This is a genomic window from Streptococcus mitis (assembly GCF_000722765.2).
GTDB lineage: Bacteria > Bacillota > Bacilli > Lactobacillales > Streptococcaceae > Streptococcus > Streptococcus mitis_AQ.
The window spans coordinates 1-115,343 of record NZ_CP028415.1; the positions used below are offsets into that span (position 1 = coordinate 1).

The window sequence follows — 115,343 nt, forward strand, 5'->3', positions numbered from 1 at the left end:
TGTGGATAAAACTTGGTAACATTGTGGATTATTTTTCACAGCTTGTGGAAAATTCTTGCTATCTATGGTAAAATAAATCTAGCATTAAACTTTTAAATAGTAAAGGAGGAGAAAGGATTGAAAGAAAAACAATTTTGGAATCGTATATTAGAATTTGCACAAGAAAGACTAACTCGATCCATGTATGATTTCTATGCTATTCAAGCTGAACTCATTAAGGTAGAGGAAAATGTTGCCACTATATTTTTACCACGATCTGAAATGGAAATGGTCTGGGAAAAACAACTAAAAGATATCATTGTAGTAGCTGGTTTTGAAATTTATGATGCTGAAATAACTCCCCACTATATTTTCACCAAGCCTCAAGATACGATTATCCCACAAGTTGAAGAAGCTCCAAATTCAACTCTCTATGACTATAGTCCAAAGTTAGCATCTATTCCTTATTCGGATACTGGATTAAAAGAAAAGTATACCTTTGATAATTTTATCCAAGGGGATGGAAATGTTTGGGCAGTATCAGCAGCCTTGGCTGTCTCTGAAGATTTGGCCTTGACCTATAATCCTCTTTTTATCTATGGAGGACCTGGGCTTGGTAAGACTCACTTACTCAATGCCATTGGGAATGAGATTTTGAAAAATATTCCTGATGCGCGTGTAAAGTACATCCCTGCTGAAAGCTTTATCAACGACTTTCTTGAACACCTGAGACTGGGTGAAATGGATAAGTTCAAAAAGACCTATCGTAGTCTCGATCTCTTGTTAATTGATGATATTCAATCGCTGAGTGGAAAAAAAGTTGCAACTCAGGAAGAATTTTTCAATACTTTCAATGTTCTCCATAACAATCAAAAACAAATTGTTCTGACTAGTGATCGTAGTCCTAAACACTTAGAGGGCCTTGAAGAAAGGCTTGTCACGCGCTTTAGCTGGGGCTTGACGCAAAACATCACACCACCTGACTTTGAAACACGTATCGCCATTTTACAAAGTAAAACAGAGCATTTAGACTACCATTTCCAAAGTGATACCCTAGAATACCTAGCTGGTCAATTTGATTCAAACGTCCGAGAACTTGAAGGAGCAATCAACGACATCACTTTAATTGCCCGAGTGAAGAAGATTAAGGATATCACTATCGATATCGCTGCAGAGGCTATTCGAGCACGTAAACAAGATATTAGCCAAATGCTCGTCATCCCAATTGATAAAATCCAAAATGAAGTTGGTAACTTTTATGGTGTCAGTGTCAAAGAAATGAAGGGAAGTAGACGTCTTCAAAATATTGTGTTAGCCCGTCAAGTGGCTATGTATTTATCTAGAGAACTAACAGATAATAGTCTTCCAAAAATTGGGAAGGAATTTGGGGGAAAAGATCATACAACAGTCATTCATGCCCATGCCAAAATTAAATCTTTGATTGATGAAGACGATAATTTACGTTTAGAAATTGAATCAATCAAAAAGAAAATTAAATAACTTGTGGATAACTTTTACTTTATTATCTTTTTTATCCACATTTTTTAAACAAACCAAAAAACTTGATATTACTTGTTTAAAGTCTGTTTTCCACAGATTTCACAGACTCTATTATTACTATTATCCTTCTAATACTAAAAATAAATAAAGGAGAATCCATGATTCATTTTTCAATTAATAAAAATTTATTTCTACAAGCCTTAAATACTACTAAGAGAGCTATTAGCTCTAAAAATGCCATTCCTATTTTATCAACCGTCAAAATTGACGTAACCAATGAAGGTGTTACTTTAATTGGTTCAAATGGTCAAATTTCAATTGAAAATTTTATTTCTCAAAAAAATGAAGATGCTGGTTTGTTAATTACTTCTTTAGGTTCGATTCTTCTTGAAGCTTCTTTCTTTATCAATGTAGTATCTAGTCTACCTGATGTGACTCTTGATTTTAAAGAAATTGAACAAAATCAAATTGTTTTAACCAGTGGCAAATCAGAAATTACCTTAAAAGGAAAAGATAGCGAACAATATCCACGAATTCAAGAGATTTCAGCAAGCACTCCTTTAATTCTTGAAACAAAATTACTAAAGAAAATTATCAATGAAACAGCCTTTGCTGCAAGCACACAAGAAAGTCGTCCGATTTTAACAGGTGTTCATTTTGTATTGAGTCAACACAAGGAGCTAAAAACAGTGGCAACAGACTCTCATCGTCTAAGCCAGAAAAAATTAACTCTTGAGAAAAATAGTGATGATTTTGATGTTGTCATTCCTAGCCGTTCTCTACGCGAATTTTCAGCAGTATTTACAGATGATATCGAAACTGTAGAGATTTTCTTTGCTAATAACCAAATCCTCTTTAGAAGCGAAAATATTAGCTTCTACACTCGTCTCCTAGAAGGAAACTACCCTGATACAGATCGTTTGATTCCAACAGACTTTAATACTACTATTACTTTTGATGTTGTAAACTTACGCCAGTCAATGGAACGTGCTCGTCTTTTATCAAGTGCTACTCAAAATGGTACTGTGAAACTTGAAATTAAAGATGGGGTTGTTAGCGCCCATGTTCACTCTCCAGAAGTTGGTAAAGTAAACGAAGAAATCGATACTGATCAGGTTACTGGTGAAGATTTGACTATTAGTTTCAACCCAACTTACTTGATTGATTCACTCAAGGCTTTAAATAGCGAAAAGGTGACCATTAGCTTTATCTCAGCTGTTCGTCCATTTACTCTTGTGCCAGCAGATAATGAAGAGGACTTCATGCAACTTATCACCCCAGTTCGTACAAATTAAGTGAAAGAGGTTGAGCCTAGCTCGCCTCTTTTATGATATAATCGAAAAAGAAAAGGAGAGTAATATGTATCAAGTTGGAAATTTTGTTGAAATGAAAAAACCACATGCTTGCACAATCAAGTCAACAGGAAAAAAAGCTAATCGTTGGGAAATTACACGTGTAGGAGCAGATATCAAAATCAAATGTAGCAATTGTGACCATGTTGTCATGATGGGGCGCTATGATTTTGATCGAAAAATGAATAAAATTATTGACTGAGAACCCTTAGTTAGAGTGTTAGCAAGTTTTCCCTTTTTGTGTTATAATATTAGGGATTGAAATGAAAAGGGAGAATGAGAAAATATGGCTTTAACAGCAGGTATCGTTGGTTTGCCAAACGTTGGTAAATCAACACTATTTAATGCAATTACAAAAGCAGGAGCAGAGGCAGCAAACTACCCATTTGCGACGATTGATCCAAACGTTGGAATGGTAGAAGTTCCAGATGAACGCCTACAAAAACTAACTGAAATGATTACTCCTAAAAAGACAGTTCCAACAACATTTGAATTTACAGATATCGCAGGAATTGTAAAAGGAGCTTCAAAAGGAGAAGGGTTAGGTAATAAATTCTTGGCCAATATCCGTGAAGTAGATGCGATTGTTCACGTAGTTCGTGCTTTTGATGATGAAAATGTCATGCGCGAGCAAGGACGTGAAGATGCCTTTGTGGATCCACTTGCAGATATTGACACCATTAACCTGGAATTGATTCTTGCTGACTTAGAATCGGTTAATAAACGTTATGCGCGTGTAGAAAAGATGGCACGTACGCAAAAAGATAAAGAATCAGTAGCCGAGTTTAATGTTCTTCAAAAGATTAAACCAGTCCTTGAAGATGGGAAATCAGCTCGTACAATCGAGTTTACAGATGAAGAACAAAAAGTTGTCAAAGGTCTCTTCCTTTTGACGACTAAACCAGTGCTCTATGTTGCTAATGTGGACGAGGATGTGGTTTCAGAACCTGACTCTATCGACTATGTTAAACAAATTCGTGAATTTGCAGCGACAGAAAATGCTGAAGTAGTTGTTATTTCTGCGCGTGCTGAGGAAGAAATTTCTGAGTTAGACGATGAAGACAAGCAAGAGTTTCTTGAAGCACTTGGTTTGACAGAATCAGGCGTTGATAAGTTGACTCGTGCAGCTTACCATTTGCTTGGACTGGGAACTTACTTCACAGCTGGTGAAAAAGAGGTTCGCGCTTGGACCTTCAAACGTGGTATGAAGGCTCCTCAAGCAGCTGGTATTATCCACTCAGACTTTGAAAAAGGATTTATTCGTGCAGTAACCATGTCATATGAGGATCTAGTGAAATACGGATCTGAAAAGGCTGTAAAAGAAGCTGGACGCTTGCGTGAAGAAGGAAAAGAATATATCGTTCAAGATGGCGATATTATGGAATTCCGCTTTAATGTCTAAAAAAATTAATGAATAGTGTCAATTAGGTTGGAAAAAAATTCCAACCCTTTTGGCTTTTGAAAGGAAAAATAAATGACCAAATTACTTGTAGGATTAGGAAATCCAGGAGATAAATATTTTGAAACAAAACATAATGTTGGTTTTATGTTGATTGATCAACTAGCGAAGAAGCAGAATGTCACTTTTACACACGATAAGATATTTCAAGCTGATCTAGCATCTTTTTTCTTCAATGGAGAAAAAATTTATCTTGTCAAACCAACGACCTTTATGAATGAAAGTGGAAAAGCAGTTCATGCTTTATTGACTTACTATGGTTTGGATATTGAAGATTTACTCGTCATTTACGACGATCTTGACATGGAAGTTGGAAAGATTCGTTTAAGAGTAAAAGGATCAGCAGGTGGTCATAATGGTATCAAGTCTATTATTCAACATATAGGGACTCAGACCTTTAATCGTGTTAAGATTGGAATCGGAAGACCTAAAAATGGCATGTCGGTTGTTCATCATGTTTTGAGTACATTTGACAAGGATGATTATATCGGTATTTTACAGTCTATTGACAAAGTTGACGATTCTGTAAACTACTATTTACAAGAGAAAAACTTTGAAAAAACGATGCAGAGGTATAACGGATAAATGGTGACCTTATTAGATTTATTCTCAGAAAATGATCAGATAAAAAAATGGAATCAAAGTTTAACAGATAAGAAAAGACAACTAATACTTGGTTTATCAACGTCTACTAAAGCTCTTGCAATTGCAAGTAGTCTAGAAAAAGAAGATAAGATTGTGTTATTGACGTCCACTTATGGAGAAGCAGAAGGACTTGTTAGTGATCTTATCTCTATCTTGGGTGAGGAACTTGTTTATCCATTTTTGGTAGATGATTCCCCTATGGTCGAGTTTTTGATGTCTTCACAAGAAAAAATCATCTCACGGGTTGAAGCCTTACGTTTTTTGACTGATTCATCTAAGAGAGGGATTTTAGTTTGTAATATCGCAGCAAGTCGATTGTTTTTACCTTCTCCGACTGGATTTAAAGAAAGCATTATAAAAATTGTAGTTGGTGAAGAATATGACCAAAACGCACTTATGCATCAGTTAAAGGAAATTGGCTATCGAAAAGTTACGCAAGTACAAACTCAAGGCGAATTTAGTCTGCGAGGAGATATTTTAGATATTTTTGAAATATCCCAGTTAGAACCTTACCGAATTGAGTTTTTTGGTGATGAAGTCGATGGTATTAGATCATTTGAAGTCGAAACACAATTATCGAAAGAAAATAAGACAGAACTCACAATCTTTCCAGCTAGCGACATACTTTTGAGAGAAAAGGATTATCAACGAGGACAGTCAGCTTTAGAAAAACAAATTTCAAAAACGTTATCACCGATTTTGAAATCCTATCTAGAAGAAATTCTTTCAAGTTTTCACCAAAAACAAATACATTCAGATTCACGGAAGTTTTTATCTTTGTGCTATGAAAAGACATGGACTGTCTTTGATTATATTGAAAAAGACATACCAATATTCTTTGATGATTATCAAAAATTAATGAATCAGTATGAAGTATTTGAAAGAGAATTAGCACAATACTTTACAGAAGAATTACAGAACAGTAAAGCATTTTCTGAGATGCAGTATTTTGCTGATACAGAGCAAATCTATAAAAAACAGAGTCTGGTTACCTTTTTCTCTAATCTGCAAAAGGGGTTAGGAAATCTCAAGTTTGACCAAATTTATCAATTTAATCAATATCCTATGCAGGAGTTTTTCAATCAATTTTCTTTTCTAAAAGGAGAAATTGAGCGATACAAAAAAATGGATTATACTATTATCCTGCAGTCTAGCAATTCAATGGGAAGTAAAACATTGGAGGATGTTTTAGAGGAATACCAGATTAAATTGGATTCTAGAGATAAGTCAAGTGTTTGTAAAGAATCTGTAAATTTAATCGAGGGTAATCTCAGACATGGTTTTCATTTTGTAGATGAAAAGGTTTTATTGATAACTGAACATGAGATTTTTCAAAAGAAATTGAAACGTCGTTTTCGAAGACAACATGTTTCAAACGCAGAGAGATTAAAAGATTACAATGAACTTGAAAAAGGAGATTACGTTGTTCACCATATCCATGGAATTGGTCAATATCTAGGGATTGAAACAATTGAAATCAAAGGGATTCACCGTGATTATGTTAGTGTTCAATACCAAAACGGGGATCAAATCTCTATCCCAGTGGAACAGATTCATCTACTTTCCAAATACGTTTCAAGTGACGGTAAAGCACCTAAACTCAATAAATTAAATGATGGTCATTTCAAAAAAGCCAAGCAAAAAGTTAAGAACCAGGTAGAGGATATAGCTGACGATTTAATTAAACTTTATTCTGAACGCAGCCAGTTGAAGGGTTTTGCTTTCTCAGCTGATGATGAGGATCAACATGCTTTTGATGATGCCTTCCCTTATGTTGAAACGGATGATCAACTTCGTAGTGTTGAGGAAATCAAGAGAGATATGCAGGCTTCTCAGCCAATGGATCGACTTTTAGTTGGGGATGTTGGTTTTGGAAAGACTGAAGTTGCTATGCGTGCAGCCTTTAAGGCAGTCAATGATCACAAACAGGTTGTCGTTCTAGTTCCGACGACGGTTTTAGCGCAACAGCACTATACGAATTTTAAGGAACGATTCCAAAATTTTGCAGTTAATATTGATGTGTTGAGTCGCTTTAGAAGTAAAAAAGAGCAGACTGAAACACTTGAAAAATTGAAAAAGGGTCAAGTTGATATTTTGATTGGAACCCATCGTGTTTTGTCAAAAGATGTTGTGTTTGCTGATTTGGGCTTGATGATTATTGATGAGGAACAGCGATTTGGTGTCAAGCATAAGGAAACCTTGAAAAAACTGAAAAAACAAGTAGATGTCCTGACCTTGACAGCAACGCCAATTCCTCGTACCCTTCATATGTCTATGCTGGGAATCAGAGATTTGTCTGTTATTGAAACTCCGCCGACTAATCGTTATCCAGTGCAAACCTATGTCTTAGAAAAGAATGATAGTGTGATTCGTGATGCTGTCTTGCGTGAAATGGAGCGTGGAGGTCAAGTTTACTATCTTTACAATAAGGTTGACACGATTGATCAGAAGGTTTCCAAATTACAGGAGTTGATTCCAGAGGCTTCGATTGGGTATGTTCATGGGCAAATGAGTGAAATTCAGTTAGAAAATACTCTACTGGATTTCATTGAAGGTCAGTATGATATTTTGGTGACAACTACCATTATTGAGACAGGGGTGGACATTCCAAATGCCAATACTTTATTTATTGAAAATGCGGACCATATGGGCTTGTCAACCTTGTATCAGTTAAGAGGAAGAGTCGGTCGTAGTAATCGTATTGCTTATGCCTATCTCATGTATCGTCCAGAAAAATCAATCAGTGAAGTCTCCGAGAAGAGATTAGAAGCGATTAAAGGATTTACAGAATTGGGCTCTGGATTTAAGATTGCAATGCGAGATCTTTCGATTCGCGGAGCAGGAAATCTTTTAGGAAAATCCCAGTCTGGTTTCATTGATTCTGTTGGTTTTGAATTGTATTCGCAGTTATTAGAGGAAGCTATTGCTAAACGACATGGTAATGGGAAAACAAGAACCAAAGGTAATACCGAATTGATTTTACAAATTGATGCTTATCTTCCTGATACTTATATTTCAGACCAACGACATAAGATTGAAATTTATAAAAAAATTCGTCAAATTGACAATCGTGTCAATTATGAGGAGTTACAAGAAGAGCTGATGGACCGTTTTGGAGAATATCCAGATGTGGTTGCTTATCTTTTAGAGATTGGTTTAGTCAAGTCATATTTGGACAAGGTCTTTGTTCAACGTGTGGAAAGAAAAGAAAATAAGATTACAGTTCAATTTGAAAAAATTACTCAGCGATTGTTCTTGGCTCAAGATTATTTTAAAGCTTTATCCGCAACGAACTTAAAAGCAGGCATCGCTGAGAATAAGGGATTAATGGAAGTTGTATTTGATGTTCGAAACAAGAAGGACTATGAAATTTTAGAAGGTCTGCTCATTTTTGGAGAAAGTTTATTAGAGATAAAAGTGTTGAAAGAAGGCAATTCCTTTTAACATTTTTCTTCTATAAAGGGGATAAAAATGGTACAATAATAATTTGAGGTAATAAAAATGAGATTAGACAAATATTTAAAAGTATCAAGAATTATCAAGCGTCGTACAGTCGCAAAAGAAGTAGCAGATAAAGGCAGAATTAAGGTAAATGGAATTTTGGCTAAAAGTTCAACGGACTTGAAAGTTAATGACCAAGTTGAAATTCGCTTTGGCAATAAGTTGCTACTTGTAAAAGTACTGGAGATGAAAGATAGTACAAAAAAAGAAGATGCAGCAGGAATGTATGAAATTATCAGTGAAACACGGGTAGAAGAAAATGTCTAAAAATATCGTACAATTGAATAATTCTTTTATTCAAAATGAACACCAACGTCGTCGCTATCTGATGAAGGAACGACAAAAACGTAATCGTTTCATGGGTTGGGTTCTTATTTTGATGATTTTATTGTTCATTTTACCAACTTATAATCTTGCTCAAAGTTATCACCAATTACTCCAAAGACGTCAACAGTTATCAGACTTGCAAACTCAGTATCAAACCTTGAGTGAGGAAAAGGAGAAAGAGACAGCTTTTGCCACAAAGTTGAAAGATGAAGATTACGCTGCTAAATACATGCGTGCAAAATATTATTATTCTAAGAATCGGGAAGCTGTTTATACGATTCCTGACTTGCTCCCAAGGTGATGAAATGGAAAATTTATTAGACGTAATTGAGCAATTTTTGAGTCTATCGGATGAAAAACTAGAAGAGTTGTCTGATAAAAATCAATTATTGCGTTTACAAGAAGAAAAGGAAAGGAAGAATGCGTAAGTTCTTAATTATTTTGTTGCTACCAAGTTTTTTGACCATTTCAAAAGTTGTTAGCACAGAAAAAGAAGTTGTCTATACTTCGAAAGAAATTTATTACCTTTCACAATCTGACTTTGGTATTTATTTTAGAGAAAAATTAAGTTCTCCAATGGTTTATGGAGAGGTTCCTGTTTATGCAAATGAAGATTTAGTGGTAGAAACTGGAAAATTGACTCCCCAAACAAGTTTTCAAATAACCGAGTGGCGCTTAAATAAACAAGGAATTCCAGTGTTTAAGCTATCAAATCATCAATTTATAGCTGCGGACAAACGATTTTTATATGATCAATCAGAGGTAACTCCAACAATAAAAAAAGTATGGTTAGAATCTGATTTTAAACTGTACAATAGTCCTTATGACTTAAAAGAAGTGAAATCATCCTTATCAGCTTATTCGCAAGTATCAATTGATAAGACCATGTTTGTAGAAGGAAGAGAATTTCTACATATTGATCAGGCTGGATGGGTAGCTAAAGAATCAACTTCTGAAGAAGATAATCGGATGAGTAAAGTCCAAGAAATGTTATCGGAAAAATATCAGAAGGATTCATTTTCTATTTATGTTAAGCAACTGACTACTGGAAAAGAAGCTGGTATCAATCAAGATGAAAAGATGTATGCGGCTAGTGTTTTGAAACTCCCTTATCTTTATTATACGCAAGAAAAAATAAATGAAGGTCTTTATCAGCTAGATACGACTATAAAATACATATCTGCAGTCAATGATTTTCCAGGTTCCTATAAACCAGAAGGAAGTGGTAGTCTTCCTAAAAAAGAGGATAATAAAGAGTATTCTCTAAAGGATTTAATTACGAAAGTATCAAAAGAATCTGATAATGTAGCTCATAATTTATTGGGATATTACATTTCAAACCAATCTGATGCCACATTTAAATCCAAGATGTCTGCTATTATGGGAGATGATTGGGATCCAAAAGAAAAATTGATTTCTTCTAAAATGGCTGGGAAGGTCATGGAAGCTATTTATAATCAAAATGGATTTGTGCTAGAGTCTTTGACTAAAACAGATTTTGATAATGAGAGAATTGCCAAAGATGTTTCTGTTAAAGTAGCTCATAAAATTGGAGATGCGGATGAATTTAAGCATGATACAGGTGTTGTCTATGCAGATTCTCCATTTATTCTTTCTATTTTCACTAAAAATTCTGATTATAATACGATTTCTAAGATAGCCAAGGATGTTTATGAGGTTCTAAAATGAGGGAACAAGATTTTTTAAATCATTTTCTCAAGAAGGAATATTTCAAAAATCATGCTAAGGTGGTGCTAGCTCTTTCTGGTGGATTAGATTCTATGTTTCTATTTAAGGTATTATCTACTTATCAAAAAGAGTTAGAAATTGAATTGATTCTAGCTCATGTGAATCATAAGCAGAGAGTAGAATCAGATTGGGAAGAAAAGGAATTAAGGAAGTTGGCTGCTGAAGCAGAGCTTCCTATTTATATCAGCAATTTTTTAGGTGAATTTTCAGAAGCGCGTGCTCGAGATTTTCGTTATGATTTTTTTCAAGAGGTCATGAAAAAGACAGGTGCGACAGCCTTAGTCACTGCCCACCATGCGGATGATCAAGTGGAAACTATTTTAATGCGTTTGATTCGAGGTACTCGTTTGTGCTATCTATCAGGAATTAAGGAGAAGCAAATAGTCGGAGAGATAGAACTTATTCGTCCCTTCTTGCAATTTCAGAAAAAAGACTTTCCTCCAATTTTTCACTTTGAAGATACATCAAATAAGGACAATCATTATTTTCGCAATCGTATTCGAAATTCTTATTTACCAGAATTAGAAAAAGAAAATCCTCGATTTAGAGATGCAATCTTAAGCCTCGGCAATGAAATTTTAGATTATGATTTGGCAATAGCTGAATTATCAAAGAATATTGATGTAGAAAATTTAGAGCAGCTATTGTCTTACTCTGAGTCTACACAAAGAGTTTTACTTCAAACTTATCTGAATCGTTTTCCAGATTTGAATCTTACAAAAGCTCAGTTTGAAGAAGTTAGACAAATTTTAAAAACTAAAAGCCAGTATCGTCATCCGCTTAAAAATGGCTATGAATTGATAAAAGAATATCAACAGTTTCGGATTTGTAAAATCAGTCCTCAGTCTGATGAAAAGGAAGATGAACTTGTGTTACACTATCAAAATCAGGTATCTTACCAAGGTTATTTATTTTCCTTTGGACTTCCTTTAGAAGGTGAATTAATTCAGCAAGTACCTGTTTCACGCGAAACATCAATACACATTCGTCATCGAAAAACAGGAGATTTTTTGATTCAAAATGGGCATAGAAAAAAACTCAGACGTCTATTTATTGATTTGAAAATCCCTATGGAAAAGCGAAAATCATCTCTGATTATTGAGCAATTTGGTGAAATTGTCTCAATTTTGGGAATTGCGACCAGTAATTTGAGTAAAAACACGAAAAATGATATAATGAACACTGTACTTTATATAGAAAAAATAGATAGGTAAAAAAATGTTAGAAAACGATATTAAAAAAATCCTCGTTTCACACGATGAAATTACAGAAGCTGCTAAAAAATTAGGTGCTCAACTCACTAAAGACTATGCAGGAAAAAATCCAATCTTAGTCGGGATTTTAAAAGGATCTATTCCTTTTATGGCTGAATTGGTCAAAAATATTGATACACATATTGAAATGGACTTTATGATGGTTTCTAGCTATCATGGTGGAACAGCAAGTAGTGGTGTCATCAATATCAAGCAAGATGTGACTCAAGATATTAAAGGAAGACATGTTCTATTTGTAGAAGATATTATCGATACAGGTCAAACTTTGAAGAATTTGCGAGATATGTTTATTGCAAGAGATGCAGCTTCTGTTAAGATTGCAACCTTATTGGATAAACCAGAGGGACGTGTTGTAGAAATTGAGGCTGACTATACTTGCTTTACTATCCCAAATGAGTTTGTAGTAGGTTATGGGTTAGACTACAAAGAAAATTATCGTAACCTTCCTTATGTTGGAGTATTGAAAGAAGAAGTGTATTCAAATTAGAAAGAACAATTTTTAATGAAAAAACAAAATAATGGTTTAATTAAAAATCCTTTTCTATGGTTATTACTTATTTTTTTCCTAGTTACAGCTTACCAGTATTTTAGTACAGGTAGTGTTGCAGGGAAAAGTGAGCAAATTAATTATACAGAATTGGTAAAAGAAATTGCCGATGACAATGTAAAAGAATTGACTTACCAACCAAATGGCAGTGTTATCGAAGTTTCAGGTGTCTATAAAAATCCTAAAACAAGTAAAGAAGAAACAGGTATCCAGTTCTTTTCTCCTTCTGCTACAACAGTAGAGAAATTTTCAAGCATCATTCTTCCTTCAGATACGACAGTATCTGAATTGCAAAAACTTGCTTCTGACCATAAAGCGGAAGTAACTGTTAAGCATGAAAGTTCAAGTGGTATGTGGATTAATATTCTTGTATCCATTGTGCCATTCGGTATTCTTTTCTTCTTCCTCTTCTCGATGATGGGAAATATGGGAGGAAATAATAGCCGTAACCCGATGAGTTTTGGACGTAGTAAGGCTAAAGCTGCAAATAAAGAAGATATTAAAGTAAGATTTTCAGATGTTGCTGGAGCTGAGGAAGAAAAACAAGAACTAGTTGAAGTTGTTGAATTTTTAAAAGATCCAAAACGATTTACAAAACTTGGAGCCCGTATTCCAGCAGGTGTTCTGTTGGAGGGACCTCCGGGAACAGGTAAAACTTTGCTTGCTAAAGCAGTCGCCGGAGAAGCAGGTGTTCCATTCTTTAGTATTTCAGGTTCTGACTTTGTAGAAATGTTTGTCGGAGTTGGAGCTAGTCGTGTTCGTTCTCTTTTTGAAGATGCCAAAAAAGCAGCACCAGCTATTATCTTTATCGATGAAATTGATGCTGTTGGACGTCAACGTGGAGTTGGTCTTGGCGGAGGAAATGACGAACGTGAACAAACCTTGAACCAACTTTTGATTGAGATGGATGGTTTTGAAGGAAATGAAGGGATTATCGTCATTGCTGCGACAAACCGTTCAGATGTACTTGACCCTGCCCTTCTACGTCCAGGACGTTTTGATAGAAAAGTCTTGGTTGGTCGCCCTGATGTTAAAGGTCGTGAAGCAATCTTGAAAGTTCATGCTAAGAACAAGCCTTTAGCAGAAGATGTTGATTTGAAATTAGTTGCTCAACAAACTCCAGGTTTTGTTGGTGCTGATTTAGAGAATGTATTGAATGAAGCTGCTTTAGTCGCTGCTCGTCGCAATAAATCGATAATTGATGCCTCAGATATTGATGAAGCAGAAGATAGAGTTATTGCTGGTCCTTCTAAGAAAGATAAGACAGTTTCACAAAAAGAACGTGAATTGGTTGCCTACCATGAGGCTGGACATACCATTGTTGGTTTAGTCTTATCGAATGCTCGTGTTGTTCATAAAGTTACCATCGTACCACGTGGACGTGCCGGCGGATATATGATTGCACTTCCTAAGGAAGACCAAATGCTTCTTTCTAAGGAAGATATGAAAGAGCAATTGGCTGGCTTAATGGGTGGACGTGTAGCTGAAGAAATTATCTTTAATGTCCAAACTACAGGAGCTTCAAACGACTTTGAACAAGCGACACAAATGGCGCGTGCAATGGTTACAGAGTACGGTATGAGTGAAAAACTTGGCCCAGTACAATATGAAGGAAACCATGCTATGTTTGGTGCACAGAGTCCTCAAAAATCAATTTCAGAACAAACAGCTTATGAAATTGACGAAGAGGTTCGTTCATTATTAAATGAAGCACGAAATAAAGCTGCTGAAATTATTCAGTCAAACCGTGAAACTCACAAGTTGATTGCAGAAGCATTATTGAAATACGAAACATTGGATAGTACGCAAATTAAATCTCTTTACGAAACAGGAAAGATGCCTGAAACCGTAGAAGAGGAATCACATGCATTATCTTATGATGAAGTGAAGTCAAAAATGAATGACGAAAAATAACCCTGAGAGAGGCATGTCCTCTCTTTTTTGTGCAGTTTAGACGGTGTAGGGAACAGAATGGGGGAAATGGGACAAAAGTGTTTCTGAATCTGTTAAACTGTATCTAGAAAGGGGAACATAATGTTTAAAGAATTGTATAAAGAAGTCCAGGGAATTGTATATAAGAGTAGAAAGGAATATTACTTGCATTTATGGGAGCTATCGGATTGGGACCAAGAGGGGATGATTTGCTTGCATGAATTGATTAGTAGAGAAGAAGAGCTAGTAGAAGATCTTCCACGCTTACGTAAATATTTCAAAACTAAATTCCGTAATCGCATTTTAGACCATATCCGTAAACAAGAAAGCCAGAAGCGTAGATATGATAAAGAACCTTATGAAGAAGTAGGTGAGATCAGTCATCGTATCAGTGAGGGAGGTCTCTGGATAGATGATTATTATCTCTTTCATGAGACACTAAGAGATTATAGAAACAAACAAAGTAAAGAGAAACAAGAAGAGTTAGAACGCGTCTTAAGACATGAACGCTTCCGAGGGCGTCAAAGAGTATTAAGAGACTTACGTATTGTGTTTAAGGAGTTTGATATCCGTACTCGGTAAGAAGCTATGCAAAAAAAATGAAAAAAGATAAAAAAAGGTGTTGACAAAGTATGAAAAGTCGGTATAATAGTAAGAGTTGAAAATAACAGCTCCGGTCCGTTGGTCAAGGGGTTAAGACACCGCCTTTTCACGGCGGTAACACGGGTTCGAATCCCGTACGGACTATGGTATGTTGCGGATGGAACACTTGATGAAAAAAGTTCAAAAAAGTTTCAAAAAAGTGTTGACAAGAAAAAGCAGCTGTGATATACTAATATAGTTGTCACTTGAGAGAAGCAAGTGACAAAGACCTTTGAAAACTGAACAAGACGAACCAATGTGCAGGGCGCTATAACTAAGGTTATAGTACTGAACAATGAAAAAACAATAAATCTGTCAGTGACAGAAATGAGTGAGAACTCAAACTTTTAATGAGAGTTTGATCCTGGCTCAGGACGAACGCTGGCGGCGTGCCTAATACATGCAAGTAGAACGCTGAAGGAGGAGCTTGCTTCTCTGGATGAGTTGCGAACGGGTGAGTAACGCGTAGGTAACCTGCCTGGTAGCGGGGGATAACTATTGGAAACGATAGCTAATACCGCATAAGAGTAGATGTTGCATGACATTTACTTAAAAGGTGCAATTGCATCACTACCAGATGGACCTGCGTTGTATTAGCTAGTTGGTGGGGTAACGGCTCACCAAGGCAACGATACATAGCCGACCTGAGAGGGTGATCGGCCACACTGGGACTGAGACACGGCCCAGACTCCTACGGGAGGCAGCAGTAGGGAATCTTCGGCAATGGACGGAAGTCTGACCGAGCAACGCCGCGTGAGTGAAGAAGGTTTTCGGATCGTAAAGCTCTGTTGTAAGAGAAGAACGAGTGTGAGAGTGGAAAGTTCACACTGTGACGGTATCTTACCAGAAACTACGTGCCAGCAGCCGCGGTAATACGTAGGTCCCGAGCGTTGTCCGGATTTATTGGGCGTAAAGCGAGCGCAGGCGGTTAGATAAGTCTGAAGTTAAAGGCTGTGGCTTAACCATAGTACGCTTTGGAAACTGTTTAACTTGAGTGCAAGAGGGGAGAGTGGAATTCCATGTGTAGCGGTGAAATGCGTAGATATATGGAGGAACACCGGTGGCGAAAGCGGCTCTCTGGCTTGTAACTGACGCTGAGGCTCGAAAGCGTGGGGAGCAAACAGGATTAGATACCCTGGTAGTCCACGCCGTAAACGATGAGTGCTAGGTGTTAGACCCTTTCCGGGGTTTAGTGCCGTAGCTAACGCATTAAGCACTCCGCCTGGGGAGTACGACCGCAAGGTTGAAACTCAAAGGAATTGACGGGGGCCCGCACAAGCGGTGGAGCATGTGGTTTAATTCGAAGCAACGCGAAGAACCTTACCAGGTCTTGACATCCCTCTGACCGCTCTAGAGATAGAGCTTTCCTTCGGGACAGAGGTGACAGGTGGTGCATGGTTGTCGTCAGCTCGTGTCGTGAGATGTTGGGTTAAGTCCCGCAACGAGCGCAACCCCTATTGTTAGTTGCCATCATTCAGTTGGGCACTCTAGCGAGACTGCCGGTAATAAACCGGAGGAAGGTGGGGATGACGTCAAATCATCATGCCCCTTATGACCTGGGCTACACACGTGCTACAATGGCTGGTACAACGAGTCGCAAGCCGGTGACGGCAAGCTAATCTCTTAAAGCCAGTCTCAGTTCGGATTGTAGGCTGCAACTCGCCTACATGAAGTCGGAATCGCTAGTAATCGCGGATCAGCACGCCGCGGTGAATACGTTCCCGGTACACAGGTCACACCACGAGAGTTTGTAACACCCGAAGTCGGTGAGGTAACCGTAAGGAGTTGGTCTTGTTTAGTCTTGAGAGGTCTTGTGGGGCCTTAGCTCAGCTGGAAATTGAATATCTATATCAAATAGTAACAAGAAAATAAACCGAAAACGCTGTAGTATTAATAAGAGTTTATGACTGAAAGGTCAGAAAAATAAGGTTAAGTTAATAAGGGCGCACGGTGGATGCCTTGGCACTAGGAGCCGAAGAAGGACGTGACAAACGACGATATGCCTTGGGTAGCTGTAAGTAAGCGATGATCCAGGGATTTCCGAATGGGGGAACCCAACAGGTACTACCTGTTACCCGCATCTGTTAAGGATGTGAGGAGGAAGACGCAGTGAACTGAAACATCTAAGTAGCTGCAGGAAGAGAAAGCAAAAGCGATTGCCTTAGTAGCGGCGAGCGAAACGGCAGGAGGGCAAACCGAAGAGTTTACTCTTCGGGGTTGTAGGACTGCAATGTGGACTCAAAGATTATAGAAGAATGATTTGGGAAGATCAGCCAAAGAGAGTAATAGCCTCGTATTTAAAATAGTCTTTGTACCTAGCAGTATCCTGAGTACGGCGGGACACGTGAAATCCCGTCGGAATCTGGGAGGACCATCTCCCAACCCTAAATACTCCCTAGTGACCGATAGTGAACCAGTACCGTGAGGGAAAGGTGAAAAGCACCCCGGGAGGGGAGTGAAATAGAACCTGAAACCGTGTGCCTACAACAAGTTCGAGCCCGTTAATGGGTGAGAGCGTGCCTTTTGTAGAATGAACCGGCGAGTTACGTTATGATGCGAGGTTAAGTTGAAGAGACGGAGCCGTAGGGAAACCGAGTCTGAATAGGGCGCCTTAGTATCATGACGTAGACCCGAAACCATGTGACCTACCCATGAGCAGGTTGAAGGTGCGGTAAGACGCACTGGAGGACCGAACCAGGGCACGTTGAAAAGTGCTTGGATGACTTGTGGGTAGCGGAGAAATTCCAAACGAACTTGGAGATAGCTGGTTCTCTCCGAAATAGCTTTAGGGCTAGCGTCGACATTAGAGATTCTTGGAGGTAGAGCACTGTTTGGGTGAGGGGTCCATCCCGGATTACCAATCTCAGATAAACTCCGAATGCCAATGAATTATGGTCGGCAGTCAGACTGCGAGTGCTAAGATCCGTAGTCGAAAGGGAAACAGCCCAGACCACCAGCTAAGGTCCCAAAATAATTGTTAAGTGGAAAAGGATGTGGGGTTGCACAGACAACTAGGATGTTAGCTTAGAAGCAGCTATTCATTCAAAGAGTGCGTAATAGCTCACTAGTCGAGTGACCCTGCGCCGAAAATGTACCGGGGCTAAAACAATTTACCTAAGCTGTGGATACCTTTATAGGTATGGTAGGAGAGCGTTCTATGTGTGATGAAGGTATACCGTGAGGAGTGCTGGAACGCATAGAAGTGAGAATGCCGGTATGAGTAGCGAAAGACAGGTGAGAATCCTGTCCACCGTAAGACTAAGGTTTCCAGGGGAAGGCTCGTCCGCCCTGGGTTAGTCGGGACCTAAGGAGAGACCGAAAGGTGTATCCGATGGACAACAGGTTGATATTCCTGTACTAGAGTATGTAGTGATGGAGGGACGCAGTAGGCTAACTAAAGCAGACGATTGGAAGTGTCTGTCTAAGCAGTGAGGTGTGAACTGAGTCAAATGCTTAGTTCTATAACATTGAGCTGTGATGGGGAGCGAAGTTTAGTAGCGAAGTTAGTGATGTCACACTGCCAAGAAAAGCTTCTAGCGTTTAAACATACTCTACCCGTACCGCAAACCGACACAGGTAGTCGAGGCGAGTAGCCTCAGGTGAGCGAGAGAACTCTCGTTAAGGAACTCGGCAAAATGACCCCGTAACTTCGGGAGAAGGGGTGCTGACTTTAAGTCAGCCGCAGTGAATAGGCCCAAGCAACTGTTTATCAAAAACACAGCTCTCTGCTAAATCGTAAGATGATGTATAGGGGGTGACGCCTGCCCGGTGCTGGAAGGTTAAGAGGAGTGCTTAGCGTAAGCGAAGGTATGAATTGAAGCCCCAGTAAACGGCGGCCGTAACTATAACGGTCCTAAGGTAGCGAAATTCCTTGTCGGGTAAGTTCCGACCCGCACGAAAGGCGTAATGATTTGGGCACTGTCTCAACGAGAGACTCGGTGAAATTTTAGTACCTGTGAAGATGCAGGTTACCCGCGACAGGACGGAAAGACCCCATGGAGCTTTACTGCAGTTTGATATTGAGTGTCTGTACCACATGTACAGGATAGGTAGGAGTCTAAGAGATCGGGACGCCAGTTTCGAAGGAGACGTTGTTGGGATACTACCCTTGTGTTATGGCCACTCTAACCCGGATAGGTGATCCCTATCGGAGACAGTGTCTGACGGGCAGTTTGACTGGGGCGGTCGCCTCCTAAAAGGTAACGGAGGCGCCCAAAGGTTCCCTCAGAATGGTTGGAAATCATTCGCAGAGTGTAAAGGTATAAGGGAGCTTGACTGCGAGAGCTACAACTCGAGCAGGGACGAAAGTCGGGCTTAGTGATCCGGTGGTTCCGTATGGAAGGGCCATCGCTCAACGGATAAAAGCTACCCTGGGGATAACAGGCTTATCTCCCCCAAGAGTTCACATCGACGGGGAGGTTTGGCACCTCGATGTCGGCTCGTCGCATCCTGGGGCTGTAGTCGGTCCCATGGGTTGGGCTGTTCGCCCATTAAAGCGGCACGCGAGCTGGGTTCAGAACGTCGTGAGACAGTTCGGTCCCTATCCGTCGCGGGCGTAGGAAATTTGAGAGGATCTGCTCCTAGTACGAGAGGACCAGAGTGGACTTACCGCTGGTGTACCAGTTGTCTTGCCAAAGGCATCGCTGGGTAGCTATGTAGGGAAGGGATAAACGCTGAAAGCATCTAAGTGTGAAACCCACCTCAAGATGAGATTTCCCATGATTTTATATCAGTAAGAGCCCTGAGAGATGATCAGGTAGATAGGTTAGAAGTGGAAGTGTGGCGACACATGTAGCGGACTAATACTAATAGCTCGAGGACTTATCCAAAGTAACTGAGAATATGAAAGCGAACGGTTTTTCTTGGTTTGAATAGATATTCAATTTTGAGTAGGTATTACTCAGAGTTAAGTGACGATAGCCTAGGAGATACACCTGTACCCATGCCGAACACAGAAGTTAAGCCCTAGAACGCCGGAAGTAGTTGGGGGTTGCCCCCTGTGAGATATGGAAGTCGCTTAGCTTTATTCCGCCATAGCTCAGTTGGTAGTAGCGCATGACTGTTAATCATGATGTCGTAGGTTCGAGTCCTACTGGCGGAGTAGTTAATTAAAAGAGGTTAAGACCTCTTTTTTGTTATGTAATTTATAATCTATTTTGTGTTATTTGGTGAGATACATTTTTCTTGGAGAGATAGGTAAACCATTTGTTTCAAGGTGAGGAATATTAGACGGTTTTTGAAGGTTAGATTTCTGCGTCAGACTTATACAATCAGAACAAGATGTAACTTTATAATACAGCTTAGTGATGGTTTTCTTGAGTGTATCCCTATTAACAATATCCATAATTTGGAGAATAGAGCCCATTTTTCTTGTAGAGATTAGACTAACTTCCACTTTGGCCAGTAAAGTGGAAGTTACCGAAATTTTTTATACTATAAAATCAGATCCATAATATCTATATAAAAATATTATAGTTCTAAGAGTATTTAATCAAAAGTTTTAAGTCGGTCTTTTTAGGTCTTTAATCGTTTGACATTTAGGTAGTAAATTTGTTCCTATTCTGTCAACTTTTCCTTTTTGTTATTTTGTTGAGGTTGGTATTTTAACAATTCAGGATTTGATAATAACTGTTTATAATTTTTTGTTAGAATAAGGTCATAAAAAGAAAAGGAGTATATATTTATGCTACAAAGTATTTATAATCAGATGACAGATTTCTATAACAGTATCGAAGAAGAGTATGCTACTTTCTTTGGTGATAGTTGGGACTGGGAACATTTTCATTTTAAATTTTTGATTTATTATCTTTTCCGATATAGCATTGGGAGCCATCGGGATTTTATTGTTTACCATTATCGTGTTGCTTATCGTTTGTATCTTGAAAAATTGATAATGAATCGGGGATTTATTTCGTGTTGAGATGTTTTGAGTAAATTTCCGAACAAATTTACTTTTTTATGGAAAGATAATAATAAATAGCTGGTAATTTTTCTAAATCATTTTTTAATAGTTGGAAATAGCAAATCTTTCTATTGTTTCTTCTTGATAAAAAGGCGATTTTTTCTTATAATAAATTGTAGGATATAATTGCAGGTGAGAGTCCTGCCATGTATGTGAGAAAGGAAGAGCTTGAGGGCTCAGACAAGATTATGACTTCAGTTGTTGTTGTAGGTACCCAATGGGGTGATGAAGGTAAAGGAAAGATTACAGACTTCCTTTCAGCGAATGCAGAAGTGATTGCACGTTACCAAGGTGGTGATAATGCAGGTCACACGATTGTGATTGATGGTAAGAAATTTAAGTTGCACTTGATTCCATCTGGAATTTTCTTCCCTGAAAAAATATCTGTCATTGGGAATGGTATGGTTGTAAATCCTAAATCTCTTGTAAAAGAGTTAAGCTATCTTCATGAGGAAGGTGTGACAACTGATAACTTACGTATTTCTGATCGCGCGCATGTTATTTTACCTTATCATATCGAGTTAGACCGTTTGCAAGAAGAAGCTAAGGGCGACAATAAGATTGGGACTACAATCAAGGGAATTGGTCCAGCTTATATGGACAAGGCTGCTCGTGTTGGGATTCGTATCGCCGATCTTTTGGATAAAGATATTTTCCGTGAGCGTTTAGAACGTAACCTTGCTGAAAAGAATCGTCTATTTGAAAAATTGTATGACAGTAAAGCGATTGCCTTCGATGATATTTTTGAAGAATATTACGAATATGGTCAACAAATCAAGAAATATGTAACCGATACATCTGTCATTTTGAATGATGCGCTTGATAATGGTAAACGTGTGCTTTTTGAAGGTGCACAAGGTGTCATGCTCGATATTGACCAAGGGACCTATCCATTTGTTACGTCGTCAAACCCTGTAGCTGGTGGTGTGACAATTGGTTCAGGTGTTGGTCCAAGCAAGATTGACAAGGTTGTAGGTGTATGTAAAGCTTATACGAGTCGTGTAGGAGATGGTCCTTTCCCAACTGAATTGTTTGATGAAGTGGGAGAACGTATCCGTGAAGTCGGTCATGAATATGGTACAACAACTGGTCGTCCACGTCGAGTGGGTTGGTTTGACTCAGTTGTGATGCGTCATAGCCGTCGTGTTTCTGGTATCACTAACCTTTCATTGAACTCTATCGATGTTTTGAGTGGTTTAGATACAGTGAAGATCTGTGTGGCCTATGATCTTGATGGTCAACGTATTGACTACTATCCAGCTAGTCTTGAGCAATTGAAACGTTGCAAGCCTATCTATGAAGAGTTGCCAGGTTGGTCAGAAGATATTACCGGAGTTCGTAATTTGGAAGATCTTCCTGAGAATGCGCGTAACTATGTTCGTCGTGTGAGTGAATTGGTTGGCGTTCGTATTTCTACTTTCTCAGTGGGTCCTGGTCGTGAACAAACAAATATTTTAGAAAGTGTTTGGTCCTAAGAGATTTTTAAGATTTGTTTAAGATAGGTCGGGTATACTATAGACAGTTACAAGAAGACCTCCTAACTTGTTGTAACAAATATCCTAAACTTTTCTTTTTCATAATAATCTCCCTATAAAGTCACCGCATTCGGTGGCTTTTTTTGTCTTGGGATTCATGATATAATAATAAAATCGATAAGTAGGAAAAGAGAAACGGATGAATTATACAGTTGAAGAAAAAGAAGTCTTCATGAGAGAGGCCTTGAGAGAGGCTGAGATTGCTCTTGAACATGATGAAATTCCAATTGGTTGTGTGATTGTCAAGGACGGAGAAATCATTGGTCGTGGGCATAATGCACGTGAGGGATTGCAACGAGCGGTTATGCATGCGGAGATTATGGCCATAGAGAATGCGAATCTGAGTGAGGAGAGCTGGCGCTTGCTTGATTGCACGCTTTTTGTGACCATTGAGCCTTGTGTCATGTGTAGTGGGGCGATTGGACTTGCCCGTATTCCAAATGTGGTCTACGGGGCTAAAAATCAGAAATTTGGCGCTGCTGGGAGTTTGTACGATATCTTGACAGATGAGCGTCTCAACCATCGTGTGGATGTTGAAACGGGAATTTTGGAAGATGAATGCGCAGCTATTATGCAGGACTTTTTTAGAAATAGACGGAAAAAATAATTTTGCTTTTAAAATGAATAGGAATGTGATATAATAAATAGTGGAGCAACAGTTCTGCGTGAAGCGGGTCAGGGGAGGAATCCAGCAGCCCTAAGCGATTTGAATTGTGTGCTCTTTTTTTCGTGCTTTTTCCGAATAAATAAGATAGAATAATCTAGAATAAATGATAATAGAAAAGAGAAGATGATGAAAATTCGTGGTTTTGAATTGGTTTCGAGTTTTACAGATGAAAATTTATTGCCCAAGCGCGAGACAGCGCATGCGGCTGGTTACGACTTAAAGGTTGCTGTGCGTACAGTTATCGCTCCAGGAGAGATTGTATTAGTTCCGACAGGGGTTAAGGCTTATATGCAACCGACTGAGGTTCTATACCTCTATGATCGCTCTTCAAATCCTCGTAAGAAGGGCTTGGTCTTGATTAACTCGGTTGGTGTCATTGATGGGGATTATTATGGAAATCCTGGAAATGAAGGGCATATTTTTGCGCAGATGAAGAATATCACTGACCAAGAAGTGATTCTCGAAGTTGGGGAACGTGTGGTCCAGGCTGTCTTTGCTCCTTTCTTAATTGCAGATGGAGATGCGGCAGACGGTGTGCGGACTGGTGGATTTGGTTCGACAGGGCACTAGAATGAAGATTATCTTTGTACGTCACGGGGAGCCAGATTATAGTATGCTTGATAAACTTGAAAATCCGCGACTCTATAGTGGTTTTGGTCGTGATTTAGCACCATTGACAGGAAAAGGTCGCAGTCTGGCAAAAGAAGTTGCTAAAACTGCATGTTTTGGAAAGGCAGAGATTATTATTTCATCGTCTGTGACGAGGGCTTTAGAAACAGCCCATTATATAGCGGTTGAAACAGGATTGGACTTATTTGTGGAGCCGTTTTTTCATGAGTGGCGTCCAGACTTAGATGGTACTAACTCTGATTTAACTAGTGTATTGGTAGCTCATGAATATTATCTAAAACATCAAGGAGGTTTACCTGAAGATTCTCCTTATCGCTATGAAACTGCTCTGGAGATGCGTCATCGTTTTTTAAGAACTTTGGAAAAATATAAAAATTATAAAACTATTATCATTGTAACTCACGGAATGCTCATGCGTCAGTTTGTGCCAAATGAGAAGATTGATTTTTGCCAAGTGATTGAGTGTGAGTTAGAGATATAGAAAGAGGTTTATCATAGCAAAGAAAAAAGCGACATTTGTATGTCAAAATTGTGGGTATAATTCCCCTAAATATCTGGGGCGTTGCCCCAACTGTGGATCTTGGTCTTCTTTTGTAGAAGAGGTTGAGGTTGCCGAGGTCAAGAATGCGCGTGTGTCCTTGACAGGTGAGAAAAGACAGAAAGAAGAAATTTGCGACCGGCTTGCTGCTTGTCTCTTCTCGTATCTTTGAGAAGCGTCGGGCTTCTTGCTTTACTAATCCAGATTTAAAAGATTTTTTAGAGGAAAACGGTGCTAAAAGCATAGAGTTTATAGGGATAGATGGCAATGGCTGTGTTAAGGCTTCCGTTTTGGCAGCTACCAAGGAGAATTATCAGGTTTCTGTCGATTTGTCTGCTGTCGGAGTTGCCAACCAGAAGAAATTCTCTAAAACACTGAAGCAGTGGCAAGATTACGGAATCAAGATTGGATAGTTTTATGGGGATCTTAATATGAAAATTATTTTTATCCGTCACGGGGAGCCAAATTACCGTGAGTTAGAGGAGCGTTCCTATACTGGATTCGGGATAGATTTGGCACCCTTATCTGAGAAAGGAAGACAACAAGCTCAGGAACTTTGCAAAAATCCTTTGTTTGGCTCAGCTGATATCCTGGTGTCTTCTGCAGTGACGCGAGCTTTAGAAACGGCTTTTTATGTATCCTGTGCTACGGGACTTCCTTTGAGAGTGGAGCCTTTATTACATGAATGGCAGGTCTATGAAACTGGAATAGAAAATTTTGAAACGGCTAGAAGACTATTTCTAGAAAATCATGGGGAGTTACTTCCTAATAGTCCTATTCAATATGAGACAGCTACGGAGATGAAGTCTCGTTTTCTAGAATGCATGGCTAAGTATCGAGATTACCAGACCGTGATAGTGGTAACTCACGGAATGCTCATGCGTCAGTTTGTGCCAAATGAGAAGATTGATTTTTGCCAAGTGATTGAGTGTGAGTTAGAGATATAGAAAGAGGTTTATCATAGCAAAGAAAAAAGCGACATTTGTATGTCAAAATTGTGGGTATAATTCCCCTAAATATCTGGGACGTTGTCCCAACTGTGGGTCTTGGTCTTCTTTTGTGGAAGAAGTTGAGGTTGCCGAGGTCAAGAATGCGCGTGTGTCCTTGACAGGTGAGAAAACCAAGCCCATGAAACTGGCTGAGGTGACTTCAATCAACGTCAATCGAACCAAGACGGAGATGGAGGAATTCAACCGTGTACTCGGTGGGGGTGTGGTACCAGGGAGTCTCGTCCTTATCGGTGGGGATCCTGGAATCGGGAAATCAACCCTTCTCCTACAAGTATCAACCCAGTTGTCTCAAGTGGGGACTGTTCTCTACGTCAGTGGGGAGGAGTCTGCCCAGCAGATTAAGCTACGAGCAGAGCGCTTGGGAGATATTGATAGCGAGTTTTATCTCTATGCCGAGACCAATATGCAGAGTGTTCGAGCAGAGGTGGAGCGCATCCAACCAGACTTCCTCATTATTGACTCTATCCAGACCATTATGTCTCCTGAGATTTCAGGGGTGCAGGGGTCTGTTTCTCAAGTGCGTGAGGTGACGGCTGAGCTCATGCAACTGGCCAAGACTAATAACATCGCCATCTTTATCGTAGGTCATGTGACCAAGGAAGGAACCTTGGCTGGTCCTCGTATGCTAGAGCATATGGTGGATACGGTGCTTTACTTTGAAGGGGAGCGCCACCATACCTTCCGTATTTTAAGAGCGGTCAAAAACCGTTTTGGTTCTACCAATGAGATTGGGATTTTTGAGATGCAGTCGGGCGGATTGGTTGAGGTGCTCAATCCGAGTCAAGTTTTCCTAGAAGAGCGTTTGGACGGGGCAACTGGTTCGTCAATCGTTGTGACCATGGAAGGGACGCGTCCGATTTTGGCGGAGGTTCAGGCTTTGGTGACACCTACCATGTTTGGAAATGCCAAGCGTACGACGACGGGACTTGATTTTAACCGTGCTAGCTTGATTATGGCTGTTTTGGAAAAACGGGCAGGTCTTCTCTTGCAAAATCAGGATGCTTATCTTAAATCTGCTGGCGGTGTCAAATTGGATGAACCTGCAATAGACTTGGCCGTTGCGGTTGCTATTGCTTCGAGCTATAAAGACAAGCCAACTAATCCTCAGGAATGTTTTGTGGGAGAACTGGGCTTGACAGGAGAGATTCGGCGTGTGAATCGTATCGAACAACGCATCAATGAAGCTGCTAAACTGGGATTTACTAAGATTTATGTACCTAAAAATTCCTTGACAGGAATTACTCCACCCAAGGAAATTCAGGTCATTGGAGTAACAACGATTCAGGAAGTTTTGAAAAAGGTCTTTGCATAATCCGTGACAAATTCTCTTAAAAATGATAAGATAGGAGAAATATTTGACTATCAAATTTTCGAGGAGGGAATCGTGTCGTATTTTGAACAATTTATGCAAGCCAATCAGGCTTATGTTGCCCTACATGGGCAGTTAAATCTACCACTTAAACCCAAAACCAGAGTAGCCATTGTGACCTGTATGGACTCACGTCTGCACGTTGCACAAGCTTTGGGTTTGGCACTTGGGGATGCTCATATCTTGCGGAATGCAGGCGGTCGAGTGACTGAGGACATGATTCGTTCGCTAGTTATTTCCCAGCAACAAATGGGGACAAGAGAGATTGTGGTATTGCACCATACAGACTGTGGTGCTCAGACCTTTGAAAATGGTCCTTTTCAGGAGTATTTGAAAGAGGAACTGGGTGTCGATGTGTCAGACCAGGACTTCTTGCCCTTCCAAGATATAGAGGAGAGTGTACGTGAGGATATGCAAGCCCTTATCGATTCGCCCCTAATACCAGACGATGTCATTATCTCTGGTGCTATTTACGATGTGGATACAGGAAGTATGACAGTCGTAGAATTGTAAAAAATTCATTTAGAAAGAAAGTGTATGAAGAAAAACAGTATTTTATTTATTTTTATTTTATTGCTATGTATTGGTTTACAGTATGAAACCATCTATTATACGGATGGTTCGATGTCAGGTGCGGAATATGAACTAATGGGAGTTTCTATCTTTCTAGCTCTCTTTTACATGATTCCGGCTCTTTATTTCCTCTTCCGTATTGGGAAAAAATGGGAATTGCCAAAGAATGCCTTGATTTTGTCTTTATTGGGTGGGATGTTCCTTTCGGGTTGGCTGTCTAGCTTTGCGAATACCTATATCCATGATTTGCTTGGCGTTCTTTTCCCAGATAGTGCATTTTTAAATGCCTTTGAAAGTGCTATTGTGGCTCCTTTGGTAGAAGAACCGCTGAAATTATTGCCACTTGTTTTTGTTTTAGCTTTGATTCCTATGCGAAAATTAAAATCATTGTTTTTACTAGGCATTGCTTCTGGTTTGGGATTCCAAATAATTGAGGATATTGGCTACATTCGTACGGATTTGCCAGAGGGATTTGACTTTACTATTTCGAGAATTTTAGAGCGTATCGTCTCAGGAATTGCCTCTCACTGGACTTTTTCAGGTCTGGCTGTAGTAGGTGTTTGCTTGCTTTACAGAGCATATAAAGGGCAGAAGGTTGGCAAGAAACAAGGGTTTATTTTCCTAGGTTTAGCCTTGGGGACTCACTTCCTGTTTAACTCTCCTTTTGTTGAATTGGAGACAGAGTTGCCACTAGCGATCCCAGTGGTTACGGCTATTACTCTCTATGGTTTTTATCAGGCTTATCGTTTTGTTGAGAAGCACAATGAGTTGATGAACTAGAATATTTTTCAAAAGAATGATGCAAGGGTACAAATATGGTGCCCTTCTTTTATTTTTGATTGAAAAATGGTGCAAAAAGCGCTACAATGGTAGATGGAAAAATCTTGTGAAAAGCACAAGCGATACATATATACCGGAGGAAATCATGTCTTTTTCTGATTTAAAGCTGTTTGCCCTTTCTTCTAATCAAGAATTGGCAAAACGTGTGGCGCAGGAGATTGGGATAGAGTTGGGGAAATCAAGTGTTCGCCAATTTTCAGATGGAGAGATTCAGGTCAACATTGAAGAATCAATCCGTGGGAAACACGTCTTTATCCTACAATCAACTAGCTCGCCTGTAAATGACAATCTGCTTGAAATTTTGATTATGGTGGATGCTTTGAAGCGTGCGAGTGCAGAATCTGTCAATGTTGTCATGCCTTACTATGGGTATGCACGTCAGGATAGAAAGGCGAGAGCGCGTGAGCCAATCACTTCAAAACTTGTTGCAAATATGCTTGAAGTAGCTGGGGTAGATCGTTTATTGACAATCGACTTGCATGCTGCGCAGATTCAAGGATTCTTTGATATTCCTGTGGATCACTTGATGGGAGCTCCTCTGATTGCGGATTATTTTGAGCGTCGTGGTATGGTTGGTTCTGACTATGTGGTTGTCAGTCCAGACCATGGAGGGGTGACTCGTGCCCGTAAGTTGGCAGAATTTTTGAAAACATCTATTGCTATCATTGACAAACGTCGTAGCGTTGATAAGATGAATACTAGTGAAGTCATGAACATCATCGGTAAGGTCGAAGGTAAGACTTGTATCTTGATTGATGATATGATTGATACAGCTGGAACGATTTGTCATGCAGCAGATGCTCTTGCAGAAGCTGGTGCTGTTGAAGTCTATGCAAGCTGTACGCACCCAGTTCTTTCTGGCCCTGCTATGGACAATATCCAAAAATCAGCTATCAAGAAATTGGTTGTTTTGGATACCATCTATCTGCCAGAAGAGCGTTTGATTGATAAGATTGAGCAAATTTCAATCGCTCATCTCCTAGGTGATGCTATCGTGCGTATTCATGAAAAACGCCCACTTTCTCCACTTTTCAGTATTGAGAAAAAGATTTAATGCCCAAGCCTGAGATGATTCTCAGGTTTTTTTCATCTCTTTTCCGAATAAATAGATAGAGCCAGAGAATCTAGTAAACCTAGATTTAAAACTGTGATATAATAAAAGGAGGAAGAGGATGATTCTCAGACATCCGGGCATTAGCCCGACCAATGATTTGGTTGCTAAGAAAATCTTTAGCAATCCAGAAATCACTTGTCAATTTATTCGCGATATGCTGGACTTACCAGCCAAAAATGTGACCATTTTGGAGGGAAGCAATATTCATGTCTTACCTTCCATGCCGTACTCGGCGCAGGATTTCTATACAAGTATAGATGTCTTAGCGGAGTTGGACAATGGCACTCAAGTAATCATTGAGATTCAGGTGCATCATCAGAATTTTTTCATTAATCGTTTGTGGGCTTACTTATGCAGTCAGGTCAATCAAAATCTCGAAAAAATTCGTCAGCAAGAAGGAAATACTCACCAGAGTTACAAACACATCGCCCCCGTTTATGCCATTGCAATCGTGGATAGCAATTATTTCTCAGATGACTTGGCTTTCCATAGCTTTAGTATGCGCGAGGACACGACAGGTGAGGTCTTAACCATCACCAATAACGGTCAAGAAAACCATCTGGTCAAGATGGCATTCTTGGAACTTAAAAAATACAGAGAAACCAGCAAAGACAAGGTTCGCAAGCCCTGGTTGGAGTTTTTCGGCAACAAACCCTTTACCCAAAAACCCGAGCGAGCCATTAGCCAAGCAGACCAACTGCTGGACTACAAGAGCTGGTCCGAGGAGGACAGGAAGATGTTTAGTGAACAACGCAGACGCGAAGAACAAGCCTTGTTAGCACAGGACTATGCCTTGGAAACTGCTAGGGCAGAGGGGATGGAACAAGGTATTGAACGTGGTAGAGCTGAGGGAATTGAAAAGGGGCGAGAAGAAGGCATCGAACAGGGACTGGAGCGTGGGAAAGTTGAAGGAAGGGAAGAAGGGAAACTTTTTGCCTTCTTAGATATGGTTCGCCAAGGTCTCCTGACTTCCGAGGTTGCCAGCCAGCAGTTGGGCATGACCGTTGCTGAGTTTGAGGCACTCTTATAAGATAACCACAAGTAATGGCGTTCTTGGAACTTAAAAAAATACAGAGAAACCAGCAAAGACAAGGTTCGCAAGCCCTGGTTGGAGTTTTTCGGCAACAAACCCTTTACCCAACAACCTGAGCGAGCTATCAGACAAGCAGACCAACTGCTGGACTACAAGAGCTGGTCCGAGGAGGACAGGAAAATGTTTAGTCAACTACGTATGCGTGAAGAACAAGCGTTATTGGCTCAGGATTATGCCTTGGAAACTGCGAGGGCAGAGGGGCTGGAACAAGGTATTGAACAAGGTTTAGAGCGTGGACTTGAACGTGGTCGTGCAGAGGGGATTGAAAAAGGGAGAGAAGAAGGTCTTGAACAGGGACTGGAGCGTGGGAAAGCTGAAGGTAGTTTTGCCATGTTAGCAAATCTTGTTTGCCAAGGTCTTCTGACTTCGGAAGTTGCAAGTGAACAATTAGGAATGACAGTCGCTGAATTTGAGGCACTCTTATAAGATTATCACAAGTAATGGTATTCTTGGAACTTAAAAAATACAGAGAAACCAGCAAAGACAAAGTTCGTAAACCATGGTTGGAGTTTTTTGGGAATAAGCCCTTTACCCAACAACCCGAGCTAGCCATCAGCCAAGCAGACCAACTGCTAGACTACAAGAGCTGGTCCGAGGAGGACAGGAAAATGTTTAGTCAACTACGTATGCGAGAAGAACAAGCCTTGTTAGCACAGGACTATGCCTTGGAGCAAGCTGAAGAAAAAGGAAAAGTTGAAGGAAGTTTGTCTATGCTACTCAATCTCGTTCGCCAACATCTTTTAACAGCTGAGGTTGCGAGTGAACAGTTGGGCATGACGGTCGCAGAGATTTGAGGCCTTGCTATAAGGTCACATTTTAAATAGTAGAAAGTTGATGAAATGGCAAGTTCTTATCAAAAAACTTGCCATTTTTACTTGACATTTAGAAGTGTTTATAAGATAATACCATAGACGTGAGTTCTGTCCAACTGTCTATGTAGATTAGATATGAATGATTTTACTCAAGGATGATAAGTTTGTGAGATTTTCACTTGAAAAATGCAGTATTTGACGGGTATTTTTTCTCACAAAAATGTTTTTTTCACCTTTTTTTCTAAAAATGGGTAAAAACTTTAAAAACTAGAAGAAAACCCTTGACAAATCCTGCAAATATTTATATACTGTATGGTAGTAAGATAGTCTTACGAAAAAATATATAATGAAAAACAAAGGAGATAAAACGATGAAAAAAGTTTTATTGACAAGCGCAGTCGCTCTTGCAGCATTTGGTGCTGTACAAGCTGTTTCAGCTGATACTAACAACGGTTACACTGAAAGTGGACGAGTAAACCCAGAAACAGGTAGACTTGATGTTCAACAATACCAAGGTAACAAAGTTGTTTCACAACATACTGGTGTAGTTGATCCAGCTAACCAATACAAACCAGCAACTCCAGCTTACAACCCTTACCATGGTAAACCAGTTGTGTTTGGTAACGGTTCACATGTACGTTTCGCAGTTAAAGATATCCAAGGTAGCCCAGTTGCAGGTGTAAAAGTTGATGTCATGGTTTATAAAGATGCTGACGCTTTCAAAAAGAATATCGGTACAGCAAACACTGTTGAATCTAATGCTGCTGGAGATGTTGAGTTGGCGATTCCACAAGGAGGAGTCGTTGCATACCGTGTCGCTTATGTACCAAAAGGTTATGTTGTAAGACAAATGTCACCTCAAGGTGCATACACACTAACTGGATACAGAGGTGAATACGAAAATCTAGCAAATGGTGAAAGTCATGAAAATGCAGGAACTCATACAGAAGGTACTGTTGTAATCTCTGGTTCAGCTGATTTAGATCATGACGGAAAAGCTGATATGTTCACAAACGCTGACATTGATTTGGTTCTTGAAAAAACTGACTCATACAACGTTATGAAAGACCAATGGGTTCAAGAAGAAGATGGTTGGAAATACTACGCTTCTAACAAAGCTGTTTCAGGTTGGAAACAAGTTGACGGTAAATGGTACTTCTTTAACGCTGAAGGCGTAATGCAAAAATGGTGGGTTAAAGATGGAAACACTTGGTACTACCTAAACGGAAACGGTGAAATGCAAACTGGTTGGTTGCAAGACGGTGGTAAATGGTATTACCTTGAAGCATCAGGTGCTATGAAAGCTAGCCAATGGTTCACTGTTGGTGGTAAATGGTACTACGTTGATGGTTCAGGTGCCCTTGCAGTTAACACTACTGTAGGTGGATACACTGTTAACGGAAACGGTGAATGGGTTAACTAATCTAATTCAAAAATAAAAAGCAGGAGAATTCTTCTGCTTTTTTATTTTTTCCATAAAAATCCAGTTTTTCTTAGAAATTTTTGTAAAAATAAGATACAATAAAGAAAAGCGTAATAGCTAAATTTAAGAATGGAGAATGTTCACATGAAAAATAAAAAAGCTTTAGCTCTAGCTCTTGCTAGTGTCACAATGGCGGGTGCTACCGTAACTGCTTACTCAGCTATCACAGCCCCATCTGTACATGCAGACGAGTTTGTTCGTAAAACAGAATGGGTAACGATTGCAAATGACCGTTCACAGACTCGTACAACAGTCTACTTTGAATCAGGTGATCAAAAAATTGATCTACATAAATATATTGATCAATTTGAATACCAAAATACATATGTAGAGGGTGGAGTTCGTTATTACTTATTCGTAGAAAAGGGTACAAAACTTGCTGAGTTGGAAAATGACCCAAATACAGCGTCTGCGGATTTGAATAAACAAGGTTATAAATCAACTGATAAAAATAACAGCTGGCGTGAGTCATCAGGTAACCGTTACTTCTATTCACACGGAAACCCAGTTAAAGGTTGGGTTATGATTGATAACAAGACTTACTACTTCAACAGTGAAGGTGTTATGGCTCGTGGTATCATCGAGAACAACTCTGAACGCTACTACCTAGACAATCAAGGTGTTAAGAAAACTGGTTTCCTTAAAGTGGGCGAAAAGACTTACTACTTTGATGCAAATGGTGTCCGTAGAACAGAAGTTGTTACAGATAACGGTGAAACGCACTTTGTAAAAGACGGTGTTGTGGCAAACGGAGCTCATAAAGTTGGTACGAAATGGTACTTCTTTGATGAACAAGGTAAAGCTCAATCAGGTATTGTAAAAGATAGCGCTGGTAAATGGTATTACATCACTGCAGAAGGTGAACGTAAGACTGGCCTTATCAAAGGTGCTGGCGACAAGTATTACTATGTCACTGAAGAAGGTGAACGTAAGTTTGGTGAAATCACTGTTGACGGTAAAACTTACTTCTTGACAGATGATTCTGATACTAAAGCTGGCTGGAACAAAGTTGACAATCATTGGATTTATGTGAATAATGAAGGTAAACGTCAAACTGGTTGGCTTAAAGACGGTGGTAAATGGTACTACTTTAATGCTGAAGGCGTGATGCAAAAATGGTGGATTAAAGATGGTAACACATGGTACTATCTAAATGGTTCAGGTGAAATGCAAACTGGCTGGTTGCAAGATGGTGGTACTTGGTACTACCTAAACAGCTCAGGTGCTATGGAAACTGGCTGGGCTAAAGTTGGTGGTACTTGGTACTACCTTAAAGGTTCAGGTGCTATGGTAACTGGTTGGTTCCAAGTGGGTGGTAAATGGTACTATGCTTATAGTTCAGGTGCCCTTGCAGTAAGCACTACAGTTGATGGTTATTACGTAAATGCCAACGGTGAGTGGGTATAATAACACTAAGAGAGTGGTTTTTCAACTGCTCTCTTTTTATATTTAAATATTTTTACACTTTTTATGTTTTTTATTGCATTTATTATAGAAAAAGTATATAATCTAGATAAATTTATTATCTTAATACAGGAGGATTTTCCTATGAGAAAAACAGTAACAGGTATTTTGCTAGCAACTTCTGTACTAGCTATGGCGACAGTTCAACAAGTACAAGCGGCCGACACAGGAGCGGCAAGTGTGTCGACAACTTCTACGGTTAAAGAAGTACACTATGTGGCATTTCAAAATGGTAGACTTGTTGATATCAAAGCTGCATTGACAGGATCTGCTGTAACAGATGCATCTATTAAGGAACAGCCTAAAATTGAGAACTATAAGTATACTACTAGTGAAGAAATGGATGGTATACTATATCATACATATGCTCCAGATGCTACAACTGCTGCAACAGGTAATAGTAATAATTCTTCTGCTCAGACTAATCCTTACCATGGTGGAGATACAGCTGCTGCAACGAGTACAAATACGAACAACAATCAAACTGGTGCAACAACTAGTGGGAATTCAGCAATCAAAGAAGTTCGTTTTGTAGTTTATAAAGAGGGTAGTAGCGATCCAGTAAATATTAAGGATCCGCGTAAAGGTTCTGAAGCTTCAGATACAAGCCATCCAACGATTGCTAACTATGACTACGTTACAGGTGAGTTAAAAGACGGTGTTCTTTATCATGTCTATCGTTCAAACACAGCCACTAACGCTAACCAAAATAATGCTGGAAACAGCAACCAAAATCAGTCTGCAGCGGCAGGTCAGTTCAAAACAGAGAACGGAAAAGTCTACTACATTAAGGACGGTAAAAAGGTTAGCGGTTGGCAAAAAATCGATGATAAGACTTACTACTTTGAAGCTGATGGCGCTATGAAGAAAGGTCTATTGACAGCAGGTGATAAGCAATACTATCTAGATGAAAAAGATGGTGTTAAAAAGCTAGGCTTTGTAAAAGTTGCTGACAAGACTTATTATTTTGTAGAAGATGGTGAGAAGAAAACTGATTTTGTTAAAATCGATGATAAAACTTACTATGTTAAAGAAGGTGTCCGTTTAACGGGTGATATTACTGTTGATGGGAAACATTATTTCTTGGATGAGGAAGGTGTCCTTAAACAAGGGATTGTTGTGATTGATGGTAAAAAATTCTTCATTGACAGCGAAGGAAATCGTCAGGCTGGATGGAAGAAGGTTGAGGGTGACTGGTATTATTTCTCTAAAGAAGATGGAATGAAGACTGGTTGGCTGAAAGATGGTGGTAAATGGTATCACTTTAATGCTACAGGCGTGATGCAAAAATGGTGGTTTAAAGAAGGTGACACTTGGTACTACTTAAATGGTTCAGGCGAAATGCAAACTGGTTGGTTGCAAGATGGTGGCACATGGTACTATTTAAATGGTTCAGGTGCAATGGCAACAGGCTGGGCTCAAGTTGGTGGTACTTGGTACTATTTGAACGGTTCAGGTGCTATGAAAACTGGTTGGTTGAAACAAGGTGGTAGTTGGTATTATCTTGATGGTTCAGGCGCTATGAAGACTGGCTGGTTCCAAGTAGATGGTAAATGGTACTATGCTTATAGTTCAGGTGCCCTTGCTGTCAGCACTACAATCAATGGTTACACAGTAAATGCCAACGGTGAGTGGGTTTAAAAGTGGAAAATTTACCATAGAGAATGTAAGTAATGAAAATAAAAAGAGAGCTTATACAATTGTACTGACCCCAAAAAGTTAGACAATTAATTTAAGCAAAGGATTTAGTTCTGTATTGTACAGGGCTAAGTCCTTTTAGTTTTACCTTAATTCGTTTATTGTTGTAGTAATCAATATAGTCTACAATAGCTTGTTCCAAGTGTTCAAGTGACTGAAACGTATTCTCATAACCATAAAATATTTCAGACTTAAGAATGCCAAAGAAAGATTCCATCATACCGTTATCTGGGCTATTTCCCTTACGTGACATAGATGGTTGGATTCCCTTATTCTTTAAAAAATGATGATAGAAATCGTGTTGATATTGCCATCCTTGGTCACTATGGAGAATTGTATTTTCGTAATGATTCTCTGTAAAGGCTTGTTCTAGCATAGCTTTTATTTGTACTAAGTTCGGCGAAGTAGAAAGATTGTAGGAGATAATTTCGCTGTTAAAGCCATCTAAAACTGGTGATAAATAAAGCTTTTGGCTACTTGCTGGAATGGCAAATTCTGTCACATCTGTGTAGCACTTTTGCATTGGTTTGGTTGCTTCAAATTGACGTTGAATAAGATTATCTGCTTTCTTGCCAACCTCTCCTTGGTAGGAAGAATACTTCCGTTTACGGCGAATTCGAGCCGTTAAACCAATTACTTTCATCAGACGCTGCACCTTCTTATGGTTCACTACGAAGCCACGATTTCGTAATTCTAGAGTCATGCGACGATAGCCGTAATTTCCTTTATGCTCAGTATAAATTGACTGAATTTCAGCTTTAATATCATAATCTTTATCGCTTTGATCCAGCTGTTTTAAGTGGTAATAATAGGTTGAACGGGCAAGCTTAATAATCTTTAGAAGGATATCTAAAGAAAACTCTGTTACCAGTCCTTGAACAATTTCCGTTTTTCTTCTTGCTCCTTTTCGTCCCTCAATCGGAGTTCTCTCAACTTTTTTAGAATGGCATTCTCCGCTCTCAAGTACTCATTTTCTGCTTGAAGACGTTCTAATTCTGTCATATCTTCAAATCTCTTCTTTGGCTTACGTCCCATTTTAGGTGGTCTCCCTCTTGTTTTCTCAACAATAGTATACCCGTTTTTCTTATATTGTGCCAGCCAATTCGAAAGTAATCCACTACTTGGAAGAGCATAATCCAGAGACGCCCTAATTTGTGAATGCCCCTCAAGAAGAACTTTATCAATGATCTCTTGTTTTAGTTCAGGAGAATAGTAACAATTCTTTCCTTTTTTGACGATTTCTATTCCATAACGATCAATCAATTTAATCATGTACTGAAGATTAGAAATGTTTATCCCAAATTGATTTGAAAGTTGTCTAAAGCTCTCTCCTTTCTTTCTTAATTCATATATTTGAACTTTATCTTCATAAGTTAATTTCATAATAAAAACACCCTAAAAGTTAGATTTTTATGTCTAACTTTTGGGGTGCAGTTCAAATAGGCTTTCTTTTTTGGAGTTTTTCATATTTTTGAAAACTAACATATTAATAATAAATTATATATAATATAACGTATTTCTTGATTATTCTCTAAAAAACGTTTATAATGTACATAAATATGATTCTTAAAAAGAGGTACACAAGATGAACAAAAAGAAACTGATTTTAACTAGCTTGGCTAGTGTGGCTGTTTTGGGAGCGGCATTTGCGGCATCTCAACCGTCAGTTGTAAAAGCTGCAGAGGATAATACAACTACAACTCAACCAGCGGAAACTGGAGCTACTGACACTTCTAAATCAGAAGTTACAAGTCCAGAAATTAAACAAGCTGAAGCTGACGCTAAACAAGCTGAAGGAAAAGTTACTGAAGCTCAAGCTAAAGTAGATACAACGACTGCAGCAGCTAAAGAAGCTGATACAAAACTTGAAGCAGAGAAAAAAGAAGCTGTTGAAGCTGAAGCTGCAAAAACTGAAGCTGAAAAAGCTAAAACTGCAGCTGACGAAGAATTAGCTGCAGCAAAAACAAAAGCAGCAGAAGCAGATGCTAAAGCAAAAGAAGAGGCGAAGAAAGAAGAAGACGCTAAAAAAGAAGAAGCTGATTCTAAAGAAGCATTAACCGAGGCTTTAAAACAATTACCTGATGATAACGAATTACTCGACAAAAAAGCAAAAGAGGAATTGTTGAAGGCTGTAGAATCTGGTGATTTAAAAGCTGGGGATATTCTTAAAGAATTAGAAAACGACAACAATACTGCAAGTAACACTGCTAAAACTCCAGCTGAATCTAAATCAAAAGATCAATTACCAGCAGACATTAAGGCTGGAATTGACAAAGCTGAAAAAGCAGATGCTGCTCGTCCACAATCAGAAAAACTTCAAGATAAAGCTGATGATTTAGGTGAAAATGTTGATGCGCTTAAAGAAGATGCTGAAGCATTGAAAGCTGAAGAAGATAAAAAAGCGGAAGCTCTTAAAAAACAAGAAGATACATTAAAAGAAGCTAACGAAGCATTACAATCAGCTAAAAATAATGGTTCATCTGATGATATCGTTGCTTCATTAGATAAAGCTGTTAAAGCTATCGAAAAAGCTAACGAAGCTGCTCAAGATGCATTCGATAAAGCTACTGCTGATACTCAAGCTGTTGCTGATGAATTAAACAAACTTACTGATGAGTACAACAAAACTCTTGACGAAGTGAAGGCTGCTAAAGAAAAAGAAGCTAACGAGCCAGCTAAACCGGTAGAAGAAGAACCAGCTAAACCAGCAGAAAAAACAGAAGCTGAAAAAGCTGCTGCAGCCAAAGCAGAAGCGGATGCTAAGGTTGCTGAATTGCAGAAAAAAGCAGATGAAGCTAAAACAAAAGCAGATGAAGCTACAGCTAAAGCTAAAAAAGAAGCTGATGATGTAACAGCTGCTGAGACTGCAAAAACAGAATCAGATAAAGCTAAAGCAGACGCAGAGGCTGAATTAGCTAAAGCTAAAGAAGATGTGGCAAAAGCAAAAGCAAAAGTTGAAGAACTTAAAAAAGAAGAAAAAGATAACTTAGAAGCACTTAAAGCAGCTTTAGAGCAACTGGAAAAAGAAGCAGAAGCTGAAATTAACAAAAATTCTAAAATCCCTGACAAAGCTAAAGCTATAGAAGAAGCTAAAGTTGCAATCGGTAAAGCTGATTTACTAAAAACTATCGAAGATGGTGTTATCACCGCTTCACAAGCTGCTAAAGAATTAGAAGATCAAAATGCGACTGCTGAAGCTAACAAAAATCAAGATTCAAAAGCAGACGAAATCGGAGCTACAAAACAAGACGGAAAACGTCTTGCTGAACTTTCTGCTGCTGATAAAGAAAAATTAGATGCAGCGTACAATAAAGAAGCTTCTAAACCAATCGTTAAAAAACTTACAGATATTGCTGACGATTTAGCTGAAAAAATTGAAAAATTAACTAAAGAAGCTGACAAAGATAAAGCAGATGCTGCTGAAAAAGCTAAAGTAGTTGAAGAAAAAAATAAAGCATTAGAACAACAAAAAGAAACTTTAGAAAAAGCTACAACTGCACTTGCAACAGCTAAGAAAAACAATGCTGAACAAGATGTTAAGGATAAATTACAAGATGCTGTTACTAAGCTAGAAGCTGCTGTTGCTTCTGCTAAGACTGCAACTGATGAAGCTCAAGCTAAATTCGACGAGTTAACGAATCATTAAAAGCACGTAAAGATGCAATCGATACACTAACTGATGATTACAACGCAACTTTAGGTTATATCGAAAACTTAAAAGAAGTTCCTAAAGGTGAAGAACCAAAAGACTTCGCAGGTGGAGTAAATGATGATGAAACTCCATCTTCTACTCCTAATACTAATGAATTTACTGGTGGTGTTAATGATGATGCACCAACAGCTACAGAAAAACCAGAGTTCAACGGTGGAGTAAATGATCCTGACGCTCCCGTAGCTGAAGAAAATCCAGCAGGTAAAGCACCAGCTGAACAACCTAAAACAGAAGTTCCAGATATTAGGTCTGAAATCAAACGTCTTGAAAAAGAAGTTGAAAAACTCGAATCTGACGTGAAAGATGCGGAAAATGGTGCTGAAGACTATTTTGTAGAAGGTTTGAAAGGTGAATTAGATAAAGCTAAAGCAGAATTAGAAGAACTTAAAGCTGCTTGGTTAAATCTTGTGAATGACAAACCTGAGTTTGATTTATCAAAATTAAATGAAGGTAAATTGCCTAAATCGAATAAAGACAATACAGTGCCATCAAGACCTGAAAAACCAGCTCCTGATTTCCCAATCCCAGCTAAAGTTGGAACACCTGGAAATCCACCGCGTGAAAATCCTGATACTACAGCTGTGAATGAACCTGCACTTGTACCGACAACACCAGCTGCTCCTGGAACAGATGCTTCAGCTACACCAACAACTCCTAGAACGGATGCTCCAGCTATGCCAACAGCAACTCCTGCGGTTGCACCAACTGTAGCAGGTACTAATAAAGATAATACATATCAAGCTCCAGCTGCGAAAGCAGAAGATAAGAAAGAACTTCCTAACACTGGTGGTAAAGATAATGTTGCAATTGCATCATTAGGATTCCTTGGTTTGCTCCTTGGTGCCCTTCCATTTGTGAAACGCAAAAACTAATTAGTTGAAGATATAAAAGAGAAGGATTATGACCTTCTCTTTTTGTGATATGGACTATAGTGAGAGTTCTATTGAAAAGAAGAAAAAAGTGAACAAAACGATGTTTCAGTTTTGTTCACTTTTATGTTATTCTATAAACTTACAATAGTGACTCAAACTCAGCGACGGTCATGCCCAACTGCTGGCTGGCAATCTCAGGTGTCAGAAGACCTTGGCGAACTAGATTTGCTAACATAGCGAAACTACCTTCAGCTTTCCCACGCTCCAGTCCCTGTTCAAGACCACGCTCTAAACCTTGTTCAATACCTTCGGCCCTAGCTGTTTCCAAGGCATAATCCTGAGCCAATAACGCTTGTTCTTCACGCATACGTAGTTGACTAAACATTTTCCTGTCCTCCTCGGACCAGCTTTTATAGTCTAGCAGTTGGTCTGCCTGGCTGATGGCTCGCTCAGGTTGTTGGGTAAAGGGTTTGTTCCCGAAAAACTCCAACCATGGCTTACGAACCTTGTCTTTGCTGGTTTCTCTGTATTTTTTTAATTCCAAGAATGCCATCTTGACTAGATGGTTTTCTTGTCCATTGTTTGTAATTGTTAAAGCCTCACCTGTCGTGTCCTCGCGCATACTGAAACTGTGGAAAGCTAAATCATCTGAGAAGTAATTACTATCTACGATAGCGATAGCATATACTGGTACAATATGTTTATAACTCTGGTGAGTATTACTCTCTTGCTGACGTATTTTTTCGAGGTTTTGATTGACCTGACTGCACAGATAAGCCCATAAACGATTAATGAAAAAATTCTGATGATGCACCTGAATTTCAATGATTACTTGAGTGCCATTGTCCAACTCTGCCAAGACGTCTATACTGATATAGAAATCCTGCGCCGAGTACGGCAGGGAAGGCAAGACATGAATATTGCTTCCCTCCAAAATAGTCACATTTTTTGCTGGTAAGTCCAGCATATCGCGAATAAATTGACAAGTGATTTCTGGATTACTAAAGATTTTCTTAGCAATCAAATCGTTGGTCGGGCTAATGCCCGGATGTCTGAGAATCATATTTCCTCTCCTTTCATTATAGCACATTTTCAAATCTAGGTTTACTAGATTATATGGCTCTATCTATTTATTCGGAAAAAGTATGAAAAATACTTGGTCTGGCTCTTCCCAATGGTATTTTTTGGTGCTTTCCTTTATAATGGGTGTATGGATAAGAAAAAATTATTATTGATTGATGGGTCTTCTGTTGCTTTTCGGGCATTTTTTGCGCTCTATCAGCAATTGGACCGTTTTAAGAATGCGGCTGGCTTGCATACCAATGCGATTTATGGCTTTCAGTTGATGTTGAGCCATTTGTTGGAGCGGGTTGAACCGAGTCATATTTTGGTGGCTTTTGATGCGGGAAAGACGACCTTCCGTACCGAGATGTATGCGGACTATAAGGGTGGTCGGGCTAAGACTCCTGATGAGTTTCGTGAGCAATTTCCTTTCATTCGTGAGTTGCTGGATCATATGGGGATTCGTCACTATGAGTTAGCTCAGTATGAGGCGGATGACATCATTGGGACACTGGATAAGCTAGCAGAGCAGGATAGTTTTGATATTACCATTGTCAGTGGGGACAAGGACTTGATTCAGCTGACGGATGAGCATACGGTGGTTGAAATTTCTAAGAAAGGTGTGGCTGAGTTTGAGGCCTTTACGCCAGAATATCTTATGGAAAAGATGGGCATTACACCGGCTCAGTTTATCGATCTCAAGGCGCTCATGGGTGATAAGTCGGATAATATCCCTGGGGTGACTAAAATCGGTGAAAAGACGGGTATCAAGCTCTTGCTGGAGCATGGTTCGCTTGAGGGGATTTATGAGAATATCGATGGGATGAAGGCTTCTAAGATGAAGGAAAATCTCATCCATGATAAGGAACAGGCCTTTTTGTCTAAAACACTAGCGACCATTGATACCAAGGCACCGATTGAGATTGGTTTGGAGGATTTGGTCTATAGTGGTCCAGATGTGGAAAATCTTGGGAAATTCTACGATGAGATGGGCTTCAAACAGCTCAAGCAGGCTTTAAATGTGTCGTCAGCTGATGTGGCTGAGAGTTTGGACTTTACTATTGTTGACCAAGTCAGTCAAAATATGCTGAGTGAAGAGTCCATCTTCCATTTTGAGCTTTTTGGAGAGAATTACCATACGGACGATTCGGTTGGATTTGCCTGGTCTTGTGGGGAAAAGCTCTATGCTACAGATAAACTTGAGCTTTTGCAAGAACCGATTTTAAAGGATTTCTTAGAAAAAACACCTTTGAGAGTTTATGACTTTAAGAAGGCTAAAGTTCTCTTGTATCGTTTGGGTGTGGATTTACAGGCGCCTGCTTTTGACAGCCGTTTGGCTAAATACCTCCTTTCGACTGTGGAGGACAATGAAATTGCGACTATCGCTAGTCTTTATGGTCAGACTTATTTGGTTGATGATGAGACCTTCTACGGTAAAGGTGTTAAAAAGGCCCTTCCTGAACGTGAGAAATTCTTGGAACACTTGGCTCGTAAGATTGCAGTTTTGATCGAAACAGAGCCTATTTTACTTGAAAAACTCAGCGAAAATGGGCAATTAGAGCTTCTTTATGATATGGAGCAACCTCTAGCTTTTGTCCTTGCTAAGATGGAAATTGCTGGGATTACGGTCAAGAAAGAGACCTTGCTTGAGATGCAGGCTGAAAATGAGTTTGTCATTGAAAAACTGACTCAGGAGATTTACGAACTGGCTGGTGAGGAGTTTAATATTAACTCGCCTAAGCAGTTGGGGGTACTTCTCTTTGAAAAATTGGGGTTACCTCTAGAATACACTAAGAAAACCAAGACTGGATACTCGACAGCGGTGGATGTCTTGGAGCGCCTGGCTCCTATTGCTCCGATTGTTAAGAAAATCCTAGACTATCGTCAGATTGCCAAGATTCAATCCACTTATGTAATTGGCTTGCAGGACTGGATTTTGGCTGATGGCAAGATTCATACTCGCTATGTGCAGGATTTGACCCAGACTGGGCGTCTGTCTAGTGTGGATCCAAACTTGCAAAACATTCCTGTGCGTTTGGAGCAGGGCCGTCTCATTCGGAAGGCTTTTGTGCCAGAGTGGGAGGATAGTGTTCTTCTCAGCTCGGACTATTCACAGATTGAATTGCGCGTTTTGGCGCATATCTCGAAGGATGAGCACTTGATTAAGGCCTTCCAAGAGGGGGCAGATATCCATACTTCGACAGCCATGCGGGTCTTTGGCATTGAGCGTCCTGAGGATGTGACTGCAAACGACCGTCGCAATGCCAAGGCTGTCAACTTTGGAGTGGTTTACGGGATTTCAGACTTTGGTTTGTCTAATAATCTGGGCATTAGCCGTAAGGAAGCCAAAGCCTATATTGATACCTACTTTGAACGCTTCCCAGGTATTAAAAACTACATGGATGAGGTGGTGCGTGAGGCGCGTGATAAGGGCTATGTAGAGACCCTTTTCAAGCGTCGTCGTGAGTTGCCAGATATCAATTCGCGCAACTTCAACATTCGTGGTTTTGCAGAGCGAACGGCCATCAACTCACCTATCCAGGGTTCGGCAGCAGATATTCTTAAGATTGCCATGATTCAGCTGGATAAAGCCTTGGTTGCAGGTGGTTATCAGACTAAGATGCTTCTGCAAGTGCACGATGAAATCGTCCTTGAAGTTCCTAAATCTGAATTGGCAAAGATGAAAAAATTGGTCAAACAAACCATGGAAGAAGCCATTCAACTCAGTGTTCCCCTTATCGCAGATGAAAATGAAGGGGCAACCTGGTATGAGGCTAAATAAAAAGGGGGCTAGTCCTCCTTTTTTGTAGTAGAATTATGCAAGCCTTTTCAAATTGTGCTATACTGATGAAAAAGGAGGATTTCTATGAGTCAAGAATTTATCAATCCAAGTGATGGCGTGATTCGTCAGTATCTAGCAACGAGTAAAACCCTTGCTGTGGTGGGGTTGTCAGACCGTGAGGAAACAACTAGCAATCGAGTGACTAAGGAAATGCAGGCTCGGGGTTATAAAATTATCCCAGTCAATCCCAAGGCAGCAGGTGGCGAAATCTTGGGTGAAAAGGCTTATGCCAGCCTAGCTGAGATTCCTTTTCCTGTAGATATTGTCAATGTTTACCGTCGCAGTGAGTTTTTGCCAGATGTGGCGCGTGATTTTCTCAAGGTTGATGCCAAGATTTTTTGGGCACAGCTAGGACTTGAAAGTCTGGAAGCGGAAGAGATCTTGCGTGCTGGTGGATGTGATGATATCGTGATGAATCGTTGCATCAAGAGAGAACATACACGCTTGATTGAGGAAGCATAAGAAAAAGGTAGCTGGTGGGCTACCTTTTGTGTTATACTCAATGAAAATCAAAGAGCAAACTAGCCGCAGGTTGCTCAAAACACTGTTTTGAGGTTGCAGATAGAACTGACGAAGTCAGCTCAAAACACTGTTTTGAGGTTGTAGATAAGACTGACGAAGTCAGTCACATACCTACGGCAAGGCGACGTTGACGTGGTTTGAAGAGATTTTCGAAGAGGATTAGAAAATGCCGATAAGGGTCTGCATACCAAGACTGGTGAGGATGATGGCAATCCAGCAGATGGCCCCGAGAACAATGGATTTTCCACTGGATTTGATCATAGCTAGCAGATTGGTTTTGAGTCCTATAGCACTCATGGCCATGATAATGAGAAATTTGGAGAGTTGTTTGAGAGGGGTAAAGAAACTACTGGACACACCTAGAGAGGTGAGTAGTGTAGTGAGGAGAGAGGCAAGGATAAAGTAAAGGATAAAAAGTGGGAAGACTTTTTTCAGTTGTAAGCCTTGCTTATTTTTTTGCTCGCGACTTTGCCAGTAGGAGAGAAAGAGAGTGATGGGGATGATAGCCAGAGTCCGCGTAAGTTTGACAATGGTTGCGGATTCGAGGGTATTAGTCTGGTAGAGACTGTCCCAAGCGCTGGCTGTGGCGGTTACAGAGGAAGTGTCATTGACCGCAGTTCCTGCAAATAGGGCGAAGCCTTCATTGGATAGATGAAGCCAGGTACCTAGCGTTGGAAAGATGAGCGCAGCCAAGACATTGAAGAAAAAGATAACGGAGATGGCTTGGGCTACTTCCTTTTCCTTGGCATGGATAACGGGCGCTGTTGCTGCAATAGCAGAGCCCCCACAGATTGAAGAACCTACTCCAACCAAGGTAGCCAGTTTTGTATCCAGTGCAAAGAAGCGCTGGAAGAAATAGGCAATAATCAGAGCTATTGAGATGGTGGATAGGATGACAGGGAGTGAAGATTGTCCGACTGCGAAGACTTGCGAGATATTGAGACCAAAACCAAGCAAGACAACGGCATATTGGAGCAATTTTTTAGAACTAAAGGTCAATCCAGCATCCAGTTGTTTATAAGACGAGAGAAAGGGATGTAGGAGCATGCCTATGAAAATCGCAAATACAGGCGCGCCAATCACAAGGAAGAATCCTCCTAAGTACCAAGATACGATAGAAATGAGAAGGCAGGCAAAGATGCCTGCTCCATTTTTTGATAGAAATGACATAAAAACCTCCAAATAGAATCTGTTACTATTATAGACCTATAAACAGGAAAAGTAAAATAGAAAGTGGAGCTAACAATTATTTGACAAGTAGCGCTAATCATGTGATAATAATCTTACAAGAACTGTAACGAAGTCTTGGCAAAAACAAAAATACCAGAGCTCCACCTCTGGTATTTCTTTTTGTCCAGTTACATTAAAACTAAACTCAGGTTATATTTTTGTCGCGCTTATCTAACCACTTTCTGACTATTCACTCAGAAATGACATTACCGGTAATAGTAATCAGTAACGGTGCTAGAATAGTTGTAACGAAGATTATCAAAACCTCAATACTCGTTGAAAATCTCATGATACGTTGTCATCTTCGGCTTACCTAACTTTAGTTATGCTTTCACCTCGATTCCTAGTCTCATGAGATTTTCATTGAGTATTCTAAGAACATAGTGTTGTAATGAATTTAAATTAACATACTTCAATTTGTTATGCTAGCGCTATTCTATCATGTATTTTTGCGGTCGAGGGGCTTTTGTAGTATAATAGAGATACGTTTTGAAAGTAGGAGGTATCTATGGACTTAACTAAGCGCTTTAATAAACAGTTAGATAAGATTCAAGTTTCGTTGATTCGTCAGTTTGACCAGGCTATTTCGGAGATTCCTGGGGTCTTGCGTTTGACCTTGGGGGAACCTGATTTTACAACGCCAAATCATGTCAAGGAGGCGGCCAAGCGAGCGATTGATCAGAATCAATCCTACTATACAGGGATGAGTGGCCTGCTGACTCTACGTCAGGCAGCCAGTGACTTTGTTAAGGAAAAGTACCAACTGGACTATGCTCCTGAAAATGAAATCTTGGTTACAATTGGGGCGACAGAGGCTTTATCTGCTACTTTGACGGCTATTTTGGAAGAGGGAGACAAGGTGCTCTTGCCAGCTCCTGCCTATCCAGGTTATGAACCAATTGTCAATCTAGTTGGGGCAGAGGTTGTCGAGATTGATACAACTGAAAATGGGTTTGTCTTGACTCCTGAAATGTTGGAGAAGGCCATTTTGGAGCAGGGGGACAAGCTTAAGGCGGTTATTCTCAACTATCCAGCTAATCCGACAGGAATTACCTACAGTCGGGAGCAGTTGGAGGCCTTGGCAGCTGTTTTACGCAAGTACGAAATTTTTGTTGTCTGTGATGAGGTTTACTCAGAATTGACCTACACAGGCGAAGCCCATGTGTCTCTGGGAACTATGTTGAGAGACCAGGCTATTATTATCAATGGTCTATCTAAATCACATGCCATGACCGGTTGGCGTTTGGGTCTGATTTTCGCTCCTGCAGTCTTCATAGCCCAGTTGATTAAGAGTCATCAGTACTTGGTGACTGCCGCAAATACCATGGCTCAACATGCTGCGGTGGAAGCCTTGACGGCTGGTAAAAATGATGCGGAGCCTATGAAGAAGGAATACATCCAGCGTCGGGATTATATCATCGAAAAAATGACTGCTCTTGGTTTTGAGATTATCAAACCAGACGGTGCCTTCTATATCTTTGCTAAGATTCCAGATAGCTACAATCAAGATTCCTTTGCTTTTCTGAAGGATTTTGCTCAGAAGAAGGCTGTTGCCTTTATCCCTGGTGCTGCCTTTGGGCGTTATGGAGAAGGTTATGTTCGACTGTCTTATGCAGCGAGCATGGAGATTATCAAAGAAGCCATGAAACGTCTTGAGGAGTACATGAGAGAAGCATGATTCAGTCTATCACGAGTCAAGGTTTGGTGCTCTACAATCGCAACTTTCGTGAGGATGACAAGCTAGTTAAGATTTTTACAGAGCAGGCTGGTAAGCGGATGTTTTTCGTCAAACATGCTGGTCAGTCTAAGCTGGGCCCTGTTATTCAGCCCTTGGTGCTGGCACGATTTCTCTTGCGAATCAATGATGACGGACTTAGCTACATTGAGGACTATCACGAGGTGATGACCTTTCCAAAGATTAATAGCGACCTCTTTGTCATGGCCTATGCGACCTATGTGGCGGCTCTTGCCGATGCTAGTTTGCAGGACAATCAGCAGGATGCTCCCTTGTTTGCTTTTTTACAAAAGACTTTGGAGTTGATGGAAGCTGGCTTGGATTATCAGGTTTTGACCAACATTTTTGAAATTCAAATCTTGACCCGATTTGGGATCAGCCTCAATTTTAATGAGTGTGTCTTTTGTCATCGGGTTGGTCAGGCTTTTGACTTTTCTTTCAAATATGGCGCCTGCCTCTGTCCAGAGCATTATCATGAGGATGAGAGACGTTGCCATCTCAATCCCAATATCCCTTATCTGCTCAATCAATTTCAAGCCATTGATTTTGAGACTTTGGAGACCATTTCGCTCAAGCCTGAAATCAAGCAAGAGTTACGCCAATTTATGGATCAACTCTACGAAGAATACGTTGGGATTCACCTAAAATCAAAGAAATTTATTGATTCCCTAGCAGACTGGGGACAATTACTAAAAGAGGAAAAGAAATGAAAAAAATCGCAGTAGATGCCATGGGGGGCGATTACGCACCTCAGGCCATCGTTGAGGGTGTCAATCAAGCCCTAGCTGACTTTTCAGATATCGAGGTTCAACTCTACGGAGATGAAGCTAAAATCAAGCAATATCTGACAGCGACAGAGCGCGTTAGCATTATCCATACGGATGAGAAGATTGATTCAGACGATGAACCTACGAGAGCTATTCGGAAGAAGAAAAATGCCAGTATGGTATTGGCGGCCAAGGCTGTCAAAGAGGGAGAAGCAGACGCTGTTCTCTCAGCTGGGAATACAGGTGCTTTACTAGCAGCAGGATTTTTCATCGTGGGTCGTATCAAGAACATCGATCGTCCTGGGCTTATGTCAACTTTGCCGACTGTAGATGGGAAGGGGTTTGACATGCTGGACCTCGGTGCTAATGCAGAAAATACAGCCCAGCACCTCCATCAATATGCGGTTCTAGGTTCCTTCTATGCTAAAAATGTCCGTGGAATTGCGCAACCACGTGTTGGCTTGCTCAATAACGGAACAGAGAGTAGTAAGGGCGACCCGCTTCGTAAGGAAACCTATGAATTACTAGTGGCTGATGAAAGTTTGAACTTTATCGGAAACGTGGAAGCACGTGATTTGATGAATGGCGTTGCAGATGTTGTTGTTGCAGATGGTTTCACGGGAAACGCTGTGCTCAAATCCATCGAAGGGACAGCTATAGGAATCATGGGCTTGCTCAAGACCGCTATTACAGGTGGTAGTCTTCGAGCGAAACTAGGTGCCCTCCTTCTCAAGGACAGCCTCAGAGGTTTGAAAAAACAGCTCAACTACTCAGATGTTGGTGGAGCAGTCTTGTTTGGTGTCAAGGCACCTGTTGTCAAGACTCATGGCTCAAGCGATGCCAAGGCTGTTTATAGTACAATCCGCCAGATTCGTACCATGCTAGAGACAGACGTAGTTGCCCAGACTGCGCGTGAATTTTCAGGAGAATAAAAGAGATGACAGAAAAAGAAATTTTTGACCGTATTGTGACCATTATTCAAGAGCGACAGGGAGAGGATTTTGTCGTGACAGAATCCTTGAGTCTGAAAGACGATTTGGATGCTGACTCAGTTGATTTGATGGAGTTTATCTTGACGCTGGAAGATGAATTTAATATCGAAATCAGCGATGAGGAAATTGACCAACTGCAAAGTGTAGGAGATGTGGTTAAAATCATTCAAGCAAAATAAAGATAAGAAGTTCCAAGGCATTTGCTTTGGAATTTTTCTTTGGTTCAAGTGACCGTTTAGGAACAGATTTAGTCTTTCTAGGGACAGGAGAGATATGAAAACAAATAAAGGATATAATGGAGTCAGAAAAATCAATCTCCAAAAAGGAGATAAGAAATGAAGATCAAATGAAAAAATAAATGGATTTCTGTTAGAACAAAAATGTTAATATAATCACAATTTTAATTGACTTTCCTTTTTTACAGGACTATAATGTAGATATAAAAAAGGATTTATTTTATAGTTGGGGGAAAGTGATGGCTATGTACTTTTGATAAACTAGTCTCTATCTTATATTCTTGGAAATGTTAGGAGGTCTTATGGTTCAGGTTCATGAACCTGACATCTATTTTGACTTCGTTTATATTTGATTTTCTTACTTTGGATTTATCTATTTTAGGAGGAAATGGCTATGAAAAAATCTAAACTACTTACACTTGGTTTGCTTGCAGGTGCTGGCCTACTATTGTCTATCAATCAAGTACAGGCTGCAGATATTTGGGTTAAAAATGGTGCTGACTGGAATCTTTCTCAAGATGGTAGTCTTGCTAAAAATAAATGGGTGCAAAATGCTGGCTCTTGGTATCACTTCGACGGTTCTGGTAAAATGCAGACAGGCTGGCTCAAAGACGGCAATACATGGTATTCGCTCGCAGATAGTGGGGCTATGCGTACTGGCTGGTACAAGGAAGGTAACACATGGTACTCCCTAGCAGATAGTGGCGCCATGCGTACAGGTTGGTACAAAGAAGGGTTTACTTGGTACTACCTCAAAGACAGTGGCGCTATGGCAACAGGATGGACTACTGCAAATGGTCAATGGTCTTACTTTGAAAACTCAGGTGCTATGGTTGCAGACAGAGCTGTTCCAGCCAGCGATGGAGAAAGTTATGTCATTGGTAAGGATGGATATCTGTTAACCAAACTCCCAAGTCAGGTTGGACAATCTCAAGCGGATGATACAATTATCACAAATATTGTTACTTTGTCTGATGGGTATGATTATCATCTTATTCATAGAAAAGATGGAGTCATTGTTGAAAAAAATGCTTGGTACATAAAACCTGAATTTAAGAAGTTTTCTGATAAATATGGAGATAAAGTTTCCAATACGATGTTGGCTTTAACAGATAATAAAGATCAAGGACAGGAAATTGATCCTAAAGCTGTTATAAAGAATTTCCAAAACTTACCAAACAGGTATTACTTTGGGGCAGATGGTCGTCGCGTAACAAATTTACCAGAAATGACTACCTATTCAGAGATTAAAAAAATTGGAAATGATGTCTATCTAGAAAATCCAGGTGCACGACTTTTTCTTGGAGCTACCAGCTTCACAATCAATAATAATAAACTATATTACTTAGATGGTGCTAATGACAAACTCAAAACAGGTTATTTTGCATTGATTGATGATAGACCAAACTATCATCACTATCATATTCTTGTTTATGCAGACCAATCTGGTGAAATTCTTAAAATGAAACGATTGCCAACAGGAATTTCAGATTATCTTAATAAAGAAATTGACGGTTTCTACGGTCAAACTGTTAAAATCGATAGTAAGACAGGAAATGTTTCTGTTGTGAAATAAACTATTTCACATAGTAAAACGAAAAAGCGAACAGCTTTGTATACTAGGAAGTCATGTTCATTTCGCTATAGAATAGGAGGAAATGACTATGAAAAAATCTAAACTACTCACTCTTGGTCTGCTTGCAGGTGCTGGTCTTCTTTTGTCAATTAATCAAGCACAGGCTGCAGATACTTGGGTTAAAAATGGCGCTGACTGGAATCTTTCTCAAGATGGAAGCTTAGCTAAAAGTAAATGGGTGCAAAATGCTGGCTCTTGGTATCACTTCGATAGCGCTGGTAAAATGCAGACAGGCTGGCTTAAAGACGGCAATACCTGGTATTCCCTAGCAGATAGTGGTGCTATGCGCACTGGCTGGTACAAGGAAGGTAACACCTGGTACTCACTCGCAGATAGTGGCGCCATGCGTACAGGTTGGTACAAAGAAGGGTCTACTTGGTACTACCTAAAAGGCAGTGGCTCTATGGCAACAGGATGGGCAACTGCCAATGGTCAATGGTCTTACTTTGAAAAATCAGGTGCTATGGTCGCAGACAGAGCTGTTCCAGCCAGCGATGGAGAAAGTTATATCATTGGTAAGGATGGCTATATGTTGACTTTAAAAAATAGCCCTTATAAAGATGATGATATTGTCCGTTTAGGTGATGGATATGAGTATCTGATTACATCAAAATTTGACGGACATAACTATACTGATGTTATCGTGGCTAAAAATACTTGGTATATCAAACCTGAGTTCAAGAAGTTTTCCGACAAATATGGGGATGAGGTTGCAAATACTACCTTAGCTTTAGTGGATAATAAAGAAGAAGGACAAGAAATTGATCCTAAAGCTGTTATTCGTAATTTCCAAAATCTACCAGGTCGATATTACTTTGGAGCAGATGGTCGTAGAGTATTACCACTTCCAGAGATGACAACTAGATCAGAAATCAAAAAAGTTGGCAATGATCTTTATCTAGAAGACCCAGGTGTACGACTTCGATTGGATAACTTCACAATCAATAACAATAAACTATACTATTTAGATAATGGACAAGGTAAGCTCAAAACAGGTTACTTTGTACTGATTGATGATGGTATGGCTACAACCCACCATCACTTACTTGTATATGCAGACCAATCTGGTGAGGTTCTTAAGATGAAACGCTTGCCATCAAGATTTTCAGATTATTTTGACAAAGAAATCGATGGTTTCTATGGTCAAAAAATTAAGATTACACAGCCAAATAAGTATGAATATTACAAGGTTCTTGTGGTAAAATAAATAGATAAGCAATCTTCACAACGAATATAAAATTAAAACGTGCAAATCATTTTCAAGAGGCTTTAGATTTCTTGTATTTTAAAAGAAACTAAAGCCTTTTGTAGATGTATCGTTTTTCAGAAAGTATGAAAAACTAGAGAGTTGTATCGGGGAGATAAATATTATTTCGCTTAAATAAATTAGGAGTCGTTTTATTCTATGATTATTTTAGAATTCTTAGTTTCTGTGCTATATATTCTGTTGGTAGTCGTTTCAACCATGGTGCCTACTATTTATTTGGGTGCTCAAATTTCCCCAGAATTTTATAAAAAACGTTATTGGATACTTATATTTTTAATTAGTTTATTTGCTCGTCAAACATTTGGAGAATTATTTCATATAGGAGTTCTTCTCTTCTTTTACTGTATTTTTTTATTAGTATTGCACAAGGGAAAAGGGGAATCTCTTTTTCTTTCTCTGTATCTTTTTCTCTTCTTTCAAAGTATTCGTTATTTATTTTTGACAATTTGGATTCGTGTATTATCTGGTGAGCATTGTTGTTTCGTAGATTCGTTTTCTACTTTATATATATCTATATTTGATTTATTATCAATCTTTCTATGTTGTAAAATTATGAAGCGTTGGTCTTTGGATTTGGATTTATTCTTTTCAGATACTTTTAAAACCCACTATCGTAAGAGTTTTTTCATTATCCTACCTCTGACTGGATTTAGGATATTCTCTTCGTTCATGACCAATAGAAATAGTTCTTTTTACGTTCGCTTTGACACGACCATTTCTCTCCTGATTTTCATTCTCTTTTTCTCCTGGCTCTTTTATATCAGACACTTAGAGCAGGTTTATCGTGATGAGCAGACCATTCAGAGACAGGAAGATGAGAATCGTTCCTTGCAAGGGATGGTGGACAAGCTGGGTCATCTCTATGATGAGGTTCGAGGTTTCCGTCATGATTTTGCGGGGATTGTCGCCAGCATGGAGCCTGCTATAGCGAATCAAGACATGACTGAAGTTTCTACCATCTATCGAGATGTCTTTCTAAAGACCAATGAAAAGCTGAGGAAGGCGGATTACACGGCCTTTAATCTTCATAATATCCATGATATAGCCATTCGTAATACCTTGGCAAAAGCCATGATTGTGGCAGATAATCAGGGAATTCATTTTAGTTTGGAGACGGTGGGGGTCGTCGAAGAGCTGGCTTTGCCTATGTTAGAGGCTATCCGTATTCTCTCTATCCTCACGACAAATGCCTTAGAGGCAGCCAGTGAGGCTGAAAATCCGCAGATTCGGGTTGCTTTGTTGGCAGGTGATAGGAGCGTCCGTTTTATCATTGAAAACACTCGTAAGAAAGAAGAACTGAATCCCAGCATTCTCAGTCAAAAGGGTTACTCTACCAAGGGCAACCACAGTGGACTGGGCTTAGCAACCTTGGAGGATATGGTTTTTCATTATGATTTAAACTTAGATACCCAGCTAGGAGAGACGACTTTTAGACAAGATTTAGAATTGCCATTTAAGGATGAGAAACGAGGGGGAGAGGAATGAGAATTTTAGTTTTGGAAGACGATAGGGTCCAGCAAGGACGGATAGAGCAGACTTTGCTAGATATCGGTCGCTCTCGCAATTTAAGATTGGAAATTGATATTGCCAAAAACTATGGGGACGTTGAAAAGTATTCACAGTATTTTGACCATTATCAGCTCTACTTATTGGATTTAGAGATTGATGGAGAGCGTGAACGGGGCTTTCAGGTTGCTCAACAGGTTCGGGAGCGAGATCCCTTTACAAGTATTGTCTTTGTGTCCACACACTCGGAGGCCTTGCCTCTAGCTTTTCGCTATCACTTGTCTGCCTTGGATTTTATTTCCAAGGATCAGCCAGAGGAAGATTACCGTCATCAGTTGGAGCGCTGTCTAGACTATGTACTGGCAGTGGATAAGAGGGAAAATATGCGTCTCTTTACCTATAGTTTTGAGGGAAGACGGGGCTTTACTCTGCCCTACCATGAGATTTTAGCCTTTGAAACCTCAGTGGAATCCCATCGTATCAAGGTTTATTATGCCAATCATTCTATCAAGACCATTTACGGCAGTCTCAAGGATATCGCTGCCAAGGCTGAAAAAGATTACTTTGTCTATGCCAATCGCAATACTTTAGTCAGTTTACAGGCGATTGAAGAGATGACTGCCACAGAAGTGACCTTGTTAGAAGGCTTACACTTCCCTGTATCACGAACAGCCAGAAGAACCCTTAAAAAACATCTCAATGTCTAATATCTGTTAGACTTGGATGAGTTTATCAATAAGAATATCGGAAAATTTTCTGATATTCTTATTTTTTTGACTTTTTTTCGAATAGATAAGTAAGAGGAGAAAGAAAGGAGCCTAGTTCATGTTTATATCAATGTTCTACCCATGGTTCACTGAGTTATTTTTTAAATAAATTTAATTTAGTTGTGTATTTTCGGATTATTTTTCGAATAAATAGGTAAGAGGAAAAAGGAAGGAGCCTAGTTCATGTATCTACCAATTTTTTATCCGTGGTTCATTAAGTTGTTTTTTAAATAAATTTAATTTAGTTGTGTATTTTCGGATTATTTTTCGAATAAATAAGTAAGAGGAAAAAAGAAAGGAGCCTGGTTTATGTATCTACCAATCTTGTATCCGTGGTTCATTAAATTATTTTTTAAATAAAATTTAATTTAGTTGTACATTTTCGAATAAATAAGTGAGAGGAAAAAGAAAGGAATAAAATAATGAAAGAACATCAATATGAATTTGTTGAGTTAACTTCGGAAGAATTGACCGATATTCAAGGTGGAGAAAATTGGACGAAGACCCTTGCAGATTGGTACATTGGATTTCGTAGAGGTTTAGGTTTTTAGGAGGATAAGCAATGAATGAAATGAATGACAAGTATACTATTGAGGTATTAAAGGAAAGCGACTTAGCCTTGATGGTTGGTGGTAGTAAGGAAAGTTATCAAGGGGGTCTAATTTCAGGTCTATTGTTACGCGGTGTATTTATTGGAACCCCATTTTTTAGAAGATAAGATTTAGAAAAAATAGAACAAGAGGAGAAAAAAGATGACAAATTTTGACAAAATGGAACAGAACTTTGTAGCTCTTACAGAAGAAGAGTTGATGGATGTGGATGGGGGAGCATTGCCTCTTGTAGTCGCTGGAGTCTCTATTTGGAAGATAGGTGCAGCAGTAGCAGGTGGAGCAGCACTTTTTGCTGGAGGAGCAGCTTTGGGGTATTATGCGAATAGACCATAATCTGATTGTAGTCAGAGAGGCATTTCTATGTTTTTAAAAAAAGAAGTGATATTACTAGGGGTATTGTTATCGATACGTATTATTTTTACTATCGTTCAAATTTTAATTGACTATAAAATATTATCTGGACAGTATAGTGTAAATTTTATGGATATTTCAGAAGTATTTACCTATCCAATACTCATTTTAATCATTTACATAGCAATAAAATATAATATAAAGGAGTAATGACGAACATGAACTTAGAACAATTTTATCAATTATCTGACGATGAATTAGTGGGAACAAAAGGTGGTTTTGGTCTTGCGGAAGCAGTTGGGATTGCAGGAGTACTGAATGCTGCTGTACAAATTTTTAATGCTGGTTACAAATTTGGTTCAGATTTTGCTCGCCGTGGGCGTTAGATAATGAACAGTCGCAACCTTAATCTTAATACATTGTTACCTAAACTAGCCACGATATGTCCTTTGTTGGGAATAACTCTTAATGTCGCGCTTCATGTGATTCGTACAGGTTCGTTAGTATCCTTTAATTGGCAATGGACTTTAGTTGGTTTGCTTTTCGCAGGATATTTTGGTATTTTTCGCAAAGATTTGTCAAAAAATAATCAAAACTATAAATGAAGAACATGAATCAAAAGGATTTTGTGTATATGAATGGTAGCGTTTTCCGCCATTCTTGTCAGGTAATTAGGAGTTTCTTATGAAAACATTTTTATTAGGCTTTGCTGAGAGTTATTTTATCGTATCGCTCATTATCTACATCGCAACGCATGTGATTTTGAAAAGTCCAATCAATATCCTATTTTATCCAGAAATTTACCCTGTTTTATTTGGGCTCTTTTATCTAGGATATAAGGCCAATAAAAAGCGAGTAGAGTAAACAGTTAAGAATGACTTGTTAGTCTGCGCTGAAAATAGCTAGGCTAGAATCTAAGAATGCATCACATTGGAGTTTAATATGAAATTTGTTAAATCAATACTGAAAGTTTTGCCTGAAATTATGGTATTACTTAGTTCGATGTCCTATATAATCATCAGATTAGTAGCTGATATGAATAAAGTATCTTTACCTACTTGGTTTAATAGTTTCAATATACCCACGATTGCATTATTTATGATGGTCTTCATTCTTTTATACAGAAGTAAAGAAAAAAGAATAGATAAATTTTAAGTAGTAGACATTCTATGGGTAAATAGGAGTCTTGTAGAAACGAATCAAAAAAGGAGTAACTATGAATCGTAATTTAGAACGGTGTTATCTATTCTGAACATGAATAGATTATACCAGAGGTGGCTTAGAAATAGCAGGGACATTAGAAATTGAAGTAACTTTAAATAGGATGTCGTAAATGTTACTATCAATGATTTGTTTGTTCCAAGCTTGCCTAGGGTGTCAGTAAAACATCAATTTCCTTTCATACCGTATTTTTAGTAGGTAGGACGCTTGTTCTGCCTATTTTCTTTATCCTAAAAGTGCATTTGGGAGGGAGATAGGCGCATTTGGGGAGGAAGTCCAGTTTTTGTTTGGAAATTGAGGTAAGATAGTTTTATCAGATGAGTTTAGGAAAAAGGAGATGAATATGAAATTTGGGAAACGTCACTATCGTCCGCAGGTGGATCAGATGGACTGTGGTGTAGCTTCATTAGCTATGGTTTTTGGCTACTATGGTAGTTACTATTCTTTGGCTCACTTGCGAGAATTGGCTAAGACGACCATGGATGGGACGACTGCTTTGGGCTTGGTCAAGGTGGCAGAGGAGATTGGCTTTGAGACGCGAGCGATCAAGGCGGATATGTCGCTCTTTGACTTGCCAGATTTGACTTTTCCTTTTGTTGCCCATGTGCTTAAGGAAGGAAAATTGCTCCACTACTATGTGGTGACTGGGCAGGATAAGGATAGCATTCATATTGCCGATCCAGATCCTGGGGTGAAATTGACCAAACTGCCACGTGAGCGTTTTACGGAAGAATGGACAGGAGTGACTCTTTTTATGGCACCTAGTCCAGACTACAAGCCTCATAAGGATCAAAAGAATGGTCTGCTCTCTTTTATCCCTATATTAGTGAAGCAGCGTGGCTTGATTGCCAATATCGTTTTGGCAACACTCTTGGTAACCTTGATTAATATTGTGGGTTCTTATTATCTGCAGTCTATCATTGATACCTATGTGCCAGATCAGATGCGTTCGACGCTGGGGATTATTTCTATTGGGCTGGTCATCGTCTATATTCTTCAGCAGATTTTGTCTTACGTTCAGGAGTATCTCTTACTTGTTTTGGGGCAACGCCTGTCGATTGACGTGATTTTGTCCTATATCAAGCATGTTTTTCACCTGCCTATGTCCTTCTTTGCGACACGCAGGACAGGGGAGATCGTGTCTCGTTTCACGGATGCTAACAGTATCATTGATGCGCTGGCTTCGACCATCCTTTCGATTTTCCTAGATGTGTCAACGGTTGTCATTATTTCCCTTGTTTTATTTTCACAAAATAGCAATCTCTTTTTCATGACTTTATTGGCACTTCCTATCTATACAGTGATTATCTTTGCCTTTATGAAGCCGTTTGAAAAGATGAATCGGGATACCATGGAAGCCAATGCGGTTCTGTCTTCTTCTATCATTGAGGACATCAACGGTATTGAGACTATCAAGTCTTTGACCAGTGAAAGTCAGCGTTACCAAAAAATTGACAAGGAATTTGTGGATTATCTGAAAAAATCTTTTACCTATAGTCGGGCAGAGAGTCAGCAAAAGGCTCTGAAAAAAGTTGCCCATCTCTTGCTCAATGTCGGCATTCTCTGGATGGGGGCTGTTCTGGTCATGGATGGCAAGATGAGTTTGGGGCAGTTGATTACCTATAATACCTTGCTTGTTTACTTTACCAATCCTTTGGAAAATATCATCAATCTGCAAACCAAGCTTCAGACAGCGCAGGTTGCCAATAACCGTCTGAATGAGGTTTATCTGGTAGCTTCTGAGTTTGAGGAGAAGAAAACAGTTGAGGATCTGAGCTTGATGAAGGGAGATATGACCTTCAAGCAGGTTTCCTACAAGTATGGCTATGGTCGAGATGTCTTGTCAGATATCAATTTGACTATTCCCCAAGGCTATAAGGTGGCTTTTGTGGGAATTTCAGGGTCAGGTAAGACGACCTTGGCTAAGATGATGGTTAATTTTTATGATCCAAGTCAGGGAGAGATTAGTCTGGGTGGTGTCAATCTCAATCAGATTGATAAAAAGGCCTTGCGCCAGTACATCAACTATCTGCCTCAACAGCCCTATGTCTTTAACGGAACGATTTTGGAGAATCTTCTCCTTGGAGCCAAGGAAGGGACGACTCAAGAGGATATCTTACGGGCGGTCGAATTGGCAGAGATTCGGGAGGATATTGAGCGCATGCCATTGAATTATCAGACAGAGTTGACTTCGGATGGGGCAGGAATTTCAGGTGGTCAACGTCAGAGAATCGCTCTGGCGCGTGCTCTCTTGACAGATGCGCCGGTCTTGATTTTGGATGAGGCGACCAGCAGTTTGGATATTCTGACAGAGAAGCGAATTGTCGATAATCTCATGGCTTTAGACAAGACCTTGATTTTCATCGCCCACCGCTTGACCATTGCTGAGCGGACAGAGAAAGTTGTTGTCTTGGATCAGGGCAAGATTGTCGAAGAAGGAAAGCATGCTGATTTGCTTGAACAGGGTGGCTTTTACGCCCATTTGGTCAATAGCTAGAAAGAGGAGAGGATGAAACCAGAATTTTTAGAAAGTGCGGAGTTTTATAATCGTCGTTACCATAATTTTTCCAGTCGAGTGATTGTACCCATGTCCCTTCTACTTGTCTGTTTACTTGGCTTTGCAACTGTTGCAGAGAAGGAGATGAGTTTGTCTACTAGAGCTACTGTCGAGCCTAGTCGTATCCTTGCAAATATCCAGTCAACTAGCAACAATCGTATTCTTGTCAATCATTTGGAAGAAAATAAGCTGGTTAAAAAGGGGGAGCTTCTGGTTCAATACCAGGAAGGGGCAGAGGGTGTCCAAGCGGAGGCCTATGCTAGTCAGTTGGACATGCTTAAGGATCAAAAAAAGCAATTGGAGTATTTGCAAAAAAGTCTGCAAGAAGGGGAGAATCACTTTCCAGAGGAGGATAAGTTTGGCTACCAAGCCACCTTTCGCGACTACATCAGTCAAGCAGGCAGTCTTAGGGCTAGTACATCGCAACAAAATGAGACCATCGCGTCCCAGAATGCAGCAGCTAGTCAAACCCAAGCCGAAATCGGCAACCTCATCAGCCAAACAGAGGCTAAAATTCGCGATTACCAGACAGCTAAGTCAGCTATTGAAACAGGCGCTTCCTTGGCCAGTCAGAATCTAGCCTATTCTCTCTACCAGTCCTACAAGTCTCAGGGTGAGGAAAATCCGCAAGCTAAAGCTCAGGCAGTTGCGCAGGTTGAAGCACAGCTTTCTCAGTTAGAATCCAGTCTCGCTACTTACCGTGTCCAGTATGCGGGTTCAGGTACCCAGCAAGCCTATGCGTCAGGCTTAAGCAGTCAATTGGAGTCTCTCAAATCCCAATACTTGGCAAAGGTTGGTCAAGAATTGACCCTTCTAGACCAGAAAATCTTGGAGGCAGAGTCAGGCAAGAAGGTTCAGGGAAGTCTTCTAGACAAGGGGAAAATTACGGCTAGTGAGGATGGGGTGCTTCACCTTAATCCTGAGACTAGTGATTCTACCATGGTAGCAGAAGGTACCCTACTAGCCCAACTCTATCCATCCTTGGAAAAAGAAGGGAAAGCCAAACTTACAGCTTATCTAAGTTCAAAAGATGTATCAAGAGTCAAGGTCGGTGATTCTGTTCGCTATACGACGACTCATGATGCTAAGAATCAAATTGTCTTAGATTCCACTATTACAAGTATTGATGCGACAGCTACCAAGACTGAAAAAGGTAATTTCTTTAAAATTGAGGCGGAGACTAATCTAACTTCGGAGCAGGCTGAAAAACTTCGGTACGGGGTGGAAGGTCGCCTGCAGATGATTACGGGAAAGAAAAGTTATCTACATTATTATTTGGATCAATTTTTGAACAAAGAGTAATGTTCGTGTTTTTAGAGTTAAATGATTTTTAAACTGTGAGAAAGATTCTTCTTGCAGTTTTTTTCTTTATGATTTTTGAAACACATCCACTATTTATTCGTTTAAATTCTTGTAATTTTAGGTTTTTTATGGTAGAATGTGCTCAAGTAATACGAAAGGCGAACTTTAAAATGTCAAAACAATTAATCTATTCGGGAAAAGCTAAAGATATCTATACAACTGAGGATGAAAATCTTATTATTTCAACTTACAAGGACCAGGCGACTGCTTTCAATGGTGTCAAGAAGGAGCAAATTGCAGGTAAGGGAGTGTTGAATAATCAGATTTCATCTTTTATTTTTGAGAAATTAAATGCGGCTGGTGTGGCGACTCACTTTGTGGAGAAACTTTCAGACACGGAACAACTTAATAAAAAGGTTGAGATTATTCCTTTGGAAGTCGTGCTTCGCAACTATACTGCTGGTTCCTTTTCAAAACGTTTTGGTGTGGATGAGGGAATCACCTTGGAGACTCCGATTGTTGAATTTTACTATAAAAATGATGATTTGGATGACCCGTTTATCAATGACGAGCATGTGAAATTCCTACAGATTGCGGATGACCAGCAAATTGCCTACTTGAAGGAAGAAACTCGTCGAATCAATGAACTCTTGAAAGCCTGGTTTGCTGAGATTGGACTTAAGTTGATTGACTTTAAGCTAGAGTTCGGTTTTGACAAGGATGGCAAGATTATCTTGGCAGACGAATTTTCACCAGATAACTGCCGCTTGTGGGATGCGGATGGCAACCACATGGATAAGGATGTTTTCCGTAGAGGATTGGGAGAACTAACCGACGTTTACGAGATTGTCTGGGAGAAATTGCAGGGATTGAAATAATCTGTTAGCAACGGAAAACCTTCGTCTCTCAACTAAAAGGACTCAGGCTGAAAAGGTCCCCCAGACCTTTTCACTCCGTAGAGGATTAGGAGAACTAACAGACGTTTACGAGATTGTTTGGGAAAAGTTGCAGGAATTGAAATAACAGCCTCAAGGCTGTTTAGGAATATTGCAAGAGCTGAAATAAAGGAATAAGAATTGATGGATAAACGTATTTTTGTTGAAAAAAAGGCTGATTTTCAGGTCAAGTCAGAGAGTTTGGTTAGAGAACTCCAGCATAACTTGGGACTTTCAAGCTTGAAAAGTATTCGCATCGTGCAAGTGTATGATGTCTTTAACTTAGCTGAGGACTTGTTTGCGCCTGCAGAGAAACACATCTTCTCTGAGCAGGTGACAGACCATGTTTTGGACGAAGCGGTTGTGCAGGCGGATCTTGCTAACTATGCTTTCTTTGCCATTGAAAGCCTGCCTGGCCAATTTGACCAGCGTGCAGCTTCTTCACAAGAAGCCTTGCTTTTGCTGGGAAGTTCTAGTGACGTGACAGTCAATACAGCACAATTGTACTTGGTCAATAAGGACATTGATGCGACTGAGTTAGAGGCGGTCAAGAACTACTTGCTCAATCCAGTTGATTCTCGTTTCAAGGATATCACGACAGGGATTGCCAAGCAGGAATTTTCAGAGTCAGACAAGACCATTCCTAAATTGACTTTCTTTGAAAGCTATACAGCAGAAGACTTTGCTCGCTACAAGGCTGAGCAAGGGATGGCTATGGAAGTGGATGATTTGCTCTTTATTCAAGACTACTTCAAGTCAATCGGGCGCGTGCCAACTGAGACGGAACTCAAGGTTTTGGATACTTACTGGTCTGACCACTGCCGTCACACAACTTTCGAGACAGAGTTGAAACACATTGATTTCTCCGCATCGAAATTCCAAAAACAATTGCAGTCAACCTATGATAAATATATCGCTATGCGCGATGAGTTGGGGCGTTCTGAAAAACCTCAAACCTTGATGGATATGGCGACTGTTTTCGGTCGTTATGAGCGTGTCAATGGACGTTTGGATGACATGGAAGTGTCTGACGAAATCAATGCATGCTCAGTCGAAATTGAAGTGGATGTTGATGGTGTGAAAGAGCCATGGCTCCTAATGTTCAAGAACGAAACCCACAATCACCCGACAGAAATTGAGCCATTTGGTGGGGCGGCTACTTGTATCGGTGGAGCCATTCGTGACCCATTGTCAGGTCGCTCATATGTTTACCAAGCTATGCGGATCTCAGGTGCTGGTGATATTACAGCACCGATTTCAGAAACTCGCGCTGGGAAATTGCCACAACAAGTCATTTCTAAAACAGCGGCTCATGGTTATTCTTCATACGGTAACCAGATTGGACTTGCAACAACCTACGTTCGTGAATACTTCCACCCAGGTTTTGTAGCTAAACGTATGGAGTTAGGTGCAGTAGTCGGTGCGGCTCCTAAGGGCAATGTTGTCCGTGAAAAACCGGAAGCGGGAGATGTGATTATTCTCCTTGGAGGTAAGACTGGACGTGATGGTGTCGGTGGTGCGACAGGTTCTTCTAAGGTTCAAACAGTTGAGTCCGTGGAAACTGCTGGTGCTGAGGTTCAAAAAGGGAATGCCATCGAAGAACGCAAGATTCAGCGCCTTTTCCGTAATGGCGATGTCACTCGTCTTATCAAGAAGTCCAATGACTTTGGAGCAGGTGGTGTCTGTGTAGCCATCGGTGAATTGGCAGACGGTCTTGAAATTGACCTCAACAAGGTGCCTCTTAAATACCAGGGCTTGAATGGTACCGAAATTGCCATCTCTGAATCTCAAGAACGGATGGCAGTCGTGGTTCGTCCTGAGGATGTAGATGCCTTCGTTGCTGAATGTAACAAAGAGAATATTGATGCTGTTGTGGTTGCGACAGTAACTGAAAAACCAAATCTAGTCATGCACTGGAATGGTGAAACCATTGTCGACTTGGAACGTCGTTTCCTTGACACCAATGGTGTGCGTGTGGTCGTCGATGCTAAGGTTGTGGACAAGGATGTCACACTCCCAGAAGAACGTCAAACATCTGCTGACACACTTGAAGCAGATACCCTTACGGTTCTATCTGACCTCAATCATGCGAGTCAAAAAGGATTACAGACTATCTTTGATTGCTCTGTTGGACGCTCAACGGTCAATCATCCACTTGGCGGTCGCTACCAACTCACACCAACTGAGGCATCTGTACAGAAATTGCCAGTTCAACACGGTGAGACTTATACTGCGTCAGTCATTGCTCAAGGTTTCAACCCATATGTAGCTGAATGGTCTCCATACCACGGTGCTGCCTATGCGGTGATCGAAGCAACTGCTCGTTTGGTTGCTGCTGGTGCCAACTGGTCTAAGGCTCGCTTCTCTTATCAAGAGTACTTCGAGCGCATGGACAAACAAGCTGAGCGTTTTGGTCAGCCAGTGGCAGCTCTCCTAGGCTCAATCGAAGCACAAATTCAGCTTGGTTTGCCATCTATCGGTGGTAAGGACTCCATGTCTGGTACTTTTGAAGAATTGACAGTACCGCCAACCTTGGTCGCTTTTGGGGTGACGACAGCGGATAGCCGTAATGTGCTCTCTCCAGAATTTAAAGCTGTTGGGGAAAATATCTACTACATTCCAGGCCAAGCACTCTCAGCAGAGATTGATTTTGACTTGATTAAGAAAAATTTTGCTCAATTTGAAGCTATCCAAGCTGGCCACGAAGTGACATCTGCATCAGCTGTCAAATATGGTGGTGTGGTTGAAAGTTTGGCTCTTGCTACTTTTGGAAATCATATTGGTGCAGAGGTGACCTTGCCTGAACTTAAAACAGCTTTGACAGCTCAATTGGGCGGATTTGTCTTTACATCTCCTGAAGAAATTGCTGGAGTAGAGAAAATCGGTCAAACAAGTGCAGCCTTTACACTGACTGTCAACGGTGTGAATCTAGATGGACACAAGCTTGACAGTGCCTTCCAAGGTAAATTGGAAGAAGTTTACCCAACAGAGTTTGTCCAAGCCAAAGAACTGGCTGAAGTACCAGCGGTGGTATCAGATGTTGTGATTAAAGCCAAAGAAAAGGTTGAAAAACCTGTGGTTTACATCCCAGTCTTCCCAGGCACCAACTCAGAGTATGACTCAGCTAAGGCCTTTGAAAAAGAAGGTGCAGAGGTCAACTTGGTGCCATTCGTGACCTTGAATGAAGAGGCTATTGTCAAGTCAGTCGAAACCATGGTTGACAACATCGGCAAGGCTAACATTCTCTTCTTTGCAGGTGGATTCTCAGCTGCGGACGAACCAGATGGTTCAGCTAAGTTTATTGTCAATATCCTGCTCAATGAAAAAGTGCGTGTAGCTATTGATAGCTTTATCGCTCGTGGTGGCTTGATTATCGGTATCTGTAATGGATTTCAGGCTTTGGTCAAATCAGGTCTTCTTCCATACGGGAACTTTGAAGAAGCCACTAGTACTAGTCCAACCCTCTTCTACAATGATGCCAACCAACACGTGGCCAAGATGGTGGAAACCCGTATTGCCAATACCAACTCACCATGGTTAGCTGGTGTGCAAGTAGGCGATATCCACGCTATTCCTGTTTCGCACGGTGAAGGGAAGTTTGTCGTGACGGCTGAGGAATTCGCTGAGCTCCGTGACAATGGACAAATTTTCAGCCAATATGTTGACTTTGATGGAAAACCAAGTATGGACTCTAAGTACAATCCGAATGGTTCTGTCCATGCCATCGAAGGAATTACTAGCAAGAATGGCCAAATCATCGGTAAGATGGGCCATTCAGAACGTTATGAGGACGGTCTTTTCCAAAACATCCCAGGAAATAAAGACCAGCACCTGTTTACGTCGGCGGTTAAATACTTTACTGGAAAATAAGACTTGCAGATTTTCTAATAGATAGTATCAGTAATGTAAAAGTCATGTAGATTTAGCTCTTGGTGCTACACAAATAAAAATTAGGTATATAAAATGACATACGAAGTAAAATCTCTTAATGAAGAATGTGGTGTTTTCGGTATCTGGGGACATCCAGACGCTGCTAAATTGACCTATTTTGGTCTCCATAGTCTTCAGCACCGTGGTCAGGAGGGGGCAGGAATCCTCTCCAATGATCAGGGACAATTGAAGCGCCATCGTGACATGGGACTTTTATCAGAAGTCTTCAGAAATCCTGCTAATTTGGATAAATTGACGGGAACTGGTGCGATTGGGCATGTGCGTTACGCGACTGCTGGCGAAGCTTCTGTAGATAATATCCAGCCCTTCCTCTTCCGTTTTCACGATATGCAGTTTGGTTTGGCTCATAATGGAAATCTGACCAATGCAGCCTCTCTCAAGAAAGAACTGGAACAAAGAGGAGCGATTTTCAGCGCGACTTCGGACTCGGAAATCTTGGCCCACCTCATTCGTCGGAGTCACAATCCGAACTTGATGGGCAAAATCAAGGAAGCGCTCAGCCTTGTCAAAGGTGGATTTGCCTATATCTTGCTGTTTGAGGATAAGTTGATTGCGGCTCTTGACCCCAATGGTTTCCGTCCCCTTTCTATCGGGAAAATGGCCAACGGAGCGGTGGTTGTTTCCTCTGAAACCTGTGCTTTTGAGGTTATTGGTGCTGAATGGATTCGTGATTTGAAGCCAGGTGAGATTGTGATCATTGATGACAAGGGCATCCAGTATGACAGCTATACAGATGATACCCAGTTAGCAATCTGTTCTATGGAGTATATCTATTTTGCCCGCCCTGATTCTAATATCCACGGTGTCAATGTTCATACGGCACGTAAACGTATGGGTGCCCAATTGGCGCGTGAATTCAAGCATGAGGCGGATATTGTAGTTGGTGTACCCAATTCTTCCCTCAGCGCAGCCATGGGATTTGCGGAAGAATCTGGTTTGCCAAACGAAATGGGTCTTATTAAGAATCAATATACGCAACGCACCTTTATCCAACCGACTCAAGAATTGCGGGAGCAAGGGGTGCGGATGAAACTATCTGCTGTTTCAGGCGTTGTAAGAGGAAAGCGTGTGGTTATGATTGATGACTCTATTGTACGTGGGACGACCTCTCGTCGTATCGTTCAGCTTTTGAAAGAAGCGGGTGCAACTGAGGTTCACGTTGCTATTGGCAGTCCAGCGCTAGCTTATCCATGCTTCTACGGGATTGATATCCAGACCCGTCAGGAGCTGATTGCAGCTAATCATACGGTTGAAGAAACTCGCCAAATCATTGGTGCGGACAGTCTGACTTATCTTTCTGTTGAGGGGTTGATTGAGTCAATTGGGATTGAAACAGATGCGCCAAATGGTGGTCTCTGTGTCGCTTACTTTGACGGTGACTACCCAACACCTCTCTACGACTACGAAGAAGACTATCGTAGAAGTTTGGAAGAAAAGACCAGTTTTTACAAATAGACAATAGATCCTCCATTAAAGAAAAGGAATATAAAAATGGCAAATAAAAATGCATATGCTTCACGTCTCACTACTGACTAAAAGCTAAAGCATTTGTCAGTAGACGCTTTGTCCTATAGGATCAAAGCTAGAGCCCTGACTAGTATTTTTATACTCTTCGAAAATCAAATTCAAACCACGTCAGCTTCACCTTGCCGTACCCAAGTACAGCCTGCGGCTAGCTTCCTAGTTTGCTCTTTGATTTTCATTGAGTATTAGATAAAATAATTGTTTATCTAAAAATACGTCCCAGTCTTTCCCCAAAAAAGAAAAGGAAAAATAAAATGGCAAATAAAAATGCGTACGCTCAATCTGGTGTGGATGTTGAAGCGGGTTATGAAGTTGTTGAACGGATTAAAAAGCACGTGGCTCGTACGGAGCGTGCAGGTGTCTTGGGAGTTCTTGGTGGCTTTGGTGGTATGTTTGACCTTTCAAAGACTGGGGTTAAAGAACCCGTCTTGATTTCAGGGACTGACGGTGTCGGAACTAAGCTCATGCTGGCTATCAAGTACGACAAGCACGATACCATCGGTCAGGACTGTGTGGCCATGTGTGTCAATGATATCATCGCTGCAGGTGCGGAGCCCCTCTATTTCCTTGACTACGTAGCGACAGGGAAGAATGAACCAGCTAAGCTAGAACAAGTTGTCGCTGGTGTGGCAGAAGGTTGTGTGCAGGCAGGTGCTGCCCTCATTGGTGGGGAAACGGCTGAAATGCCTGGCATGTACGGCGAAGATGACTATGACTTGGCTGGTTTTGCGGTCGGTGTGGCTGAAAAATCTCAAATCATTGACGGTTCAAAGGTGGCAGAAGGAGATATTCTTCTCGGACTTGCTTCAAGTGGGATTCATTCCAATGGTTACTCTCTCGTCCGTCGTGTCTTTGCGGATTACACAGGTGAGGAAGTCCTTCCAGAATTGGAAGGCAAGCAACTCAAGGAAGTTCTCCTTGAGCCGACTCGTATCTATGTCAAGGCTGTTTTGCCACTCATCAAGGAAGAGTTGGTCAACGGCATTGCCCACATCACTGGTGGTGGCTTTATCGAAAATGTCCCTCGCATGTTTGCAGCTGACTTGGCTGCTGAGATTGAGGAAAGCAAAGTTCCAGTCTTGCCAATCTTCAAAGCCCTTGAAAAATACGGTCAGATCAAACACGAAGAAATGTTTGAAATCTTCAATATGGGTGTGGGACTTATGCTAGCAGTTAGCCCTGAAAATGTAATTCGTGTCAAGGAATTGTTGGATGAACCAGTCTATGAAATTGGTCGTATCGTCAAGAAAGAAAACGAAAGTGTCATCATCAAATGAAAAAAATAGCGGTTTTTGCCTCTGGTAATGGCTCAAATTTTCAGGTGATAGCGGAACAATTTCCAGTAGAGTTTGTCTTTTCAGACCATCGTGACGCCTATGTGCTCGAACGTGCAGACAAGCTCGGCGTTCTGTCCTATGCTTTTGAACTCAAGGAGTTTGAGAGCAAGGCAGACTACGAAGCGGCCCTTGTCGAACTCTTGGAAGAACACCAGATTGACTTGGTTTGTCTAGCAGGCTACATGAAAATTGTTGGGCCTACTTTACTGGCAGCTTATGAAGGCAGGATTATCAACATTCATCCAGCCTACTTGCCAGAATTTCCAGGAGCTCATGGGATTGAGGATGCTTGGAATGCTGACGTGGATCAGTCTGGTGTGACCATTCACTGGGTAGATTCTGGTGTGGACACTGGTAAGATCATCAACCAAGTACGTGTGCCACGGTTAGCTGATGATACCATCGAAAGCTTTGAAACTCGCATTCATGAGGCAGAGTACAAGTTGTATCCAGAGGTGCTGGATAGCTTGGGAGTGGAGAGGAGGTATGAATTATAAATAAAATTAAATCGTCCCCTTTTTTAAAAACAATTGTATTTTTTTCGACATTTTCAATCTTGTTGTTTGTTGTTGATTCTTTTGACTTGATAACAAAAATATTTGGATTACTTGGTATGAAACCGAATCATATGAATAGTTGGTTAGCATACATAGGCTCTATATCAGGATTGTTGATGACTTCTTATATTTATACCGCCTCTCTCAAGAAGGATAGCGATATTAGAGAGATAGAACAACGTTATAATAATTTACCAATATTAATAATGGGAGTAGAGTTAATAGATAATAAACTTCAGATATCAGCAAAGAATATTGGATTAAATCATGCAATTCTAAAGTATTGGAAATTGAATGAATTTGAAGATCAGAGTGAAAATACTCAACAATTACATGGAACAAAAGGTGACATTAATCAATTTCCAATTGTTGAAAAAGACAATGAATATTCTGAAGGTATACCTCTTGATGAAGGTATAGAAATTTCAAATATTAAAGAAATAATAATTATATATACTGACATTTTTGGAAAAAATTACTATTATAATAAATTCAAAAACGAAAATGGTAAGTTTGAACAATCTCAATATGCGATATTTGATCAAAATAGAACTGAAAAAAATAAAGTAAAAATAAGTAAATGAAAGGAAAAAAGATGACTAAACGCGCTTTAATCAGCGTCTCAGACAAAGCGGGCATTGTTGAATTTGCCAAAGAACTCAAAAAACTCGGTTGGGACATCATCTCAACTGGTGGTACTAAAGTTGCCCTTGATAATGCTGGTGTTGATACCATTGCTATAGATGATGTGACTGGTTTTCCAGAAATGATGGACGGTCGTGTCAAGACCCTTCATCCAAATATCCACGGTGGGCTCCTCGCTCGTCGTGATTTGGATAGTCACCTGGAAGCGGCCAAAGACAATCAAATCGAGCTTATCGACCTTGTAGTGGTCAACCTTTATCCTTTCAAGGAAACGATTCTCAAACCAGATGTGACTTATGCGGAAGCCGTTGAAAACATCGATATCGGTGGTCCCTCTATGCTTCGTTCAGCAGCGAAGAACCACGCTAGCGTAACAGTTGTGGTAGACCCTGCTGACTATACAGTGGTTTTGGACGAGTTGTCAGCCAATGGTGAAACGACTTACGAAACGCGTCAACGTTTGGCAGCCAAGGTTTTCCGTCACACAGCGGCTTATGATGCCTTGATTGCAGAGTATTTCACAGCTCAAGTCGGAGAAAGCAAACCTGAAAAGCTCACTTTGACCTATGACCTCAAACAAGCTATGCGTTACGGTGAGAACCCTCAACAAGACGCGGATTTCTACCAAAAAGCCTTGCCGACAGATTACTCCATTGCTTCAGCTAAACAGCTCAACGGAAAAGAATTATCATTCAATAACATCCGTGATGCTGACGCTGCCATTCGTATCATCCGTGACTTCAAAGACCGTCCAACCGTTGTGGCTCTCAAACACATGAACCCATGTGGAATTGGTCAGGCTGATGACATCGAGACTGCTTGGGACTACGCTTATGAGTCTGACCCAGTGTCTATCTTTGGTGGTATCGTTGTTCTTAACCGTGAGGTGGATGCTGCGACAGCTGAGAAGATGCATGGTGTTTTCCTTGAAATCATCATCGCGCCAAGCTATACGGATGAAGCGCTAGCTATTTTGACTAATAAAAAGAAAACTTGCGTATCCTTGCCTTGCCATTTGACGTACAAGATGCCAGTGAAGCAGAAGCAGAATACACAGGTGTTGTTGGTGGACTTCTGGTGCAAAATCAAGACGTGGTGAAAGAAAGCCCAACTGACTGGCAAGTGGTGACCAAACGCCAGCCAACTGAGACAGAGGCTACTGCTCTTGAGTTCGCTTGGAAGGCTATTAAGTATGTCAAATCAAACGGTATCATCATCACCAATGACCACATGACACTTGGTGTTGGTCCAGGTCAAACCAACCGTGTGGCTTCGGTCCGTATCGCCATTGACCAAGCCAAAGACCGTCTTGACGGCGCTGTGCTTGCTTCCGATGCCTTCTTCCCATTTGCGGATAACGTGGAAGAAATCGCCAAAGCAGGTATCAAGGCTATCATCCAGCCGGGTGGGTCTGTGCGTGACCAAGAATCTATCGAAGCTGCGGATAAATATGGCTTGACTATGGTCTTCACAGGCGTGAGACATTTTAGACATTAAGAACGTTAAAGGGAAGAAAACAGTTTCTTTCCTTTTTTGCGTAAAAATGCGGAGTGAAACAAGATTAAAACGAACGTTTGTGATATAATGTTAGTAAATAATTCGCAAAAGAGGTTGAGGAATGAAGCTGTTAGTTGTCGGTTCGGGTGGTCGTGAACATGCGATTGCTAAGAAGTTGCTTGAGTCAAAAGAGGTAGAAAAGGTTTTTGTTGCCCCTGGGAATGACGGGATGATTCTGGATGGTTTGGAATTGGTAAATATCTCTATTTCCGAACATTTTGAATTGATTGAGTTTGTAAAAGCCAACGATATTGCTTGGTCCTTTATTGGGCCAGATGACGCCCTTGCGGCTGGTATCGTCGATGATTTCCATGTAGCTGGTCTCAAAGCCTTTGGTCCGACAAGATTGGCAGCTGAGCTGGAGTGGTCCAAGGATTTTGCCAAGGAAATCATGGTCAAATACGGCGTTCCGACAGCAGCCTATGGCACATTCTCAAATTTCGAGGAAGCCAAGGCCTACATAGAAGAAAAAGGCGCTCCAATCGTGGTCAAGGCGGATGGCTTGGCGCTTGGGAAGGGTGTCGTTGTTGCGGAGACGGTTGAGCAAGCAGTCGAAGCCGCGCACGAGATGCTTTTGGACAATAAATTTGGCGATAGCGGTGCGCGTGTGGTTATTGAGGAATTCCTTGAAGGAGAGGAATTTTCACTCTTTGCCTTTGTCAATGGCGACAAGTTCTACATCATGCCAACGGCTCAGGACCACAAACGTGCTTATAATGGCGATAAGGGGCCTAACACGGGGGGTATGGGTGCCTATGCGCCAGTTCCTCACTTGCCAGAGAGCGTGGTTGCTACAGCGGTTGACACCATTGTCAAGCCAGTCCTTGAGGGCATGATTAAAGAAGGGCGCCCTTATCTTGGTATCCTTTACGCTGGTCTTATCTTGACAGCGGACGGCCCTAAGGTTATCGAGTTCAACGCTCGCTTCGGAGATCCAGAAACTCAGATTATCTTGCCTCGTCTGACATCTGACTTTGCACAAAATATTACGGATATTCTGGATAGCAAGGAGCCAAATATCACTTGGACAGATAAGGGTGTGACTCTGGGTGTGGTTGTCGCATCCAAGGGCTACCCCCTAGACTATGAAAAAGGTGTCAAGTTGCCAGCCAAGACAGAAGGCGACATTATCACCTATTATGCAGGGGCTAAGTTTGCGGAAAATAGCAGAGCACTGCTGTCAAATGGCGGACGTGTTTATATGCTCGTCACTACTGCAGATACCGTCGAAGACGGACAAAACATTATTTACAGTGAACTCGCCCAACAAAACACAGAAGGGCTCTTCTACCGAACAGATATCGGAAGCAAGGCCATAAAAGATTAACAGATATTATAGTTGTCATGGCGAGCGAAAGCGAATCGAAGTAAGATAATAATCACCGTGGTGAAAAGACCAGAACAGTATCTGTTCTGATCTAGGGAAAATTTGAGACCTTAGATTCAAATTTTAGGAATGAAACCGAATGTTTGCTTCCGTCCCCCCCAAGACCATTATCAAAAAAGAATTAGCAAAAATTCACAAAACACGATAATGGTCGCATAACTTACGAGCGTTAGCGAGTTAATATAGAACAATCACCGCCGTTGTGAAAGAACGATTGAATGACAATCCAATCGTTCAGGGAAATTGGAAGACCTTGGGCTTCCGATTTAGGCATGAGACACCTTTGGTGGCTGCTGCCGTCCCTCACAACCTAAAGTGATTGAAAAAAGAAGGAAAGAGAAGGAAAATTATGACCAAACCAATTATTTCCATCATCATGGGCTCAAAATCCGACTGGGCAACCATGCAAAAAACAGCAGAAGTCCTTGACCGCTTCGGTGTAGCCTATGAAAAGAAAGTTGTCTCCGCCCACCGTACACCAGACCTTATGTTCAAATATGCCGAAGAAGCACGTAGCCGTGGCATCAAGGTTATCATTGCAGGTGCTGGTGGCGCAGCTCATTTGCCAGGCATGGTTGCTGCTAAAACAACCCTTCCAGTCATTGGTGTGCCCGTCAAATCTCGTGCCCTAAGTGGAGTGGACTCGCTCTACTCTATCGTACAGATGCCGGGAGGTGTGCCTGTTGCGACAATGGCTATCGGTGAAGCAGGTGCTACAAATGCGGCCCTCTTTGCCCTCCGTCTCCTCTCAGTAGAGGATCAGGCTATCGCGACAGCTTTGGCTGATTTCGCAGAGGAGCAAAGAAAAATCGCAGAGGAGTCTACAAATGAGCTCATCTAAAACAATTGGAATTATCGGTGGTGGGCAACTTGGTCAAATGATGGCTATTTCTGCTATCTATATGGGGCACAAGGTTATCGCGCTGGATCCTGCGGCGGATTGTCCAGCCTCTCGCGTGGCGGAAATCATTGTGGCGCCTTATAATGACGTGGATGCTCTGCGTCAGTTGGCTGAGCGTTGCGATGTCCTGACTTATGAATTTGAGAATGTAGATGCTGACGGTTTGGATGCTGTCATCAAGGATGGACAACTCCCTCAAGGGACAGACCTGCTCCGCATTTCTCAAAATCGGATTTTTGAAAAGGACTTTCTCTCAAACAAGGCACAAGTCACTGTGGCACCTTACAAGGTTGTGACCTCAAGCCAAGATTTGGCAGACATCGACTTGTCGAAAAACTATGTCCTCAAGACGGCAACTGGTGGCTATGATGGGCATGGACAAAAGGTTATTCGCTCAGAAGCAGACTTGGTAGAAGCCTATGCGCTAGCTGACTCAGCAGACTGCGTTTTGGAAGAATTTGTCAACTTTGATCTTGAAATTTCTGTTATCGTTTCTGGGAATGGCAAGGATGTGACGGTTTTTCCAGTTCAGGAAAATATCCACCGTAACAACATTCTTTCGAAAACCATTGTTCCAGCTCGCATTTCAGAAAGTCTAGCAGCCAAAGCCAAAGCTATGGCAGTGCAAATCGCTGAGCAACTCAACTTGTCTGGAACGCTATGTGTGGAAATGTTTGCGACAGCTAATGATATTACCGTCAATGAGATTGCCCCACGCCCACATAACTCAGGACACTACTCAATCGAAGCCTGCGATTTCTCTCAGTTTGATACCCATATTTTAGGAGTTCTGGGAGCACCATTGCCAGCTATCCACCTGCATGCACCAGCCGTTATGCTCAATGTCCTCGGCCAGCATGTTGAGGCTGCTGAGCAATATGTGACAGAAAATCCAAGCGCCCACCTCCACATGTATGGTAAAATAGAAGCGAAGCACAACCGCAAGATGGGACATGTGACTTTGTTTAGTGATGAACCAGACAATGTGGTTGAGTTTGGGAAAGGGATAGATTTTTAGGACAAGTCTATGATACAAATTATCGTTAATGCTTTTGTTGAAAAGGATAAGACTGGAGCAGTCGTTGAAGTCTTGTATGCTAGTAGTGACCACGAAAAGGTAAAAGCTAAATATGAAGAGCTAGGTGCTCAATACCCTGAAAACTACTTAGCTATCTATGCTTTACCGCTGGATACGGATTTGAATACACTAGATCATTATCCGTCTGTGTTTATTGGGAAAGAGGAGTTTGAGTAGAAATCTTGCTTTACCTAGATAGCTTATTCCCAACAGCTTAAGAAGAAAGGAAAAATGAACAACATGATCGACCGTTACTCTCGCCCTGAAATGGCGAACATTTGGAGTGAAGAAAATAAATACCGTGCTTGGCTTGAGGTGGAAATCTTGGCTGACGAGGCATGGGCTGAGTTGGGGGAAATCCCTAAGGAAGATGTGGCTTTGATTCGCGAGAAGGCGGACTTTGACATCGACCGTATCTTGGAGATTGAGCAGGAGACTCGCCATGACGTAGTTGCCTTTACGCGTGCGGTTTCTGAGACTCTTGGTGAAGAGCGCAAGTGGGTTCATTACGGCTTGACATCAACTGACGTGGTGGATACGGCCTACGGTTACCTCTACAAGCAGGCCAACGACATTATCCGTCGTGACCTTGAAAACTTCACCAACATCATCGCTGACAAGGCTAAGGAGCACAAGTTTACCATCATGATGGGTCGTACCCACGGTGTGCACGCTGAACCGACAACTTTTGGTCTTAAATTGGCCACTTGGTACAGCGAAATGAAGCGTAATATCGAGCGTTTCGAGCATGCGGCTGCTGGTGTGGAAGCTGGTAAGATTTCTGGTGCAGTTGGAAACTTTGCCAACATCCCACCATTCGTAGAGCAATATGTCTGCGACAAATTGGGTATCCGTGCCCAAGAAATCTCAACACAGGTCCTTCCTCGTGACCTTCACGCTGAGTACTTTGCGGTTCTTGCCAGCATTGCGACTTCAATCGAACGTATGGCAACGGAGATCCGTGGTTTGCAAAAATCTGAACAACGTGAAGTAGAAGAGTTCTTTGCTAAGGGGCAAAAAGGGTCTTCAGCAATGCCTCACAAACGCAACCCAATCGGTTCTGAGAACATGACAGGTCTTGCGCGCGTTATCCGTGGTCACATGATAACAGCCTATGAGAACGTGGCTCTCTGGCACGAACGTGACATTTCACACTCATCAGCTGAGCGTATTATCACACCAGATACAACCATTTTGATTGATTACATGCTCAACCGTTTCGGAAACATTGTTAAGAACTTGACAGTCTTCCCAGAAAACATGATCCGCAACATGAACTCAACTTTCGGTTTGATTTTCAGCCAACGTGCTATGTTGACCTTGATTGAAAAAGGAATGACCCGTGAACAAGCTTATGATTTGGTGCAACCAAAAACGGCTTACTCTTGGGACAACCAAGTAGACTTTAAACCGCTTCTGGAAGCAGATCCAGAGGTGACATCACGCCTCACACAAGAAGAAATCGATGAAATCTTCAACCCTCTTTATTACACTAAACGAGTGGATGATATCTTTGAACGTCTTGGTTTAGGATAATTAGAATAAAAATCGAAGTTCTATTACTCTATTTACTGGAATAGAAGAAATTCGATTTTTATTGTTTATTAAAGCTTTTTGATAAAAAGATTACCAATATTTTATACTCAATGAAAATCAAAGAGCAAACTAGGAAGCAAGTCGCAGGCTGCTCAAAACACTGTTTTGAGGTTGTAGATGAAACTGACGAAGTCAGTAACCATATATACGGCAAGGCGACGCTGACGTGGTTTGAAGAGATTTTAGAAGAGTATTAGTAAAATTTCAACTAATTTAATCGATCTTCATTGACATATAGAAAATATATTTTTAATGTCATATAATAAGCATAGAAAAAGCCCAAGCAAGGCTTAGGCTTTCTTCTTAGTGATCACGGTCACATGAAATGAATTTGATTTTGTAGTAATCTGCGCGTTTATATGTTTCGCTGTATGCGAGAACTTGACCAGTAGACTCTAGTTTAGTCGTCTTGGTTTGTAAAACGGTTGGGAATTGTTCATCGACTCCGAGGACCGAAGCCGCATGTTCTGGAGTTGGAAATGCTATTTCATTGATTTCTTCAAAATGTTCATCATTCATGTGAATGTGGTAATCCAATTTGAAACGGTTATAGATAGAGCTATAATATTCAAGATTTGGATAATTTGCGTTGATGTATTGTTCTGGAATGTAAGATGTATGGTAGATGTAGACAACACCACCTGTTTCGCGTACACGTTCAATCTTGTAGTAGAACTGATCTCCGCGTAGTCCGAGTTTTTCTAAGTAGCTTAGTTTGTTTCCACGCTCGATAGAAAGGACGGTAACTTTATCATCTTTAGTTTCAAAAACTTCTACATCTGAAAACTCTACGAGTTTGTGTTTGCGTGCGCGTGAAACGAATGTCCCCTTTCCTTGTTGACGGACAATATAGCCATCCTTGGCAAGGTCGTTTAAGGCGCGGACAACTGTGATAGAACTTACATCATACATTGCAATCAATTCAGCTTCAGTGTAGAATTTATCTCCACTGGCAAATTGACCAGAAATGATTTTGTTCTTTAACTCATCTTTAATATATTGATACTTTGGAATTGCCATATTTTCACCTCGATTTTCCTTCTCCACTAAAAATTTTACCATAAAACTGGAAAGAATAGTAGCCTTTTGAATAAAAAAATTAGAATAATAGGCTATAAGGTTAATTTACATAGGAATAAATAGAAAAACATACATTTTTATACATGGTACTAAAATGTTGTCATGACTATAGATTACAAGATTTTTATAAGTTTTTTGTGTAAAATTTAGTGAAAAATGAAAAAAATTGTGAAAGCCTATTGACAAATGCAAGATATTGAGATATATTTACTATATCAACAAATGAAAGCGCAAACTTTAATTGTCAGAAGGTAAGAATATGACACGATTTGAGATACGGGATGATTTTTATCTCGATGGAAAATCATTTAAGATTTTATCTGGCGCCATTCATTATTTTAGAGTTCCTCCAGAAGATTGGTATCATTCGCTCTATAATTTGAAGGCTCTTGGTTTTAATACAGTAGAGACTTATGTGGCCTGGAATTTACATGAGCCTCGTGAGGGTGAGTTTCACTTTGAAGGGGCTCTGGATTTGGAGCGGTTTCTCCAGACAGCGCAGGATTTGGGTCTCTACGCTATCGTTCGTCCCTCTCCCTTCATTTGTGCGGAGTGGGAATTCGGTGGCTTACCAGCTTGGCTTTTAACCAAAGACATGAGGCTTCGTTCATCAGACCCTGCATATATTGAGGCTGTTGGTCGCTACTATGACCAGCTCTTGTCACGATTGGTTCCACATTTGTTGGACAATGGTGGCAATATCCTTATGATGCAGGTTGAAAATGAGTATGGTTCTTATGGAGAAGATAAGGCTTACCTAAGAGCAATTCGACAGTTGATGGAAGATCGTGGCGTAACCTGTCCACTCTTTACATCAGATGGCCCATGGCGAGCTACTCTGAAAGCTGGAACCTTAATCGAAGATGATCTATTTGTAACAGGAAACTTTGGTTCTAAGGCACCTTACAACTTTTCACAGATGCAGGAATTCTTTGATGAGCATGGTAAGAAATGGCCGCTCATGTGTATGGAGTTCTGGGATGGCTGGTTCAATCGCTGGAAAGAACCGATTATCACACGGGATCCAAAAGAGTTGGCAGATGCAGTTCGAGAGGTTTTGGAACAAGGCTCTATCAATCTCTACATGTTCCACGGTGGTACAAACTTTGGCTTCATGAATGGTTGTTCAGCTCGAGGGACCCTGGACTTGCCACAAGTTACGTCTTATGATTATGATGCCCTTCTGGATGAAGAAGGAAATCCAACTGCCAAATATCTAGCAGTCAAGAAGATGATGGCGACACATTTTCCAGAGTATCCGCAGTTGGAACCGCTCTATAAGGAAAGTATGAAAGTAAATGCTATTCCACTAGCTGAAAAAGTTTCCTTGTTTGAAACCTTGGATAGCTTATCTAGTCCTGTAGAAAGTCTCTATCCTAAAAAGATGGAGGAGTTGGGACAAAGTTATGGCTACCTACTTTATCGAACAGAAATAAACTGGGATGCAGAAGAAGAAAGACTTCGTATCATTGATGGTCGAGATAGGGCCCAGCTTTATGTCGATGGTCAGTGGGTTGAAACCCAATATCAGACAGAGATTGGGGAAGATATTTTTTATCAAGGTGAAAAGAAAGCGCTGTCTAGATTGGATATCTTGGTAGAAAATATGGGGCGTGTCAACTATGGACATAAGTTCTTAGCAGATACGCAACGTAAAGGAATCCGAACAGGTGTCTGCAAGGATTTACACTTCTTACTTAATTGGAAACAATATCCACTACCACTGGATAATCCTGAGAAAATTGATTTTTCAAAAGGATGGACAGAAGGACAGCCAGCCTTTTACGCTTATGACTTTACAGTCGAGGAGCCGAAAGATACTTACCTAGACTTATCTGAGTTTGGTAAGGGAGTTGCTTTTGTCAATGGGCAGAATCTAGGACGTTTTTGGAACGTCGGCCCAACCCTCTCGCTTTATATTCCTCATAGCTATCTCAAGGAAGGTGCTAATCGCATCATTATCTTTGAAACAGAAGGTGAATATAAAGAAGAGATTCATTTAACTCGTAAACCTACACTAAAACACATAAAGGGGGAAAACTTATGACAATTGTAGGATGCCGTATCGATGGACGTTTGATCCACGGACAAGTAGCCAATCTATGGGCTGGAAAACTAAATGTTTCACGTATTATGGTTGTAGATGACGAAGTTGTCAACAATGACGTTGAAAAGAGTGGTTTGAAACTTGCGACACCACCAGGTGTGAAATTGAGTATTTTGCCAATTGAAAAAGCGGCAGCCAATATTCTTGCTGGTAAATACGATAGCCAACGTCTCTTTATCGTGGCTCGTAAGCCAGACCGCTTCCTTGGTTTGGTAGAAGCAGGTGTACCACTTGAAACCCTTAATGTTGGGAATATGTCTCAAACACCAGAAACTCGCGCTATTACACGTTCTATCAACGTAGTGGACAAGGATGTGGAAGACTTCCACAAATTGGCAGAAAAAGGTGTTAAACTTACTGCTCAAATGGTTCCAAATGATCCAGTTTCAGACTTTTTGAGCTTATTAAAATAGGAAAAATTTTTTAGGAGGTCATTGTTATGATACAATGGTGGCAAATTTTACTTCTCACTTTGTACTCAGCTTATCAAATCTGTGATGAGTTGACAATCGTTTCATCTGCAGGTTCCCCTGTATTTGCTGGTTTCATTACTGGTTTAATCATGGGAGATGTGACTACTGGTCTGCTTATCGGTGGTAACTTGCAACTGTTCGTTCTTGGGGTTGGTACCTTCGGTGGTGCTTCTCGTATCGACGCAACTTCTGGTGCGGTTCTTGCGACAGCCTTCTCTGTTTCACAAGGAATTGATACAGCACTTGCGATTACAACAATCGCTGTGCCAGTAGCGGCTCTCTTGACATACTTCGACGTTCTTGGACGTATGACAACTACTTTCTTTGCTCACCGTGTGGATGCTGCAATCGAACGCTTTGACTATAAAGGTATTGAACGCAACTACTTGCTTGGTGCGATTCCTTGGGCTTTATCTCGTGCCCTTCCAGTCTTCTTTGCCCTTGCTTTTGGTGGTGAATTTGTACAACACGTAGTAGACTTCGTTACAAAATACCAATGGGTTGCAGATGGTTTGACACTCGCAGGACGTATGCTTCCAGGTCTTGGATTTGCAATCTTGCTTCGTTACCTTCCAGTTAAACGTAACCTTCACTACCTTGCAATGGGATTTGGTTTGACAGCTATGTTGACTGTTCTTTACTCATACGTAACAGGTCTTGGTGGCGCTGTTGCTGGTATCGTAGGTACTCTACCGAAAGATGTTGCTGAAAAAATTGGTTTCGTGAACAACTTCAAAGGTTTGTCTATGATTGGTATCTCTATCGTAGGTATCTTCCTTGCAGTGCTTCACTTCAAAAATAGCCAAAAAGTAGCTGTAGCAGCACCTTCTACACCATCAGAAAGTGGGGAAATCGAAGATGACGAATTCTAATTACAAACTTACAAAAGAAGATTTTAATCAAATCAACAAACGTAGCTTGTTTACTTTTCAATTAGGTTGGAACTACGAACGTATGCAAGCTTCTGGTTACCTTTACATGATCCTGCCACAATTGCGTAAAATGTATGGTGATGGAACTCCTGAATTGAAAGAAATGATGAAAGTTCATACTCAATTCTTCAATACTTCACCATTCTTCCATACCATTATCGCTGGTTTTGACCTTGCCATGGAAGAAAAAGATGGTGTAGGTTCAAAAGATGCCGTTAACGGTATCAAGACAGGTTTGATGGGACCATTTGCTCCTCTTGGAGATACAATCTTTGGTTCGCTTGTACCTGCTATCATGGGATCTATCGCAGCAACTATGGCTATCGCTGGCCAACCTTGGGGTATCTTCCTTTGGATTGCAGTTGCAGTAGTGTATGACATCTTCCGTTGGAAACAGTTAGAATTTGCCTACAAAGAAGGGGTTAACCTTATCAACAACATGCAAAGTACATTGACAGCTTTGATTGACGCTGCATCTGTACTTGGTGTCTTCATGATGGGTGCTCTTGTAGCCACAATGATCAACTTTGAAATTTCTTATAAATTGCCAATCGGTGAAAAGATGATTGATTTCCAAGACATCTTGAACCAAATCTTCCCACGTTTGCTTCCAGCAATCTTTACTGCCTTTATCTTCTGGTTGCTTGGTAAGAAAGGTATGACCTCTACTAAAGCTATCGGTATCATTATCGTTCTTGCAGTAGGTCTTTCTGCCCTTGGTCACTTTGCATTTGGAATGGGACCTAAATAAGTTTTATGGTAAAATCATTAATTTTGGTCAGCCATGGTCGCTTCTGTGAGGAGCTTAAAGGCAGCACAGAAATGATTATGGGTCCACAAGACAATATTCATGCAGTGGCTCTTCTTCCAGAAGACGGTCCAGAAGAATTTACTGCAAAATTTGAAGCTGCTATTGAAGGATTGGATGATTTCTTAGTCTTTGCGGATCTTCTCGGTGGAACACCATGTAACGTGGTAAGCCGTTTGATTATGGAAGGTCGTGATATTGACCTTTACGCAGGGATGAATCTTCCAATGGTGATTGAATTTATCAATGCGAGCCTTACAGGTGCAGATGCGGACTATAAGAACCGTGCTGCAGAAAGCATTGTGAAAGTTAATGACCTGTTAGCTGGCTTCGATGATGACGAAGATGAATAAGATGTGACAACGTGAAAATCACAGGGAAAATAGGCGATAGGAGGATGGAGCGTTGCTCCGACGATAATCGGTCTTTTTCCCAAAGATTTTAGTTGGAACTCAATTCAATTCATGTGACAACGTGAAAATCGTTAGAGCATTTTATATAGAATATACATGGGAATGGGGCTTACTCCCATTCCCATATTTAATAGAAAAAGAGGAATTCAATGTTACATTATACAAAAGAAGATTTGATTGAATTGGGTGCAGAAATCACTACACGTGAAATCTACCAACAACCAGATGTATGGAAAGAAGCTTTTGAATCTTATCAAGAAAAGCGTGAAGAAATTGCAGCCTTTCTGCAAGGGATTGCTGATAAACATGACTATATTAAGGTTATCTTGACAGGTGCTGGGACTTCTGCTTATGTGGGAGATACCTTGGTACCTTACTTTAAGGAAGTCTATGACGAACGCAAATGGAATTTCAATGCTATTGCGACAACTGATATTGTTGCCAATCCAGAAACTTATTTGAAAAAAGATGTGGCAACTGTCCTTGTGTCTTTTGCTCGTAGTGGGAACTCGCCTGAAAGTGTGGCGACTGTTGATTTGGCCAAAGCCTTGGTGGATGAGCTTTACCAAGTGACCATTACTTGTGCTGCAGATGGGAAATTGGCTCTTCAAGCTCATGGAGATGACCACAATCTCTTGCTCTTGCAACCAGATGCTTCTAATGATGCTGGCTTTGCTATGACTTCTAGCTTTACGTCTATGATGTTGACAGCTCTCTTGGTCTTTGATCCTACAGAATTTGCTGTTAAAGCTGAACGTTTTGAAGTTGTATCTAGTCTTGCCCATAAAATTCTAGACAATGCAGAAGATGTCAAAGAACTTGTTGATCTAGACTTTAACCGTGTCATCTATCTAGGCGCTGGTCCTTTCTTTGGACTTGCTCATGAAGCTCAGCTCAAGATTTTGGAATTAACAGCTGGTCAAGTGGCGACCATGTATGAAAGCCCAGTCGGCTTCCGTCACGGTCCAAAATCTCTTATTAACGAAGATACAGTTGTTTTGGTCTTTGGTACAACGACAGACTACACTCGTAAGTACGACTTGGACTTGGTTCGTGAAGTTGCTGGTGATCAGATTGCTCGTCGTGTTGTGCTTTTGAGTGATCAAGCCTTTGGTCTTGAAAATGTCAAAGAAGTGGCCCTTGGCTGTGGCGGTGTCTTGAATGATATTTACCGTGTCTTCCCTTACATCGTTTATGCCCAACTCTTTGCCCTATTGACTTCACTTAAAGTAGAAAATAAACCTGATACACCGTCTCCTACAGGTACGGTAAACCGTGTGGTACAAGGTGTGATCATCCACGAATATCAAAAGTAAGGCAGTGTTTATGAATTCTTGACAAGAGGATTTGTATATCATCAGACAAACCATAGATTGTCAATTCGCTTTCTATGGTTTGTTTGCTTAAGAGAAATAGTAAAAGGAGAACAGAATGAAAGCATACACAGAGCGTGTATTTGGAAATGTAGCGGGCAAGAATGTCTTAGCCTATCGTTTCGAGACAGACGGTGGCTACCAACTTGAGGTTATGACTTATGGTGCGACCATCTTGCGCTATGTCACACCTGACAAGGCTGGAAATTTTGCCAATGTTATTTTGGGATTTGATGACTTTGATAGCTATGTAGGCAATAGTCCCAAGCATGGAGCGAGCGTAGGTCCTGTGGCAGGCCGTATTGCAGGTGCGACCTTTGAGCTCAATGGCAAGACCTATGACCTTGAAGTTAATAATGCTAGCAACTGTAACCACAGTGGTTCAACTGGCTGGGATTCTAGCTTGTTTGAACTAGTTGAAGTGAGCGACCATGGCTTGACCCTCTACACAGAGCGTACAGATGGGACAGGAGGATTTCCTGGAAATCTCAAGATTTGGATCAGTTACCACTTAGAAGAAACTGGTGCCTATGAAATCAGCTACAAGGTGACGACCGATCAAGATACGCTGGTCAATCCAACCAACCACAGCTATTTCAACTTGTCTGGTGATTTTACGCAGACGATTGACCGCCATGTCTTCCAACTAAATACAGAGGGCATTTACCCAATCGCTCCCGACGGTGTTCCTGCAAAAACTCCAGATGCCAATCGTGATGTGGTCAAACATATCTATAATGGTGCCTTGTTGAAGGATATCTTTGCAGAAGAAGATGAGCAAATCCAACTGGTATCTGGTTTGGATCATCCATTTGCCCTTCCTGCAGGTCATGACAATGCTGGGTTCCTTTATGATCAAAACTCAGGTCGCTTCCTGCTTTTCAAGACAGAGGCTCCTTGCTTTGTGGTCTACACAGCAAACTTTGTGGATGAGAGTGTCATCATAGGAGGTCAGCCAATGGTACAGCACAATGGGATTGCCCTTGAAGCGCAAGCTTTACCAGATGCCATTCACAGTGACCTCAAAGATCAAGTCATTCTCAAAGCCGGTCAAACCTTCACCAGTAAGACACGTTATGAGCTTGTTGTGAAATAAAAGGATAGGAATTTCTACTTTTGGGATGAATAGTATTTACCTTATAACATTAGTAGAAATGGGCAAAGAATAGGAAAATATGTTATAATTTAATATTGAAAATACCTGTCCTATCTAAAGGATAAAAGGAGAAAAAATGAAGAAAATTGTATTTGCTAGCGCCTTGGCTTTGACTTTAGCTGGAGCAGTTTTGACAAATGATGTTCTAGCTAATGACAGATTGGTGGCAACACAATCTGCTGATGGTAGAAATGAAAATGTCTTGAGTTCAGAAGTGCTTAACCCTGCTAGTGGCAATGTTTTGGTTGGATTAAAGGGAGAATTTTTGACTCCAGACCAACAAGCTATCTTAGATGCCATCAATGCTATCCGTAAAGAAGCAGCTGATGAAGGTTTGGTAGATAAGTATGTCCCTATCAAATGGTCTACTGACCTAGAAAAGGCAGCTTTTACCAGAGCTGCAGAAGCATCTGTAACTATGGACCATACTCGTCTTTCTGATAAAGAAATCTGGAGCGCCTTCCCATCAGGAAACAGTGTACTAGGAGAAAACTTGGGTTGGAACCATGATGGTTTCTTAAAAGCTCTTGAACAATGGCGTGCTGAAAAAGCAGATTACTTGAAGAAAAAATCAGGTGGTTCAGCAAAAGGTGGCTCTGGTCATTATGAAACTTTGATTAGCCCTAAATTTACACACATGGGGATTGCTGCCTTTAAGAACCCAAACAACCCATATAATGCCGTAACGATTGCTCAGGCTTTTGGTGATGCTGCTACTTCAGAAGAATTGGTAGGCAGTTACGGTCCTGCTATTCAGTATGCAGAAGTGACTTCATCTAATTTGTCAACAGTTAAAAATAAAGCAGTTGTTGTTGAAAAATCGCTGAAAGAATTTAGAACTTCTAGCTCAGACCAATCTGGTTGGGTGAAAACAGATGGAAAATGGTATTTCTATGAATCAGGTGATTTGAAGACAGGCTGGGTGAAAACAGGTGGTAAATGGTACTACTTAGATGACCTAGGTGTTATGCAGACTGGATTTGTAAAAGTAGATGGTAGCTGGTATTACTTGAGTAGCTCAGGTGCTATGTTTACAGGCTGGGGTACAGACGGAAATAGATGGTTCTACTTTGATGGCTCAGGAGCTATGAGGACAGGCTGGCTCAAAGAAAATGGAGTTTGGTACTACCTTGATGCGTCTGGTATCATGAAGACAGGTTGGTTTAAAGTTGGCCAATACTGGTACTATGCATATGGCTCAGGAGCTTTGGCAGTCAGCACAACAACACCAGACGGTTATAAAGTAAATGGCAACGGTGAATGGGTAAACTAGAAACTAAAGGAGTTGCTTTAACAACTGTAGATAACCTATATTTGTTACTATAATTTTAAAGATGGAGAGAAGAGATTGCTTCCTCCATTTTTTATTTTTCGTTGACAGCTTTTTTACTGCTAAACAGTTAATTACTTAGTTACTTGATTTTTCCTATCCGTTCAATTGCATATCTATCCCTAGAATCTTTTAAAAAGTTGATGTATAATGGAAAGAGTTGTATATTTTACTATGAATTAATATGCTAATTTAAAAATGTAAAAAGAGGGGAATATGAATTTCAAAACTAGTGGAGAAGAAAGACAGAATTTCTCATTAAGAAAATTGGCAGTTGGCCTTGTATCTGTGGCAGTTGCGTGTTTCTTTTTGATGGGGACTGGCCTACAGACTGTATCTGCCCAAGAATCTCATACCGTTAATTATACTTATGTTTTAGAGTCGGACTTGACTGATGGAGAGAAGGCTCTCTTGGTTACATCCCTACCACAAGTAGCGGAAGAAACAGACGCTACCTACTATCTGGTTTATCGAGCAAATCAAGTATTGCCCAATACGGGTACTAGCTCTCCATTAGGGACTCTTGCCTTGGTAGCTGGCCTTAGTTTATTGGTTGTAGTAGTTTTTAAGGGATCTGATGGTAAGAACAAGATTAGTCGATTCTTGTTAGTAACCAGTCTAGGCAGTCAGTTGCTGTCTCCAACTGTCCTTGCTTTGACTAGCGAGACACTAGCTGCTTATAACACCCAATTATCGGTCCAGGCAGGAGATGCCTTACCAGTTCCGGTTGATATTCCTGGTTATACTTATCTAGGATATGTGGAAAATAAGCCAGCTCTTTCTGTACCGACAACTAGCAAACCAGCAGAATCTACTGGAAATCAAGAGATTAAATTAGAAAACAGTCAATCTAAGGAAATGGTTACTACTCATTCAGCAGATTCGACTATGGGAACTGAATTTGTCAAGCAGTCAAATGACAGCAAGGCTAACTTAGAAAATGTAGATATCTCAGCAGCTACGGCTCCATCTTCTAAAAATGAGGATACTAGTCAGCAACCAGCAGTTCCTCAGAGTCAGGAAAGCAAGGATACGAATGTTGTCAAAGGAGGGGAGGCAGACCAAAAACCAGCACCAGTCACAGAGTCTGCAACAAATTCAAGCCAAACTGATGGGAATCAAGAACAGATAAATCCAGTACCGCCAGCTTCGCAAAGCCCAGTGGTAGAGAATCAGCAAGGAGGAACATCTTCTCCTGTAGAGCCTCAACCACAAGAAAATAATGAAACTGTAGTACAAGCAAAAGGTACACAAGAGTCAGGTCATGAGGGCGAATCTCTGGTTCAATCAGAACTACCAGTTTACACAGGTCCTCAGGAGGGAGCTCCAGTTGAGCCAACAGTGCCAGAGTCTACAGAAGTTGTTAGCAGTAAGGGCACGCAAGAGCCCGGTTATGAGGGTGAAGCTTTAGTTCAACCCGTTCAGCCATCTTACACAGGCCCAATCAGCACTCAAGGCACGCAAGAGCCCGGCCATGAGGGTGAGGCTCTGGTTCAATCAGAACTACCAGTTTACACAGGTTCTCAGGAGGGAACTCCAGTTGAGCCAACAGTGCCAGAGTCTACAGCAGTTGTTAGCAGTAAGGGCACGCAAGAGCCCGGCCATGAGGGTGAAGCCTTAGTTCAACCCGTTCAGCCATCTTACACAGCCCCAATTAGTACCCAAGGTACGCAAGAGCCCGGTCACGAGGGCGAGGCCCTGGTTCAATCCGTTCAACCGTCTTATATAGAACCCATTAGCACCAAAGGTACACAAGAGTCAGGTCACGAAGGTGAAGCTGCTGTAGCAGAGGCTCTTCCTGAACTGCCTTTGACAAGTAATCATCGTACAGTAACAGAAACCATTCCTCATGAAACTGAAGAAATTGAAGATGCGACTATCTTAAAAAATCACCGAGAAATTGCTCAGAAAGGAAAAGACGGTTTACGAACAATCGAGTATGCAGATTATCTCGTAGATGGTAAGGTGGAAGCTAGCAAGGAAATCTCACGTACAGAAGTAGAGCCAACAAAAGAGATTGTCAAGGTTGGTAGTCTTGTTAAAACCAAACCAAGGGTTGAAATTGCTAATCTGGTTAAAGATGAGAGCAAAAAAGCAGTAGCAGTCAACTATCACCTAGATGACCCAACGTCTGCTTTTGTTAAGGCCAAGGCCCAAATTTACCAAAATGGAACATTGGTCAAAGAGGTGAACTTGAAAGATCCATCAGCCCAACAAACGATTGATGGATTGGACTACTATACGTCATACAATCTTAAGACTTACCTGACCTATAATCTAGGACAATCTGATCAGGAAAGTACAGAAGTATCAACGAAAGATTTTCAGTTAGACTATAAAAAAATTGAAATCAAAGATGTGGATGAAGTGGGGCTCTATGGTAAGGAAGATGGTCACTACCGTCGTTATCTGAACTTATCAGAAGTACCAAGTGATTTGTCACCTTATTTTGTCAAAGTCAAATCAGACAAGATGAAGGAAATGCTGCTACCAGTTAGCTCTATTAAGGAAACAGATGATGGGAAATACAAGGTAACCGTTGCCTTCAATGAATTGGTTCAAGAGGAAGGTTCAACATATAAGGATAGCTATAGCTTCACAATTGATAAGCAAAAGCTTGCCAAGGACGGTGTCTATACTTCCTTTAAGAAACTGATTGCTGCCATGCAAGGTAATCTCGCTGGAACCTTTAAACTTGGAGCTGATATGACAGCTGATGAGGTGTCCTTAGCTAAGGGACAAACCAGCTATGTGACAGGAACTTTCACTGGTAACCTTATCGGTGCGAGTGATGGGCAGCCGTTTGCGATTTATGACCTCAAGACAGCCTTGTTTGATAACTTGACCAAGGCTACTGTGAAAGATATTGATCTTAAAGCAGTAGCGATTAAGAGTCAAGATGACACAGCTAGCCTAGCAAAAGTAGCTACTAACAGCCAGATCAGTAATGTAGCTGTAGAAGGTCAATTGACAGGTAGCAAGTCAGTTGCAGGTTTGGTAGCGAAGGCTCAGGATACAGAAATAACCAATAGTTCCTTTACAGGTAGCATTCAGGCCAAGCATGCGGATGCCTCTCCTTACTATGTAGGAGGTATAGCAGGGCTCTTATCTGGTAATAAGGCTAAGATTGATAAGGTAGCTGTTGATGCAAGTATTTCTAGCAATGCCCGCAACAATGACCAATTTGCCGGAGGTATTGTAGGGAAAGTTCAAAGTGGTGCTTTGGTCTCTCATGCGCTAGCAAGTGGAACCATCCTCAACACAACAACCTACCCACGCGTTGGAGGTATAGCAGGTTCGACATGGCAAAATGGCCGTATCCATCATGTCGTTAGCATAGTTAATACTGGAGACGGCTATGCCATCACAGGAGACCAGTACAGGGGAGCGGACATCAAAGATGCCAGCACTGTTGTTGAGAACAAGAAGGCCGATCTCTATGCGACCCCAATTACCCAAGACCAGGCCAAAGAAAAGGTTCAGTCATATGGGATGACAGTGACACTAAACGATACAGGTCAAACACTCAAGGCCAATCAGCACAGTGTGGACTATACTCAGTTAAGCCAAGGTCAAGCTAGTCGAAAAGTTGCTTATCATAATATTGAGAAATTGATGCCTTTCTATAATAAAGAGCTAGTGGTTCACTATGGAAATCAAGTTGATCCTACGGATAAGCTTTATACTACAGAACTGCTGGATGTTGTACCAATGAAGGACAATGACATCATCACAGATATTCAGGCCAATAAAGCAGCAATCAATAAACTTATGTTGCATTTTGCTGACAATACAATCAGTTATCTGGACGTCGCTTACAAAGATGACTTCAAAAATACACAAATTGCAGAGTACAGCGTAGCAGGTAAACCCTTTATCTTTACGCCAGAGGCCTTTCTATCTGACTATACGAAAGTGACCAATCAGGTATTAGCAGATTTGCAAGGGGTCGAATATGACTCGGCAGCCATGAGAAAAGTTCTGGGCATTGAGGCAGATGCGTCACTTGATCCACTATATTTGGACAAAGAATTTGAAAACGTCAAGGCTAATATCGGTGAACATCTCCGTAAAGTACTAGCCATGGACAAGTCTATCAATACGATGGGAGATAGTGTAGCGACCTACATCAGCGAGAAAATCAAGAACAACAAGGAAGCTTTCTTGCTTGGTTTGACCTACCTCAATCGCTGGTACAATATCAACTACGATCACATCAATACCAAGGACCTCAATACCTATAAGTTTGACTTTGATGGCAATAGCACAGCTTCAACCTTGGATACTATCATTGCCCTAGGTCAGAGCGGTATGGAAAATCTCAAGGCATCAAATAATCCAAGTGCCTATGAAATAACCCTGGCTGCTGCAAAAGGTCGTAAGACAGTGACGGATTTACTAGAGTCTTACAGAAAACTCTTCCTACCAACCAAAACCAATAATGAATGGTTGAAGACAAATACCAAGGCCTATATCGTAGAGAGTAAATCAGCGATTCCAGAAGTGCGTACCAAACAAGAGTCAGCTACACCAGATAGTAAGTATACGCTGGGAGTCTATGACCGTATTACGGCACCAAGTTGGAAATTAAAAAACATGCTCCTACCACTATTGACATTGCCAGAAGAAGATGTTTATGTGATTTCAAATCTTTCTACCTTGGCCTTTGGTGGTTACGAACGTTACCGTGACCGTATCAATAATACAGTCTTATCAGGAGAAGAACTGCGTCAGTATGTTCGTGGCAAGGTCGACCAGTCGGCTGAATGGCAGCGAGACCACTACGATATCTGGTACCATCTCCTTTCACCAGAATACAAAGAAAAACTCTTCCGTTCAGTCATGGTTTCAGATGGCTTTGGTATGAAAGATAGCAATAGTAATTATTACTGGGCTACCCTGTCTGATAAGGCCATTGATTCTATCTACAACTTCTTTGGACCAACTGGTAAGTGGTATGGGGAAAGTAAAGGAGCTGGAGCCTATGCCAACGGTTCTGAGGTCCACTATGTCAGCGACCGCTTGTTGGATAAATACGGAACATCAGTCTATACCCATGAAATGGTTCATAATTCTGACGGACATATTTACTTTGAAGGAAAAGGTCGTCGTGAAGGATTGGGAGCAGAGTTGTATGCCCTAGGATTGTTGCAATCTGCTGACAGTCTAGATAAGGATGCTATTGTCTTGAATACTCTCTATAAAGGGGATAAGGATTCACCAACTCGCTTGCATACTTATGATCCGACAAGCCGCTTCACATCAGCCGCAGCCTTGCAAGAGTATGTGCACGGTATGTACGATGTCTTGTACACCTTGGATGCTATGGAAGCAAGTGCCATTTTAACGAAGTCAAATGATGTCAAGAAAAAATGGTTTAGAAAAATAGAGAATTTCTACATTGAGGACAAGTACCATAAACAAACGCATGCAGGAAACTCTGTTCGTCCATTGACAGATGCTGAAGTAAGTAAACTAACTAGTCTGGATGCCTTGATTGACAATGATATCATCAACCGTCGGGCTTACCGTGATAAGAGTGACTATACTCGTAATGGCTATCATCTTATCAGCATGTTCTCACCGATTTATGCTGCTCTCAGCAATCCAAAGGGTGCGCCTGGTGACATCATGTTTAGAAAGACAGCCTACGAATTGTTGGCAGAAAAAGGATACCAAGATGGATTCTTACCATATGTATCCAACCAATACGCAGAAGAAGCTAAACGCAAAGGGGACATTACCTATTCAGATTGGCACCGAAAAGATGTAGGACTCATCACTGATAGTCTCGTCTTGAAAAATGTCTTTGCCAACAAATACACGTCATGGGCTGATTTCAAGAAGGATATGTTTGATCAACGTATTCGCAAGCAAGACCAGTTGAAACCAATCACCATTCAGTATGAACTTGGTGTACCAGACAGCAGCAAGGAGATTACAATCCGTTCAGCTGCCCAAATGCAAGAACTCATCGATCAAGCAGTGGCGAAGGATGTGGCTAACATTGACCGTACGACAAGCCATGCTCCTGCAAGCTGGGTACATCTCTTAAAACAAAAAATCTACAATGCCTACCTACGTAGCACAGATGATTTCAGAAAATCGATTTATAAATCATAAGAAAACTCCCCCAAGCTATCCTGTCTAATCCAGTCCATCTTGCAGATGGTCAGTCTTTGTGATAGAATAGCATAAAGTCCTTTTGAGGGGGAACTTGCTAGGAAATCCCCAAGCATTGTAACGGATGAACCACCCTCGCCTTTTTGTGAGGGTGGTTTTTCCTTTGTAAGCAGAAAATAAGAGAGAAAGAGTCTACATCATGTCGAGAATTGTCACTATTCATCCAGCCAAGGAAATCCATCGCTATGGTTTTGAGAGTACCCAGGTCTATCGTGCCCGTATAGCACGACATCTGGGTTTGGAATATGTTCACCTTGTATCGAGTCCTCAGCTTCGTCCTGATTGGAAGAAAGATTTAATCAAGTTAGGATTTTTAGAAAAGGAACTGCTCTGTGTTCCTCATAGTTTTTCAGATATAGGCCATGCAGACTTATCAGTGAGACCAGAAAGCTTAACTTTAGCAGACGGAGATCAGGTGGAGCTCAATGAGGATGGTTTTGTGGCCTCAGTTACCTTAGCAGATGGCTCGGGGAGATATTACTATACCAAGGGGCCCTTCTTGTTTGAAGATTTCAAGGAGAAGGAACTTCGTTGGTATCATGAAAATGGAGAATTGGCTCTTGAAGGACGCTTTATCGATCCCTTTAAAGAACCCTCTCCTGTCACTATCTTTTACCCAGAATACATTTACCGCATAGGAGGAGAAATCCGTTCTGAAGAGGACTTGCTGGTTAAGTTCTTAGCCAGATGGGCCCAGCAAACCGACCTCTTCATACGTGACCAACAAATCGTTCCCAAACCTAGCCTCTGGCGTTATATGGAAAACACGGATAAAAATTACTATGAAGTCGTCCATGAAAATGTCATGCGAGACTTACGCCTCGCCAATCTACGCAAGGCAAACAGATATCTAGTTGCCAGTGAAGTGTTGACTGATACTTTGGCGAAACAAGGGTATGATACCAAGTTTTTACCACCTATGTTTACAGAAAATCCCGGTCAAATAAAAGAAGTGGGACCTGTGCTAGACTATTGCTTAGTGGGTCATATGGGAGAAGGCAAGAACGTTGAACTTGTCATTGAAGCCTTTATCGAACTCTACAAACGTGGTTCCAAGGCCCAGATTACATTTTATGGTGGCACAGAGGAACGTCTAGCAGAATTACAGAATCAATATGATCTTCCGCCAACCATTCACTTCAAAGGTATTGTTGACGAAGTGCCTTATCATCTGCACCAATGCTATCTGTCTGCAAGTTACACAGAGTTATTTGCCAATGCCTGTGTTGAAGCTTTGAGTCAAGGTTTGTTAGCCTTATTATCGGATGTGGAGATTGCCCATCGTTTCTATGCTGGCCAGTCCAATGCCATCAACTTGTTTAAAACCAAATCAGAGTTGATTCAAAAGATAGAAGAGATGGAGCAAGCAGACTATAGCCAGTCAAATGCAGAAAATATTGCCCTAGCATCTCACTATTCACTAGGGACAGTGACCCAAGGCTACCGCGAACTACTAGATAGGAACTTATAGGATGTTGTAAGTTGCTCCATCTAGCTTTTCTCACTGGTCCAATACAATAGAAAATCAAAGGAAGACTATATGAAAGCAAAATCTAAACCCATAGCCGTCATTTTGATCCGTTCGGGTTCACGCGGCTTAGTAGATAAAAATATCAAGCCGCTTGCAGGCAAACCCTTGGTTTTCTATACCATCGAAGTCGCTCTAGCCTCCAAGTTATTTAGTGATATCTGGGTCTCATCAGACTCACTCGCCTATTTAGAACTCTGTCGTCAAGCCTATCCAGAGATTCGTTGTGTCCACAGATCGAAAGAATTGGCCCTATCAACAACCTCTAGCTTAGAAACCTTACGCGACTTTTTACAGCCCTTTGAGGAAGAGCAGGTCTTTGTCAATCTACAGGTGACCTCACCCTTGAGAGAAGTAGAGCATCTCATCGAGTCCTATCAACTCTACTGTCAGTCTGGCGCCGACCATCTGATTTCCTGTGTCAAGGCGGACAAGAGTCGTAGTCTTTACTTGCAGTTGGCGGAGTCGTCATTTATCCGTCCGCCTCAGGTTTCCAAGCACTATGCTCGGCAGAAAGAGCCTGTCTATTACTATCCCAACGGTAGTATCTGGATTTCTCGTAAGGATTTTTACCTACGAGATGAGACCTTTTACACAGATAAGACAGTAGCCTATGAAATGCCCAAACTTTATTCTTATGATATCGACGATGCCTTGGACTTTGAAGTCGTTGAGACCTTGCTGCACCATCATCACCTAGGAGAATCAAAGAGATGAAACACCTCATCATTGCCACAACACCCTTGCAGTCCAAGATTGCACAGCATATCAAGGAACTCTATCCTGATCAGGACTTTGTTAGCCTTTATGTCAGTCCTGTCAAAAATGCCCGTCAGGAGCATTATGCTAAGGATTTTGACCATGTTCACTATCCTCAGACGGCAGAGGACTTGGCTCAGATTTGTCAGGAGCTGGCCGGAGACTATGACACTATCTTTTATGCTAGCTTTGACAATGGCTTGATTCTGGATTTGGTTGCTAGCTCTACTTACCAACACCTCATGAGTTTTGATGATGGCTATGCGGATATTTATCCCTTGGGTATGTATGCCCTCCCTCTTCACCCCAGTCAGGTGGGTTCTTTAGGCTTGACCAGAGATGACTTAATTGAGCGGACGGAAAAGCACTATACCCTCTATCGCAGTGACTACCATGTCGTGGCTAGAGAGAAGCTAGTTTATCTGGAGCATTTTTTTGACCTGTCTCAAGCACCCGTCTCAAATGGCAAGACGGTCAAGGTCCTGTTGGGGCAAAAGTTCTCTGAAGAGGACGACCAGATCTCCATCCGCTTTATCAGCACCTATGCCAAGGCCTTGGGCATTGACCTCTATCTACCCCATCCCAAGGAAACCTTTACTATCCCTGATGTGACCTACTTGGAGACGGAACTGATCTTTGAAGATGTCCTAGACCAACTCTTTCAAGAATATGAGTTCGTTCAGGTCTATCATTTTACTTCATCGGTCAGCCTCCACTTGAAAGACCTACCCCATGTGACCATTACAGGTATTTCTCTCCCCTACTATGAGAACCGTCAAAAAGAATTGCGACGCTTGGGTTGTCAGTTTGAAAGGGTTTCACTTGGCTGGTAGCATAAATGTATATTTTTAAATATGCAAACTCATACGTCTGTATGGGTTTTTTATATATAAATATAGTGAAAAACTATAGTTTGAATGATCAAAAAGTATTCAAATTCCTTGTATAAGAGGTTTTTAAATGTTAAAATAGGAGTGTTGGGTTTTTTGGTTTATCAATCATTTGTTGTTATAATGATATGATGTATTTAAGAAATCATACAATAAATAATAGTAAAGGACACTAAGAATGTTTATAAATAAGAAAGAAAAATTTTCCATTCGTAAGTTTAAAGACGGTCGTTCAGACTCAGTCAAAATCGGTACAGTCGGTCTGATTGTCGGTGCAGCCCTTGCAATGGCAGGACAACCCCATATTGCAGAAGCGGCGATGACAGAAAACAGCGACAATACAACAACGATATCTAATGATAAGGGGTCAGTAATTGTAGATACAGCTAATATTGCGAACCCAAATTTAGGTAAAAGTATTGATACTAATCCTACTGAAAATGGAACAAGTACAATTACTAAAACTGGAAAAGTAGATTACAAATACGTAACTGCTGAAGGGAACACTGTATTAGAAGAAAACAGAAACCAAAATTCTGGTGCTGATAAAACGATCGAAACACCATACGATGTATACGGTAAATCAGGAGAAGTTTTCAAAGGAACAACAGGTGGTGATGCTCAGGATAGCGATCTAAATGACGCTAAAGAAAATGGTAAGAAAGAAACTATCGAAAAAGATGGAAAAACTTACCACCTAATTGGAGAACCTAGGGTTGAAACTACTGGTGACGGTGCTGGAGTTTACTCTGATACCACTCTAGGTGATGTAACTGCGAAATTGACTCCAGAAGGATTAAGCAATGCAGAAGGTAAAATCACTTATGATACTGTAAAAGCTGGTGGAAAAGCTTGGATTGTTGAACAAACTGGAAAAGGAACATATGGTAAATATGTACAAGCTGATTCAGGTGCAATCACTTCTGATGCTAAGATGGTAGAAGCTTTCAAAGCTGGAGAAGCAGCAGCAAAAGTCTTCAATTCAGCTAACGTAACATCTGATGGTGGGATTAAAGAAGGAGACTATGTTTTCGTCCTTGAAAAAAATACCTATGTAACAGCTAATGCTGAGAGTTTCTCTTTAACAGCACAAATACAATTGTCATCTAGTGATAATGTAGCAGATGATAAAGATGGAACTGGGGCTACTTTAAATAGAACATATGCAATGGTACAAAACTTTAAAGCGGCTCCAGATACTGCAACAGGAGAAGCAAACAAAACTCTTGTAAAAAACTATCTTGCATATCTTCAAGAAAAAGGAATTGAAGATAACCTCCTTAATTTCAAACGATATATTTCTTTAGGGATGGCGGCAAAAACTGATGGTCCTCTGGCGGTTAAAGCTGATAATGGAGATCAAGTTGATGCTAAAGGAAGACCTACAACTGATATAACAGCTGATATAGCAAGCGTTACTGATACAGAAACAAGTACTTTAGAAGATAGTCCTAATTTTCTTATGAAATTTTCTGATCCTGCGCCGGAAGTTGCAGAGTACTCTTACCGTGATGAAATCACTCCTCTTCGTGCCTACCGTTTAGCAAGTGGTACTACAACAATCACTTACACTTATGCAGAAGAAAAAACTCGTGAAGTAGAGAAAAAAGGTTCTGTAGTAGTGAACTACCAAACAGCAGACGGAACAGTATTAAAAGCTCCATACACTGATACTCCTGAAACAGTAGCTGAAGTAGTAACTGAGAAATACTATGTTAATGCTGATGGACAAGATGTAATTGTAAGTAGCACTACAGCTTCTAAAAACGTACCTTACAACACTAAAGAAAATGCAGATGAAAAACCAGAAAAACTGACAGATGCACAAGGAAATGTTTACTACCTTAAAGCAGATGCTACTAAAACAGCTGTAAATGATGTAGAAAAAGACGCTCCAGCTGAAGAAGGTACAGTAGTAGAAGGTGTTACAAAAGTAACTTACATCTATGAAAAAGCTGGATCAGTCATCGTTAACTACAAAACTGAAGATGGAACTCCACTTACAGGTACAGTAGTTGGTGATGAAAGCAAAACTGTAGCTTCAGGCACTAAAGATGTTGATAACGGAAAACCAGGAACAGCTTATAACACTGCAAATAACGGAATGAAACCAGAACGTATTAAAACTGCAGAAGGAAAAGTTTACCAATTAGTTCCACAATCAACTGAAGGTGAAGAAACAGGCGAAGTTGTTGCGGGAGAAACGAAAGAAGTAACCTACGTTTATAGAGAAGTTAAAGGTAACGTAGTTGTTAAGTACGAAGATACTGAAGGTAACACACTTGCTGATGACGAACAAGATGAAACAGATGCTTCTCTAAATGTTAAATACGACACAGCTGACCACAAAAAAGAATCTATCACTAAAGATGGTGTTAAATACTATCTAACAGAGAAAGCTCTAAAAGATGGTTCTAAACCAGCAACAGGAGACGTAGTAGAAGGAACAACTACAGTAACTTACGTTTACGAAAAAGCTGGATCAGTAATCGTTAACTACCAAACAGAAGACGGAACACCATTAGTAGGAACTGCAGATGGAGCAAATGTTGAATCAGGTGCTAAAGATACAACTGATGCTAAAGCAGGAACTGACTACAACACTGCAGACAACGGATTGAAACCAAACCGTATCACAACTGCAGAAGGAAAAGTATACGAACTAGTACCAACAGCAACTAAAGGTGACGAAACTGGTAAAGTTGTTGCGGGAGAAACGAAAGAAGTAACCTACGTTTATAGAGAAGTTAAAGGTAACGTTGTTGTTAAGTATGAAGATACTGAAGGTAACGTAATCGCTGAAGACGAAAAAGACGAAACAGATGCTTCTCTAAACGTTAAATACAATACAGCAGATCACAAAAAAGATGAAATCACTAAAGATGGTGTTAAATATTACTTAACAGCTAAAGAACTTAAAGACGGTTCTAAACCAGCTGCTGGAGATGTTGTTGAAGGAACAACTACAGTAACTTACGTTTATGAAAGAGCAGGACAAGTAGTTGTTAACTACCAAACAGAAGACGGAACTCCACTAGTAGGTGTAGATGCAGCTGGTGCCAATGTAGCTTCAGGTGCTAAAGACACTGTAGATGGAAGACCTGGATCAGCATATGACACTTCTGATAACGGAATGAAACCAACTCGTATCACAACTGCAGAAGGAAAAGTATACGAATTAGTACCAGCATCAACTAGAGGTGACGAAACAGGTACAGTAGTAGCTGGACAAACTAAAGAAGTAACCTACGTTTATAAAGAAGTAACTGGTGACGTAGTCGTTCACTATGTTGACACAGAAGGTAACACAATCGCAGCTGATAAAGATGACCTTAAAGGTGCATCTCTAAGCGAGAGATATGATACTGCTGTTGATAATAAACCAGAAAAAATCACTGCAGAAAACGGAACTGTATACTACATTACAAAAGCTGGTCTTAAAGATGGTTCTAAACCAGAAACCGGAAACGTAGTAGAAGGTAAAACGGATGTAACTTATGTTTATGAAAAAGCTGGATCAGTCATCGTTAATTACCAAACAGAAGACGGAACTCCATTAGTAGGAACTGCAGATGGTAAAGATGTAGCTTCAGGTGTTAAAGACACTGATAATGGAAAACCAGGTTCTGAATACAACACTGCAGATAGCGGAATGAAACCAACTCGTATCACAACTGCAGAAGGAAAAGTATACGAATTAGTACCAGCATCAACTAAAGGTTCTGAAACAGGAACTGTAGAATCAGGTCAAACGAAAGAAGTAACCTACGTTTATAAAGAAGTTAAAGGTAATGTTGTTGTTCACTATACAGATGAAGCAGGAAACAAAATTGCTGAAGATGCTAAAGATACAACAGATGGATCAATTAGCACACCATATAACACTTCTGACAATGGAATGAAACCAGAACGTATCACTACTCCAGAAGGTAAAGTTTACCAACTCGTTCCAACAGCAACTAAAGGTGCTGAAAACGGTACAGTAGCAGAAGGAACTACTGAAGTAACCTACGTTTATAAAGAAGTAACTGGTGATGTAGTCGTTCACTACGTTGATACAGAAGGTAACGTCATTGCGGAAGATAAAGAAGATACGAAAGGTGCTTCTCTAAACGCTAAATACGATACAACTGACAACAAACCAGAGAAAATCGAAAAAGACGGAACTGTTTACTACTTAACAGAAAAAGCTGTTAAAGATGGTTCTAAACCAGAAAACGGAGACGTAGTAGAAGGTAAAACTGAAGTAACTTACGTTTACGAAAAAGCAGGACAAGTAGTCGTTCACTACACTGATGAAAAAGGTAATACGATTCAAGTAGATGCTGTTGATACCAAAGACGGCAAACCAAACGCTGACTACAACACTGCTGATAACGACATGAAACCAAACCGTATCACTACTCCAGAAGGAAAAGTGTACGAGTTAATCCCTCAATCAACTAAAGGTGATGAAACAGGTAAAGTTAAAGCTGGAGAAACAACAGAAGTAACTTACGTCTACAAAGAAATCACTGGTAATGTAGTCGTTCACTACGTTGACACAGATGGAAATACATTAGCTGCAGATACGAAAGATGTTGAAAATGGATCACTAAGTGAAAAATACGATACAACTGACAACAAACCAGCTAAACTTGAAAAAGATGGAACTGTTTACTACCTAACAGCTAAAGAATTGAAAGACGGTTCTAAACCAGAAAACGGTGCTGTTGTAGAAGGTACTACAGAAATCACTTACGTATACGAAAAAGCAGGACAAGTAGTCGTTCACTACGTAGACGAAGCTGGAAATACACTTCAAACAGACGCTGTTGATACCAAAGATGGTAAACCAGGAGCTAAATACGATACTTCTGATAAGGACATGAAACCGACTCGTATCACTACTCCAGAAGGAAAAGTGTTCGAATTAGTACCAGCATCAACTAAAGGTAATGAAACTGGAGATGTTGAAGCAGGTAAGACTACAGAAGTGACTTATGTTTACAAAGAAGTGAAAGGAAACGTAGTTGTTCACTATACTGATGAAGCAGGTAACACAATCGCAGAAGACGTTAAAGATACGACTGACGGATCAGTAAGCTCAGCATATGACACAAGTGACAACAAACCAGCAACTATCACTACAAAAGATGGTAAAGTATATGTACTTGTACCAACTTCAACTAAGGGTGAAGAATCTGGTAAAGTAACAGAAGGAACAACAGAAGTAACATACGTTTATAAAGAAGTAACTGGAGATGTAGTAGTTCACTATGTTGACACAGAAGGTAACGTAATTGCTGAAGATAAAGAAGATACTAAAGGTGCTTCTCTGAATGCTAAATACGATACAACTGACAACAAACCAGCAATCATCGAAAAAGACGGAACTGTTTATTACTTAACAGCTAAAGCTCTTAAAGACGACTCTAAACCTGAAACAGGAGACGTAGTAGAGGGTAAAACTGAAGTAACTTATGTTTACGAAAAAGCAGGACAAGTAGTCGTTCACTATGTAGATGAAGCTGGAAACACAATTCAAACTGACGCTGTTGATACAAAAGACGGTCAACCAGGAGCTGCTTACAACACTACTGATAATGATATGAAACCAACTCGTATTACAACTGCAGAAGGAAGAGTATACGAATTAGTACCAGCATCAACTAAAGGTAACGAAAACGGAAGTGTTGAAGCAGGTAAAACAACAGAAGTAACTTATGTCTACAAAGAAATTAAAGGAAACGTAGTAGTTCACTACACTGATGAAGCAGGTAACACAATCGCAGAAGACGTTAAAGATACTACAGACGGATCTATAAATTCAGCATATGACACAACTGATAACAAACTATCTACAATCACTACAAAAGATGGTAAGAAATACGTATTAGTACCAACTGCAACTAAAGGTGCCGAAACTGGTAAAGTAACAGAAGGAACAACAGAAGTAACTTACGTTTATAAAGAAGTCAAAGAAGGTTCTACAAATGGAGGCTCACTCACTCCATCTCAACCTGGTTCTCCAGCAAGACCTTCAACAAACCCAACAAATCCGGTGAAACCGACAGACCCAAGTCAACCAGAAACTCCAGTAGTTCCTGCAGACCCAAGTCAGCCAGCTAACCCAGCTAATCCAGCTGCCCCAGCTAACCCAGCTGCCCCAGCAACACCGGCTAACCCAGCGGGTCCAGCAACTCCAGCGATGCCATCGGCACCAGTAAATGGTGAAGCACCACAAGCTCCAGTAGCTTCATCAGAAGCTAAAGGACAAGCTGAACTTCCAAACACTGGTACAGAAGACAATGCTAGCCTAGCAGCACTTGGACTTTTAGGTGTCTTGAGTGGATTTGGACTTGTTGCTCGCAAGAAAAAAGAAGACTAATTCTCATTAGATTTTCTGACAAGAAAAAGGAGTAGGATATCATATCCGCTCCTTTTTTGTTAGTATACAAATAAATCTGATTTTATTACAGTTTATACTCTTCGAAAATCTCTTCAAACCACGTCAGCTCTATCTGCAACCTCAAAACAGTGTTTTGAGCAGCCTGCGGCTCGCTTCTTAGTTTGCTCTTTGATTTTCATTGAGTATTACAAAGACCTTTTAAGGATTTTAATTGCATTTTCTCCAGTCTTTCTTGTATAATGAATAAAAAAGGAGAAAAAAGGAAAAAGAATATTATGAAAAAGAAATGGATATTAGGGTTGGCTATGGCTCTGTCAGTAACCTGCTTGACTGCTTGTAGTTCAATTGCTTTACCAGATCCCTTAAAAAACTTTTTTGGTGGCTCTAAGGAGCAGGCTGAGACAAAGGCAGAAGACCTTTATAAGAGTGTTTTTGAGGATTATGAGGTTATCTTGTCTTCTGGTAAGAAACAGGCTCCAGATATCGAAGCCAAGCTTCACAAATCGGACCATATGATAAACTCATGGGTTATCGAAGCAGCTGCAGCAGATCCTTCAAAACAACGTTATACTTTCCTAGATTTAGATGGGGATGGCCAGTCTGAAATGTTAGTGGGTAGCCAAACCGCAGGGAAGAATTACTTCTTTACAGGTTTGTATTATCTCAAAGAAGGTCAACCAACCCTGCTAGCAGAGGGTTATGTAGCAGGGCATGGTGGTGCTCGTAGCTCGATGAAATTCTTTAAGACAGGTGAGGTCTTGGCTTTGACTTGGTCTTCTGGATCAGGTGAAGGGGAAGGAACTCTTTACAAACTAGAAGGTGCCAAGGGACCTACAAAAGTGGATAGCAAGTCTATCAAGATTACGGATAAGAAATTGCTTGAGAACTTTGGTAAATCAGAAGCTGACGAAGTTACGGCAGACAAGTTTACATGGGAAGAGTTTAAATTTACCCCAGCTAAGGAAGAAACGAGTGCTAGCTCTTCCTCTTCTTCTAAATCAGAAGCAAGTAGTAGCAGTACTAGCAGTTCATCGAGTGAAAGCAAGAAAGAAGTCAAGGAAACGACTCCTTCCAAAACAGAAGAAACCGGTCCTTGGACAGCTGATAAATCTGCTGCTTTAACAAGCTTTATGAAGAGTTGGGGTGATGAAATGGGTCAGCCTAACTATCAAAAAGGAATCGCAGCCGGTAACATTAGAGCCGACATGCTTTACTGGAAAGATGGTAGTAAACTAGATGCGGAATATTCAAAAACAGGTAGTGGTACTGCCAAATATCGCATTGTAGAGACCTACAGTAATTGGGATAACTATCCAACCGTTCACAATTACTTCTTTGCTATTACAGACACTGGCGAAGGAATCGTTTTCCACTCACCAACGACCAATGGTGACAAGATGTATCTCAATCCCACAGAAAACGTTGATTTGAGAAATAACTTTGCTAGTCTAGTAAAATAAATACAAAACAATCCTAGAAGATTTTTTCTGGGATTGTTTTTTGCTGAGGGAGATACTTCTAGTTGTCTGGCTTGACTTTCTTGATGGGAATTATATAATAGATGTAATAATTTTAATTACAACAAAAGGAGAAGCGTTTATGACCTATGAATACAAGAGTCACATTTATTTGGCAGAGGCAGTTTTAAATGTAAAGGATTTGGCAAGTCAAACCGCCTTTTATCAGCAAGTGCTTGGTTTAGAAATCTTATCTCAAACTGAGACAGAGACCGTTCTAGGCCTTGGTGGAAAAGTCTTGGTCCAGCTGAATCAAGCACAAGAGAGCGGAGAAGTAAGGGAACATTATGGCCTTTACCATCTGGCTATTCTCTTGCCGACACGCAAGGCTTTGGCTGATGTCTTGAAACATCTGACAGATTTACAGATTCCTCTTGTCGGCGGTGCAGACCATGGTTACAGTGAGGCCATTTACTTGGAGGATTTGGAGGGAAATGGTATTGAACTCTATCGAGATAAGCCGGTTTCCACATGGGATATTCGAGAAGACGGTCGTATTATAGGGGTCACTGAGACTCTTGCGGCACAGGACATTTATGAGTTGGGGGAAAGAGTAGAGCCTTTTATCCTAGCAGATGGTACGAGAATGGGGCATATCCATTTGTCCGTCAAGGATAGTCGAAAGTCCAGCCAGTTTTATCAAAAGGTGTTAGGACTAGAGGATAAATTCAGTGTACCTAGCGCTAGTTGGATTGCAGCTGGAGGCTACCATCATCATTTAGCAGTCAACGAATGGGGAGGAAAAGGCCTAGCTCCACGTAAGCAAGGCTTGCCAGGTTTGGCCTACTATGTCATCGAAGTCGCACATAAAGAAGAACTGTTAACGATTGCGCAACGAACACAAGAAGTGGCTGCACCAATCAAGTGGCTGACATCGAGCCAGCTGGAAATCACAGACCCAGACGGAATCGTAACCCGTATTCGTTTAGACAGGATATAATGACAATCAGAGGATCAATTGTAGAAAGTGCTCCCTATTCTAGTCAGATACGTAGAAAATTTATATGATAGTAAGGAACAAGGAGAAGAAAAACATGGACCATTGGATACCAGAAAATGATAGTGGGAGAGGTTTACCGTCCATCGGACCCAGAACTGAGAGCATTAGCTCAGGCTTCTTGCCAAAAACAGTCTATCTTTAACAAGGAAGAAGATCCCTTGAAGGGAGTCGAAATCATCAAGGCTTGATTTGGGTCAACAGGACAAAATCTTTATGTTAATCCACGCATGGTGGTCGATTATGGGGTCAATATCCATCTAGGGGAAAATTTTTATTCTAATTGGAACTTGACCATGCTGGATGTTTGTCCGATTCGCATCGGGGACAATGCTATGATTGGTCCCAATTGTCAGTTCTTGACTCCCCTCCATCCATTGGACCCGCAGGAACGTAATTCAGGTGTGGAATACGGCAAGCCTATTACCATCGGAGATAATTTCTGGGCTGGAGGAGGTGTCATTGTCCTTCCTGGAGTGACACTGGGCAATAATGTTGTTGCTGGGGCAGGGGCTGTAATCACCAAGTCCTTCGGCGACAACGTTGTCCTAGCTGGTAATCCTGCGCGTGTGATTAAGGAGATACCTGTGAAATAGAAGTAAAAAGGAACAGCGGAGGTTGTTTCTTTTTTGTAGATTTCATCATCTTTTACCCAGCCCACATTTACCTACTCTATCTCTTAGAAAGTCTGCTTCATTGATTAATTTAAAAGCATCTCGTAAGTGGGATGCTTTTTTGATACAGGAAGTACCAGTGTAGGAGAGAGTTTTTTTAGATTTACAAAAATTCATAATGGATAGCGAAATAGATATGACGACACTTTGAGATATTGTTATAAATCTTTTTTATGGTCATAATAGAAAATATATATTAGTCAAGCTAGAAGATTCGTAGTAGAATAATTAGCAAATAAAAGCAAAGGGGTTATTTTATGAAATTAGTTAATTTATGGTCAAAACTTTCACTCGGTTTGCAATTATTGCTAGCTTTGATTTTAGGTGTTATTTTTGCAGTAATCTGGCCACAATTTGCAGGTTTTTATCAATTTCTAGGACAAGCATTCATTAAATTAGTGAACATGGTCATTATTCCACTGATATTTCCAATTATAGTAGTTGCAGTGGCTAGTGTCATTGGAAAAAAATCGTTTGGTAAAATTTTAACGAAGACCTTACTCTACTTTTTTGCTGTTACAACTGCAATCACTTTGTTATTTGTATTCTCTAGTTACTATTTGGGATTTGGTCAAGGTGTGAATATTGGTCAAACTGGAGCTAATATCGACGGGATAGCTAATAATGTCCAATTGAGTGAGTTTTTACTTGGTTTTATTCCATCGAATATTGTGAAGTCAATTTCAGAAGGATCTCTTCTTCCAATTATTGTTTTTGCTATATTTCTTGGTTATGGAATTGGTAGTTTGAAAAGTGATAAAACCAAAAAAATTCTTGAAGGTTTCCAGATCTGGATTGAAGCTATTTATAAAATTGTAACTATTATTGTAAAATTATCTCCTATCGGAATCTTTGGCTTTATTGCAAAAGATGTCGCTAGTACAGGGATTGATAAGTTAGTTGGACTTGGTCAATTTGTTATCGGAACTTATTTGGCTTATGGAGTTCTCATTTTAGTTATTTTCCCTCTGATTGCCTCTATCTTTAAAGTTCCATATTTGACTGCTTTTCGTGAAAATTGGAGCCTCTTGACTCTAGCATTTATTTCAGGTAGTTCGAGTGTTGTGTTGCCGTCCCTATTGAAGGATTTAAAGAAACAGGGACATGATGAGAATACGATTGATTTGGTGGTTCCTTTAGGATATACCTTTAATCTAGAAGGAGCAGCTGTCTATTTTTCAGTAGCTACTATTTTTATCGCACATGCCTACGGTATCCAATTTTCATTATCAAGCCTCTTATTTACAGTTTTACTTTTGACCTTGATTGGGAAAACTGCAGCGACTGTTCCATCAGGAGCTATCGTAGTTTTGTTGGCAGCAGCACCCCAGCTTGGATTGCCAGTAGAAGGAGTAGCCTTGATTTTTGCAGTTGATTTCTTTGTAAATGCTGGTCGTACAATGATCAATGTTTTGGGTCAAATCTTAACGGTCAGTGTCATTGAAAAAACAGAAGGTTATAGTTTAGAGGAAGACAAGCAACATCAATTGTCAGTTAACTTTTCTTAAAGGAGATAGGACTTATGAGTAACGCAAAAGTTTATGTGATTCATGAAAATATTGAATGGACACAGCATTTAGTAAAATGGTTAGAAAAAATACAAGTACCTTATGAATTATGGGATTTATCGAGTGGGATATTAGATCTTCAAAGCCCACCTCCACAAGGAATTTTTTATAATAGGATGTCCGCATCTTCTCATACGAGAGGGCATCGCTATGCACCAGAGTTTACGGAGCAGGTGCTTACTTGGCTAGAGGCTCATGGACGTAAAGTAGTTAATGGAACGGGAGCCATCAATCTAGAAATCAGTAAGGTGAAACAATATTTGAAATTAAATGAATCTGGTATCGAGACTCCAGCAACAGTTGCTGTTTTGGGCCCAGAAAATATCATTGAAGCAGCAAGAAAATTGAATATCTATCCTTTGATTACCAAGCATAATAGAGCAGGAAAAGGATTAGGAGTGCAACTTTTCCAAAATGAAGAAGAACTAGAAGCTTATGTTAATAGTTCTGCTTTTGAACCTTCAGTAGATGGTATTACCTTGTTGCAGGCTTATATTAAACCAAGTGATGGTCGTATCCGTCGTTCAGAGTTTATCAATCAGAAGTTCCTTTATACTGTTTCAATTGATTCTTCAGATGGTTTCCAACTTTGTCCAGCAGATGGTTGTCAAATCAGTAAGAGACCAGAACAACTGGAAACTTCTGAAAAATTCCAAATTACAGACCCTCTACCAGAATCTCAAAAAGAAGCTTATGAAGACTTCCTTAAAAATGCTCATATTGATGTGGCAGCTATAGAATGGGTTCAATCAGAAAGCGGAGATATTTATGTGTATGATGTAAATACCAATACAAACTATAATCCTACAGCGGAACAGAATGCTAACATCTTTGCTCATCAACATCTGGCTGAATATTTAAAGAGGGAGTTAGAAACTCTTTATAGTGAATGATCATCTTGGAAGTTGATCTTTTAAAAATTTGATAATAACTTCTAGATAGAGTAAGACATAAATACTTTTCTTTCAAGGTAACAGTTATCAGCAACACCTACTAATATATAACGCCCCCTCTGCAGATTTTAATTACAGAGGGGTTACGTTTGTGATGTTTACTCTAATTCCTTATGATTTATGAAATCACTTAGTGTTGAGAATTCCAAGAATACTGATATTTTTTCTCCTCAGTTCCTCTGCTTCCTCCTTGACACTTGATCAGCTTTTGATACAATAGTACAAAATCAGAGGAGGTGGCTTATGATTCAGAAACATGCGATTCCCATTTTAGAGTTTGATAACAATCCTCAGGCGGTCATCATGCCCAATCACGAGGGTTTAGACTTAAAGTTACCAAAGAAGTGCATCTATGCATTTTTGGAAGAGGAGATTGACCGCTATGCGAGGGAAGTAGGGGCGGATTGTGTCGGCGAATTCGTTTCTGCTACCAAGACCTATCCAGTCTATGTCGTGAACTACAAAGGTGAGGAAATTTGTCTGGCTCAGGCTCCTGTGGGTTCCGCTCCAGCGGCCCAGTTTATGGATTGGTTGATTGGATATGGTGTGGAGCAGATTATTTCAACCGGTACCTGTGGTGTGCTGGCTGATATAGAAGAAAATGCCTTTCTAGTCCCTGTTCGGGCTTTACGAGATGAGGGTGCCAGTTACCACTATGTGGCCCCTTCTCGTTATATGGAAATTCAGCCTGAGGCTATTGCTGCCATTGAGCGAGTTTTGGAAGCCAGAGAGATTCCCTATGAAGAAGTCATGACCTGGACGACAGACGGTTTTTACCGAGAAACGGCTGAAAAGGTGGCTTATCGCAAGGAAGAAGGTTGTGCTGTTGTGGAGATGGAGTGTTCTGCACTTGCGGCAGTAGCCCAACTGCGTGGGGTCCTCTGGGGAGAGTTGTTGTTTACAGCTGATTCCTTAGCAGACTTGGACCAGTACGATAGTCGTGACTGGGGTTCAGAAGCTTTCGAGAATGCCTTGGAACTCTGCCTTGAGATAACTTCTCAGATATAGCTACTCTCCTACTTTTTATGGTACAATGGATGTATGTTATTCAAATTATTTGTGAAAAAAATTGAAAGAGCCTTGGGTGGACTTTCGCCCGCTCGTCGAATTTTTCTGAGTTTCGCTGGAGTTATTTTTATAGGTTCTCTCCTTTTAAGTTTTCCTGTTGTTCAGGCGAGTGGTTCGCAGGCTACTTATTTTGACCATCTTTTTACGACGGTGTCTATGGTCTGTGTGACTGGCCTTTTTACGCAACCAGTGGCTACTACCTATAATGTTTGGGGGCAGTTGATCTGTATGCTCTTGATACAGATCGGTGGTCTGGGGCTCATGACTTTTATCGGTATTTTTTATATCCAAGGCAAGCAAAAGCTTAGTCTGCGTAGTCGTGAAACTATTCAGGAGAGCTTCAGTTATGGGGAGACTCGGTCGCTGAAGGCCTTTATGCGATCTATCTTTTTGACGACTTTTCTGGTGGAGGGCTTGGGTGCCTTCCTGTTAAGTTTTCGTTTTATTCCTGAGTTTGGCTGGGGACGGGGTATTTTCACCTCCATCTTCTTAGCCATTTCAGCCTTTTGTAATGCTGGTTTTGATAATTTCGGCAGTAGCAGTTTAGTGGATTTTCAGACGGATCCCTTGATCAATCTGGTCATTGCTGGCTTGATTATCACGGGTGGTCTGGGCTTTATGGTCTGGTTTGACTTGGCAACCCAGTTTGACAAGAAGAAAAAACGCCGTCTGCGTTTCCACACCAAACTAGTCCTCTTCTTGACTGCAGGGATCTTGCTGTTTGGGACAGTATCCACACTCTTTACGGAGTGGCACAATTCTGGAACCATTGGAAATCTCAGTGTTCCAGAGAAAGTGCTGGTTAGCTTTTTCCAAACTGTCAGCATGAGAACAGCTGGCTTTGCCTCTATTGACTACACTCAAGCTCGGCCTGTAACCCTGTTTATCTATATCCTACAGATGTTTCTCGGTGGAGCACCTGGAGGGACGGCTGGGGGTCTTAAGATTACGACTTTCTTTGTCTTGTTGGTCTTTGCGCGTAGTGAATTGCTGGGCTTACCTCATGCTAATGTTGCGCAGAGAACCATTGAGGCTCGAACAGTCCAAAAATCCTTTAGTGTCTTCATTATCTTTTTGATGACCTTCTTGTTGGGCTTGATGTTGTTGGGAATTACGGCAGAAGGAACACCGCGATTTATCTACCTTATGTTTGAGACCATTTCAGCCCTTGCGACAGTTGGGGTAACGGCAAATCTGACACCAGAATTGGGCAAGCTAGCTCTTAGCATTGTCATGGTGCTCATGTTTATTGGCCGTATCGGTCCCTTGACCTTGCTGGTTAGTCTAGCGGATTACCAGCCTGATAAGAAAGATTTGATTCAGTATATGAAAGCAGATATTAGTATTGGATAAGAAAGGAAGAACGATGTCAGATCGTACGATTGGAATTTTAGGTTTGGGGATTTTTGGGAGTAGTGTCCTGACGGCCCTCGCCAAGCAAGATATGAATATCATTGCTATTGATGACCACGCTGAGCACATCAATCAATTTGAGCCTGTTTTGGCGCGTGGAGTTGTTGGAGATATCACAGATGAGGAACTCCTCAGAACTGCGGGAATTGATACCTGTGATACAGTTGTAGTGGCAACAGGGGAAAATCTGGAGTCGAGTGTACTTGCAGTTATGCATTGTAAGAGTCTAGGGGTGCCAAGGGTTATTGCCAAGGTTAAAAGCCAGACAGCCAAGAAGGTACTAGAAAAAATCGGTGCTGACTCGGTGATTTCACCAGAGTATGAAATGGGGCAGTCTCTAGCGCAGACCATTCTCTTTCATAACAATGTTGATGTCTTTCAGCTGGATAAAAATGTGTCTATCGTGGAGATGAAAATTCCGAGTGTTTGGGCAGGTCAAAGCCTGAGCCAGCTGGATCTACGTGGCAAATACAACCTCAATGTCCTAGGATTTCGTGAACAAGAAAATTCACCGCTGGATGTTCAATTTGGCCCTAATGATCTCTTGAGGGCAGATGCCTATATCTTGGCAGTAATAAATAACCAGTATCTAGATGACTTGGCAGAATTAAATTCGTAAGGAGGGGAATCCCCTCTTTTTTGATGTCCAAAATAGCAAATAGAGATAGCAACCCTTGTATTCTAATAAAAGTCCTTCAAATTCTGGACTTTATGGTAAAATAGAAAGAAGTGACAAGAGAGAGTAATACTCTTCGAAAATCTCTTCAAACCACGTAAACGTCGCCTTGCCGTAGGTATGGTTACTGACTTCGTCAGTTCTATCCACAACCTCAAAACAGTGTTTTGAGCTGACTTCGTCAGTCTTATCTACAACCTCAAAGCAGTGCTTTGAGCAACCTGCGGCTATCTTCCTAGTTTGCTCTTTGATTTTCATTGAGTATAAGAAAAAATCAGTCCCCTAAAGGAGTAGATCATGAAGTTATTGTCTATCGCCATCCCTAGCTATAATGCCTCTGCCTATCTTCACTACTGTGTGGAGTCGCTAGTGATTGGTGGTGAGCAAGTTGAGATTTTGATTATCAATGATGGGTCTCAGGACCAGACTCAGGAAATCGCTGAGCGTTTAGCCAGCAAGTATCCTAACATCGTTAGAGCCATCTATCAGGAAAATAAAGGCCATGGCGGTGCGGTCAATCGTGGCTTGGCGGAGGCTTCTGGACGCTATTTTAAAGTAGTGGATAGTGATGACTGGGTAGATCCTCGTGCCTATTTAAAAATTCTTGAAACCTTGCAGGAACTTGAGAGCAAGGGTCAAGAGGTTGACGCCTTTGTGACTAATTTTGTCTATGAAAAGGAAGGCCAGTCTCGTAAGAAGAGTATGAGTTATGAGTCAGTCTTGCCTGTCCAACAGATTTTTGGCTGGGATCAGATCGGAAATTTCTCCAAAGGCCAGTATATCATGATGCACTCGCTAATTTACCGGACAGATTTGTTGCGAGTGAGCCAGTTCCAATTGCCTGAGCATACTTTTTATGTCGATAATCTCTTTGTCTTTACCCCCCTTCAGCAGGTCAAGACCATGTACTATCTGCCTGTCGATTTCTATCGTTACTTGATTGGGCGTGAGGACCAGTCTGTCAATGAGCAAGTGATGATTAAGCGCATTGACCAGCAACTCAAGGTCAATCGACTCTTGGTAGACCAGCTTGATTTATCTAAAGTAAGCCACCCCAAAATGCGAGAATATCTGCTGAATCACATTGAAATCACGACGGTGATTTCCAGTGCCCTGCTTAACCGAGCAGGCACAGCAGAGCATCTTACCAAAAAACGGGAGCTGTGGACCTATATTCAGCAGGAAAACCCAGAGGTCTTTCAGGCTATTCGGAAGACCATGTTGAGCCGTTTGACCAAACATTCAGTCTTGCCAGCCCGCAAACTTTCCAATGTCGTTTATCAAATCACCAAATCTGTTTATGGATTTAATTAATATAAGTATTTTATAAGAGGGATTTAAGAAAAATTTTAACTTTTTCTTAATCCTTTTTAATTTTAGGAGATTATACTAGAGTCATCAAATAAAGAAAAACTCTAAGGAGAATCCTATGAAATTCAATCCAAATCAAAGATATACTCGTTGGTCTATCCGCCGTCTTAGTGTCGGTGTTGCCTCAGTTGTTGTGGCTAGTGGCTTCTTTATCCTAGTTGGTCAACCAAGTTCTGTACGTGCCGATGTGGTCAATCCGACCCCTGCCCAAGTCGTGCCAGACGCTGCTTCGGTGAGTGAAAAGAGCGACTTACCAGCAGAGGTTCTCAAGAAAGCAGTTGATGTAGCTCTTCCTTCAGAACAGGTAGACTCAACACCTAAAGCAAGTTTGGATGCTACAAGCTCTCTAGAAAAAGTGAATGTAGTTGATAAAGACCAAGTGGTAGCTCCAAAAGAAGAAGTACAAGCAAAACCAGAATCTAAGAAAGAAACAGAGGATGCGGTTAAACCTGCGACAAATCCTGCGCCTACAGTTTCTGGACAAGATCGTGAAGCAAATGAAGCGCAACCAGCAACCACTCTAGCTGAAGTGCAAAAAGGCGTGGCTGACAATACTAAAGATACAGTAGACGTTCCAGCAACTTACTTGGATAAAGCCAATTTCCCAGGTCCATTCACAGCCGGTGTTAACCAAGTCATTCCTTACGAATTCTTCGCCGGTGATGGTATGTTGACTCGTCTTATCTTGAAAGCCTCAGATAAGGCTCCATGGTCAGACAATGGTTCAGCAAAAAACCCCGCTCTTCCACCAGTAGAAAACTTGGGCAAAGGCCTTTACTTCTACGAAGTGGACTTGGCCGACACTCAAGGTAAATCTGATAAAGAGCTACTTGACCTCTTGAAACAAAATGGCACTCAAAGCTATAAAGCTACCATCAAGGTGTACGGTGCCAAAGACGGCAAGGCTGATTTGAGCAACCTCGTAGCGACTAAGGATTTGGATGTCAATTTGAATGGCTTAACTACTCCATCTGAAGTGCAAAAAGGCGTAGCCGACAACACTAAAGACACAGTGGACGTTCCAGCAACTTACTTGGATAAAGCCAACTTCCCAGGTCCATTCACAGCTGGTGTCAACCAAGTTATTCCATACGAATTCTTCGCTGGTGACGGTATGTTGACTCGCCTTATCTTGAAAGCCTCAGACAAGGCTCCATGGTCAGACAACGGTTCAGCTAAAAATCCCGCTCTTCCACCAGTAGAAAAATTGGGCAAAGGCCTCTACTTCTATGAAGTGGACTTGGCAGGCACCCAAGGCAAATCTGACAAAGAGCTTCTAGACCTCTTGAAACAAAACGGAACTCAAAGTTATAAAGCTACTATCAAGGTGTACGGTGCTAAAGATGGTAAAGCAGACTTGAACAATCTCGTAGCTACTAAAGAATTGGATGTCAACTTGAATGGCTTAACTACTCCAGCTGAAGTCCAAAAAGGCGTGGCTGACAATACTAAAGACACAGTTGATGTTCCGGCTAGCTACCTTGATAAAGCCAACTTCCCAGGCCCATTCACAGCCGGTGTTAACCAAGTTATCCCATATGAATTCTTTGCCGGAGATGGTATGTTAACTCGCCTTATCTTGAAAGCATCCGACAAGGCTCCATGGTCAGACAACGGTTCAGCCAAAAATCCTGCTCTCCCACCAGTAGAGAAATTGGGCAAAGGTCTCTACTTCTACGAAGTGGACTTGGCAGGTACTCAAGGAAAATCTGATAAAGAGCTTCTAGATCTCTTGAAACAAAACGGCACTCAAAGCTATAAAGCTACTATCAAGGTTTACGGTGCTAAAGATGGCAAGGCCGATTTGAGCAATCTCGTAGCGACTAAGGATTTGACAGTGAACTTGAATGGACATCAGTCTCTGATTCCGATGCAGTCAGGTTTCGTCCCATCTTCTAATGGTTCAGCAATGCCTGCTCCAATGATGAATAGTCATCAAGATGCGTCTAAGATGAACGCTCAAATGCCTAGTGCCAATCAAGACGATATGAAATCTAAAATGCCAGCTGCTAGTCAGGATAAGATGATGCCTAGCAAAGAGCAGGACAAAACTATGAATGCTAGCCAGCCAATGGCAACACCAAACATGAAACAAGATCAAGCTCCAGCAGCTTCAAGCAAAATGTCTGATGAAGGCAAGATGGCATCTACTAACAAGGTATCAAGTCCAATGATGGCTGATCAAATGAAAGACCAAAAAGACATGCTTCCATATACTGGTGAAGCCCAAACATCAATGGCTACTCTTGGATTCTTTGGATTAGCTTTGGCCGGCCTGCTAGGTGGACTCGGTTTGAAAGCTAAAAAAGAAGAAAATGACTAGTCTAGCTACAGACTTTCTATCTAGGATATGAAAAATCCAGATATCGTTTAGAATGTTCGTAAAGAGATTAAAATAGTGTTATACTATTGTGGTATAGCACTGTTTTTATCAAAGGAGAGATAGATGGGAAAGACAATTTTGCTCGTCGATGACGAGGTGGAAATCACAGATATTCATCAACGTTACCTGGTTCAGGCAGGGTATCAGGTTTTGGTGGCCCATGATGGAGTAGAGGCCTTAGAAATCTTCAAGCGAAAACCGATTGATTTGATTATTACAGACATCATGATGCCTCGGATGGATGGTTATGATTTAATCAGTGAGGTCCAATACTTATTGCCAGAGCAGCCTTTTCTCTTTATCACGGCTAAGACCAGTGAGCAGGACAAGATTTACGGTCTAAGTTTGGGGGCAGATGACTTTATTGCCAAGCCCTTTAGCCCTCGTGAGCTGGTTTTGCGCGTCCACAATATCTTGCGTCGCCTTCATCGTGGAGGTGAGACAGAAGTCGTCAGTCTCGGGGATTTACGGATGAATCACGGTAGTCATGAGGTCCAAGTCGGAGATGTGGCGCTTGATTTGACAGTCAAATCCTTCGAACTTCTATGGCTTCTAGCCAGCAATCCAGAGCGAGTTTTTTCTAAAACAGACCTCTATGAAAAAGTCTGGCAGGAAGATTATGTGGATGATACCAATACCTTGAATGTTCATATCCATGCTCTGCGACAGGAGTTGGCTAAACATGCTAGTTCAGAAACACCCACCATCAAAACCGTCTGGGGCTTGGGCTATAAAATTGAGAAAGCACGAGGTAGTCAATGAAATTAAAAAGTTACATTTTAGTGGGGTATGTCATTTCAACACTCCTAACGATTATCGTGGTTTTTTGGGCCATCCAGCGAATGCTAATTGAAGAAAGAGAAATTTATTTCCTAGTGGGTATGACTCTCGTGGCTAGTTTTATCGGTGCTGGGATTAGTCTCTTTCTCCTATCGCCGGTCTTTACTTC

At 40.8% G+C, this 115,343-nt stretch carries 91 protein-coding genes, 2 tRNA genes, 3 rRNA genes, 1 other RNA gene and 7 pseudogenes (1 of these 104 running past the window's edge); 99 read left to right on the top strand and 5 right to left on the bottom strand.

The genetic code is table 11. The annotated features are described in order from the left end of the window. The first annotated feature begins 117 nt into the window (after nt 1-117). The 38 genes and pseudogenes from dnaA to SK637_RS00185 all read left to right on the top strand — a co-directional run bounded on the left by dnaA (nt 118) and on the right by SK637_RS00185 (nt 35,638). Complete coding sequence (dnaA, locus tag SK637_RS00005) at nt 118-1,479, top strand: chromosomal replication initiator protein DnaA (RefSeq protein WP_033689618.1); 1,362 nt, start codon at nt 118-120, stop codon at nt 1,477-1,479. A gap of 158 nt (nt 1,480-1,637) precedes the next feature. Further along, nucleotides 1,638-2,774 (top strand): DNA polymerase III subunit beta, encoded by a 1,137-nt coding sequence (gene dnaN / locus SK637_RS00010; RefSeq protein WP_033689620.1) that lies wholly within the window; start codon nt 1,638-1,640, stop codon nt 2,772-2,774. 64 nt (nt 2,775-2,838) lie between these two features. Then, complete coding sequence (locus tag SK637_RS00015; protein WP_000285186.1) at nt 2,839-3,033, top strand: DUF951 domain-containing protein; 195 nt, start codon at nt 2,839-2,841, stop codon at nt 3,031-3,033. Between the two features lie 84 nt (nt 3,034-3,117). Further along, the gene (ychF, locus tag SK637_RS00020; RefSeq protein WP_004269823.1) at nt 3,118-4,233 is read left to right on the top strand and encodes a redox-regulated ATPase YchF; all 1,116 of its coding nucleotides are present in this window, start codon (nt 3,118-3,120) and stop codon (nt 4,231-4,233) included. A gap of 72 nt (nt 4,234-4,305) precedes the next feature. After that, nucleotides 4,306-4,875 carry an aminoacyl-tRNA hydrolase gene (gene pth, locus SK637_RS00025; RefSeq protein WP_033689622.1) on the top strand — a complete coding sequence of 190 codons (570 nt, stop codon included), beginning with the start codon at nt 4,306-4,308 and terminating at the stop codon, nt 4,873-4,875. Next, the gene (gene mfd / locus SK637_RS00030) at nt 4,876-8,379 is read left to right on the top strand and encodes a transcription-repair coupling factor (RefSeq protein ID WP_033689625.1); all 3,504 of its coding nucleotides are present in this window, start codon (nt 4,876-4,878) and stop codon (nt 8,377-8,379) included. A 57-nt stretch (nt 8,380-8,436) separates the two neighbouring features. Then, complete coding sequence (locus tag SK637_RS00035) at nt 8,437-8,703, top strand: RNA-binding S4 domain-containing protein (RefSeq protein WP_001234978.1); 267 nt, start codon at nt 8,437-8,439, stop codon at nt 8,701-8,703. Beyond that, nucleotides 8,696-9,064: a septum formation initiator family protein gene (locus tag SK637_RS00040; RefSeq protein ID WP_000041905.1), complete on the top strand. Its 369-nt coding sequence runs from the start codon at nt 8,696-8,698 to the stop codon at nt 9,062-9,064. Before SK637_RS00035 ends, SK637_RS00040 begins: the two co-directional genes overlap by 8 nt. 4 nt (nt 9,065-9,068) lie before the next feature. Next, the gene (locus tag SK637_RS10215) at nt 9,069-9,191 is read left to right on the top strand and encodes an SP_0009 family protein (protein WP_020902316.1); all 123 of its coding nucleotides are present in this window, start codon (nt 9,069-9,071) and stop codon (nt 9,189-9,191) included. Further along, the gene (locus SK637_RS00045; RefSeq protein ID WP_033689627.1) at nt 9,184-10,452 is read left to right on the top strand and encodes a serine hydrolase; all 1,269 of its coding nucleotides are present in this window, start codon (nt 9,184-9,186) and stop codon (nt 10,450-10,452) included. The genes SK637_RS10215 and SK637_RS00045 overlap by 8 nt, the downstream gene beginning before the upstream one ends. Continuing rightward, entirely contained in the window at nt 10,449-11,726 is a 1,278-nt protein-coding gene (tilS, locus tag SK637_RS00050; RefSeq protein ID WP_033689629.1) for a tRNA lysidine(34) synthetase TilS, read from the top strand. Before SK637_RS00045 ends, tilS begins: the two co-directional genes overlap by 4 nt. Before the next feature lie 4 nt (nt 11,727-11,730). After that, nucleotides 11,731-12,273, top strand: coding sequence for a hypoxanthine phosphoribosyltransferase (hpt, locus tag SK637_RS00055; RefSeq protein ID WP_033689631.1), 543 nt, complete (start codon nt 11,731-11,733; stop codon nt 12,271-12,273). 15 nt (nt 12,274-12,288) lie between these two features. Beyond that, on the top strand, nt 12,289-14,247 hold the full coding sequence (gene ftsH / locus SK637_RS00060) for an ATP-dependent zinc metalloprotease FtsH (RefSeq protein WP_033689632.1): 1,959 nt from the start codon (nt 12,289-12,291) through the stop codon (nt 14,245-14,247). 120 nt (nt 14,248-14,367) lie between these two features. After that, nucleotides 14,368-14,847 carry a hypothetical protein gene (locus tag SK637_RS00065; RefSeq protein ID WP_033688066.1) on the top strand — a complete coding sequence of 160 codons (480 nt, stop codon included), beginning with the start codon at nt 14,368-14,370 and terminating at the stop codon, nt 14,845-14,847. A 93-nt stretch (nt 14,848-14,940) separates the two neighbouring features. Beyond that, a tRNA-Glu gene (locus tag SK637_RS00070) sits at nt 14,941-15,012 on the top strand. A gap of 241 nt (nt 15,013-15,253) precedes the next feature. Further along, a 16S ribosomal RNA gene (locus tag SK637_RS00075) occupies nt 15,254-16,759 on the top strand. A gap of 75 nt (nt 16,760-16,834) precedes the next feature. Beyond that, nucleotides 16,835-19,736: ribosomal RNA gene (locus tag SK637_RS00080) — 23S ribosomal RNA — on the top strand. A 77-nt stretch (nt 19,737-19,813) separates the two neighbouring features. Next, nucleotides 19,814-19,929 (top strand): 5S ribosomal RNA (rrf, locus tag SK637_RS00085). The 16S, 23S and 5S rRNA genes sit together here with 2 tRNA genes alongside, the layout of an rRNA operon. 5 nt (nt 19,930-19,934) lie before the next feature. After that, nucleotides 19,935-20,008: transfer RNA gene (locus tag SK637_RS00090), tRNA-Asn, on the top strand. A gap of 582 nt (nt 20,009-20,590) precedes the next feature. After that, nucleotides 20,591-20,827 carry a sigma(X)-activator ComW gene (gene comW / locus SK637_RS00095; RefSeq protein ID WP_033687874.1) on the top strand — a complete coding sequence of 79 codons (237 nt, stop codon included), beginning with the start codon at nt 20,591-20,593 and terminating at the stop codon, nt 20,825-20,827. Nucleotides 20,828-21,057: 230 nt separating this feature from the next. Further along, complete coding sequence (locus SK637_RS00100) at nt 21,058-22,344, top strand: adenylosuccinate synthase (RefSeq protein ID WP_001832534.1); 1,287 nt, start codon at nt 21,058-21,060, stop codon at nt 22,342-22,344. A gap of 199 nt (nt 22,345-22,543) precedes the next feature. Then, complete coding sequence (gene tadA, locus SK637_RS00105) at nt 22,544-23,011, top strand: tRNA adenosine(34) deaminase TadA (RefSeq protein ID WP_033687875.1); 468 nt, start codon at nt 22,544-22,546, stop codon at nt 23,009-23,011. A gap of 32 nt (nt 23,012-23,043) precedes the next feature. Next, nucleotides 23,044-23,141, top strand: an RNA gene (ffs, locus tag SK637_RS00110) — signal recognition particle sRNA small type. 56 nt (nt 23,142-23,197) lie between these two features. Continuing rightward, nucleotides 23,198-23,641, top strand: coding sequence for a dUTP diphosphatase (locus SK637_RS00115; protein ID WP_000701983.1), 444 nt, complete (start codon nt 23,198-23,200; stop codon nt 23,639-23,641). 1 nt (nt 23,642) lies between these two features. Next, entirely contained in the window at nt 23,643-24,182 is a 540-nt protein-coding gene (locus SK637_RS00120) for a histidine phosphatase family protein (RefSeq protein ID WP_033687876.1), read from the top strand. 10 nt (nt 24,183-24,192) lie between these two features. Next, nucleotides 24,193-24,354: pseudogene (locus SK637_RS00125) on the top strand (DNA repair protein RadA); the annotation flags it as partial. Next, nucleotides 24,350-24,652 (top strand): annotated as a pseudogene (locus SK637_RS00130) (isochorismatase family protein); the annotation flags it as partial. The pseudogenes SK637_RS00125 and SK637_RS00130, both read left to right, overlap by 5 nt. Nucleotides 24,653-24,670: 18 nt before the next feature. Then, a complete protein-coding gene (locus SK637_RS00135; protein ID WP_033687877.1) occupies nt 24,671-25,186 on the top strand; it encodes a histidine phosphatase family protein in 516 nt (171 codons plus the stop codon). 10 nt (nt 25,187-25,196) lie between these two features. Then, nucleotides 25,197-26,561, top strand: coding sequence for a DNA repair protein RadA (gene radA / locus SK637_RS00140; RefSeq protein WP_135783528.1), 1,365 nt, complete (start codon nt 25,197-25,199; stop codon nt 26,559-26,561). A 72-nt stretch (nt 26,562-26,633) separates the two neighbouring features. Beyond that, nucleotides 26,634-27,131, top strand: a complete 498-nt coding sequence (locus SK637_RS00145; RefSeq protein ID WP_033687878.1) for a beta-class carbonic anhydrase — start codon at nt 26,634-26,636, stop codon at nt 27,129-27,131. A 24-nt stretch (nt 27,132-27,155) separates the two neighbouring features. Beyond that, on the top strand, nt 27,156-27,971 hold the full coding sequence (locus tag SK637_RS00150) for a PrsW family intramembrane metalloprotease (RefSeq protein ID WP_033687879.1): 816 nt from the start codon (nt 27,156-27,158) through the stop codon (nt 27,969-27,971). 145 nt (nt 27,972-28,116) lie between these two features. Next, nucleotides 28,117-29,085 carry a ribose-phosphate diphosphokinase gene (locus SK637_RS00155; RefSeq protein ID WP_033682853.1) on the top strand — a complete coding sequence of 323 codons (969 nt, stop codon included), beginning with the start codon at nt 28,117-28,119 and terminating at the stop codon, nt 29,083-29,085. A gap of 118 nt (nt 29,086-29,203) precedes the next feature. Further along, nucleotides 29,204-30,175: an Rpn family recombination-promoting nuclease/putative transposase gene (locus tag SK637_RS00160; RefSeq protein ID WP_033687880.1), complete on the top strand. Its 972-nt coding sequence runs from the start codon at nt 29,204-29,206 to the stop codon at nt 30,173-30,175. 14 nt (nt 30,176-30,189) lie between these two features. Further along, a pseudogene (locus SK637_RS09925) lies at nt 30,190-30,664 on the top strand (FliH/SctL family protein); the annotation flags it as partial. Nucleotides 30,665-30,678: 14 nt separating this feature from the next. Next, nucleotides 30,679-31,032, top strand: a pseudogene (locus SK637_RS00170) (Rpn family recombination-promoting nuclease/putative transposase); the annotation flags it as partial. Between the two features lie 388 nt (nt 31,033-31,420). Further along, nucleotides 31,421-32,473: an N-acetylmuramoyl-L-alanine amidase family protein gene (locus tag SK637_RS00175; protein WP_033687884.1), complete on the top strand. Its 1,053-nt coding sequence runs from the start codon at nt 31,421-31,423 to the stop codon at nt 32,471-32,473. A 144-nt stretch (nt 32,474-32,617) separates the two neighbouring features. Further along, nucleotides 32,618-33,940 (top strand): nucleoside triphosphate hydrolase, encoded by a 1,323-nt coding sequence (locus SK637_RS00180; RefSeq protein WP_033687885.1) that lies wholly within the window; start codon nt 32,618-32,620, stop codon nt 33,938-33,940. A 141-nt stretch (nt 33,941-34,081) separates the two neighbouring features. Continuing rightward, nucleotides 34,082-35,638: an N-acetylmuramoyl-L-alanine amidase family protein gene (locus SK637_RS00185; protein ID WP_033687886.1), complete on the top strand. Its 1,557-nt coding sequence runs from the start codon at nt 34,082-34,084 to the stop codon at nt 35,636-35,638. A gap of 91 nt (nt 35,639-35,729) precedes the next feature. On the opposite strand, the gene SK637_RS00190 is transcribed toward SK637_RS00185, so the two are convergent. Further along, nucleotides 35,730-37,078, bottom strand: a protein-coding gene (locus SK637_RS00190) for an IS3 family transposase (RefSeq protein ID WP_135783529.1) whose coding sequence is annotated in 2 segments (ribosomal slippage) — nt 35,730-36,628 and nt 36,628-37,078 — 1,350 coding nt in all. Because the reading frame shifts where the segments join, the coding sequence is not laid out codon by codon here. Between the two features lie 202 nt (nt 37,079-37,280). Here SK637_RS00190 and SK637_RS00195 point away from each other — a divergent pair. The 3 genes and pseudogenes from SK637_RS00195 to SK637_RS10315 all read left to right on the top strand — a co-directional run bounded on the left by SK637_RS00195 (nt 37,281) and on the right by SK637_RS10315 (nt 40,279). Continuing rightward, nucleotides 37,281-39,341 (top strand): hypothetical protein, encoded by a 2,061-nt coding sequence (locus SK637_RS00195; protein WP_414717201.1) that lies wholly within the window; start codon nt 37,281-37,283, stop codon nt 39,339-39,341. A gap of 59 nt (nt 39,342-39,400) precedes the next feature. Beyond that, nucleotides 39,401-39,571 (top strand): annotated as a pseudogene (locus SK637_RS10310) (SIALI-17 repeat-containing surface protein); the annotation flags it as partial. 132 nt (nt 39,572-39,703) lie between these two features. Continuing rightward, nucleotides 39,704-40,279 carry an LPXTG cell wall anchor domain-containing protein gene (locus SK637_RS10315; RefSeq protein ID WP_414717202.1) on the top strand — a complete coding sequence of 192 codons (576 nt, stop codon included), beginning with the start codon at nt 39,704-39,706 and terminating at the stop codon, nt 40,277-40,279. A gap of 139 nt (nt 40,280-40,418) precedes the next feature. On the opposite strand, the gene SK637_RS00200 is transcribed toward SK637_RS10315, so the two are convergent. Further along, complete coding sequence (locus tag SK637_RS00200; protein ID WP_033687889.1) at nt 40,419-41,342, bottom strand: Rpn family recombination-promoting nuclease/putative transposase; 924 nt, start codon at nt 41,340-41,342, stop codon at nt 40,419-40,421. A 147-nt stretch (nt 41,343-41,489) separates the two neighbouring features. Here SK637_RS00200 and polA point away from each other — a divergent pair, with 147 nt between their 5' ends. Together polA and SK637_RS00210 are read left to right on the top strand one after the other, a co-directional pair. Then, a complete protein-coding gene (gene polA, locus SK637_RS00205; protein ID WP_033688007.1) occupies nt 41,490-44,123 on the top strand; it encodes a DNA polymerase I in 2,634 nt (877 codons plus the stop codon). A gap of 84 nt (nt 44,124-44,207) precedes the next feature. Next, nucleotides 44,208-44,645 (top strand): CoA-binding protein, encoded by a 438-nt coding sequence (locus SK637_RS00210; RefSeq protein ID WP_033687891.1) that lies wholly within the window; start codon nt 44,208-44,210, stop codon nt 44,643-44,645. 219 nt (nt 44,646-44,864) lie between these two features. On the opposite strand, the gene SK637_RS00220 is transcribed toward SK637_RS00210, so the two are convergent. Beyond that, a complete protein-coding gene (locus SK637_RS00220; RefSeq protein WP_033687892.1) occupies nt 44,865-45,875 on the bottom strand; it encodes a YeiH family protein in 1,011 nt (336 codons plus the stop codon). A gap of 568 nt (nt 45,876-46,443) precedes the next feature. On the opposite strand from SK637_RS00220, the gene SK637_RS00225 reads away from it, so the two are divergent. From SK637_RS00225 to SK637_RS10000, 31 genes and pseudogenes are all read left to right on the top strand, one after another. Beyond that, nucleotides 46,444-47,613 carry a pyridoxal phosphate-dependent aminotransferase gene (locus SK637_RS00225; RefSeq protein WP_033687893.1) on the top strand — a complete coding sequence of 390 codons (1,170 nt, stop codon included), beginning with the start codon at nt 46,444-46,446 and terminating at the stop codon, nt 47,611-47,613. Next, a complete protein-coding gene (recO, locus tag SK637_RS00230) occupies nt 47,610-48,380 on the top strand; it encodes a DNA repair protein RecO (RefSeq protein WP_033687895.1) in 771 nt (256 codons plus the stop codon). Before SK637_RS00225 ends, recO begins: the two co-directional genes overlap by 4 nt. Beyond that, the gene (plsX, locus tag SK637_RS00235; protein WP_033687897.1) at nt 48,377-49,369 is read left to right on the top strand and encodes a phosphate acyltransferase PlsX; all 993 of its coding nucleotides are present in this window, start codon (nt 48,377-48,379) and stop codon (nt 49,367-49,369) included. Before recO ends, plsX begins: the two co-directional genes overlap by 4 nt. A gap of 5 nt (nt 49,370-49,374) precedes the next feature. Then, on the top strand, nt 49,375-49,608 hold the full coding sequence (locus SK637_RS00240; protein ID WP_000136445.1) for an acyl carrier protein: 234 nt from the start codon (nt 49,375-49,377) through the stop codon (nt 49,606-49,608). A gap of 451 nt (nt 49,609-50,059) precedes the next feature. Beyond that, nucleotides 50,060-51,241 carry an N-acetylmuramoyl-L-alanine amidase family protein gene (locus tag SK637_RS00245; protein WP_033687898.1) on the top strand — a complete coding sequence of 394 codons (1,182 nt, stop codon included), beginning with the start codon at nt 50,060-50,062 and terminating at the stop codon, nt 51,239-51,241. A gap of 88 nt (nt 51,242-51,329) precedes the next feature. Then, nucleotides 51,330-52,508 carry a PspC-like choline-binding domain-containing protein gene (locus tag SK637_RS00250; RefSeq protein ID WP_033687899.1) on the top strand — a complete coding sequence of 393 codons (1,179 nt, stop codon included), beginning with the start codon at nt 51,330-51,332 and terminating at the stop codon, nt 52,506-52,508. 729 nt (nt 52,509-53,237) lie between these two features. Further along, on the top strand, nt 53,238-54,053 hold the full coding sequence (locus tag SK637_RS09975) for a GHKL domain-containing protein (protein WP_237397633.1): 816 nt from the start codon (nt 53,238-53,240) through the stop codon (nt 54,051-54,053). Next, entirely contained in the window at nt 54,050-54,781 is a 732-nt protein-coding gene (locus SK637_RS00260) for a response regulator transcription factor (protein ID WP_001221869.1), read from the top strand. The genes SK637_RS09975 and SK637_RS00260 overlap by 4 nt, the downstream gene beginning before the upstream one ends. A gap of 482 nt (nt 54,782-55,263) precedes the next feature. Beyond that, nucleotides 55,264-55,392 carry a smi_0059.1 family bacteriocin-like peptide gene (locus tag SK637_RS00265; RefSeq protein WP_000658145.1) on the top strand — a complete coding sequence of 43 codons (129 nt, stop codon included), beginning with the start codon at nt 55,264-55,266 and terminating at the stop codon, nt 55,390-55,392. A gap of 11 nt (nt 55,393-55,403) precedes the next feature. Continuing rightward, nucleotides 55,404-55,559, top strand: a complete 156-nt coding sequence (locus SK637_RS09810; protein WP_001004585.1) for a hypothetical protein — start codon at nt 55,404-55,406, stop codon at nt 55,557-55,559. A 34-nt stretch (nt 55,560-55,593) separates the two neighbouring features. Beyond that, the gene (locus tag SK637_RS00275; protein ID WP_033687902.1) at nt 55,594-55,785 is read left to right on the top strand and encodes a class IIb bacteriocin, lactobin A/cerein 7B family; all 192 of its coding nucleotides are present in this window, start codon (nt 55,594-55,596) and stop codon (nt 55,783-55,785) included. Between the two features lie 236 nt (nt 55,786-56,021). Next, the gene (locus tag SK637_RS00285) at nt 56,022-56,189 is read left to right on the top strand and encodes a class IIb bacteriocin, lactobin A/cerein 7B family (protein WP_001047582.1); all 168 of its coding nucleotides are present in this window, start codon (nt 56,022-56,024) and stop codon (nt 56,187-56,189) included. Nucleotides 56,190-56,192: 3 nt separating this feature from the next. After that, complete coding sequence (locus tag SK637_RS09980) at nt 56,193-56,408, top strand: bacteriocin immunity protein (RefSeq protein WP_078934268.1); 216 nt, start codon at nt 56,193-56,195, stop codon at nt 56,406-56,408. Nucleotides 56,409-56,487: 79 nt separating this feature from the next. Next, nucleotides 56,488-56,667: a hypothetical protein gene (locus SK637_RS00295; protein WP_033687904.1), complete on the top strand. Its 180-nt coding sequence runs from the start codon at nt 56,488-56,490 to the stop codon at nt 56,665-56,667. Nucleotides 56,668-57,367: 700 nt separating this feature from the next. After that, nucleotides 57,368-59,521: a peptide cleavage/export ABC transporter ComA gene (gene comA / locus SK637_RS00305; protein WP_033687906.1), complete on the top strand. Its 2,154-nt coding sequence runs from the start codon at nt 57,368-57,370 to the stop codon at nt 59,519-59,521. 12 nt (nt 59,522-59,533) lie between these two features. Next, complete coding sequence (gene comB, locus SK637_RS00310; RefSeq protein WP_033687907.1) at nt 59,534-60,883, top strand: competence pheromone export protein ComB; 1,350 nt, start codon at nt 59,534-59,536, stop codon at nt 60,881-60,883. Between the two features lie 170 nt (nt 60,884-61,053). Further along, nucleotides 61,054-61,761 (top strand): phosphoribosylaminoimidazolesuccinocarboxamide synthase, encoded by a 708-nt coding sequence (gene purC, locus SK637_RS00315; protein ID WP_033687908.1) that lies wholly within the window; start codon nt 61,054-61,056, stop codon nt 61,759-61,761. Nucleotide 61,762: 1 nt separating this feature from the next. Then, nucleotides 61,763-61,906 (top strand): phosphoribosylaminoimidazolesuccinocarboxamide synthase, encoded by a 144-nt coding sequence (locus tag SK637_RS10265; protein WP_080710150.1) that lies wholly within the window; start codon nt 61,763-61,765, stop codon nt 61,904-61,906. Nucleotides 61,907-61,962: 56 nt separating this feature from the next. Beyond that, nucleotides 61,963-65,688, top strand: a complete 3,726-nt coding sequence (locus SK637_RS00325; RefSeq protein WP_033687909.1) for a phosphoribosylformylglycinamidine synthase — start codon at nt 61,963-61,965, stop codon at nt 65,686-65,688. A gap of 93 nt (nt 65,689-65,781) precedes the next feature. Then, on the top strand, nt 65,782-67,224 hold the full coding sequence (gene purF / locus SK637_RS00330; protein ID WP_033687910.1) for an amidophosphoribosyltransferase: 1,443 nt from the start codon (nt 65,782-65,784) through the stop codon (nt 67,222-67,224). A gap of 323 nt (nt 67,225-67,547) precedes the next feature. Beyond that, the gene (purM, locus tag SK637_RS00335) at nt 67,548-68,570 is read left to right on the top strand and encodes a phosphoribosylformylglycinamidine cyclo-ligase (RefSeq protein ID WP_033687911.1); all 1,023 of its coding nucleotides are present in this window, start codon (nt 67,548-67,550) and stop codon (nt 68,568-68,570) included. Further along, nucleotides 68,567-69,127 (top strand): phosphoribosylglycinamide formyltransferase, encoded by a 561-nt coding sequence (purN, locus tag SK637_RS00340; protein ID WP_033687912.1) that lies wholly within the window; start codon nt 68,567-68,569, stop codon nt 69,125-69,127. The genes purM and purN overlap by 4 nt, the downstream gene beginning before the upstream one ends. 116 nt (nt 69,128-69,243) lie before the next feature. Then, the gene (locus tag SK637_RS00345) at nt 69,244-69,771 is read left to right on the top strand and encodes a hypothetical protein (protein ID WP_237397634.1); all 528 of its coding nucleotides are present in this window, start codon (nt 69,244-69,246) and stop codon (nt 69,769-69,771) included. A gap of 11 nt (nt 69,772-69,782) precedes the next feature. Further along, nucleotides 69,783-71,329, top strand: a pseudogene (gene purH / locus SK637_RS00350) (bifunctional phosphoribosylaminoimidazolecarboxamide formyltransferase/IMP cyclohydrolase). A gap of 121 nt (nt 71,330-71,450) precedes the next feature. Further along, nucleotides 71,451-72,716: a phosphoribosylamine--glycine ligase gene (gene purD / locus SK637_RS00360; RefSeq protein WP_033687914.1), complete on the top strand. Its 1,266-nt coding sequence runs from the start codon at nt 71,451-71,453 to the stop codon at nt 72,714-72,716. 262 nt (nt 72,717-72,978) lie between these two features. Beyond that, a complete protein-coding gene (locus tag SK637_RS09995; RefSeq protein ID WP_080710434.1) occupies nt 72,979-73,095 on the top strand; it encodes a phosphoribosylaminoimidazole carboxylase in 117 nt (38 codons plus the stop codon). A 30-nt stretch (nt 73,096-73,125) separates the two neighbouring features. Continuing rightward, nucleotides 73,126-73,617: a 5-(carboxyamino)imidazole ribonucleotide mutase gene (purE, locus tag SK637_RS00370; protein ID WP_033687915.1), complete on the top strand. Its 492-nt coding sequence runs from the start codon at nt 73,126-73,128 to the stop codon at nt 73,615-73,617. Next, the gene (purK, locus tag SK637_RS00375) at nt 73,604-74,695 is read left to right on the top strand and encodes a 5-(carboxyamino)imidazole ribonucleotide synthase (RefSeq protein ID WP_033687916.1); all 1,092 of its coding nucleotides are present in this window, start codon (nt 73,604-73,606) and stop codon (nt 74,693-74,695) included. Before purE ends, purK begins: the two co-directional genes overlap by 14 nt. A gap of 9 nt (nt 74,696-74,704) precedes the next feature. Then, complete coding sequence (locus tag SK637_RS00380) at nt 74,705-74,932, top strand: hypothetical protein (RefSeq protein ID WP_033687917.1); 228 nt, start codon at nt 74,705-74,707, stop codon at nt 74,930-74,932. A gap of 63 nt (nt 74,933-74,995) precedes the next feature. Beyond that, complete coding sequence (purB, locus tag SK637_RS00385; RefSeq protein ID WP_033688008.1) at nt 74,996-76,291, top strand: adenylosuccinate lyase; 1,296 nt, start codon at nt 74,996-74,998, stop codon at nt 76,289-76,291. Between the two features lie 110 nt (nt 76,292-76,401). After that, nucleotides 76,402-76,548, top strand: coding sequence for a hypothetical protein (locus SK637_RS10000; protein ID WP_033687918.1), 147 nt, complete (start codon nt 76,402-76,404; stop codon nt 76,546-76,548). A gap of 106 nt (nt 76,549-76,654) precedes the next feature. Here SK637_RS10000 and SK637_RS00390 read toward each other — a convergent pair whose 3' ends face one another. Further along, complete coding sequence (locus SK637_RS00390; protein ID WP_031237756.1) at nt 76,655-77,371, bottom strand: GntR family transcriptional regulator; 717 nt, start codon at nt 77,369-77,371, stop codon at nt 76,655-76,657. Nucleotides 77,372-77,690: 319 nt separating this feature from the next. Here SK637_RS00390 and SK637_RS00395 point away from each other — a divergent pair, with 319 nt between their 5' ends. The 21 genes and pseudogenes from SK637_RS00395 (at nt 77,691) to SK637_RS00500 (ending at nt 110,583) form a co-directional block, all read left to right on the top strand. Then, nucleotides 77,691-79,478, top strand: a complete 1,788-nt coding sequence (locus SK637_RS00395) for a glycoside hydrolase family 35 protein (RefSeq protein ID WP_033687919.1) — start codon at nt 77,691-77,693, stop codon at nt 79,476-79,478. Then, nucleotides 79,475-79,951, top strand: coding sequence for a PTS sugar transporter subunit IIB (locus SK637_RS00400; protein WP_000156971.1), 477 nt, complete (start codon nt 79,475-79,477; stop codon nt 79,949-79,951). The genes SK637_RS00395 and SK637_RS00400 overlap by 4 nt, the downstream gene beginning before the upstream one ends. Nucleotides 79,952-79,977: 26 nt before the next feature. After that, nucleotides 79,978-80,883 carry a PTS mannose/fructose/sorbose/N-acetylgalactosamine transporter subunit IIC gene (locus tag SK637_RS00405; RefSeq protein ID WP_000617016.1) on the top strand — a complete coding sequence of 302 codons (906 nt, stop codon included), beginning with the start codon at nt 79,978-79,980 and terminating at the stop codon, nt 80,881-80,883. Further along, entirely contained in the window at nt 80,870-81,694 is an 825-nt protein-coding gene (locus SK637_RS00410; RefSeq protein WP_033687920.1) for a PTS system mannose/fructose/sorbose family transporter subunit IID, read from the top strand. The genes SK637_RS00405 and SK637_RS00410 overlap by 14 nt, the downstream gene beginning before the upstream one ends. Nucleotides 81,695-81,699: 5 nt before the next feature. Beyond that, on the top strand, nt 81,700-82,104 hold the full coding sequence (locus SK637_RS00415) for a PTS sugar transporter subunit IIA (RefSeq protein WP_080710435.1): 405 nt from the start codon (nt 81,700-81,702) through the stop codon (nt 82,102-82,104). A gap of 209 nt (nt 82,105-82,313) precedes the next feature. After that, the gene (locus SK637_RS00420; protein ID WP_033687921.1) at nt 82,314-83,480 is read left to right on the top strand and encodes an SIS domain-containing protein; all 1,167 of its coding nucleotides are present in this window, start codon (nt 82,314-82,316) and stop codon (nt 83,478-83,480) included. A gap of 115 nt (nt 83,481-83,595) precedes the next feature. After that, complete coding sequence (locus SK637_RS00425) at nt 83,596-84,633, top strand: aldose epimerase family protein (protein ID WP_033687922.1); 1,038 nt, start codon at nt 83,596-83,598, stop codon at nt 84,631-84,633. A gap of 136 nt (nt 84,634-84,769) precedes the next feature. Further along, complete coding sequence (locus tag SK637_RS00430; RefSeq protein WP_033687923.1) at nt 84,770-85,966, top strand: CAP domain-containing protein; 1,197 nt, start codon at nt 84,770-84,772, stop codon at nt 85,964-85,966. 273 nt (nt 85,967-86,239) lie between these two features. Further along, a complete protein-coding gene (locus tag SK637_RS00435) occupies nt 86,240-92,146 on the top strand; it encodes a ZmpA/ZmpB/ZmpC family metallo-endopeptidase (protein WP_033687924.1) in 5,907 nt (1,968 codons plus the stop codon). 199 nt (nt 92,147-92,345) lie between these two features. Further along, nucleotides 92,346-93,677 carry a glycosyltransferase gene (locus SK637_RS00440; protein ID WP_033687925.1) on the top strand — a complete coding sequence of 444 codons (1,332 nt, stop codon included), beginning with the start codon at nt 92,346-92,348 and terminating at the stop codon, nt 93,675-93,677. A 69-nt stretch (nt 93,678-93,746) separates the two neighbouring features. Beyond that, nucleotides 93,747-94,451, top strand: a complete 705-nt coding sequence (locus SK637_RS00445) for an acylneuraminate cytidylyltransferase family protein (protein ID WP_033687926.1) — start codon at nt 93,747-93,749, stop codon at nt 94,449-94,451. After that, nucleotides 94,448-95,326, top strand: a complete 879-nt coding sequence (locus SK637_RS00450) for a glycosyltransferase family 52 (RefSeq protein WP_033687927.1) — start codon at nt 94,448-94,450, stop codon at nt 95,324-95,326. Before SK637_RS00445 ends, SK637_RS00450 begins: the two co-directional genes overlap by 4 nt. 235 nt (nt 95,327-95,561) lie before the next feature. Further along, nucleotides 95,562-101,753 carry a MucBP domain-containing protein gene (locus tag SK637_RS00455; protein ID WP_033687928.1) on the top strand — a complete coding sequence of 2,064 codons (6,192 nt, stop codon included), beginning with the start codon at nt 95,562-95,564 and terminating at the stop codon, nt 101,751-101,753. Nucleotides 101,754-102,049: 296 nt separating this feature from the next. Beyond that, the gene (locus tag SK637_RS00465; RefSeq protein ID WP_033687929.1) at nt 102,050-103,234 is read left to right on the top strand and encodes a DUF4767 domain-containing protein; all 1,185 of its coding nucleotides are present in this window, start codon (nt 102,050-102,052) and stop codon (nt 103,232-103,234) included. Between the two features lie 139 nt (nt 103,235-103,373). Beyond that, nucleotides 103,374-104,231, top strand: coding sequence for a VOC family protein (locus SK637_RS00470; protein WP_033687930.1), 858 nt, complete (start codon nt 103,374-103,376; stop codon nt 104,229-104,231). 116 nt (nt 104,232-104,347) lie between these two features. Continuing rightward, nucleotides 104,348-104,884 (top strand): annotated as a pseudogene (locus tag SK637_RS00475) (sugar O-acetyltransferase). A gap of 335 nt (nt 104,885-105,219) precedes the next feature. Continuing rightward, a complete protein-coding gene (locus SK637_RS00480) occupies nt 105,220-106,470 on the top strand; it encodes a dicarboxylate/amino acid:cation symporter (protein WP_033687931.1) in 1,251 nt (416 codons plus the stop codon). A 14-nt stretch (nt 106,471-106,484) separates the two neighbouring features. Next, nucleotides 106,485-107,423 carry an ATP-grasp domain-containing protein gene (locus tag SK637_RS00485; RefSeq protein ID WP_033687933.1) on the top strand — a complete coding sequence of 313 codons (939 nt, stop codon included), beginning with the start codon at nt 106,485-106,487 and terminating at the stop codon, nt 107,421-107,423. 303 nt (nt 107,424-107,726) lie between these two features. Next, the gene (locus tag SK637_RS00490) at nt 107,727-108,491 is read left to right on the top strand and encodes a nucleoside phosphorylase (RefSeq protein ID WP_033687935.1); all 765 of its coding nucleotides are present in this window, start codon (nt 107,727-107,729) and stop codon (nt 108,489-108,491) included. A gap of 33 nt (nt 108,492-108,524) precedes the next feature. Continuing rightward, entirely contained in the window at nt 108,525-109,904 is a 1,380-nt protein-coding gene (locus SK637_RS00495) for a TrkH family potassium uptake protein (protein ID WP_033687936.1), read from the top strand. A gap of 13 nt (nt 109,905-109,917) precedes the next feature. Beyond that, nucleotides 109,918-110,583 (top strand): potassium channel family protein, encoded by a 666-nt coding sequence (locus SK637_RS00500; protein WP_023944046.1) that lies wholly within the window; start codon nt 109,918-109,920, stop codon nt 110,581-110,583. A 90-nt stretch (nt 110,584-110,673) separates the two neighbouring features. Here the strand turns inward: SK637_RS00500 and SK637_RS10005 are convergent, their stop codons facing one another. Continuing rightward, nucleotides 110,674-110,898 (bottom strand): hypothetical protein, encoded by a 225-nt coding sequence (locus tag SK637_RS10005; RefSeq protein WP_033687938.1) that lies wholly within the window; start codon nt 110,896-110,898, stop codon nt 110,674-110,676. Between the two features lie 39 nt (nt 110,899-110,937). Between SK637_RS10005 and SK637_RS00515 the strand changes: the two genes are divergently transcribed. The 4 genes from SK637_RS00515 to SK637_RS00530 all read left to right on the top strand — a co-directional run. Beyond that, entirely contained in the window at nt 110,938-111,954 is a 1,017-nt protein-coding gene (locus SK637_RS00515; RefSeq protein ID WP_033687939.1) for a glycosyltransferase family 2 protein, read from the top strand. Between the two features lie 115 nt (nt 111,955-112,069). Continuing rightward, nucleotides 112,070-114,334, top strand: a complete 2,265-nt coding sequence (locus tag SK637_RS00520; protein ID WP_033687941.1) for an SSURE domain-containing protein — start codon at nt 112,070-112,072, stop codon at nt 114,332-114,334. Nucleotides 114,335-114,457: 123 nt separating this feature from the next. Further along, nucleotides 114,458-115,156: a response regulator transcription factor gene (locus SK637_RS00525; protein ID WP_033687943.1), complete on the top strand. Its 699-nt coding sequence runs from the start codon at nt 114,458-114,460 to the stop codon at nt 115,154-115,156. Further along, a protein-coding gene (locus tag SK637_RS00530; protein ID WP_033687945.1) for a sensor histidine kinase crosses the window boundary here: on the top strand, nt 115,153-115,343 show its beginning. It continues 862 nt past the right edge of the window; 191 of the gene's 1,053 nt are visible here — the first part of the coding sequence; it begins with the start codon at nt 115,153-115,155; its stop codon lies off the right edge, out of view. The genes SK637_RS00525 and SK637_RS00530 overlap by 4 nt, the downstream gene beginning before the upstream one ends.

What these genes read in the sequence shown, in the direction of transcription:
- SK637_RS00035 (WP_001234978.1), top strand. Translation starts at nt 8,437, where the DNA reads ATGAGATTAGACAAATATTTAAAAGTATCAAGAATTATCAAGCGTCGT.
- SK637_RS00410 (WP_033687920.1), top strand. Translation starts at nt 80,870, where the DNA reads ATGACGAATTCTAATTACAAACTTACAAAAGAAGATTTTAATCAAATC.
- polA (WP_033688007.1), top strand. Translation starts at nt 41,490, where the DNA reads ATGGATAAGAAAAAATTATTATTGATTGATGGGTCTTCTGTTGCTTTT.
- dnaN (WP_033689620.1), top strand. Translation starts at nt 1,638, where the DNA reads ATGATTCATTTTTCAATTAATAAAAATTTATTTCTACAAGCCTTAAAT.
- ychF (WP_004269823.1), top strand. Translation starts at nt 3,118, where the DNA reads ATGGCTTTAACAGCAGGTATCGTTGGTTTGCCAAACGTTGGTAAATCA.
- comW (WP_033687874.1), top strand. Translation starts at nt 20,591, where the DNA reads ATGCTACAAAGTATTTATAATCAGATGACAGATTTCTATAACAGTATC.
- purE (WP_033687915.1), top strand. Translation starts at nt 73,126, where the DNA reads ATGACCAAACCAATTATTTCCATCATCATGGGCTCAAAATCCGACTGG.
- purF (WP_033687910.1), top strand. Translation starts at nt 65,782, where the DNA reads ATGACATACGAAGTAAAATCTCTTAATGAAGAATGTGGTGTTTTCGGT.
- SK637_RS00450 (WP_033687927.1), top strand. Translation starts at nt 94,448, where the DNA reads ATGAAACACCTCATCATTGCCACAACACCCTTGCAGTCCAAGATTGCA.
- SK637_RS00240 (WP_000136445.1), top strand. Translation starts at nt 49,375, where the DNA reads ATGACAGAAAAAGAAATTTTTGACCGTATTGTGACCATTATTCAAGAG.
- SK637_RS09980 (WP_078934268.1), top strand. Translation starts at nt 56,193, where the DNA reads ATGAACAGTCGCAACCTTAATCTTAATACATTGTTACCTAAACTAGCC.
- recO (WP_033687895.1), top strand. Translation starts at nt 47,610, where the DNA reads ATGATTCAGTCTATCACGAGTCAAGGTTTGGTGCTCTACAATCGCAAC.
- ftsH (WP_033689632.1), top strand. Translation starts at nt 12,289, where the DNA reads ATGAAAAAACAAAATAATGGTTTAATTAAAAATCCTTTTCTATGGTTA.
- SK637_RS00325 (WP_033687909.1), top strand. Translation starts at nt 61,963, where the DNA reads ATGGATAAACGTATTTTTGTTGAAAAAAAGGCTGATTTTCAGGTCAAG.
- SK637_RS00195 (WP_414717201.1), top strand. Translation starts at nt 37,281, where the DNA reads ATGAACAAAAAGAAACTGATTTTAACTAGCTTGGCTAGTGTGGCTGTT.
- SK637_RS00015 (WP_000285186.1), top strand. Translation starts at nt 2,839, where the DNA reads ATGTATCAAGTTGGAAATTTTGTTGAAATGAAAAAACCACATGCTTGC.
- SK637_RS00465 (WP_033687929.1), top strand. Translation starts at nt 102,050, where the DNA reads ATGAAAAAGAAATGGATATTAGGGTTGGCTATGGCTCTGTCAGTAACC.
- SK637_RS00420 (WP_033687921.1), top strand. Translation starts at nt 82,314, where the DNA reads ATGTTACATTATACAAAAGAAGATTTGATTGAATTGGGTGCAGAAATC.
- purC (WP_033687908.1), top strand. Translation starts at nt 61,054, where the DNA reads ATGTCAAAACAATTAATCTATTCGGGAAAAGCTAAAGATATCTATACA.
- SK637_RS00220 (WP_033687892.1), bottom strand. Translation starts at nt 45,875, where the DNA reads ATGTCATTTCTATCAAAAAATGGAGCAGGCATCTTTGCCTGCCTTCTC.
- SK637_RS10215 (WP_020902316.1), top strand. Translation starts at nt 9,069, where the DNA reads ATGGAAAATTTATTAGACGTAATTGAGCAATTTTTGAGTCTATCGGAT.
- SK637_RS00480 (WP_033687931.1), top strand. Translation starts at nt 105,220, where the DNA reads ATGAAATTAGTTAATTTATGGTCAAAACTTTCACTCGGTTTGCAATTA.
- SK637_RS00115 (WP_000701983.1), top strand. Translation starts at nt 23,198, where the DNA reads ATGAAAATTCGTGGTTTTGAATTGGTTTCGAGTTTTACAGATGAAAAT.
- SK637_RS00485 (WP_033687933.1), top strand. Translation starts at nt 106,485, where the DNA reads ATGAGTAACGCAAAAGTTTATGTGATTCATGAAAATATTGAATGGACA.
- SK637_RS00295 (WP_033687904.1), top strand. Translation starts at nt 56,488, where the DNA reads ATGAAAACATTTTTATTAGGCTTTGCTGAGAGTTATTTTATCGTATCG.
- purB (WP_033688008.1), top strand. Translation starts at nt 74,996, where the DNA reads ATGATCGACCGTTACTCTCGCCCTGAAATGGCGAACATTTGGAGTGAA.
- hpt (WP_033689631.1), top strand. Translation starts at nt 11,731, where the DNA reads ATGTTAGAAAACGATATTAAAAAAATCCTCGTTTCACACGATGAAATT.
- SK637_RS00425 (WP_033687922.1), top strand. Translation starts at nt 83,596, where the DNA reads ATGAAAGCATACACAGAGCGTGTATTTGGAAATGTAGCGGGCAAGAAT.
- purM (WP_033687911.1), top strand. Translation starts at nt 67,548, where the DNA reads ATGGCAAATAAAAATGCGTACGCTCAATCTGGTGTGGATGTTGAAGCG.
- SK637_RS00400 (WP_000156971.1), top strand. Translation starts at nt 79,475, where the DNA reads ATGACAATTGTAGGATGCCGTATCGATGGACGTTTGATCCACGGACAA.
- tadA (WP_033687875.1), top strand. Translation starts at nt 22,544, where the DNA reads ATGAATTATACAGTTGAAGAAAAAGAAGTCTTCATGAGAGAGGCCTTG.
- SK637_RS00265 (WP_000658145.1), top strand. Translation starts at nt 55,264, where the DNA reads ATGAAAGAACATCAATATGAATTTGTTGAGTTAACTTCGGAAGAATTG.
- SK637_RS09975 (WP_237397633.1), top strand. Translation starts at nt 53,238, where the DNA reads ATGACCAATAGAAATAGTTCTTTTTACGTTCGCTTTGACACGACCATT.
- SK637_RS00120 (WP_033687876.1), top strand. Translation starts at nt 23,643, where the DNA reads ATGAAGATTATCTTTGTACGTCACGGGGAGCCAGATTATAGTATGCTT.
- SK637_RS00160 (WP_033687880.1), top strand. Translation starts at nt 29,204, where the DNA reads ATGATTCTCAGACATCCGGGCATTAGCCCGACCAATGATTTGGTTGCT.
- SK637_RS00155 (WP_033682853.1), top strand. Translation starts at nt 28,117, where the DNA reads ATGTCTTTTTCTGATTTAAAGCTGTTTGCCCTTTCTTCTAATCAAGAA.
- SK637_RS00405 (WP_000617016.1), top strand. Translation starts at nt 79,978, where the DNA reads ATGATACAATGGTGGCAAATTTTACTTCTCACTTTGTACTCAGCTTAT.
- SK637_RS00100 (WP_001832534.1), top strand. Translation starts at nt 21,058, where the DNA reads ATGACTTCAGTTGTTGTTGTAGGTACCCAATGGGGTGATGAAGGTAAA.
- pth (WP_033689622.1), top strand. Translation starts at nt 4,306, where the DNA reads ATGACCAAATTACTTGTAGGATTAGGAAATCCAGGAGATAAATATTTT.
- SK637_RS00435 (WP_033687924.1), top strand. Translation starts at nt 86,240, where the DNA reads ATGAATTTCAAAACTAGTGGAGAAGAAAGACAGAATTTCTCATTAAGA.
- SK637_RS00390 (WP_031237756.1), bottom strand. Translation starts at nt 77,371, where the DNA reads ATGGCAATTCCAAAGTATCAATATATTAAAGATGAGTTAAAGAACAAA.
- SK637_RS00225 (WP_033687893.1), top strand. Translation starts at nt 46,444, where the DNA reads ATGGACTTAACTAAGCGCTTTAATAAACAGTTAGATAAGATTCAAGTT.
- SK637_RS00395 (WP_033687919.1), top strand. Translation starts at nt 77,691, where the DNA reads ATGACACGATTTGAGATACGGGATGATTTTTATCTCGATGGAAAATCA.
- purD (WP_033687914.1), top strand. Translation starts at nt 71,451, where the DNA reads ATGAAGCTGTTAGTTGTCGGTTCGGGTGGTCGTGAACATGCGATTGCT.
- SK637_RS00345 (WP_237397634.1), top strand. Translation starts at nt 69,244, where the DNA reads ATGAAACCGAATCATATGAATAGTTGGTTAGCATACATAGGCTCTATA.
- SK637_RS00520 (WP_033687941.1), top strand. Translation starts at nt 112,070, where the DNA reads ATGAAATTCAATCCAAATCAAAGATATACTCGTTGGTCTATCCGCCGT.
- SK637_RS00445 (WP_033687926.1), top strand. Translation starts at nt 93,747, where the DNA reads ATGAAAGCAAAATCTAAACCCATAGCCGTCATTTTGATCCGTTCGGGT.
- SK637_RS00440 (WP_033687925.1), top strand. Translation starts at nt 92,346, where the DNA reads ATGTCGAGAATTGTCACTATTCATCCAGCCAAGGAAATCCATCGCTAT.
- comB (WP_033687907.1), top strand. Translation starts at nt 59,534, where the DNA reads ATGAAACCAGAATTTTTAGAAAGTGCGGAGTTTTATAATCGTCGTTAC.
- SK637_RS00285 (WP_001047582.1), top strand. Translation starts at nt 56,022, where the DNA reads ATGAACTTAGAACAATTTTATCAATTATCTGACGATGAATTAGTGGGA.
- SK637_RS00275 (WP_033687902.1), top strand. Translation starts at nt 55,594, where the DNA reads ATGACAAATTTTGACAAAATGGAACAGAACTTTGTAGCTCTTACAGAA.
- SK637_RS00175 (WP_033687884.1), top strand. Translation starts at nt 31,421, where the DNA reads ATGAAAAAAGTTTTATTGACAAGCGCAGTCGCTCTTGCAGCATTTGGT.
- SK637_RS00500 (WP_023944046.1), top strand. Translation starts at nt 109,918, where the DNA reads ATGTCAGATCGTACGATTGGAATTTTAGGTTTGGGGATTTTTGGGAGT.
- purK (WP_033687916.1), top strand. Translation starts at nt 73,604, where the DNA reads ATGAGCTCATCTAAAACAATTGGAATTATCGGTGGTGGGCAACTTGGT.
- SK637_RS00150 (WP_033687879.1), top strand. Translation starts at nt 27,156, where the DNA reads ATGAAGAAAAACAGTATTTTATTTATTTTTATTTTATTGCTATGTATT.
- SK637_RS00515 (WP_033687939.1), top strand. Translation starts at nt 110,938, where the DNA reads ATGAAGTTATTGTCTATCGCCATCCCTAGCTATAATGCCTCTGCCTAT.
- SK637_RS00065 (WP_033688066.1), top strand. Translation starts at nt 14,368, where the DNA reads ATGTTTAAAGAATTGTATAAAGAAGTCCAGGGAATTGTATATAAGAGT.
- SK637_RS00380 (WP_033687917.1), top strand. Translation starts at nt 74,705, where the DNA reads ATGATACAAATTATCGTTAATGCTTTTGTTGAAAAGGATAAGACTGGA.
- SK637_RS00415 (WP_080710435.1), top strand. Translation starts at nt 81,700, where the DNA reads ATGGTAAAATCATTAATTTTGGTCAGCCATGGTCGCTTCTGTGAGGAG.
- SK637_RS00040 (WP_000041905.1), top strand. Translation starts at nt 8,696, where the DNA reads ATGTCTAAAAATATCGTACAATTGAATAATTCTTTTATTCAAAATGAA.
- SK637_RS00470 (WP_033687930.1), top strand. Translation starts at nt 103,374, where the DNA reads ATGACCTATGAATACAAGAGTCACATTTATTTGGCAGAGGCAGTTTTA.
- SK637_RS00490 (WP_033687935.1), top strand. Translation starts at nt 107,727, where the DNA reads ATGATTCAGAAACATGCGATTCCCATTTTAGAGTTTGATAACAATCCT.
- SK637_RS00180 (WP_033687885.1), top strand. Translation starts at nt 32,618, where the DNA reads ATGAAAAATAAAAAAGCTTTAGCTCTAGCTCTTGCTAGTGTCACAATG.
- SK637_RS00045 (WP_033689627.1), top strand. Translation starts at nt 9,184, where the DNA reads ATGCGTAAGTTCTTAATTATTTTGTTGCTACCAAGTTTTTTGACCATT.
- SK637_RS10005 (WP_033687938.1), bottom strand. Translation starts at nt 110,898, where the DNA reads ATGAAAATCAAAGAGCAAACTAGGAAGATAGCCGCAGGTTGCTCAAAG.
- SK637_RS00525 (WP_033687943.1), top strand. Translation starts at nt 114,458, where the DNA reads ATGGGAAAGACAATTTTGCTCGTCGATGACGAGGTGGAAATCACAGAT.
- SK637_RS09810 (WP_001004585.1), top strand. Translation starts at nt 55,404, where the DNA reads ATGAATGAAATGAATGACAAGTATACTATTGAGGTATTAAAGGAAAGC.
- SK637_RS00210 (WP_033687891.1), top strand. Translation starts at nt 44,208, where the DNA reads ATGAGTCAAGAATTTATCAATCCAAGTGATGGCGTGATTCGTCAGTAT.
- SK637_RS00245 (WP_033687898.1), top strand. Translation starts at nt 50,060, where the DNA reads ATGAAAAAATCTAAACTACTTACACTTGGTTTGCTTGCAGGTGCTGGC.
- SK637_RS00200 (WP_033687889.1), bottom strand. Translation starts at nt 41,342, where the DNA reads ATGATTCTCAGACATCCGGGCATTAGCCCGACCAACGATTTGATTGCT.
- tilS (WP_033689629.1), top strand. Translation starts at nt 10,449, where the DNA reads ATGAGGGAACAAGATTTTTTAAATCATTTTCTCAAGAAGGAATATTTC.
- SK637_RS00135 (WP_033687877.1), top strand. Translation starts at nt 24,671, where the DNA reads ATGAAAATTATTTTTATCCGTCACGGGGAGCCAAATTACCGTGAGTTA.
- SK637_RS00260 (WP_001221869.1), top strand. Translation starts at nt 54,050, where the DNA reads ATGAGAATTTTAGTTTTGGAAGACGATAGGGTCCAGCAAGGACGGATA.
- plsX (WP_033687897.1), top strand. Translation starts at nt 48,377, where the DNA reads ATGAAAAAAATCGCAGTAGATGCCATGGGGGGCGATTACGCACCTCAG.
- mfd (WP_033689625.1), top strand. Translation starts at nt 4,876, where the DNA reads ATGGTGACCTTATTAGATTTATTCTCAGAAAATGATCAGATAAAAAAA.
- SK637_RS00455 (WP_033687928.1), top strand. Translation starts at nt 95,562, where the DNA reads ATGTTTATAAATAAGAAAGAAAAATTTTCCATTCGTAAGTTTAAAGAC.
- SK637_RS00430 (WP_033687923.1), top strand. Translation starts at nt 84,770, where the DNA reads ATGAAGAAAATTGTATTTGCTAGCGCCTTGGCTTTGACTTTAGCTGGA.
- purN (WP_033687912.1), top strand. Translation starts at nt 68,567, where the DNA reads ATGAAAAAAATAGCGGTTTTTGCCTCTGGTAATGGCTCAAATTTTCAG.
- SK637_RS00185 (WP_033687886.1), top strand. Translation starts at nt 34,082, where the DNA reads ATGAGAAAAACAGTAACAGGTATTTTGCTAGCAACTTCTGTACTAGCT.
- SK637_RS00495 (WP_033687936.1), top strand. Translation starts at nt 108,525, where the DNA reads ATGTTATTCAAATTATTTGTGAAAAAAATTGAAAGAGCCTTGGGTGGA.
- SK637_RS10000 (WP_033687918.1), top strand. Translation starts at nt 76,402, where the DNA reads ATGAAAATCAAAGAGCAAACTAGGAAGCAAGTCGCAGGCTGCTCAAAA.
- comA (WP_033687906.1), top strand. Translation starts at nt 57,368, where the DNA reads ATGAAATTTGGGAAACGTCACTATCGTCCGCAGGTGGATCAGATGGAC.
- SK637_RS00250 (WP_033687899.1), top strand. Translation starts at nt 51,330, where the DNA reads ATGAAAAAATCTAAACTACTCACTCTTGGTCTGCTTGCAGGTGCTGGT.